We start from the raw sequence: 106,292 nt of genomic DNA, 5'->3' as shown, positions 1-106,292 counted from the left end.
AATAAATATCCTCCGGCATAGCCGGAGGTTTTTCAGATGCGCCTGTAAGGCTCTCTTACCAGCCGCGCCCTAACAGGCGCATACGATCTGACATTTGCATCAAACTTCGTTACTTACGGCCCGTAAACGGGCTGCCCGGATAAGGGATCGATAATTGCTCACCCATTTTATCCTCTTCAAGCTGGTGCTTTATGTAGTCCTGTATCTTCGCCGTGTTCTTACCCACCGTATCGACATAGTACCCTCTGCACCAGAACTCCCTGTTCCTGTATTTGAATTTTAGATCCCCAAACTGCTCGTAAAGCATCAGACTACTTTTACCCTTCAGATATCCCATGAAGCTCGACACACTCATCTTCGGCGGGATCTCCAGAAGCATGTGAATATGATCTGCACAACATTCCGCTTCCAGAATTCGTACGTTTTTCCATTCACACAATTTTCTTAATATGCTGCCTACTGCCCTACGCTTCTCTCCATAGAACGCTTGTCTTCGGTATTTGGGCGCGAAAACTATGTGATATTTACAGTTCCATCGGGTGTGCGCTAAGCTCTTTTCGTCCCCCATTGGGACCCCCTTTTGATTTCTTGTTGAACTTTTGCAGTTGCCAGACCGCAAGATGTTTTAACAAATCAAAAGGGGTTTTAATAACTGGCTTAAAGCTGAAAGCTTTCCGGAACCCCCAGCCTAGCTGGGGGTTTTCCATAGACAAAAAAAAGACGCTTTTCAGCGTCTTTCTTTCGGAATATTGGTACCGAGGACGGGACTTGAACCCGTAAGCCCTATTGGGCACTACCACCTCAAGGTAGCGTGTCTACCAATTCCACCACCTCGGCACGGATACTGCTATTAGCGCGGGATATCGCTGGTCGGCTGGGCCGGTGCAGCAGGTTGAGTCTGCTCGGTCTTCGCCGGCGCGCTCAGATTTTCCCACTCGCTTCCTTTATTGGTTTTGTTGCTATTGATATTACCCAACACCAGACTGATGATGAAGAACAGCGTCGCCAATACCGCCGTCATTCGGGTCATGAAGTTACCAGAACCACTTGAACCAAATAGCGTAGCGGAAGCGCCTGCTCCGAAGGAGGCTCCCATATCAGCGCCTTTACCTTGCTGCAGCATGATCAGACCTACAAGGCCAATTGCCACAATAAGGAAAACAACTAAAAGAGCTTCGTACATAATCAACCTGTTCCTTGCGGAGTTGCCGCGTACCAATGCTTCTACCAATAAAGCGGGATTTTTACTGTTTCCCACTGAAGCGGGTGTGAATACTAACCAAAGCGAATGACCTTCGCAAGGGCAATTTAAGCGCATTGTATCAACTGCGGAAAAAAACAGCAAAAGCGTTGTTTTTTGCGGGCCGTAAGGCGGCAACCGCCGCCTTTTTAGTCACTTAAACGCTTAAACGGCTTTTACCGCATCCGCGATACGATGGGCGAATGCCGTAACCTGCGCTTCATCCTCGCCTTCCACCATCACGCGAATCAGCGGTTCGGTACCGGATTTACGTAGCAGTACCCGCCCACGATTGCCGAGCGTGGCTTCTACGTCCGCCGTTACCGCTTTCACCGCTTCATTTTCCAGCGGATCGCCGCTACCGGCGGTGTAACGCACGTTAACCAGAATCTGCGGGAACATTTTCATACCGCTGCACAGATCGTGCAGACTCATATGATTACGCACCATCGCCGCCAGAACTTGTAGCCCCGCTACAATACCGTCGCCAGTGGTCGTTTTATCCAGCAGAATAACGTGACCAGAGTTTTCCGCGCCGATGCGCCAGCCTTTTTCCTGCAATTTTTCCAGCACGTAGCGGTCGCCCACTTTCGCCCGGGCAAACGGAATGCCAAGCTGCTTGAGCGCCAGCTCCAGCCCCATATTGCTCATCAGCGTCCCCACCGCGCCGCCGCGCAGTTGCCCCTGGCGCAGCCCTTCGCGCGCGATGATATACATGATCTGATCGCCATCGACTTTATTGCCTTCATGGTCAACCATGATGACCCGGTCGCCGTCGCCGTCAAGCGCGATGCCGAGGTCCGCCTTCTCCGCCAACACGCGCGCCTGCAACGCGCGCACGTCGGTCGCGCCCACTTCTTCGTTAATGTTGACGCCGTTTGGCTCACAGCCGATGGCGATAACGGTCGCGCCCAGCTCGCGCAGCACATTCGGCGCGATATGGTAGGTAGCGCCGTTGGCGCAATCCACAACCACTTTCAGGCCGTTGAGGCTCAGTTCGTTCGGGAAAGTGCCTTTACAGAACTCAATATAGCGTCCGGCGGCATCGACGATGCGGCTCGCTTTCCCCAGCTCGGCGGAGTCTACGCAGGTGATCTCTTTTTCCATTTCGGCTTCGATGGCTTCTTCCACATCGTCAGGCAGTTTCGTACCGTCGATAGAGAAGAATTTAATGCCGTTATCATAGAACGGGTTATGCGAAGCCGAGATAACGATACCCGCCTCCGCGCGGAAAGTCCGCGTCAGATAGGCGACGGCTGGCGTTGGCATAGGTCCGGTAAACGAGGCCGACAGTCCCGCAGCGGCAAGGCCCGCCTCCAGCGCGGACTCCAGCATATAGCCGGAAATACGCGTATCTTTACCGATAATGATTTTACGCGAGCCATGACGCGCCAGCACTTTTCCGGCAGCCCAACCCAGTTTAAGCACGAAATCAGGTGTAATGGGGGCATTGCCTACACGTCCGCGAATCCCATCGGTACCGAAATATTTACGATTACTCATAGCGTTTGTTTCCCTTTGCAGACAGAGTGGCTTCTACCACCCGCATCGCCTCTACGGTTTCTTTGACGTCATGGACGCGAATGATCTGCGCGCCCTGCATCGCGGCAATTACCGCGCACGCAAGGCTGCCGTTCAGACGGTCTGATGGTCCCACGTTAAGTAACTGACCAACCATCGTTTTACGTGACATGCCCACCAGCAGCGGCAGGTTAAAATGATGAAACTCACCCAGTCGCGCCAGTAAGGTATAATTGTGAGAGAGATTTTTACCGAAACCGAATCCTGGGTCGAGCAACAATTTCTCTTTTGCGATGCCGGCCTTCTCACAACGTGCTATTTGCTCAATAAAGTAGCGATTCACCTCGGCAAAGACATCGTCATATTTCGGCGCCTCCTGCATGGTTTTGGGGTTGCCCTGCATGTGCATAAGACTGACCGGCAAGCCGGTTTCCGCTGCCGCTTCCAACGCGCCGGGCTCGGAGAGCGAACGGACATCATTGATAATATGCGCGCCCGCCCTTGCCGCTTCACGGATCACCTCGGGTTTAGAGGTATCCACAGAAATCCACACTTCAAAACGTTGCGCGATTGCTTCCAGTACCGGAATAACGCGATCCAGCTCTTCTTCCACGCTCACTTCCGCCGCGCCTGGTCGCGTTGATTCCCCCCCCACATCAATAATTGTCGCCCCGGCATTCACCATTAAATTCGCATGTTTCACCGCCTCAATCAGCGTGTTATGCGCGCCGCCGTCGGAGAACGAATCCGGCGTTACGTTCAGGATACCCATAACATGCGGATGAGTGAGATCGAGCGTGGCGCCCTGAGCGAAGAGTTTCATGGTCAAAATCCCTGTTTTATTTGTGGTGAGTTAAAAAAAGAAAAACCCCGGGGCAAGCCCCAGGGTTTCGGTGAGCGCTAAACATAATGTTGTACAACAAACGTTTATTTGTCGCCCAGCTGCTCTGACATCGTGTTGCCCGGGTTCGGCGTGCGTGGTTCATCAACCGGACGCGGCGCCTGAGGCGTACCATTGCTGTCAGAGTTATTGGTGCCGTTTGGATCTTCCCAGCCCGCAGGCGGACGCACTTCACGACGCGCCATCAGGTCATCAATCTGCGGCGCATCGATGGTTTCATATTTCATCAGCGCATCTTTCATCGCGTGCAGAATATCCATATTGTCAGTCAGGATCTGACGAGCGCGATTGTAGTTACGTTCAATCAGCGCTTTCACTTCCTGGTCGATGATACGCGCAGTTTCATCAGACATATGTTTCGCTTTTGCGACGCTACGGCCGAGGAACACTTCGCCCTCTTCTTCCGCGTACAGCAACGGACCAAGTTTCTCCGAGAAGCCCCACTGGGTGACCATGTTACGCGCCAGGTTAGTCGCGACTTTAATGTCGTTCGACGCGCCGGTAGAAACATGCTCAACGCCGTAGATAATCTCTTCCGCCAGACGGCCGCCGTACAGCGTGCTGATTTGGCTTTCCAGCTTCTGACGGCTGGCGCTGATCGCGTCGCCTTCAGGCAGGAAGAAGGTCACGCCCAGCGCACGACCACGCGGGATAATCGTCACTTTGTGCACCGGATCGTGTTCCGGCACCAGGCGACCGATAATCGCGTGGCCCGCTTCGTGGTACGCGGTCGACTCTTTCTGCGCTTCCGTCATCACCATGGAGCGACGTTCGGCGCCCATCATGATTTTGTCTTTCGCTTTCTCGAACTCAACCATCGACACAACGCGCTTGTTACCACGAGCCGCAAACAGCGCCGCTTCGTTCACCAGGTTCGCGAGGTCAGCACCGGAGAAGCCCGGCGTACCGCGCGCAATGATCGCCGCATCAATATCCGTCGCTAACGGTACGCGACGCATATGCACCTTCAGAATCTGCTCACGACCGCGAACATCCGGCAGGCCTACCACCACCTGACGGTCAAAACGACCTGGACGCAGCAGCGCCGGGTCCAGAACGTCCGGACGGTTGGTTGCCGCGATAACGATGATACCTTCGTTACCTTCGAAGCCGTCCATCTCAACCAGCATCTGGTTCAACGTCTGCTCACGTTCATCGTGACCGCCGCCCAGACCTGCGCCACGCTGGCGACCTACGGCGTCGATTTCATCGATGAAGATAATGCACGGCGCCGCTTTCTTGGCCTGTTCGAACATGTCACGCACACGAGATGCGCCGACACCGACGAACATTTCCACAAAGTCAGAACCGGAAATCGTAAAGAATGGCACCTTCGCTTCACCCGCAATGGCTTTTGCCAGCAGGGTTTTACCGGTACCCGGCGGGCCGACCATCAGGACGCCTTTCGGAATTTTACCGCCCAGCTTCTGGAAACGGCTCGGTTCACGCAGGTATTCGACCAGTTCCGCCACTTCTTCTTTCGCTTCGTCACAACCCGCGACGTCAGCAAACGTGGTTTTGATCTGATCTTCCGTCAGCATACGCGCCTTGCTCTTACCGAACGACATGGCGCCTTTGCCACCGCCGCCCTGCATCTGACGCATGAAGAAGATCCAGACGCCGATCAGCAACAGCATCGGGAACCAGGAAATGAAGATAGAAGCCAGCAGGCTTGGCTCTTCAGGTGGTTCGCCAACAACCTTGACGTTTTTAGTCAGCAGGTTATCAAGCAGCTTCGGATCATTAATCGGAATGTAAGTCGTGTAACGGTTACTATCTTTCTTGGTAACGTTGATCTCACGTCCGTTGATACGCGCTTCGCGAACCTGGTCCTGATTGACCTCTTGCAGGAAGGTAGAGTAATCCACCTTACGGCCATTAGACTCGCTGGGCCCAAAGCTCTGGAATACTGACATCAGCACAACGGCAATGACCAGCCAGAGTATTAGGTTTTTCGCCATGTCACTCAAGGGATTAACCTCTTATTACAACTGTGTTAAAAACAGCGTCAGGATACTCTATATCCAGTTTCTTTCAAACCTTACGTCTGAAATCTGCCGGTTATCACTTTCGCCCGGTCGCTACAATGTACACTTCACGCGAACGCGCACGCGAAGAGTCCGGCTTACGAACTTTAACCTTCGTAAACAGGGAGCGAATTTCCCTTAGATACTCATCGAAACCTTCGCCCTGGAACACCTTCACTACAAAACTTCCGCCTGGCGCCAGCACATCGCGGCACATCTCTAACGCCAGCTCCACCAGATACATGGCGCGGGGGATATCCACCGCCGGTGTTCCGCTCATGTTTGGTGCCATATCCGACATGACAACTTGTACTTTACTGTCACCCACGCGTTCCAGTAACGCTTTCATGACAAGTTCATCACGAAAATCGCCCTGAAGAAAGTCCACACCAACGATAGGATCCATAGGTAAAAGATCACAAGCGATGATGCGGCCTTTGCCGCCAATCTGCGTGACCACATACTGTGACCAGCCTCCTGGCGCAGCGCCGAGATCAACTACCGTCATTCCCGGCTTAAAAAGTTTGTCACTTTGCTGTATTTCATCAAGTTTAAACCAGGCACGGGAGCGTAGCCCCTTTTTCTGCGCCTGTTGAACATATTTATCGCTAAAGTGTTCCTGAAGCCAGCGGCTTGAGCTGGCAGAACGCTTTTTACCTGTCATTTAACTTTCCCGTCGGGGCAGTTCATCGTAGCCAATGGCGTAAATTTCTACACGCCTATTTGGCGATATAAGGGAGATGGCGGTAGAATGACCCGTTTTCAATCCCAACGTAAGCAAAAATATACGATGAATCTGAGTACTAAACAAAAACAGCACCTAAAAGGTCTGGCACATCCGCTCAAGCCTGTTGTTATGCTTGGCAATAATGGTTTGACCGAAGGGGTACTGGCCGAGATTGAACAAGCGTTAGAGCACCATGAACTTATCAAGGTGAAAATCGCCTCGGAAGATCGCGAAACAAAAACCTTGATCGTGGACGCTATCGTGCGCGAAACCGGCGCCTGTAACGTACAGGTCATCGGTAAAACGCTGGTGCTGTATCGCCCAACTAAAGAGCGTAAAATCTCGCTGCCGCGTTAAGGATATCCTAAAGTCGAACACAAAATCTGTGTAAAACGAGGGGTTTTCCACGAGCAGGAGAGCAAAATGCCACGCTCTCTCCGTTGATAAAAGGCCGCTATGCGGCCTTTTTCCTTTCTTTACAATACACCAACAATTTGCGTATTGAGTACTGCTTAAAGGTATTCCACTTTAAGCACTTCGTATTCCACATCGCCGCCAGGCGTTTTGATCACCACGACGTCATCCTGCTCTTTGCCGATCAGACCGCGAGCGATTGGCGAGTTTACCGAAATGAGATTTTGCTTAAAATCCGCCTCATCATCGCCAACAATGCGGTAGGTCTGCTCTTCGTCGGTGTCCAGGTTCAGCACCGTGACGGTAGCGCCGAAAATCACGCGACCATTGTTCGGCATTTTAGTGACATCAATCACCTGCGCATTCGACAGTTTTGCTTCGATATCTTTAATGCGCCCTTCGCAGAAACCCTGCTGTTCGCGTGCAGCATGATACTCCGCGTTTTCTTTTAAATCGCCATGTTCGCGCGCTTCGGCGATAGCGGCGATGATTTCAGGACGGCGCACAGATTTCAGAAAATCCAGCTCTTCGCGCAGTTTTTCGGCTCCGCGTAAGGTCATCGGAATAGCTTGCATTTGTTATACCTCTTGAACATTCCTGTAGGGGGCAATGAACTCTACCCCGGCTGCTAAGCCAGCCCCGGCATATGCCATACCAGGGTCAGAAGCAAAAAAACACCAACCCGGGCGCGCAGTCCCAGGTCAGCTACAATTTCCTCTTTGATAACCATTTTACCCTGGAGTTCCCTATGGGTCATCGTTTACTTTTTAGGGCGTTGCGCCGTAGTATGACGGCTTGTTTCCAGGGTGTTAGCGCGAGATTATGCGATTTTCCAGATTTATCATCGGATTGACCACCAGTATAGCGTTCAGCGTTCAGGCCGCGAATATTGACGAATACATCAAACAGCTTCCGGCCGGCGCCAACCTCGCGCTGATGGTGCAAAAGATTGGCGCGCCCGCGCCGGCTATTGATTATCATAGTCAGCAGATGGCGCTTCCCGCCAGTACCCAAAAGGTGATTACCGCGCTGGCGGCGCTGATTCAACTCGGCCCGGATTTCCGTTTTACGACCACGCTGGAGACTAAAGGCAACGTCGATAACGGCATCCTGAAAGGTGACGTAATTGCGCGCTTCGGTGGCGATCCAACGCTAAGACGTCAGGATATTCGCAATATGGTCGCGACGCTGAAAAAGTCCGGCGTCACGCAAATCGACGGCAATGTGCTTATCGACACGTCGATTTTCGCCAGCCACGATAAAGCGCCAGGCTGGCCGTGGAACGACCTGACGCAGTGTTTCAGCGCGCCTCCCGCCGCCGCCATTGTTGACCGCAACTGTTTTTCTGTGTCGCTTTATAGCGCGCAAAAACCAAACGATTTAGCCTTTATTCGCGTGGCCTCTTATTATCCGGTAACGATGTTCAGCCAGGTACGGACTCTACCGCGCGGTTCGGCAGACGCGCAGTATTGCGAGTTGGATGTGGTGCCTGGCGATTTGAACCGTTATACGCTTACCGGCTGTTTACCACAGCGCGCCGACCCGCTGCCGCTGGCCTTTGCTATTCAGGACGGCGCCAGCTACGCGGGCGCGATCCTCAAGCAGGAACTGAAAGAGGCCGGGATAACTTACCGCGGCACGCTGCTGCGCCAGACGCAGGTTAACGAGCCCGGAACGATCGTCGCCAGTAAACAGTCGGCGCCACTGCACGATCTGCTTAAGATTATGCTGAAAAAGTCAGACAACATGATCGCCGATACTGTTTTTCGGATGATTGGTCATGTCAGGTTTAACGTGCCTGGCACCTGGCGGGCGGGATCGGATGCCGTTCGCCAGATCCTGCGCCAACAGGCGGGAATTGATATCGGCAATACCATTATTGCCGACGGTTCCGGTCTTTCTCGCCATAATCTGATCGCTCCCGCCACGATGATGCAGGTGCTGCAATATATCGCCCAACACGATAACGAGCTGAACTTTATCTCTATGCTGCCGCTGGCGGGCTATGATGGTTCATTACAATACCGCGCCGGGCTGCATCAGGCGGGCGTAGACGGTAAGGTTTCAGCGAAAACCGGGTCACTGCAGGGCGTGTATAATCTGGCGGGCTTTATTACCACCGCAAGCGGGCAACGGATGGCATTTGTACAGTATTTGTCCGGCTACGCGGTTCCACCTGCCGATCAGCGTAATCGCCGAATCCCGCTGGTACGCTTCGAGAGTCGGTTGTATAAGGATATTTATCAGAATAACTGAGTGCATTATTGCCGGATGGCGGCGCTAACGCGTCTTATCCGGCCTACAACGAACATAATAAAACGGGCCGCAAATGCGGCCCGTTGGCTTTTATAGGCCGGATAAGCGTAAGCGCCATCCGGCTACGAGATTAACGTTTGTAGATGAACTCGACGCCTTCTTCGTCGTCTTCATCCCAGTCGTCATCCCAGTCATCGTCTGCGTCTTCTTCCACTTCAGCCAACTGCTGGCGATGATAATCGTCCCACATGAACTCGACTTTTTCCGGCTGTTTTGCTTCTTCAGCCTGCGCGATCGGATTCTCGATGATAAAGGTCATCACATCCCAGCAGAGATCTTTCACCCCTAGCTGGCTGGCGGCGGAAATCAGATAGTATTTCCCTTCCCAGCCCAACGCTTCGGCGATCGCTTTCGCTTTCTCTTCCGCTTCGGTTTTATCCATCAGATCGATCTTGTTGAACACTAACCAGCGCGGTTTAGCCGCCAGATCCTGGCTGTATTTTTCCAGTTCGCCAATAATGATACGGGCGTTTTCCACCGGATCGGAACCGTCGATCGGATCGATATCAATGAGGTGCAGCAGTACGCGGCAACGTTCGAGGTGCTTCAGGAAGCGAATCCCCAGGCCCGCGCCTTCCGCCGCGCCTTCGATCAACCCCGGAATGTCGGCCACCACAAAACTCTTTTCGCTGTCCATACGTACCACGCCCAGGCTCGGCACCAGCGTGGTAAACGGATAGTCCGCGACTTTCGGTTTTGCTGCCGATACCGCACGAATGAACGTTGATTTACCGGCGTTTGGCATCCCCAGCATCCCGACATCCGCCAGCAGCATCAGTTCCAGCAGCAGGTCGCGCTTATCGCCCGGCGTACCATTGGTTTTCTGGCGCGGCGTACGGTTAACCGAGGATTTAAAACGGGTATTGCCTAACCCATGCCAGCCGCCCTTCGCGACCAACAGACGCTGACCGTGTTTGGTCATGTCGCCCATCGTTTCACCGGTTCCCTGGTCGATAACGCGCGTACCGACCGGCACTTTAATGGTCACGTCTTTACCGCGTTTACCGGTACAGTCGCGGCTCGCGCCATTCTGACCACGTTCAGCGCGGAACGATTTTTCAAAGCGGTAATCGATCAGCGTATTCAGGTTTTCATCGGCTTCCATCCAGACGTCGCCGCCGTCGCCGCCATCACCGCCGTCCGGGCCGCCTTTCGGGATATATTTTTCGCGGCGGAAGCTCACACAGCCATTACCGCCATCACCTGCAACGACCAGAATCGATGCTTCATCAACAAACTTCATTTTATTCTCCGTAAATCATTCGCCTGAGCGGGGTTGCGAAACCACCGTTTCATGCTTGCGTAAACCGCCCCAAATACGATGACCAATGGCGGAATACATCGCGCCCGCAACCACGACAAACGCACCGAGATAACCTAAAAGGTTTAACATCGGTCTGGCGAAGAAATCGGGCCAGGCCATAGATAAAAGATCTGAAAACAGCAGGGTAAATAGCGGTGTAAGCGTGATTATCGCGCTCACCTGCGCCGCCTGCCAACGCGCCATCGCTTCCGCCAGGGCGCCATATCCTACCAGCGTATTTAGCCCGCAGAAAATCAAACAGGCGAGCTGCCAGTCGCTCAGTTGCGCTATCACCATCGGTTTTGCCAGCGGCAAGAGCGCCATCGTACATAAAGTGTACAGTAAAAACAGGATCTGCTGCGAGGCCAGACGTCGCAATAATACTTTTTGCGCCACGCCATAGCTCACCCACACCATCGCCGCGCCTACGCCAAAAATAACGCCCCAGGTGTAGTCGGTCAGTCGGGTAAAAATCTCGATCAGACTGGTGTTAAAAAACATCACCAGCCCGCTCAATAACATCAGCGCGCCAATCACCTGCGTACCGCGCATCTTTTCTTTCAGAATAAAGACGCTGGCGACCATCATGCCAACCGGCGAGAGCTGGCCGATAACCTGCGACGCGGTTGGGCTTAAATATTGCAGGGAAGAACTGAACAAAATGAAATTACCGAACAGTCCGCAGGTCGCTATCGCCAATAACACCAACCAGCGCGGCTTACGAAAAATACGCAGCGGCGGCAGCTTTCTTTTTACTGCCAGTATCGCCCCGAGGCCAATACTGGCCATTAAGAAGCGGTAGAAGACAATGGTTGAAGGCTCCATCACCTCCAGCACTTGCTTCATTGCTATTGGCAACGCTCCCCAGCACATCGCGGTAGTGAGCGCTAAAAGAATGCCAATGCCTGCCTGCTGCTTCATGCCGTGTTCCCTGCAAAGACCCGTTAACGGCATTCGCACAGCCACACGGGTATATTTTAGTCGGTCATCGAATGTAAAAAGCCCCGCAACAGGTGCGGGGCTTTCATCCGTTACCGGACCACAAAAAACTTACTCAGCAACGATGCTGATGTATTTACGGTTTTTCGGGCCTTTAACTTCGAATTTCACTTTACCGTCTGCTTTAGCAAACAGAGTGTGGTCACGACCGCAACCAACGTTGGTGCCAGCGTGGAATTTAGTACCACGTTGACGAACGATGATGCTGCCTGCCAGAACTGCTTCACCGCCAAAGCGTTTTACGCCCAGACGTTTAGCTTCAGAATCGCGACCGTTACGAGTCGAGCCGCCAGCCTTTTTATGTGCCATTTAATCTGCTCCCCTAATCTTAAGCGCTGATGCCGGTAATTTTCACATCAGTGAACCACTGACGATGGCCCTGCTGCTTACGGTAGTGTTTACGGCGACGAAACTTAACGATTTTAACTTTCTCGCCACGACCGTGGGCAACAACTTCAGCTTTGATTACGCCGCCATCAACGAAAGGAACGCCGATTTTGACTTCTTCACCGTTTGCGATCATCAGAACTTCAGCGAACTCGATAGTTTCGCCAGTTGCGATGTCCAGCTTTTCCAGGCGAACGGTCTGACCTTCGCTTACTCGGTGTTGTTTACCACCACTTTGGAAAACCGCGTACATAAAAAACTCCGCTTCCGCGCACACCTTTCAATGATTCAGAGCGCGCTATAAATATTCACAATAGGGCGCGAATATTACGCAAATTGCACGGCTTTGACAAGTGCTACCATCAATACATGAAGAAAAAAAACACAACGCATACGGTAACGTTTATCTGCGGCGTTTTTTCAGTACAATCAGGGTATATTTCTAACCATAAACCCTACGTTACCTCATTCAGACATGGGATAATCGGGGCGATAAGCCCGGCTTTTGCGATGAATTTAGAAAAAATCAACGAGTTAACCGCGCAAGATATGGCGGGTGTCAATGCGACAATCCTTGAACAGCTTAATTCCGACGTTCAACTGATTAATCAGCTAGGATATTACATTATTAGCGGCGGCGGAAAACGCATTCGTCCGATGATTGCCGTTCTTGCCGCGCGTGCGGTGGGTTATCAGGGTAACGCGCACGTGACTATCGCCGCTCTGATCGAGTTTATCCATACGGCGACGCTGCTACATGATGATGTGGTGGATGAATCTGATATGCGTCGCGGCAAAGCGACGGCAAATGCCGCTTTCGGTAATGCCGCCAGCGTGTTGGTCGGCGACTTTATCTATACCCGCGCCTTCCAGATGATGACCAGCCTCGGCTCGTTAAAAGTGCTGGAAGTGATGTCGGAAGCGGTCAACGTGATTGCAGAAGGCGAAGTGCTGCAATTGATGAACGTGAATGACCCGGACATTACCGAAGAAAATTACATGCGGGTGATTTACAGTAAAACGGCCCGTCTGTTCGAAGCTGCCGCCCAGTGCTCCGGTATTCTCGCCGGTTGTACGCCTGAGCAAGAGAAAGGGTTGCAGGACTATGGCCGCTACCTTGGTACGGCTTTCCAGCTCATTGACGATCTGCTGGATTACAGTGCCGACGGCGAGCATCTCGGTAAAAATGTGGGTGATGACCTCAATGAGGGCAAACCCACCTTACCGTTGCTTCACGCCATGCGCCACGGTACGCCAGAACAGTCAGCGATGATCCGTACCGCTATTGAACAAGGTAATGGCCGTCATCTTCTGGAACCGGTTCTGGAAGCGATGACCACCTGCGGCTCGCTGGAATGGACGCGTCAGCGAGCGGAAGAAGAAGCCGACAAAGCGATATCCGCGTTGCAGATATTGCCGGATACCCCATGGCGTGAGGCGCTAATCGGTCTCGCACACATCGCGGTGCAGCGCGATCGTTAATGCCGTTCTCTTATCCCGCGTACTGCGCGGGATATCCCATTAAGTTCTAATAAACTCCAGATACCCTATCGCCTGTCTTTCACATACTCATCCAGGACTTCCCCTGGCATATTCTGAATATTGCCGCCACTTACATGAACTTTTTAGAACATTCCTTCACGAAGCGTTATAGTATCGAACGTCGTCGGGTTGTTAAAACCGTAAGTGATTAACCTAAGGAGTGATGGATGTATGGAAAGCAAGCTTATTGACTGGCATCCGGCCGATATCATTGCCGGACTACGTAAAAAAGGGACTTCAATGGCCGCTGAGTCACGCCGGAATGGATTGAGTTCATCCACGCTGGCCAATGCATTAACGCGCCCGTGGCCGAAAGGAGAGTTGATTATTGCGAAAGCATTGGGAACGGAACCCTGGGTTATTTGGCCATCGCGTTATCACGATCCGCGCACGCATGAGTTTATCGACAGAACGCGGCTTATGAGAGCGCGTAATAAAGACAAACAGAATGTAGAGTAAGTGCCTGTAAAACAACCCCCGCAATCGCGTTCGCGGGGGTTATTCAGCGTACAGAAGGCTATTCGCCTTTCACGCGTTCAATATTCGCGCCTAGCGCGCGCAGTTTGTCTTCGATGCGCTCATAACCGCGATCGATGTGATAAATGCGATCCACAATCGTCGTGCCTTCCGCAATACAGCCCGCCAGCACCAGGCTCGCAGATGCCCGCAGATCTGTCGCCATGACCTGGGCGCCAGAGAGCGTTTCTACACCATGGCATATGACGGTATTGCTTTCAATTTCCGCACGCGCGCCCATGCGGCTGAGTTCAGGCACGTGCATAAAACGGTTTTCAAAGACGGTTTCAGTGATAAAGCCCGTCCCTTCCGCCACCAGGTTCAGCAACGTGAACTGCGCCTGCATATCGGTCGGAAATGCCGGGTGCGGCGCGGTACGGACATTGACCGCCTTCGGCCGTTTGCCGTGCATGTCCAGACTAATCCAGTCCTCGCCCACTTCGATATCCGCGCCAGCATCGCGCAGTTTCGCCAGTACCGCGTCCAGAGTGTCCGGTTGCGCGTTACGGCAGAGGATTTTGCCGCGAGAGATCGCTGCCGCCACCAGGAAAGTCCCCGTTTCGATACGATCCGGCAGCACACGATAAACGCCGCCGCCCAGACGCTCTACGCCCTCGATCGTAATACGATCGGTGCCCTGCCCGGCGATCTTCGCCCCCAGCGTAACCAGGAAGTTAGCGGTGTCGACAATTTCCGGCTCGCGCGCGGCGTTTTCAATGATGGTCGTCCCTTCCGCCAGCGTAGCGGCGCACATAATGGTGACGGTCGCGCCGACGCTGACCTTATCCATCACGATATGCGCCCCTTTAAGACGTCCTTCGACGGAGGCCTTTACGTAGCCCTCTTCCAGCTTGATGGTCGCACCCAGTTGTTCCAGACCGGTAATATGCAGATCAACCGGACGCGCGCCGATAGTACAGCCCCCCGGCAGAGAGACTTGTCCCTGACCAAAACGGGCAACCAGCGGCCCCAGCGCCCATATCGAGGCGCGCATGGTCTTAACCAGATCATAAGGCGCGCAGAACACGTTCACCTGGCTGGCGTCAATGTGTACCGATCCATTGCGTTCCACTTTCGCGCCTAATTGGCTCAGGAGCTTCATCGACGTATCCACGTCTTTCAGTTTTGGAACGTTTTGGATCTCTACCGGTTCTTCTGCCAGCAGAGCGGCGAACAGGATCGGCAGCGCGGCGTTTTTGGCGCCGGAAATTGTGACTTCGCCCTGGAGCGTCGTTGGCCCCTGTACACGAAATTTATCCATTATTGTATTCTCAGTTAAGCATTCATCTCCGCTACCGGCAGGTTACCCGTAGCTTAAAATCCGTTAAGTTTACGATCGCGCGCCCATTCCGCCGGGGTATATGCTTTGATCGATACGGCATGGATACGGTTGTCCGCAATGTACTCCATTAGCGGCCCATAGACCGTTTGCTGTTTCTTGACCCGGCTCATGCCGTCAAACATCTCGCCCACGGCAATAACCTGAAAGTGACTGCCATCGCCGGAGACGTGGACTTCCTGGAGGGAGAGGGCATTCATCAGCACACTCTGAATTTCATGATTTTCCATGGGTTCTTTATTCGTCAAATAGTGAAAACAGCCCAACATCTTAGAGCAAAGTCGCGCCGTCTTAAATAAGCAAAAGATTACGCTGATAAATCAGCGCGGTAAAAGTGCCGGATGGTGCTGCTAACGCAACTTATCCGGCCTACGGGGATCATGCGAAGTGTAGGCCGGATAAACCATCCGGCATTCATTACATACGGGGAAGTACGTCTTCGGGCAAGTTATATAATTGCGCCAGCGCGTAAACCTTGTCGTTAACGCCAGACAGCGACACGGCATTGCCCTGCTTTTTTGCCTGGTTCACAAGGTGCGCCAGCAGCGCCAGTCCCCCCGTATCCACCCTGGAGATCTGGCTCAGGTCGATACGGGTAACGCCAGTCATCGCTTCTACGCGCGCGTCCCATAGCGGCGCCAACACGTCCTGATCCAGCTCTCCCGCCAGCACCAGAGTGTCCGCCTCACGCGTCCAGGTGAGTTGCGGCGTCATTACTGTTTCTCGTCCAAAGTAATTTTCTGTTGAGAGATAGATTTCAGTTGTGCGGTCAGGCCGTCGATGCCTTTAGTACGCAGCAGATCGCTCCACTCATTTTGCTTGGTGGTGATCATGCTGACGCCTTCCGCAATCATGTCATACGCCTGCCAGTTGCCGGTCTGAGTGTTTTTGCGCCACTGGAAATCCAGGCGTACCGGCGGACGACCGTTGGGATCGATAATCGTTACACGGATAGGCACAATGGTCGCATCGCCCAGCGGTTGCTCAGGCGCTATCTGGTAAGTCTGACCGTGGTACATCGCCAGCGCCTGACCGTAGGCCTGTTTCAGGTATTCGCGAAACGCGGCAAAATAGGCTTCACGCTGCGCCGGGGTCGCCTCTTTGTAGTAGCGGCCCAACACCAGCGCGCCGGCATATTTTACCTGCACGTACGGCAGAAGTTCCTGATCAACAACGTCTCGCAGGTAATCCGGATTGGCACGAATTTTCGGCTGTTCGTTTTTCAGGCGATCAAAAGTTTTCTGCGCCGCCTCGTTCATCAGTTTATAAGGATTGCTCTGATCCGCTGCCGTTGCTGCGCTTAATGGCGCAATGACCAGCAGGGCCACCATCATCAGTCGTTTAAACATGCCTCAATTCTCCTGAGATTATTTCGTTTCGCCCGCGGGCGTTGTGGCTTCAGTATGACCTTCCGTTGCGGCTGGCGCATCGCCAGAATTCTTATTGTCGTCGCCTTTGCTGTTATAAAGGAACTGGCCAATCATATCTTCCAGCACCATTGCAGACTTGGTGTCCTGAATCGTACTCCCATCTTTGAGGATAGACGTTCCCAGCTCAGGATCTTCAAAACCGACGTTTAATGCCAGATATTGCTCCCCCAGCAGCCCGGAAGTACGAATACTCAACGAGCTGGTATCGGGAATATGGTTATAACGCTCTTCGATGTCGAGCGTTACGCGCGGCAGGTATGTTTTCGGATCAAGCGAGATATCTTCAACCCGCCCGACAACCACCCCGCCGATGCGTACCGGGGAACGCACTTTCAGACCGCCGATGTTATCGAAGGTCGCATAAACCTTATAGGTCGGCTCCGTGCGCATAGAGGTCACATTTGCCGCCTTCAGGCAAACAAACAGCGCTGCCAGCAACGCTACCAGCAAAAAAACGCCTACCCAAATTTCATTTTTTTTCGTTTGCATGAACTCAATTCCCAAACATCAGTGCGGTCAGCACAAAATCCAGCCCCAGAACGGCCAACGATGCGTGAACCACGGTACGCGTCGTTGCCCGGCTAATCCCGGCAGAAGTCGGTATTGCGTCATAACCGTTGAATAACGCAATCCATGTTACCGTAATGGCGAACACCACGCTCTTTATCAGACAGTTCACCAGGTCCATACGCCAGTCGACGGCATTCTGCATCGCGGACCAGAAGAACCCGGCGTCGATTCCCTTCCAGCTTACGCCGACCAGCGAGCCGCCCCAGATACCGACCGCCACAAAGATAATGGTCAGTAGCGGCAATGAAATCACGCCCGCCCAAAAGCGCGGCGAAATCACCCGGCGCAATGGATCGACCGCCATCATCTCCATACTGGAGAGCTGCTCCGTCGCCCGCATCAGGCCGATTTCCGCCGTCAACGCCGACCCGGCCCGCCCGGCAAACAGCAACGCCGCGACCACCGGTCCCAGCTCGCGCAGCAGCGAAAGCGCCACTAACATGCCAAGACTGGTCTCCGCGCTGTAAGTGGTCAGAACCAGATAGCCTTGCAGCCCCAGCACCATACCGATGAATACGCCGGAGACAATAATGATAAGCATCGACAAGACGCCCACATTATAAAGCTGGCGCACCAGCAGCGGCGCATGTTTGCGAAACTCCGGCTTACCGATAATCGCATTGAATAACATTAACCCGGCGCGCCCGAACGTCCTGACGGTTTTGATCCCGCTGTGTCCGAGTGCTGCCAGCGCATTTAACAGCATGAGTGGCTTAACTCCCTGTTTCGAGTAAATCAAGGTGATAGTCGCCCGCCGGATAGCGGAACGGAACCGGCCCGTCGGCAATGCCGTCAAGGAACTGACGCACGCGCGGGTCCGTATTCTCCTGCAACGCCTGAGCGCTACCGTGAGCGACGATTTTTTTGTCCGCCATAATCCAGGCGTGATCCGCAATACTGAGCACCTCTGGCACATCATGCGAGACCACCACGCAGGTCACGCCCAGCGCGCTGTTCAATTCTGAAATCAGCTTCACCAGAACGCCCATGGTAATCGGGTCCTGGCCAACAAACGGCTCATCGAACATGATGAGATCCGGTTCCAGAGCGATGGCGCGCGCCAACGCGGCACGGCGCGCCATCCCACCGGAGAGCTCGGAAGGCATCAGTTTTGCCGCGCCGCGCAGCCCGACAGCTTCCAGTTTCATCATCACGACGCTTTTTAGCAGCGGCGCGGGTAAATTGGTGTGCTCCCGTAGCGGATAGGCCACATTGTCAAACACGTTCATGTCGGTAAACAGCGCTCCCGACTGAAACAGCATACTCATACGTTTACGGACGGTGTAGAGCCGCGAACGGGACATGGCCGGCACATTCTCGCCATCAAATAAGATCTCGCCCTTATCCGGCGGGATCTGTCCGCCAATCAGGCGCAACAGCGTGGTTTTACCGATGCCCGACGGCCCCATGATCGCCGTGATCTTCCCGCGCGGCACCGTCAGGGAAATATTATCGAAAATGCAGCGTTCGCCACGGGAAAAGCTGACGTCGCGCATATCGACTAAATTGGCCGCAGACTGACCCATTGATTCATCCTTCGTATTGCCTTGTTGAGGTAACCATGGCGCTGAATTTAACCATGGGTTCGACATAATTACAGAATATTAACTGACAGGGTTAGCGAAAGCTGGCATTCGTTTTACTTTTTAGCCGCATAAAGTCAAAATTAGGACTTCGTTACGGCTTCCAGATATCCCTTCCAGGGGACCGGCGAGTATACCTGAAGAAAGGACTTTAGATGCTTTTAGCGATGGCGCTACTCATAATTGGTTTGCTTCTGGTGGCCTACGGCGCCGATCGTCTGGTGTTTGCGGCCTCTATTTTATGCCGTACATTCGGTATTCCCCCGCTGATCATCGGGATGACGGTCGTGAGTATCGGCACCTCGCTGCCGGAAATTATTGTGTCGGCCGCCGCATCGCTACACGGTCAGCTCGATTTGGCCGTCGGTGCGGCGCTCGGTTCTAACATCACCAATATTTTGCTGATCTTAGGGCTGGCGGCGCTGGTTCGTCCATTTACCGTGCATTCCGATGTTCTACGTCGCGAATTGCCATTAATGTTATTTGTTAGCGTGATAGCCGGTTCCGTACTGCATGACGGACAGTTAAGTCGCAGTGATGGTATCTTTCTCCTGCTTCTGGCTGTGCTATGGCTGTTATTCATTGTTAAAATCGCGCGTCTGGCCGAACGCCAGGGGAATGACAGCCTCACCCGCGAACAACTGGCGGAGCTACCGCGCGAAGGCGGGCTCCCCGTCGCGTTCTTATGGCTGGGCATTGCGCTGGTCATCATGCCGATGGCGACGCGCATGGTAATCGATAACGCTACGGTGCTGGCGAACTATTTCGCCATGAGTGAATTAACGCTCGGTCTGACAGTCATCGCCGTCGGCACCAGTCTGCCAGAGCTGGCGACGGCGATTGCCGGCGTGCGAAAAGGCGAAAATGATATTGCCGTTGGTAATCTCATTGGCGCCAATATTTTTAATCTCGCCATCGTGCTGGGACTGCCTGCGCTGATCGCGCCGGGGGAGATCAACCCGCTGGCGTTTGGGCGAGATTATAGCGTGATGTTGCTGGTTAGCGTGGTTTTCGCTTTACTTTGCTGGCGGCATCCGCGCCAGATTGGCCGGGGCGCAGGTATACTGCTGACCGGCGGGTTTATCGTATGGCTGGCGATGCTCTATTGGCTATCGCCACTTCTTGTTGGATAACTGGAAACGGATTATGTCGCATTTAGCGTTGCAACCGGGGTTTGACTTTCAGCAGGCAGGCAAAGAGGTCCTGGAAATTGAACGTGAAGGCCTGGCGGAGCTTGATCAATATATCAACCAGCATTTCACGCTGGCCTGTGAAAAAATGTTCAACTGCACCGGAAAAGTGGTGGTCATGGGGATGGGGAAATCCGGCCATATCGGACGGAAAATGGCCGCCACGTTCGCCAGTACCGGCACCTCTTCCTTTTTTGTACATCCAGGCGAAGCCGCGCACGGCGATTTGGGGATGGTTACGCCGCAGGATGTGGTTATCGCTATCTCCAACTCCGGCGAATCCAGCGAGATCGCGGCGCTAATACCGGTGCTTAAACGGCTGCACGTACCGTTAATTTGCATTACCGGGCGACCGGAAAGCAGCATGGCGCGTGCGGCAGATGTGCATCTGTGTGTTAAAGTGCCCAAAGAAGCGTGTCCGTTAGGCCTGGCGCCTACCACTAGTACCACCGCAACGCTGGTGATGGGCGACGCGCTCGCCGTGGCGTTGTTAAAAGCGCGCGGCTTTACCGCCGAGGATTTCGCTCTGTCGCATCCTGGCGGCGCGCTGGGACGTAAGCTACTGCTGCGCGTAAGCGATATTATGCATACTGGCGATGAGATCCCGCATGTTAATAAACATGCCACCCTGCGTGATGCGCTGTTAGAAATTACGCGTAAAAATCTCGGTATGACCGTCATTTGCGATGAATCCATGAAGATCGACGGTATCTTCACCGACGGCGATTTACGTCGCGTGTTCGATATGGGCGGCGATATGCGCCAGTTGGGGATCGCCGAGGTGATGACGCCAGGGGGCATTCGCGTGCGTCCCGGTATTCTCGCTGTCGATGCGCTGAATTTAATGCAGTCCCGCCATATCACCTCCGTACTGGTTGCTGATGGCGACCAGTTACTCGGTGTGTTACATATGCATGATCTCCTGCGTGCAGGCGTCGTGTAGAAACTCAAGGATAATTAACGATGAGTAAAGCAGGTGCGTCGCTTGCGACCTGTTATGGCCCCGTCAGCACCCATGTCATGACCAAAGCGGAGAATATCCGCCTGCTCATCCTGGACGTGGATGGCGTATTGTCTGACGGCCTGATTTATATGGGCAATAACGGCGAAGAGCTGAAGGCTTTCAACGTTCGTGACGGCTATGGTATTCGCTGTGCTTTGACCTCCAATATCGAGGTTGCCATTATTACCGGACGAAAGGCTAAACTTGTAGAAGATCGCTGCGCCACGCTGGGGATTGTCCATCTTTATCAGGGACAGTCGAATAAGCTGATCGCCTTTAGCGATCTGCTGGAAAAACTGGCCATTGCGCCGGAAAATGTTGCCTATGTCGGCGATGATCTGATTGACTGGCCAGTGATGGAAAAAGTGGGGTTAAGCGTTGCCGTTGCGGATGCGCATCCGCTGCTGAGCCCCCGCGCTGACTATGTGACGCACATTGCCGGCGGGCGCGGCGCGGTACGTGAGGTGTGCGATTTGCTGCTGCTGGCGCAGGGCAAGCTGGATGAGGCCAAAGGGCAATCGATATGAGTAAAACCAGACGTTGGGTTATCATTCTACTGTCGCTGGCCATTCTGGTACTGATTGGTATCAATCTGGCGGATAAAGACGATCCTGCTGCCGTGATGGTCAACAGCAACGATCCCACGTATAAAAGCGAGCATACGGATACCGTCGTGTACAGTCCGGAAGGCGCGTTGAGCTATCGTCTGATCGCGCAGCACGTTGAATATTTTTCCGATCAGGCGGTCTCATGGTTTACGCAACCGGTATTAACCACCTTTGATAAGGATAAAGTGCCGACATGGTCGATCAAGGCCGATAAAGCCAAATTGACTAACGATCGGATGCTCTATCTGTATGGCCATGTTGAAGTCAACGCCCTGGTGCCTGACGCTCAATTACGCAGAATTACCACCGATAACGCGCAGATTAATCTGGTGACGCAGGATGTTACCTCGAACGATCTGGTGACGTTATACGGCACAACATTTAACTCCAGCGGACTGAAAATGCGCGGTAACTTACGCAGCAAGAACGCCGAGCTGATTGAAAAGGTTAGAACCTCTTATGAAATTCAAAACAAACAAACTCAGCCTTAATCTTATGCTTGCCGGCTCGCTGCTGGCCGCCAGCATTCCGGCCTTCGCCGTCACGGGCGATACCGAACAGCCTATTCATATTGACTCGGATCAACAGTCGCTGGATATGCAAGGCAACGTCGTGACCTTTACGGGCAACGTGGTAATGACCCAGGGCACGATTAAGATCAACGCCGATAAAGTCGTGGTTACCCGCCCTGGCGGCGAACAGGGGAAAGAGGTGATCGACGGTTACGGCAATCCGGCCACCTTCTACCAGATGCAGGACAACGGTAAGCCGGTGAAAGGCCACGCTTCCCATATGCATTACGAGCTGGCAAAAGATTTTGTGGTGCTGACCGGCAACGCTTATCTGGAGCAGCTTGACAGCAACATTACCGGCGACAAAATCACCTACCTGGTGAAAGAGCAGAAAATGCAGGCCTTCAGCGAGAAAGGCAAACGCGTCACCACCGTTCTGGTGCCGTCGCAGTTGCAAGACAAAAACAAAGGCCAGACTCCGGCGCAAAAGAAGAGTAACTAATTCGTTATGGCAACATTAACTGCAAAGAATCTGGCGAAGGCCTATAAAGGCCGTCGCGTAGTGGAAGATGTCAGTCTGACCGTTAACTCCGGGGAGATTGTCGGGCTGCTCGGTCCAAACGGCGCGGGTAAAACCACCACCTTTTATATGGTCGTCGGTATCGTGCCGCGTGACGCGGGCAATATCATCATCGATGATGAAGATATCAGTCTGCTGCCGCTGCACGCGCGCGCGCGCCGCGGTATCGGCTATTTGCCGCAGGAAGCCTCTATTTTCCGCCGTCTCAGCGTATTTGATAACCTGATGGCGGTACTGCAAATTCGTGACGATTTGACCGCAGAACAGCGAGAAGACCGCGCCAACGAGCTGATGGAAGAGTTTCATATCGAGCATCTGCGCGACAGCATGGGACAGGCGCTGTCCGGTGGTGAACGCCGTCGTGTAGAAATAGCCCGCGCGTTGGCCGCTAATCCCAAATTTATCCTGCTGGATGAACCCTTTGCCGGCGTCGACCCGATTTCCGTTATCGACATAAAACGCATTATCGAGCATCTGCGCGATAGTGGGCTCGGCGTGCTGATCACCGACCATAACGTCCGTGAGACGCTGGCAGTCTGTGAACGCGCCTATATCGTGAGCCAGGGCCACCTTATTGCCCACGGTACGCCGACAGAAATCCTGCAAGACGAACACGTTAAGCGTGTATATCTTGGGGAAGACTTCAGACTCTGATAGGGTAGAGGGCTATGCTGCTCTAGCGGGAGAAAACGACTCTGAATATGAAGCAAGGTTTGCAACTCAGGCTTAGCCAACAACTGGCGATGACGCCTCAGCTACAACAGGCCATCCGTCTGTTGCAGTTGTCTACGCTGGAACTTCAGCAGGAACTCCAGCAAGCGCTGGAAAATAACCCGCTGCTTGAGCAAACCGATCTTCATGACGAAATCGACACTCAGCAACCTCAGGATAACGATCCTCTCGATACCGCCGACGCGCTCGAACAAAAAGAGATGCCGGAAGAGCTGCCGCTTGACGCCAGTTGGGATGAAATTTACACCGCCGGGACGCCATCCGGCCCCAGCGGCGATTATATCGACGATGAGCTGCCCGTCTATCAGGGCGAAACGACGCAGTCGTTGCAGGATTATCTGATGTGGCAGGTTGAGCTAACGCCCTTCTCGGACACCGATCGCGCTATTGCGACATCCATTGTCGATGCGGTAGATGATACCGGCTATCTCACCGTATCCCTGGACGAAATTCGCGAAAGCATGGGCGATGTAGAGGTGGATCTCGATGAGGTCGAAGCCGTCCTGAAGCGTATTCAGCGTTTTGATCCGGTAGGCGTCGCGGCAAAAGATCTTCGCGACTGTCTGCTGATCCAGCTTTCACAATTCGACAAATCCACGCCGTGGCTGGAAGAGGCGCGGCTTATTATCTGCGATCATCTTGATCTGCTGGCCAACCACGATTTCCGCACGTTGATGCGCGTTACCCGACTGAAAGAAGAGGTGCTGAAAGAGGCGGTAAACCTGATTCAGTCGCTCGATCCCAGACCCGGTCAATCGATCCAGACCGGCGAGCCGGAGTACGTTATCCCGGATGTGCTGGTACGCAAGCATAACGGTCGCTGGACGGTGGAGCTTAATAGCGACAGTATTCCCCGTTTACAGATTAACCAGCACTATGCCGCCATGTGCAATAGCGCGCGCAACGATGCCGACAGCCAGTTCATCCGCAGTAATTTACAGGATGCGAAATGGCTGATAAAAAGCCTTGAAAGCCGTAACGACACGCTGCTGCGCGTCAGTCGCTGCATCGTCGAGCAACAGCAAGCCTTTTTTGAACAGGGCGAAGAATATATGAAACCGATGGTACTGGCGGATATCGCCCAGGCCGTCGAGATGCACGAATCCACTATATCCCGCGTGACCACGCAGAAGTATTTGCACAGCCCGCGCGGTATTTTTGAACTCAAATATTTCTTTTCCAGCCACGTCAATACCGAAGGCGGAGGCGAAGCCTCTTCCACCGCGATTCGCGCGCTGGTGAAGAAGTTAATTGCGGCGGAAAACCCCGCGAAACCACTGAGCGACAGCAAGTTAACCTCTCTGCTGTCAGAACAAGGTATCATGGTGGCGCGCCGCACTGTTGCGAAGTACCGAGAGTCTTTATCCATTCCGCCGTCAAACCAACGCAAACAGCTGGTTTGACCCAACCGATAAGGAAGACACTATGCAGCTCAATATCACCGGACATAATGTCGAAATTACTGAAGCCCTGCGTGAATTTGTGACGACAAAATTCGCCAAACTTGAACAGTATTTTGAGCGGATTAATCAGGTATACGTGGTGTTGAAAGTGGAGAAGGTCACGCACATCTCGGATGCGACGCTACACGTTAACGGCGGCGAAATTCACGCCAGCGCGGAAGGCCAGGATATGTATGCCGCCATTGACGGCTTGATTGATAAACTGGCAAGGCAGTTAACCAGGCATAAAGATAAACTGAAACAACACTAATTGTCCGGGCAGTTAGCCAGTGCAGGACGGCCTGTTGTGTGACACAACGGGCCATTTGTACAGTTAGCGCTCCGAACCTGGCCATCAACCTGACAGGACAGGTTCTTAGGTGAAATTATGATAAATAACGATACGACTCTACAACTGAGCAGTGTACTTAACCAGGAGTGTACGCGTAGCGGCGTTCATTGTCAGAGTAAGAAACGCGCGCTGGAAATCATCAGCGAACTGGCGGCAAAACAGCTCAGTTTACCTCCTCAGGTCGTGTTTGAAGCCATTCTGACACGCGAAAAAATGGGCAGTACCGGTATTGGTAATGGTATCGCCATCCCGCACGGGAAACTGGAAGAAGATACCTTACGCGCCGTCGGCGTGTTCGTTCAGCTCGAAACGCCAATCGCGTTCGACGCCATCGATAACCAGCCGGTCGATCTCCTCTTCGCCCTGCTGGTGCCCGCCGATCAAACTAAAACGCATCTGCACACGCTGTCGCTGGTGGCGAAACGTCTGGCGGATAAAACGATCTGCCGCCGCCTGCGCGCGGCGCTGAATGATGAAGAGCTGTATCAAATCATTACTGACACCGAAGGTGAGCAGAATGAGGCATAACAACTCAATGGCATTTATTTCTGTCGTTGTGAGGAGAAACGGTACATGGTACTGATGATCGTCAGCGGGCGTTCCGGATCAGGTAAATCTGTCGCTCTGCGCGCGCTGGAAGATATGGGATTTTACTGCGTGGATAACCTCCCCGTCGTGCTGTTGCCCGATCTGGCGCGAACGCTGGCCGATCGCCAGATTTCCGCCGCCGTCAGCATTGATGTGCGCAATATGCCTGAATCACCTGAGATTTTTGAACAGGCGATGAATAATCTGCCTGGCGCTTTCTCGCCGCAATTGCTGTTTCTTGACGCCGACCGCAATACCTTGATTCGCCGCTACAGCGACACGCGCCGTTTGCATCCGCTTTCCAGCAAAAATCTTTCTTTAGAGAGTGCGATCGATAAAGAGAGTGACTTGCTGGAGCCGTTACGCTCACGTGCGGATCTGATCGTCGACACTTCAGAAATGTCCGTCCATGAGCTGGCGGAGATGCTGCGTACCCGGCTGTTGGGCAAACGCGAGCGTGAACTGACGATGGTATTTGAGTCCTTCGGCTTTAAACATGGTATCCCGATTGATGCGGACTATGTGTTTGATGTCCGCTTTCTGCCCAACCCGCACTGGGATCCAAAACTGCGCCCCATGACCGGGCTTGATAAGCCGGTAGCCGCGTTTCTTGACCGACACACAGAAGTTCACAATTTTATCTATCAGACTCGCAGCTATCTTGAGCTATGGTTACCGATGCTGGAGACCAACAACCGCAGCTACCTTACCGTCGCTATCGGTTGTACCGGCGGGAAACACCGTTCGGTGTATATTGCAGAACAGCTGGCAGACTACTTCCGCTCGCGCGGTAAAAATGTCCAGTCTCGCCATCGCACGCTGGAAAAACGCAAAACATGACCGTAAAGCAAACTGTTGAAGTCACCAATAAGCTGGGCATGCATGCCCGGCCTGCCATGAAGCTTTTCGAACTGATGCAGGGTTTTGACGCCGAGGTGCTATTACGCAATGACGAAGGCACCGAAGCGGAAGCAAACAGCGTCATCGCGCTGTTAATGCTCGACTCCGCCAAAGGGCGTCAGATCGAAATTGAAGCCACCGGCCCGCAAGAAGTTGAAGCGCTGGCGGCGGTTATCGCGCTGTTCAATTCCGGCTTTGACGAAGACTAAACCTCCCCCTCTATACCCTATTTTCCCCCAACGCCGTCCCGGTATTTGATGACAGTCACCCCAAAACCGGGCGTGTTACGCCTGCCTGCCACTTGTCCCGCAGCCCCACCCTTTCGTAAGATTTGTACATTTCGTGCGCTTTACCTATGCATAAAAACATTAAGAAAACCTTAAAAAATTTCGTTTAGGTTTTGTTTAAGTTCTTTGTCCATACTAAATTTATGTGAATAAATTTTTCCAGGACTTGCCATGATCCTTTTATCCGAACAGACTCCGCTGGGCGCTGGTCGACATCGTAAATGCTATACGCATCCGGATAATGCCCGGCGTTGCATAAAAGTTATTTACAACCGTGACCACGGCGGTGATAAAGAGATTCGGCGTGAACTGAGCTACTATGCGCATCTGTCCCGCTACCTGACGGACTGGAGCGCTATCCCCCGTTATTACGGCACGGTAGAAACCGATTGCGGCACCGGCTATGTCTACGACATGATTACCGATTTCAACGGCGCGCCCTCTATTACCCTGACCGAGTTCGCCGCGCAATGTCGTTATGAAGAGGATGTCGCTGTCCTGCGGCGGCTACTGAAAAAACTGAAACGTTACCTGCTGGATAACCATATTGTGACGATGTCGCTGAAGCCGCAAAATATCCTGTGCCAGCGTATCAGCGAGTCAGAAGTGGTTCCGGTGGTTTGCGACAATCTGGGGGAAAGTACCTTTATCCCGCTGGCGACCTGGTCAACATGGTGCTGTGAACGCAAACTGGAGAGAGTGTGGCAGCGGTTTATCGCCCAGCCTGCGCTGGCCGTTGCCCTGGAGAGGGACGCGCAGCCAAAAGACAAGAAACGGCTGGCGCTTACTTCTCACGAAGCTTAATGGCCTGTGCTTATCAGGCCTGGACGACACAGATCGCAGGCCAGATAAGGCGTTCGCGCCGCCATTCGACAAAATTAATTAAGCTGGTTGCGCGTCATAAAAGATTCCCCGCCCAGTTGGCGCATCTGGCGCATAATCCACGCCTGCCGGCTACGCACATAGCCGGAAGGCGCATTCGCCTTATAGCGTAACGGATTTGGCAATACCGCCGCCAGCAACGCGGCTTCAGACATACTCAAGCGACTGGCAGGTTTATGAAAATACCGTTGCGCCGCAGCCTCCACGCCGAAAATACCATCGCCAAACTCCGCGATATTCAGATAAACCGTGAGAATGCGCTTTTTGCTCCAGACAGTTTCAATACCCAGCGTTAGCCCGGCCTCCAGACCTTTGCGCAGCCAACTGCGTCCATCCCATAAAAAGAGATTTTTCGCCGTTTGCTGCGAAAGCGTAGAGGCGCCGCGAATACGGCTCTCATTCCGCTCATTATGCGCCAGCGCTTTTTCAATCGCCGGAACATCAAAGCCCCAGTGCTCAGGGAACTTCTGGTCTTCCGCCGCAATTACCGCCAGCCCCATCCACGGCGAGATATCCGCCATACTGACCCAGTCAGAATGCGCCACATAACCGAACTCTCCGCCGAGCCAGGCGCTAATCTGCCGTTCCGCCATCACCGCCGAAAAAGGCACCGGAACCACGCTAAACAGCGCAATGCCGCCGCCCCAAAAGACGGCGAGCGCAGCAAGGATACGTAAAAGTAGACGGCGCAAAAACGTTAACGGCGCGATGCGTCGTTTGCTCATTCCGCCAGAACCAGCACGCGCGACACTAATTTATCAATGCCGCTTGCCGCCTGGGCGATATCCTGCGCCAGCATATAGGCAGGGGTGGTCACGACCTTGTTATCCTCGTCCACAACGATATCATCAACCGGGCAAGGTACGTGTTCGGCCCCCATCTCTTCAAGTACTTCAGCGGTATCAATATCCGTCCCTATTGTCAGACGTAGCGGGAAGTCAAAGATTTTCGGCAACATTGCGGGCGCGATACAGATGAATCCCAGCGGCTTGCCGGACTGGTGCATGGCCTTCGCCAGCGCGACGACATCGCTATCCACCCGGCATTCGCTCCCCTGGCTGGCGAAATTACTCAGGTTCTTCGCCGCGCCGAAACCACCAGGCACAATGAGCGCATCCAGTTCCTCTGGTTGAGCCTGGGACAGGGGACGAATATCGCCCCGCGTAATACGCGCCGCCTCAATCAGGACGTTACGCGTTTCCGCCATCGCTTCGCCGGTCAGGTGATTAATAACATCCGCTTGTGGTTTATCCGGCGCGAAGCAGACAGCCTGCGCGCCGCTGCGGGCAATGGCCAACAGCGTCAGAACGGCCTCATGAATTTCGGCGCCGTCATAGACGCCGCATCCGCTGAGCACTACGCCAATTTTTTTCATGGTGAACATCCTCCTGCAACCGACTCAAGCCCATTAATAATTTTGATTAAAATGCTACGCTTCACACATTTAAATGATTCATGTAACAAATCATTTAGGATTTGCTATCTTAACTGCGTGCGGCCTGAAAACAGGACTGCGCCTTTGACATCATCATAATAAGCACGGCGCAGCCACGATTTCCCTGGTGTTGGCGCAGTATTCGCGCACCCCGGTCAAACCGGGGTCATTTTTTTTCCGCGTTTGCCACCCAGGCTTTCAGCACCGCGACATCGTGCTGCCACTCCTGCTTCATCTCTTCAATCCATTCCGCGACATTATCTTCCCAGGCGGGAAGATCCGGCGACTGGATTTGCTGGCCAAGCTGTTGCAGATGACGCAGCCCTACCGAACCGGCGGCGCCTTTAATCTTATGCCCTTCCTCAACGACGCCTTTTTTGTCACGCGCCGTCAGATTGGACTCCAGCACGCTTAAATAGCCAGGCATCATTTTTTCAAATACCGCGAGACCGTCAGTGATCAATTTAGGCCCAACCAACTCGATGTATTGTTCCAGCATCGGGATATCCAGCAGCGCTTGCGCTTTATCGCTCTCTTCAGGCGTCACGGTACTCTCCTCTTTATCGGTGGCATCCCAGAATTTTTTAATCATCGCGGTTAAGGCCGGCACCGACAGCGGCTTACTCAGCACATCGTCCATACCAGCGTCCAGATACTCTTTTTTATCTTTCAGAACGTTAGCCGTAAGCGCTACCAGCGGCGGTAAATCTTCCCGCGTGTGGCGACGGGTCAGTTCTCTGGCAATATCCAGCCCCGTCATATCCGGTAGTTGAATATCCAGTAAGACCAGGTCATATTCGCCCGGCGCGAACATCTCCAGCGCCGCCTTGCCGGTCATCGCGACATCCACGCTGTTACCCAGTTTTTCCAGTACCGAACGCGCCACGATCACGTTCAGTTCAATATCTTCGACCAGCAGAACATGCAGCGCGGGCAGCGGCATGTCATCTTCATCAAAGGCGTCCTCCACCTCTTCCGCCACCGCTGGCGCATGAACCGTTAGCGTAAAGGTCGATCCTTTGCCCGGCAGACTGGAAACGGTAATATCGCCGCCCATATTTTTCGCCAGCCGACGGGAGACCGCCAGCCCGATACCGGTCCCCGTTGCCGGTTTGCCGCCGTTACTGTCTTTCACCTGATAATACATGGCGAAAATTTTATCCTGCTCATCCTGCGGAATGCCGATCCCGGAATCTTCCACTTCAAAGTGCAGCATGTCGCCTTCATCATAGCGCGCCCGCACCGTCACCTGGCCCTGCTGAGTAAATTTCACCGCATTGCTGATCAAATTCCATAAAATCTGGCGCAGACGCGTTCCGTCGGTAATGACTTTGTGCGGCAGCGGCAGCGTCGGCTCAAGCACAAAACGTAGCCCTTTTTGCTGCGCCTGCAAACCGGAAAGGTTTTCCAGATCGGCCATAAAGCTGGTGAAATCAACCGGTTGGTTATCAAGCTGAACCTTACGCCGCTCCATCTTATCCATGTCAATGATATCATTGAAAATATTTCCTAACGTCACGGCGGAGACATGGATTGTTTTAAGGTATTTTTCCTGTTCGGCGGTGAGATCGGTATCCAGCAGGATGCGGCTTAAACCGACGATGCCGTTAAGCGGGGTGCGCAGCTCATGACTGATGGTAGAGATAAATGTGGTCTTGTCGCGGCTGGCGCGTTCCAGCGCGTCCTGATAACGCTTACGTTCGGTAATATCACGACCAAATCCCATCAGGCCATGACGTTTACCGACACGGTCGTAATAAGGCACTTTACGAATTTCAAAGCAGGCCTTTCGTCCGTCCGGGTAATCCAGCCACTGTTCGTAGGTCAGGGAGACGTTATGGCGGAATACTTTTTCGTCGGTTTCAATGACTTTCTCCGCCGCTTCGGGAGAGTACACATCTTCCGGCTTCAAATGCACCAGCTGTTTTTCGCTCTTGCCGGTTAGCAATTCCATTGCGCGGTTACAGCCGGAAAATTCTTTATCCTCATTACGATAAAAAACCAAATCCGGCGAGGCGTCCAGAAAGGAGCGCAGAAAAGAGGATTGCTGTTCTAGCTGGATTTGCGCTTCTTCACGCTCTTTAATTTCTACTTTTAGCTGTTCAAATGTCTCTTGCAGCTCCGCTTCCGCTTTTTCGCGATCGGCAATTTCCTGATTAAGCTGGGCAATATTGTCCTTCAACTGTACGTTAAGCTTGAGATCGCGCTCGCGCATCTCCTCCAGCTTTTGCACCAGACGCGACAGTCGCTGCCTTGACTCTTCCAGTTGTTCAACAACAACGGATAAGAAATAGACCGCCCAGGGCGTAATTAACAGGCCAAAAAAGATGGAACGAATAACGTCGATACTTTCAACCTGACCATGCAGTACCATGGTCACCGCCATCTGCACGACAATCGCCAGCACCACCAATGCCAACGCCAGGAGCATGGAAAAGCGCACCAGACCCAATTTCATCATCAGGTCGACATAGTATTGCGCCAGCATACGAATTTGCTTCATAGAGGATTCCTTCACCACAACTTCGCACATAATACCCAATTATGGGAACCGCGTTGAATATTGTGCGAAATATGCGTAGCGCCCCTCATCACGCTACGCTACAGGTGGTATCCAGGGACGGGCCAGCGCAGAGCCCTGTACGCCATGCTCATTCAGGTATTTGTCCAGCTCAACCATCCCCGTCCAGCGATTCTCGCACCACAGCGGGGCAAGCAGCGTCGGACGGCGAGCGCTGGCTGAAATTCGGTGATAAATTACCTCCGGCGGCGTATGACGAATCATCTCACCTGCCGTTAGCGTGTAGTCGTCCAGTTCGATGCCGTTCAGCCGCCCCGCTTCCCAGGCTTTGGCCATCGTACTGCCTTTCACAATATGCAGCGGATGCAGTTTAATACCGTCAACGCCCGTCTCCACCACACGCTCCATGGTTTGCAGGCATTCTGCCTGCCCTTCGCCCGGCAGCCCCACAATCAGATGCGCGCACACTTTCAGCCCGCGCTCCCGGGCAATCCGGGTGGTACGCTGATAGCAGGCGAAGTCATGCCCGCGGTTAATTCGGTGCAGGGTTTTATCGTGCGCGGTTTGCAATCCCAGTTCCAGCCACACCTCGTAGCCTTGATCTTTATATTCACACAGTAAATCTACTACTGACTGCGGGACGCAATCCGGACGCGTACCGACGCATAACCCGACGATACTGGCCTGGCTGACCGCCTGTTGATACATGGAACGCAGCACCTGCACTTCCGCAAAGGTGCTGGTGTAGGCCTGGAAATAGGCCAAATAGCGTTTAGCGCGGTTCACCAGATGCGCCTGATGCGCAAGCTGCTCGGCAATCGAATGCTGCTGCTGCGCCTCATCGGCAAAAGAGGCGACATTACAGAAGGTGCAACCGCCACGCCCGATGGTGCCGTCGCGATTAGGGCAGCTAAAACCGCCATGAAGCGTCAGCTTATGAACCTTTTGCCCATACCGACGTAAAAGATCCCCACCAAACATATTGACTAATTTCTGTAACTGCATAATCTGATAGACCGCCTCTTAAAAAGAGGCCAAAGCCTGCCATTTTTAGTCTCCTTTGGCGATGACCTGGATCAATCGTCCCGGAAGGCTTTTATCCATTGCATAATCAAGCAAAATAAACGATATTTCATTCATAATCCCGCTGATGATTTTTCCTGATATTCCCCTCTTTTTTCAGCGTTTGCTGGGTCATCGATAAAAACAGTAGCATTCAATACTGCTCACGCTTAAAACAGCATAAAATGCCAAGATTTTTGAAAAAGCAAGGTCAGATAATGCCTGGCGAGCGGCTCTTATAGTGAGACAGATCACAGGCTTTCTGCCGCTCCGTATTAGCAGCCCTTCTATAAAAAACCTTTTAATTTCAACAGATTCAAAAAGTTATCTGTGCTACAGCACACTTTTGCATAAATCAGTTTGCCATTTGACCTGGGTGTGGATTCCCGATAAGTTGGGGATCCGCTGGAAGCTTTCTGGATGAGCCGTCTGCTCATCATATTTATGCAGTAATTGAGATTCCCTCTTAACCGTATTTACCAATGCGCAAAGGACACAAAGAGGGCGAATGCGAGGTAAGCGTATGATGCGCCAGCCCCGTCGCCATGCTCTTGCTGTGCCCGCGCGCCGTCGGTTGGGAGAGCGTCCCGTAGAGCCTGGGGAGGTTCACTGATATGTTGTACGATAAATCCCTTGAGAAGGATAACTGTGGTTTCGGCCTGATCGCCCACATAGAAGGCGAACCTAGCCACAAGGTAGTGCGTACCGCCATACACGCGCTGGCCCGGATGCAGCACCGTGGCGCGATCCTTGCCGACGGTAAAACCGGCGACGGTTGCGGCTTGCTGTTACAAAAACCTGACCGTTTCTTTCGCATCGTGGCCGAAGAGCGCGGCTGGCGCTTAGCCAAAAACTACGCCGTCGGGATGATCTTTTTGAATAAAGATCCTGAACTGGCCGCCGCGTCACGCCATATTGTCGAAGAAGAATTACAGCAGGAAACCCTGTCGATTGTCGGCTGGCGCGATGTGCCAACCAATGAAGGCGTGCTCGGTGAAATCGCCCTCTCCTCTCTGCCGCGTATTGAGCAGATTTTTGTCAACGCTCCGGCAGGCTGGCGTCCGCGTGATATGGAGCGCCGTCTGTTTATCGCCCGCCGACGCATTGAAAAACGCCTGCAGGACGACAAAGATTTCTACGTATGCAGCCTGTCGAACCTGGTCAACATTTATAAAGGTCTGTGTATGCCGGCGGATCTGCCGCGCTTCTACCTGGATCTTGCGGATCTGCGTCTGGAATCGGCCATCTGCCTGTTCCACCAGCGCTTTTCCACTAACACCGTGCCGCGTTGGCCGCTGGCGCAGCCGTTCCGCTACCTGGCGCATAACGGCGAGATTAACACCATCACCGGCAACCGCCAGTGGGCGCGCGCCCGTACCTATAAATTCCAGACGCCGCTGATCCCGGATTTACAGTCCGCTGCGCCGTTTGTTAACGAAACCGGTTCGGATTCCAGCTCGCTGGACAACATGTTGGAACTGCTGCTGGCAGGCGGGATGGACATTATCCGCGCCATGCGCCTGTTGGTGCCGCCCGCCTGGCAGAACAACCCCGATATGGACCAGGATCTGCGCGCCTTCTTTGACTTTAACTCCATGCATATGGAGCCGTGGGACGGACCGGCAGGCATCGTGATGTCCGACGGGCGCTTCGCCGCCTGTAACCTTGACCGTAACGGCCTGCGCCCGGCACGCTATGTCATTACCAAAGACAAGCTGATCACCTGCGCCTCCGAAGTCGGTATCTGGGACTATCAGCCGGATGAAGTGGTCGAGAAAGGCCGCGTCGGCCCAGGCGAGCTGATGGTGATCGACACCCGCGGCGGACGTATTCTGCATTCCGCGGAAACCGATGACGATCTGAAAAGCCGCCATCCGTATAAAGCGTGGATGGAAAAGAATGTTCGCCGTCTGGTGCCGTTTGAAGAGTTGCCTGATGAAGAAGTCGGTAGCCGCGAGCTGGACGATGACCTGCTCGCCAGCTATCAGAAACAGTTTAACTACAGCGCCGAAGAGCTGGACTCGGTTATCCGCGTGTTGGGCGAAAACGGCCAGGAAGCCGTCGGTTCAATGGGCGACGATACCCCCTTTGCCGTGCTCTCCAGCCAGCCGCGTATTATTTACGACTACTTCCGCCAGCAGTTCGCGCAGGTCACTAACCCGCCTATCGACCCGCTGCGTGAAGCGCACGTCATGTCGCTCGCCACCAGCATCGGTCGCGAAATGAACGTCTTCTGCGAAGCGGAAGGTCAGGCCCATCGCCTGAGTTTTAAATCGCCAATTCTGCTGTACTCCGATTTCAAACAGCTCACTACCATGAGCGAGCATCACTACCGCGCCGACTGGCTTGACATTACCTTTGATGTCACCGAAACCACACTGGACGCGACGGTTAAGGCGCTGTGCGATAAAGCGGAACAGATGGTGCGCAACGGCACCGTGCTGCTGGTCCTCTCGGATCGCAATATCGGTAAGAATCGCCTGCCGGTGCCCGCGCCGATGGCGGTGGGCGCGGTGCAAACGCGTCTGGTGGAACAAAGCCTGCGCTGCGACGCTAACATCATCGTAGAAACCGGAAGCGCCCGCGATCCGCACCACTTTGCGGTACTGCTCGGCTTTGGCGCAACGGCCATCTATCCGTACCTGGCCTACGAAACGCTGGGGCGTCTGATTGATACCCAGGCCATCGCTAAAAACTACCGTACCGTGATGCAGAACTACCGTAACGGCATCAACAAGGGGCTGTACAAGATTATGTCCAAAATGGGCATTTCGACCATTGCCTCTTACCGCTGCTCCAAACTGTTTGAAGCGGTCGGGCTGCACGATGATGTGGTAAACCTGTGCTTCCAGGGCGTGGTCAGCCGTATCGGCGGCGCGAGCTTTGATGACTTCCAGCAGGATCTGCTGAATCTCTCCAAACGCGCCTGGCTGGCGCGCAAACCCATTAGCCCGGGCGGCCTGCTGAAGTACGTCCACGGCGGCGAATATCACGCCTATAACCCGGATGTCGTGCGTACCCTGCAACAGGCGGTACAGAGCGGCGAGTACAGCGATTATCAGGAATACGCCAAGCTGGTCAATGAGCGTCCGGCGGCAACGCTGCGCGATCTGCTGGCGATACATCCAGACGGCGAGGCGGTGACTATCGACGAGGTTGAGCCCGCCAGTGAGCTGTTTAAACGCTTTGATACCGCAGCCATGTCTATCGGCGCATTAAGTCCGGAAGCGCACGAAGCGCTGGCGGAAGCGATGAACAGCCTCGGCGGCAACTCCAACTCCGGCGAAGGCGGCGAAGACCCGGCGCGCTACGGCACCAATAAAGTGTCGCGTATCAAACAGGTGGCCTCCGGTCGCTTTGGCGTGACGCCGGCCTACCTGGTCAATGCCGATGTGATTCAGATTAAAGTCGCGCAGGGCGCGAAACCGGGCGAAGGCGGTCAGTTACCGGGGGATAAAGTCACTCCGTATATCGCTAAACTGCGTTATTCAGTGCCGGGCGTGACGCTGATCTCCCCGCCGCCGCACCACGATATTTACTCTATCGAGGACTTAGCGCAGCTCATTTTCGACCTCAAACAGGTCAACCCGAAGGCGATGATCTCCGTGAAGCTGGTGTCCGAACCGGGCGTCGGCACCATCGCGACCGGCGTGGCGAAAGCCTATGCGGATCTGATCACCATCGCCGGTTACGACGGCGGTACCGGCGCCAGCCCGCTCTCTTCGGTGAAATATGCGGGCTGTCCGTGGGAACTCGGACTTGTTGAAACCCAGCAGGCGCTGGTCGCCAACGGTCTGCGTCACAAGATTCGTCTGCAGGTGGACGGCGGTCTGAAAACCGGCGTCGACATCATTAAAGCGGCGATTCTCGGTGCGGAAAGTTTCGGCTTCGGCACCGGCCCGATGGTGGCGCTGGGCTGTAAATACCTGCGCATTTGCCATCTGAACAACTGCGCAACCGGCGTGGCGACGCAGGATGAAAAACTGCGTAAGAACCACTATCACGGCCTGCCGTTCAAAGTAACCAACTACTTTGAATTTATCGCCCGCGAAGTGCGCGAGCTGATGGCTTCGCTTGGCGTGACCCGCCTGGTGGATTTGATTGGCCGCACCGACCTGCTGAAAGAGCTGGAGGGCTTCACCGCTAAACAGCAGAAGCTGGCGCTGTCTCGTCTACTGGAAACCGCTGAACCTCATCCGGGTAAAGCGCTGTACTGCACCGAGAATAACCCGCCGTTTGATAACGGCGTGCTGAATGCGCAACTGTTGCAGCAGGCGAAGCCGTTTGTCGATGCGCGCCAGAGCAAAACCTTCTGGTTCGACATCCGCAACACCGATCGTTCCGTCGGCGCGTCGCTTTCCGGCTACATCGCACAGACCCACGGCGATCAGGGGCTGGCTTCCGATCCGATTAAAGCGCACTTCAGCGGTACCGCAGGCCAGAGCTTTGGCGTGTGGAACGCGGGCGGCGTAGAGTTATATCTGACTGGCGATGCCAACGACTATGTCGGTAAAGGTATGGCAGGTGGTTTGATCGCCATCAGACCACCGGTAGGTTCCGCCTTCCTCAGCCATAAAGCCAGCATTATCGGCAACACCTGCCTGTATGGAGCCACCGGTGGCCGTCTGTACGCGGCGGGCCGCGCGGGCGAACGTTTCGGCGTGCGTAACTCCGGGGCGATTACCGTAGTAGAGGGCATCGGCGACAACGGCTGTGAATACATGACCGGCGGCATCGTCTGCGTGTTGGGTAAAACCGGCGTTAACTTCGGCGCGGGGATGACCGGCGGCTTCGCCTATGTGCTGGACGAAGATGGCGAATTCCGTAAACGCGTGAACCCGGAACTGGTAGAAGTACTGGACGTTGATTCGCTGGCTATCCACGAAGAGCATCTGCGCGGCCTGATCACCGAGCACGTGCAACATACTGGTTCGCAACGCGGCGAAGAGATCCTGTCCAGGTGGTCAAGCTTCTCAACCCAATTCGCGTTAGTGAAGCCCAAGTCCAGCGATGTCAAAGCCCTGTTGGGCCACCGTAGTCGTAGTGCGGCAGAATTGCGCGTGCAGGCGCAGTAAGGAATTGAAATGAGCCAGAATGTTTATCAATTTATCGACCTGCAGCGCGTTGATCCGCCGAAGAAACCGCTGAAGATCCGTAAGATCGAGTTTGTTGAAATCTACGAACCGTTTTCTGAAGGTCAGGCGAAAGCCCAGGCGGATCGCTGTTTGTCCTGCGGTAACCCCTACTGCGAGTGGAAATGTCCGGTACATAACTACATCCCGAACTGGCTGAAACTGGCTAACGAAGGGCGTATTTTTGAGGCGGCTGAGCTATCGCACCAGACCAACACCCTGCCGGAAGTGTGTGGCCGCGTCTGCCCGCAGGACCGCCTGTGCGAAGGCTCCTGTACGCTGCACGATGAGTTCGGCGCGGTGACCATCGGTAACATTGAGCGCTATATCAACGATAAAGCGTTTGAAATGGGCTGGCGCCCGGATATGACCGGCGTGCGCCAGACGGACAAACGGGTAGCGATTATCGGCGCAGGTCCGGCAGGGCTGGCGTGCGCCGACGTGCTGACCCGCAACGGCGTGAAGGCGGTGGTCTTTGATCGCCATCCGGAAATCGGCGGCCTGCTGACCTTCGGTATTCCAGCTTTCAAACTGGAAAAAGAGGTGATGACCCGTCGTCGCGAGATCTTCACCGGCATGGGTATTGAGTTCAAACTTAATACCGAAGTGGGTCGTGATGTACAGCTTGAAGATCTGCTGAAAGATTACGATGCGGTATTCCTTGGCGTCGGCACCTATCAGTCGATGCGCGGCGGGCTGGAAAATGAAGATGCGGACGGGGTTTTCGACGCTCTGCCGTTCCTGATCGCCAATACGAAGCAGATCATGGGGTTTGGCGAAACCAGCGACGAACCATATGTCAGCATGGAAGGCAAACGCGTGGTGGTGCTGGGCGGCGGCGATACCGCAATGGACTGCGTACGCACTTCCATACGCCAGGGCGCAACGCACGTAACCTGTGCTTATCGTCGTGATGAAGAGAACATGCCGGGCTCCAGACGCGAAGTGAAGAACGCGCGCGAGGAAGGTGTCGAGTTTCAGTTTAACGTTCAACCGCTGGGCATTGAAGTCAATGCCAACGGCAAAGTGAGCGGCGTAAAAATGGTGCGCACTGAAATGGGCGAACCGGATGCCCAAGGCCGTCGACGGGCGGAGATCGTCGCCGGTTCCGAGCATGTGGTTCCGGCTGATGCGGTGGTGATGGCGTTTGGTTTTCGTCCACACAGCATGGAATGGCTGGCGAAACACAGCGTGGAGCTGGACTCGCAGGGACGAATTATCGCGCCGGAACGCAGCGATAATGCTTTCCAGACCAGCAACCCGAAAATCTTCGCCGGTGGCGACATCGTGCGCGGTTCCGATCTGGTGGTGACGGCGATTGCCGAAGGCCGTAAGGCGGCTGACGGGATTATGAACTACCTCGAAGTGTAACCCTTCCGGCTCCCCGGTTGATGCCTTGTGCTGATGGCTGGGGAGCCGATATTCCTCTCCTCAATATCTCTCCTGCCGATTCTGGAAACCCGCTCGTAAATCGAGATGTAATGCCATGTAAAATCCGTTCATGGATTGATCCGTTTACGCCTGAAGCGTATTGATAGCGTTCTAATTTCACAATGAAACTATCACGTAAGGGATGACATGACGAATCCAACTTTAGCGCCACAGTCTGATGAATATCAGCAAATTCATGACGGTATTATTCGTCTGGTCGATACGGCACGTACCGAGACCGTGCGCAGCATCAATGCCATTATGACTGCCACCTACTGGGAAATTGGCCGACGCATTGTCGAATTTGAACAGGGAGGAGAAGCGCGAGCGGCCTATGGTACTCAGCTTATCGAACGATTATCGGTAGATTTAAGTCAGCGCTATAAGCGCGGTTTTTCCACCAGAAACCTATGGCAAATTCGTACATTTTATCTTTGTTTTCAAGATATTGAAATTCCGCAGACACTGTCTGCGGAATCTTCAAATCTCATACCGCTCGCCAAAACATTCCCTCTCCCCTGGTCAGCGTATGTCCGCCTCTTGTCGGTAAAAAATCCCGATGCCCGCACTTTTTACGAGAAAGAGACGCTACGTAACGGCTGGTCCGTACGGCAGCTCGACAGGCAAATCGCCACTCAATTTTACGAACGAACGCTACTGTCCCACGACAAATCCGCCATGTTGCAGCAGCCTGCACCCGCCGGGCCAAACGTTTTGCCGGAGCAAACCATACGCGACCCGTTCATTCTGGAATTTCTTAACCTGAAGGACGAATATTCCGAATCAGATCTCGAAGACGCGCTGCTCAGCCACCTGATGGACTTTATGCTGGAGCTCGGTGACGATTTTGCTTTTGTTGGCCGCCAACGCCGACTACGCATAGACGATAGCTGGTTCCGCGTCGACCTGCTGTTCTTCCATCGTCGCTTGCGCTGCCTGTTGCTTGTTGACCTGAAGGTAGGCAAATTCGGTTATGCGGATGCCGGGCAGATGAATATGTACCTGAACTATGCCAAAGAGCACTGGACAATGCCCGGAGAAAACCCGCCAGTCGGCCTGGTTTTGTGCGCAGGGAAAGGCGCGGGGGAAGCGCATTACGCGCTGACTGGCCTGCCAAACACCATCATGGCGAGCGAGTACAAAGTGCAGCTGCCTGACGAAAAATTACTCACAGACGAACTTATTCGTTCGCAAACCATGCTGGAAACTCAACTCACACGCGGTGGTTCACTGACAACGGAGAAAAACTAACGAACCATTAATTCCATGAATAATTATCAAAAAAATATCACACGAAAACGTTTGCTTTATTCTGAGAACTGTATATTATGCGGCGGATTTTTTGGGCAAAATTCATGGAGGCGTTGTGTCGCAGGACAACAATTATAGCCAGGGCCCCGTCCCTCTGGCGGCGCGGAAGGGCGTGATTCCACTGACGTTTGTCATGTTGGGTTTAACGTTTTTTTCCGCCAGTATGTGGACCGGAGGGACACTCGGCACCGGTCTTTCTTATAATGATTTCTTCCTCGCAGTTCTCTTCGGTAATCTCCTCCTCGGTATCTACACTGCATTTCTTGGTTACATCGGCGCAAAAACCGGACTCTCCACCCACCTCCTTGCACGTTACTCCTTTGGCGTTAAAGGCTCATGGCTTCCCTCGCTGCTGTTAGGCGGTACTCAAGTGGGCTGGTTTGGCGTTGGCGTAGCGATGTTCGCTATTCCGGTCAGTAAAGCGACGGGCATTGATGCCAATATCCTGATTGCCGTTTCGGGTCTGCTGATGACCCTGACCATTTTTTTCGGCATCTCGGCGTTGACCATTTTGTCTATCGTTGCCGTACCCGCGATCGTTATACTGGGCAGCTACTCCGTCTGGCTGGCGATCAGCGGCGTGGGTGGGCTGGAGCATTTAAAAACGATAGTGCCGCAGACGCCGCTGGATTTTTCCAGCGCGCTGGCGCTGGTGGTGGGCTCGTTTGTCAGCGCCGGTACATTGACCGCCGACTTCGTCCGCTTCGGGCGCCATGCCAAAAGCGCCGTACTGATTGCGATGGTCGCTTTTTTCCTCGGCAACTCGCTGATGTTTATCTTTGGCGCGGCAGGCGCTGCCGCCGTCGGTCAGGCGGATATCTCTGACGTGATGATAGCGCAGGGGCTGCTGCTGCCCGCGATTGTGGTGCTTGGCCTGAATATCTGGACCACCAACGATAACGCGCTGTACGCATCGGGTCTGGGCTTCGCCAATATTACCGGTCTTTCCAGCCGTACGCTGTCGGTGGTGAACGGGATTATCGGTACCGTGTGCGCGCTGTGGCTTTACAATAATTTTGTCGGCTGGCTGACGTTCCTGTCATCTGCCATCCCACCGATTGGCGGAGTGATTATTGCCGACTATCTGTTGAACCGTCGCCGCTATGCCGACTTCAACACCGTGCGCTTTATTCCCGTTAACTGGATTGCTATTCTTTCCGTCGCGCTGGGCATCGCCGCCGGACATTATGTTCCTGGTATTGTGCCCGTCAACGCCGTACTCGGCGGCGTCTTCAGCTATATCCTGCTGAATCCACTTTTCAACCGCAGCCTTGCTAAATCACCAGAGGTCAGCCATGCAGAACAATAACATCACCATTCGTCAGGCGCGTCTGCAGGGACACGAAGGATTATGGCAGATTACGATTGAAAACGGGCGCTTTAGCCGGATTGAGCCTCAGGAAGCCGCATCGTTACCGCAGGGCGAAGTGCTTGATGCCGAAGGCGGTCTGGCTATTCCACCGTTTGTTGAGCCACATATCCACCTGGATACCACGCAAACGGCGGGTGAACCGAGCTGGAACCAGTCCGGCACACTGTTTGAAGGGATTGAGCGCTGGGCAGAACGTAAAGCAATGCTCACGCATGAAGATGTGAAAGCGCGCGCGATGCAGACCCTGAAATGGCAGATGGCTAACGGCATCCAGTACGTTCGTACTCACGTTGACGTTTCAGATCCTACGCTCACCGCGCTGAAAGCCATGCTGGAACTGAAGCAAGAGGTTGCGCCGTGGGTAGATCTGCAAATCGTCGCCTTTCCGCAAGAAGGTATTCTGTCTTATCCCAACGGTGAAGCGCTGTTAGAGGAAGCCGTGCGTTTGGGCGCTGACGTTATTGGCGCCATTCCGCACTTTGAGTTCACGCGGGAATATGGCGTTGAATCGCTGCACAAAATCTTTGCACTGGCGCAGAAATACGATCGCTTGATCGATGTGCACTGCGACGAAATTGATGACGAGCAGTCTCGCTTTGTCGAAACGGTCGCGGCGCTGGCGCATCGTGATGGCATGGGGGCGCGCGTGACCGCCAGCCACACCACGGCTATGCACTCGTACAACGGCGCGTATGCGTCACGCCTGTTCCGCCTGTTGAAAATGTCGGGGATTAACTTCGTCGCCAACCCGCTGGTGAATATTCATCTGCAAGGGCGGTTTGACACTTACCCGAAACGTCGTGGCGTCACGCGGGTGAAAGAGATGCTGGAAGCGGGGATCAACGTCTGCTTTGGCCATGATGACGTCTTCGACCCGTGGTATCCATTAGGCACAGCAAATATGCTGCAGGTGTTGCATATGGGGTTACACGTTTGCCAGTTGATGGGGTATGGGCAAATCAACGACGGGTTAAATCTGATCACTACCCACAGCGCAAAAACCCTGCATTTACAGGACTACGGTCTGAGCGTCGGCAATGCCGCGAATCTGGTTATCTTACCCGCTGAGAATGGATTCGACGCGGTACGTCGCCAGACGCCTGCCCGTTACTCGATTCGCCACGGGCGGGTAATTGCCGAGACGGTGCCGAGCCAGACGACGCTGCACCTGACCCAGTCGGAAGCCGTGACGTTTAAGCGTTAACCCGTCATACCCGCGCTCTCCGGCACATTCACCACGCAGCCCCGTAAGGGGCTGCGTTCGGAAGACTGCTCCGGCAAGAGATTCAGGCCGCCAGCAGACTGGCGCGTACTTTCACTACCACTTTCTTGATGTCATCCGGCTCACCCACTGCACATCCCGGTTTATGCGGTTCTCCCGGCATAAACACAGCAAACATCCCCGCTTGCAGCGTAATAGTCTGCTCGTCGACAATTTGACTACAAAGCTGGTAATCCTCTTCAACGTGCATCTCCTCGCACTGGCGAGCGGCACCGGACATCCCAAACGCAATACGCTCGACGCCGGTTAGTAGTAGCTGAATATCAATGTATTGTTCATGCAATTCCGCTTTCTTCTCGGCCGGCATTTGCGTCGTTAACTGCATTACATTCATAAAGATATTGTCGCCCTGCAATTCATAGCGCCCCGGTGCTTTCTCCTGCGGCCTTGCCGCCAGCGCGAGAGTCAAGGCATCCAGCAGTCGCGGATGCAACCCGCAAGAAGGCAACGACTGTACTTCCCCCATCATCATAATGTGTCTCCTTGAGCTAACAAAGCAGCGCCTAATAATCCTGCGTCATGCCGATAGCGAGCGGCGCTCAGCGCCACGTGATAAGGCGCAGGCTCTTGCATCAAAAACGCGCGAACCTGCTCCAGGTATCCCTCAGCTAACCCTACGCTGCCGCCAATGACCACACACTGGCAGTCGGTAGTCGCTTTCACATCGGCGATCATCCGCGCTATTACCTGCGCGGATTGGCTTACCAGATGTCGCGCCTGCTGATGACCTTCGCCAGCGCGAATAAATAGGGTTTTGGCGTCGCATCCCGCCAGATCGTCCCGCGCCGCCGCGGCCATCCCTCGTCCAGAGGCGATGGCCTCTACGCAGCCAACGCGTCCACAGCCGCATACGGGCCCGTGTGGGTCCGCCAGGGTGTGTCCCAGGTGCCCGGCCAGACCGCCTTTTCCGGTAAGGAGCTTGCCGTCGCAGACAACGCCGCCGCCAACGCCGGTTGAAACGGTGATAAATACCATATCGCGGATATCATCAGGGAGCGCGTGATACTCCGCCCAGGCCGCCGCCTGCGCGTCGTTCACCGCCAGCGTCGGCAGGCCAGCGATCGTTTCCAGTGTTTGTACTAACGGAAAGTGTAGCAAGCCGCCCAGATTATGGGGGTTTAGCGCCAGCAGCATCCCTTCCTGAATGATCCCGGTAGAAGCTATCGCTACCTGACGCGCCTCTGCCCGTAGTGGTTCAACCAGCGCCTTTAATGCTTCACGTAACGCATCCGGCGTTTTGCTCGCGGGGGTTGGTAGCTCGCGACGCTGGCTAATGCGCAAGTTGTTGTCGATGAGCGCGGCGGCAAGTTTAGTACCGCCAATATCGATTGCTAACGTAGTCATGACGCCGCCTTTTTTAATGCGTCGTTATACCATCCACAGATATGTTCCAGACGGGTAATGGCGGACCCCACCGTCACCGCCCATGCGCCATAGCGGATCGCCTCCGCCGCCAGTGCTGGCGAGTTATAGCGCCCTTCGGCTATTACCCGGCATCCGGCGTCATGCAACGCTTTGACTAAGGGCAGATCGGGTTCCTCCGGCGTATCGGGGGTGGTGTAGCCGGACATTGTCGTGCCGATAATGTCCGCGCCCAACCGTTGGCAGGCGAGACCATCGTCCACGGATGAGCAGTCGGCCATCGCCAGTAGATGGTGGTGATGAATGCGCGCCAACAACGCCTCAACGGCTACCGGCCGTTGCCGAGCGGTTCCATCAACGGCGATAATAGCTGCGCCAGCCTGCGCCAGCGCATCTACATCGTCGAGAAAAGGGGTAATGCGCACTGGAGAGTCGTCCAGATCGCGTTTGATAATGCCGATAATGGGTACCGAAACGAGCGAGCGGGTCATACGCAGGTTGTCTATGCCTTCAATACGCACCGCAACCGCGCCCGCCTGTTCCGCCGCCAACGCCATTGCCGCTACAATCTCCGGCTTATCCAGCGGACTGCCCGGAACGGGCTGGCAGGAGACAATCAGGCCGCCAGAAGCGGCAATATTTTTATCCAGTTGTTCAAGTAACGACATACTACTCCCTTACAAATATTGCCCGGTTTAAAACCGGGCAAGCGGATTAACTTTTCGTTTTTACAAAGGCACCTTTACCACTGCCAAGCGGTACGGCTCCGCTGAACGGTTTGTCGTCGATAGCATCATGGGTGCGTAACGCTTCCGGACGTAGCCAACGCTGTACGCGAGACGGCATATCAAGCCCAATAAGCAGGATCACGACAAACGTCAGGCTGAAAGAGAGCGATGCCAGCGCAGTGCCCAGATCCAGACGTTGAGCGATCAGCGCTCCCAGGATCGGTGCCAGCGCGCCGCCGAGCGCGCCGACGTTATAAGTAAAGCCCAGCCCCGCCGCGCGCTGATCGGTATCGAAGTAACCGCCGATCAGTTTCGGTAGAATCCCGGCAATCCCCTGCCCCAACATCTGTTGGAAAAACAGTAGCAGACCCAGAACCCAGACGTTTGTGCCGCCAATCGCAAAGACCGGAATAATGAGGATTTGCGAGGCCAGCAGGCTACAGACATATGCTTTACGCGTTCCCAGCCAGTCGCCAAGAAAACCGCCTACGCAGCAACCAACCGCCGCGCCAAATCCGCTAAAGAACAGGACATTCGCCACCGTATGCGGATCGTAGGCCAGCTCAGTTTTCAGATAAGTGGGTAATAGCGCCTGAATCGGCCAGGAATAGAGGAAAGCAAACAGTACCACCAGCATCAGCATGACGCCAGTGGGCCAGCGTTTACCGCTGCTCTGCACCATAAAGCTGATAAAGATAACCGCGCACAGTAGTCCCAGCCCCGCCACAATCGCAGCATTTTGTAGGTTACCGGCAAAACAGAACCACAGCGCAGCGGCGGCGGCGAAGGTCATTAAAATGTTGATGATGCGATGTTCGCCCCGATAAAGAATGTCGACCATCGTACGTACCGGCGCTTTACCCGCGTGTTTCTCTTTCCAGTCTTCCGCTTCCGGAATGTTTTTCCGCAGCCAGAGGGCGAAGATAATTGGCAAAATGCCAATGAAAAACAGCGCGCGCCAGCCCCAGACAGGCACCACCAGGCTGTACACCTGCGCGGCAACGACCGCGCCGACGGAGAAGCCGGAAATCAGAAAACCGCTGGCTTTATTGCGTAAATGTTTTGGCCAGCTTTCGATTACATAGGTCGCGCTGGAACCATATTCGCCCGCCATGCCCATACCAATCACCAGTCGGGCGATGAACATGGTGGTGTAACCGGGCGCAAACCCGCAGGCCAGGGTTCCCACCGAAAACAGAATGATGCTGCTGACCATCGCCAGACGACGCCCATAGCGATCGCCCATCGCGCCCAGTAATAACCCGCCGAACCAGCGAGAGATAAAAGCCGCAGAAATCAGGCTTGCCGCCTGTACCGTCGTCAGCCCAAATTCGCTTTGTACCTCAGTCAGTACAAGAGCAATTAACACAAAATCAAAACCATCAAGCAGATATCCCAACCAGGCAGCGGAAAATGCCCGCCATTGCGCCCGGTTGAGATGGCGATACCACGGGATGTTCTGGGTAGAAGTACTCATTTTACTCTCCCGACGATTTTTGTTGTCGTTATGCCGAATGGCGGCTCCGCCTTATCCGGCCTACTGTTCGCACTGTTGTAGGCCGGGCAAGCGTAGCGCCCCCGGCATTATGCTGTTACGCCTTTTCTTCCATCAGTTGTTGCGCCAGCGCCTTGAGCGCCGGCAGATATTTTTCATCAACAGGCGCAAACGGTTTACGACACAGCGGCACCGATACCACGTCCATATAATGCAGGACCGTTTTCAGGCCGCGGAATACGCCGGTTTTAATCAGTAAATCAATAACCTTATTGCACTCGGTTTGCAGACGCTGCGCTTTCGCCACATCGCCCTCACGTAATGCCTGCACAATCCCCTGGTAACGCCAGCCCATAATGTTGTATGTGCTGCCGATACCGCCGTCCGCGCCCGCCAGCAGGCCGGAAGCGAAGATTTCGTCATAACCGTTGTACAGCACCAGATCCGGATGCGCGCGGCGGATCTGCTCCATCTGGAAGAGATCGCCGGAGGTTTGCTTCAGCGCGCTCACGCCCGGTAATGTCACCAGCGTATTGATCTGATCGAGGGTAAGTTTTACACCGCTTAACGCCGGAATGTTGTATACCACCATCGGCAATCCATCTGCGGAATCAATGATTGCCCGATAATGGTCACAGTGCTCTTCAAAACTGAAAGGGTAATAAAAAGGCGTCACCGCAGAGACCGCATCAAAACCGTAACGCTTTGCGGCGCTGGCAAGCTGCTGGCTTTCTGCGGTGCTTACCGTCCCGACATGGGCGATCAGCGTGATTTTTCCCTTCGCCTCTTCGGCGACAATCTCCAGTACCTGCTCTCTTTCAGCAAGGCTCTGTACGAATGCTTCCCCGGTGGAACCGCCAACGTACAGCCCGTCGATACCCTGCCCGATGTTAAAACGCACCAGACGGCGCAGGCTTTCGCTATCCAGTTGCTGCTGATGATCAAATGGGGTCAACAACGCCGCCATTACGCCTTGCAATGCTTTTGCCATACCTACCTCTACGGATGATGAATATATTAACTACCTACCTTTATACCTGTTATACCAGATCAAATAAGCAGCAAATAATACAGAACGCTTATAGTGCGATCTGCTTCACTAAACTGGGATCGGAGGCGCGATCGCTACCGCATTTTTTGACTTTTTTTACCGAGCGCGTGCCAGGTAGCGGAAACGCTATTGAGGTGGGTTTGCAGAGCGCGATCCGCTTTATCGGGATCTCGCTGGCGAATGGCATCAACAATCACAATATGCTGTTGATAACTCACGTTATTATGTTCATGCAGCTCACGATCGGGAACGCTTGGGCGAGCGGCGATTAGCCAGTCCAGCAGAGCAACATGAATAGCCATAAAGATCGGATTGCCGGGAATTTCAGCCAGCACCCGGTGAAACTCGACATCCGAACGAATAAACAGCGCATTGTCATCCAGCGACTGGCTATTAATTTCCAGCGCTTTCGTTAACAACGCGATCTGCTCGTCGGTGGCATGTTCCGCCGCATAGCGTACCAGGCTGGATTCAAAGAAAAGCCGTAGCTGTTCAAAGTGAGCGATGCCGCCAGGATGAGTAAGAAAATCTTTCGCCATACCCGACAGTTCACTGATGATGGTATCAGCAGAGGGGCGCGAGACGCGGGCGCGTTCGCCGTTATTGATTTGCACCAGACCTTTACGCTTCAGCGCAGCTAACGCTTCACGCACGGAGGGACGTCCTACATTGAAGAAGGCCATTAATTCACGTTCAGACGGTAGCTGTTCTCCCTCGCCAAACTCATGACGGCGGATCATCTGCTCCAGCTCTTCCTCAACCATTTCAGACAGTTTTTTACGCGCCAGCGGGCGGCGGCGCAAACTACGCCCGAGGGATGTCGGTGAATCTTCTGCTTGCGAATCAAATGCGTTCATAACGTCCATTCATGAGTGGTCGGTGGCAAATAATAGCAAGCTTATCGTAACACAGCTTCAAAAGCAGGGTGAACCCGCGAGGAGGCCAAACAAAACAGGCCCTTCAGGGCCTGTTGATTATTTTACTACACGCAGCGCCGGACGTCCGCCACGCGGCGGAGGCGGCTCGTCATCAGGACTACTGTCGTCATCGTGGTCGGGCTTATCGCCATCAATGACGGACATCACGGTCTCGCTTTCCGCGCCTGCGGTATTGTCATCATCATTTAAGCTGACAACGTCTTCATCATAGGCGGCTTCAGGCTCAAACATGGTGCCTGCGCCGTTTTCACGGGCGTAAATCGCCAGCACCGCAGCCAAAGGCACAGAAACCTGACGGGGAACGCCGCCGAAGCGCGCATTAAAACGCACTTCATCATTAGACAGCTCCAGATTACCTACCGCCCGCGGCGCAATATTGAGGACGATTTGCCCATCGCGCGCATATTCCATAGGGACATGCACGCCAGGCAGCATCACATCCACCACCAGATGCGGGGTCAACTGGTTATCCAGCAACCACTCGTAGAAAGCACGCAACAGATAGGGACGACGCGGCGTCAACTGTGACAAATCCATACAGGTTAACCCCGACCGAGGCGCATTTCACGTTCAGCTTCGGTTAAAGAAGCCAGGAAAGAATCACGTTCAAAGACGCGGGTCATATAGCCTTTCAGCTCTTTCGCCCCTGCGCCGCTGAATTCAATACCCAACTGCGGTAAACGCCACAAGAGAGGCGCCAGGTAGCAATCAACCAGGCTGAATTCGTCGCTCAGGAAATACGGTTTCTGACCAAATACCGGCGCAATCGCCAGCAGCTCTTCACGCAGTTGTTTACGCGCAGAGTCGGCCTCGGAAGCAGACCCGTTTACGATGACGTTCATCAGCGTATACCAGTCTTTTTCAATACGGTGCATGTACAGACGGCTTTCACCGCGCGCGACCGGATAAACCGGCATCAGCGGCGGATGAGGGAAACGCTCATCCAGATATTCCATAATGATGCGAGATTCCCACAGGGTCAGCTCACGATCCACCAGTGTCGGAACGCTTTGATTCGGGTTGAGGTCAATCAGATCCTGAGGTGGATTGTCCTTTTCCACATGTTCGATCTCAAAACTAACACCCTTTTCAGCCAACACAATGCGGACCTGATGGCTATAGATGTCAGTAGGACCAGAAAACAGCGTCATTACCGAACGTTTGTTGGCAGCGACAGCCATGAAAACCTCCAGGTATATTCAGAATTTTTACTGCTACCAGCCACAATGTGACCAGCCAGATGTTATGTCACCCAGGGCGAAAAAAGCCATCATTGCTCAGAAACGAGACAAAAAATGAACATTCCCCGCTATTTGGGCAGAAAATTGGATGATAGTTTACCAGATTTTGTGACCTTTGTGGTGAGTCGATTCTGGAAATGAGGAAAAAGAGATATTCCTAGTCTGAAATGCTCGCCCCACCTGAGATATTGTCTTTCGCCTGTTATGCCTGTACTACCGGTGCGCCCCAGCCATCAAAACTGCCGCCATGTTTTTCAGCCAGATCGGTAAGCTGGCAAGTGATTTCTGTCATATGCCATTGTTGCGGAGCATCGGTGCTGATAAAAGACGCCATAAACCCCTGTTGCGGGTCATTCATTCGAATACTGACCAGCGTTATGCCATACGGTAATGCAGCAATATCTTGCGCCAGGTCGCGCGCGGCGACTTCTGTAGGCAATGTCGCATAATAATCAATAGCGCGCGGAAGCGTCAGATCATCACCTTGTTCCTGTAATCCCCGGCACACTCGGGAATCGTGTATCCAGTTCCAGTCGTATCGGGTTGGATACAAGAACTGGCGGTAAAAGTTTCCTTTATCATTGTGACTCTCTCTATAACTAAAAGAGATTTCCGGGCCACCAGCGAGCAATTTATCCAGCGTCTTTTCCCAGTTAAGATCCTCTTCCGACATGAACACAAAATCGCGCCAGCCTTGTTGGGTAACCACACCCACCAGCCAGATCGGAAACGTCTTCCCCTTTTCATCAAGCCAGTCCTCTATACGATTTAAACGCTGTGTTTCATCGGGCTGCGGCAAACCATTTTCATAACAGTTGGTGTAATGAACACGTAAGAACCCGGTATGGATAAGGCGATCAAATTTTTCATCCTGGATGGCGCCGATATCCACACGTATCCCCGTAACATGGTCATCCACCGTTGTTATAAAGAATTCCCATTTATTCGACAGCATTAACGACTCTTTCTTAGTAAACAATGCGTTAAAAAATCCCACTGTGACTTCCTTTTCTCTGAGCGTGCATGAAAGATGAATAAGATGAGAATAATGCTAAAGATAGGGAGGAAAAGAGACTGGATTCGGACTTTAGCCATAAAAAAACCCGCCGAAGCGGGTTTTTTCGCTAACAGTTGTCTGCCGAAGCAGAAAACAATTAACGTTTGGAGAACTGCGGACGACGACGTGCTTTACGCAGGCCGACTTTCTTACGTTCAACCTGACGAGCGTCACGAGTAACGAAGCCAGCTTTACGCAGTTCGCCACGCAGGGACTCGTCGTACTCCATCAGAGCGCGGGTGATACCGTGACGGATCGCACCAGCCTGACCAGAGATACCACCACCTTTAACAGTGATGTACAGATCCAGTTTCTCAACCATGTCGACCAGTTCCAGCGGCTGACGAACTACCATGCGGGCAGTTTCACGACCGAAGTACTGTTCCAGAGAACGTTGGTTGATAACGATTTTACCGTTGCCCGGTTTGATGAAAACGCGAGCTGCGGAACTTTTGCGGCGACCAGTGCCGTAGTATTGATTTTCAGCCATTGCCTATAATCCCGATTAGATGTCAAGAACTTGCGGTTGCTGTGCCGCGTGGTTGTGCTCGTTGCCCGCGTAAACTTTCAGTTTACGGAACATAGCACGACCCAGCGGGCCTTTTGGCAGCATGCCTTTAACCGCGATTTCAATCACACGCTCAGGACGGCGGGCAATCATCTCTTCAAAGGTCGCTTGTTTGATACCACCGATGTGGCCGGTGTGGTGATAGTACACTTTGTCAGTACGCTTGTTGCCGGTTACAGCAACTTTGTCAGCGTTCAGAACGATGATGTAATCACCGGTATCTACGTGCGGAGTGTATTCCGCTTTGTGCTTACCGCGCAGGCGACGAGCCAGTTCAGTAGCCAGACGGCCCAGAGTTTTACCGGTCGCGTCAACAACATACCAGTCGCGTTTTACGGTTTCTGGTTTAGCTGTAAAAGTTTTCATTAAAAGCTTACCCAAATAAATAAGTTACACGTTGGTGAACACCCAAACGTTTAAATAGTTGAGGTTCACACGACAAAGTCCGGTAAACCTACCCCCTCGGATATGTTTGGCCGGCACAGAGAAAGTTTGGGAAAAAACTCTCTTGTAACGTGGGGTCGCAGGATTATAGAGAAGTCCAGGTCAAAGATCGACCCCTTTTTGCGATTTGCCGCGGGTTTTGTTCAGGCCTGGTTCACCCTCGGTCGGGGAGGTTGCACAGATATAATACCGCACAATGCCGGGGCGCTGCGCTTGTCCGGCTTACGGCATATGCTCCCGCTTGAGATACTCCGCACTCTGCATCTCTTGCAGGCGCGACAGACAGCGTTGAAATTCAAACTTGAGCCGCTCCCCCTGATAAATCTCATATAACGGCGCGGCGGCGCTGACCACCAGCTTAACGTGGCGCTCGTAAAACTCATCCACCAGCGCAATAAAGCGGCGCGCTTCGTTCTCCATCAGCGGCGTCATGACCGGCACGTCAAACAGCAGAACCGTGTGAAATAACCTTGAGAGCGCAATGTAATCATGCTGGCTGCGGGCCTCGACGCACAGCGTAGCGAAAGAGACCGCTAACGTTTGGTTTTCAACGCCCAGGGTGGATAAAGAGCGATGATTGATTTCCAGCGTCGGAGCGTGCTCGCGCGCGGCCCCCGCTAACGCCAGCCACAGTTTATCCATTTGCCGCCGGGTTTCATCATTAAGCGGCGTTAGCCATAAATGGGCCTGCGTCAGCGTCCGCAGTCGGTAATCGACGCCGGCGTCCACATTCATAATGTCGCAGTGCTGTTTAATGGCATCGATAGCCGGCAGGAAGCGGGCGCGTTGCAAACCGTTGCGGTAGAGTTCATCCGGCGGAATATTGGAGGTCGCGACCAGCGTAATGCCGCGTGCAAACAGCGCTTTCATTAAACCGCCCAGCAGCATGGCGTCGGTAATATCGGTGACGAAAAACTCATCGAAACACAGTACGTCCGTCTCGGTTTTAAACCGATCGGCAATAATGTCTAACGGATCGATCTGTCCCTGTAGCGCGGTAAGTTCTTCATGCACGCGCAGCATAAACCGATGAAAATGCAGGCGTAATTTTCGCTCACCCGGCAGGCTGTGGTAGAAGAGATCCATGAGCCAGGTTTTGCCGCGACCCACGCCCCCCCACATATACAGCCCGCGAACCGGTATTTGCGCGTCCGGTTCGTTTTTGCCTAATAATTTCCCCAGTCGCGCTATCAGTCCGCCGGGTGGCGTAGCCGACGATTTTTTCGCGGTGAGCGCCTGATAAAGGGTTTCCAGACGGTCGACCGCCTCTTTCTGTACGTCGTCAGGCTGATGGGTGCCTTCGTTGAGTGCCTGGAGATAACGCGATGTAGGGGAAAGGCTTTGCATAATGTTATTGTTATTCCTTGAAAATCGATGTGCCGTCGTTCACGGCTGACGAAAAAAAGGCCGTTCTACACTACGCGATATGCTGTCGGGATTCCACTTCTACGGAATTAGCGGTTATAGTGGCATAATCAGGCGCGGGCATGGAGCCTGGAGCCAACACCCTACGGAAACATAAGACAACGGGAGATGTTCATGACCTGGGAATATGCGCTAATTGGATTAGTCGTCGGTATCATCATTGGTGCCGTGGCCATGCGTTTTGGTAATCGTAAGTTACGTCAACAGCAGGCATTGCAGTACGAACTGGAAAAAAACAAAGCTGAGCTGGAAGAGTACCGTGAAGAGCTGGTTAGCCACTTTGCCCGCAGCGCGGAACTGCTGGATACCATGGCGCATGATTATCGCCAGCTGTATCAGCATATGGCGAAAAGCTCCAGCAGCCTGCTGCCGGAAATGTCTGCGGAGTCGAATCCGTTCCGTAACCGTCTGGCGGAGTCTGAGGCGAGCAACGATCAGGCGCCAGTACAAATGCCACGTGATTATTCTGAAGGCGCGTCTGGCCTGTTACGTAGCGGCGCAAAGCGCGATTAATCGCACGCCGTTAAGAAATTTATCGGGCGCATCGCTTGCGCCCTCTCTCTATCTTTCCTGTCCCAGCTATTATCATTGTTACCAGGCTGAAAATTCAATAACATCAATCTGTTTTGAATTGTCTATCCGTTCATTCAAGGTACGAGAGCAGCATCCATGAAAAAACACACCCAGCTGTTAAGTGCATTAGCGTTAAGTGTCGGGTTAACTCTTTCGGCGCCGTTTCCAGCCCTTGCATCGATACCAGGCCAGGTGCCAGGCCAGGCGACGCTGCCAAGCCTTGCCCCTATGCTGGAGAAAGTGCTGCCTGCTGTCGTCAGCGTAAAAGTCGAGGGAACCGCCGCCCAGAGCCAAAAAGTGCCGGAGGAGTTTAAAAAATTCTTTGGCGAGGATCTGCCAGACCAGCCGTCCCAGCCGTTTGAAGGACTCGGTTCGGGGGTGATTATCGATGCCGCGAAAGGCTATGTATTAACCAATAATCATGTGATTAATCAGGCACAGAAGATCAGTATTCAACTGAATGACGGACGCGAATTCGACGCGAAGCTGATCGGCGGCGACGACCAGAGCGATATCGCTCTGTTACAAATTCAGAATCCCAGCAAGTTAACGCAAATTGCCATCGCCGATTCCGACAAACTCCGCGTCGGCGATTTCGCCGTGGCGGTCGGTAATCCGTTTGGCCTTGGGCAAACCGCCACCTCCGGGATTATTTCAGCGCTGGGACGCAGCGGGCTTAATCTGGAAGGGCTTGAGAACTTTATTCAAACCGATGCCTCTATTAACCGCGGCAACTCCGGCGGCGCGCTGCTTAACCTGAACGGCGAGCTGATCGGGATTAATACCGCGATCCTCGCGCCAGGGGGCGGGAGCATCGGCATTGGCTTTGCTATTCCTTCCAATATGGCGCAGACGCTGGCGCAGCAGTTGATTCAGTTCGGCGAAATCAAACGCGGATTGCTGGGAATTAAAGGCACTGAAATGACCGCTGATATCGCTAAGGCATTCAAACTGAACGTTCAGCGTGGCGCTTTTGTCAGCGAGGTTTTACCCAATTCAGGTTCGGCGAAGGCCGGGGTGAAATCCGGAGACGTGATTATCAGTCTTAACGGTAAGCCGCTGAATAGCTTTGCCGAACTGCGTTCACGTATCGCCACCACCGAACCGGGCACGAAAGTGAAGCTGGGCCTGCTGCGCGATGGTAAGCCGCTGGAGGTGGAAGTCACGCTGGATTCCAATACCTCTTCTTCCGCCAGTGCCGAAATGATCGCCCCGGCGTTGCAAGGCGCGACGTTGAGCGACGGCCAGCTGAAAGACGGGACGAAAGGCGTTAAGGTTGATAGCGTCGAAAAAAGCAGTCCTGCCGCGCAGGCTGGTTTGCAAAAAGATGATGTTATCATCGGCGTTAACCGCGATCGCATCAGTTCTATCGCCGAAATGCGCAAAGTGATGGCGGCAAAACCGTCCATCATTGCTCTTCAGGTAGTACGCGGCAACGAGAACATTTATCTATTGCTGCGCTAATCCTGTCTTAAACCGGGCATCAGCCTGCGATGTGATGTCCGGTTAACTCATGGTATGCTGCTGCCGTTCCCTTTTTTAACGACGCCTCCATCATGTTTGTGAAGCTCTTACGTTCGGTCGCAATAGGTTTAATTGTCGGCGCTATTCTGTTGGCCGTCATGCCTTCTTTGCGCAAAATTAATCCTATCGCCGTCCCGCAATTCGACAGTACCGATGAGACGCCAGCCAGTTATAATTTTGCGGTTCGCCGCGCCGCGCCTGCCGTCGTCAACGTCTATAACCGCAGTATGAACAGTACCGCGCATAATCAACTGGAGATCCGCACGCTGGGTTCCGGCGTGATCATGGATCAACGCGGTTATATTATTACCAACAAGCACGTGATTAACGATGCCGATCAGATTATCGTCGCGCTACAGGATGGCCGCGTCTTTGAAGCGCTACTGGTTGGCTCCGATTCGCTTACCGATCTGGCGGTGCTGAAGATCAACGCCACTGGCGGGCTGCCTACCATCCCGATTAATACAAAGCGTACACCGCATATTGGCGACGTCGTACTGGCTATCGGCAACCCATATAATCTGGGACAGACCATCACCCAGGGGATCATCAGCGCAACGGGTCGTATCGGCCTGAACCCGACGGGGCGACAGAATTTTCTCCAGACCGACGCCTCGATTAACCACGGTAATTCCGGCGGCGCGCTGGTCAACTCGTTAGGCGAACTGATGGGGATCAACACCCTCTCTTTTGATAAGAGTAACGATGGCGAAACGCCGGAAGGCCTTGGTTTTGCGATTCCCTTCCAGCTAGCCACGAAAATTATGGATAAGCTTATCCGCGACGGTCGCGTGATTCGCGGCTATATCGGTATTGGCGGACGAGAAATCGCGCCGCTGCACGCGCAGCAGGGTAGCGGCATGGACCCGATTCAGGGCATTGTCGTTAATGAAGTGACGCCAAACGGCCCCGCCGCGCTTGCCGGTATTCAGGTTAATGATTTGATTATTTCGGTCAATAATAAACCCGCCGTGTCCGCGCTGGAGACGATGGATCAGGTGGCGGAAATTCGCCCGGGCTCCGTCATTCCGGTCGTGGTAATGCGGGATGATAAGCAGCTCACGTTCCAGGTGACGGTGCAGGAATACCCGGCGTCGAACTAAAACGACGCGGCTTTTGCCCGCGTCGTTCGACAGCTAGTCAATGAAGACTGGCCCTGCCGGAAAATGCGCCAGGAAACTCGTGAAGATCAGCAGAGCGGGGAGACTTTTCTCCCCGACGGCCTCTTCACGCAGCGCCTTATCGAGTGCCAATAAGCCAGACTCGCCCCCTTCCCCCAGAATGCCGCCCATCCAGAGCAGTCGTTGCGCCTGTTGACGCGCATACTGCGATGCGCTTTTCCAGGCGATCAGATGCAGCAACGTTTGTAACAGCAGGATCCGAGACGCGTGACCATCGCGTTGTAATCGCCTGAATACGGGTAATGCAATACTACGTACCGTCGAGAAACCGCTCGCCGCCTCCCCCTCAATCGGCGATAAACCAACAGCCGCCTGTTTGACGAAATCGCATAACTGATTGTGTGTTAATGGCCGCTCGCCTGCGCTCATATACCCTGCGGCAAAACAGAGTAACCCGATACCCTGAGCCCAATCGGTCGATGGCAGAATCCCCTGCGGAACATTCGGTGCCGACGTCTGTGCGGCACAAAGCCCCTCGTCGTAACACTGTGCAAAACGTTGCTCATATATTGCTGAGTTGACGCCAGACCACGGCAGCAAATGCAGCGCTGGCTCAAGCTCAGTTATCTGATTCACCGTCTCAACAACATAACGCAAGATGGTTTCTCTGGATGGCATGGATGTACCTTGCCGAAACGCAACCATTTCACTCATTACTGTGTCCTCATTTTGCGGGAGCAGAATCACTGCCCCCGGTTAGATTGGATTACATTGCCAGCACGTACTTCAGCATCACGCCCGCGGCAATGGCCGAACCGATAACCCCCGCCACGTTCGGGCCCATCGCGTGCATCAGCAGGAAGTTCTGTGCGTCCGACTCCAGGCCCACCTTGTTTGACACCCTGGCCGCCATCGGCACTGCCGACACCCCCGCCGAACCGATAAGCGGGTTGATTTTGTTCTTACTGCACAGGTTCATCAGCTTCGCCATCAGCACCCCGGCCGCCGTCCCAATCCCGAACGCAATCACACCCAGCAGCAGAATGCCCAGCGTCTGCGGCTGCAGGAACTTATCCGCGACCAGCTTCGCGCCCACCGACAGTCCGAGGAAAATGGTGACGATATTAATCAGCCCGTTCTGTACCGTGTCGCTCAGACGCTCCACCACGCCGCTTTCACGCATCAGATTGCCAAAGCAGAACATTCCCAGCAGCGGCGCGGCGTCCGGCAGCAGCAGCGCCACCAGTAGTAACAGCACCACCGGGAACAGAATCTTCTCCCGCTTACTCACCGTGCGCAGCTGCACCATGCGGATTTTCCGCTCTTTCTCGCTGGTCAGCGCGCGCATAATCGGCGGCTGGATTAACGGCACCAGCGCCATATACGAGTACGCCGCCACCGCGATGGCCCCCAGCAGCTCCGGCGCCAGCTTGCCCGACAGGTAAATCGCCGTCGGGCCGTCCGCGCCGCCGATAATGCCGATGGCCGCCGCCTGCGGCAGGGTGAAGGAAATCAGGCCGAAGTAGTTCAGCGTCAGCGCCCCCAGCACGGTGGCGAAGATGCCGAACTGCGCCGCCGCGCCGAGCAGCAGGGTGCGCGGGTTGGCCAGCAGCGGGCCGAAGTCGGTCATCGCGCCGACGCCCATAAAGATGACCAGCGGCGCGACGCCGGAGCCAATCGCCACTTTGTAGAACAGCGCCAGTACGCCAGGCGTGTAGCCCATGTCCACCGCCAGATTTTCCATCTGGTTCTGGACGGAGGGCAGCGCCAGCGCTAACGCCTCTTTAATGGCATGCACGTCCGGCGCGCAGTTCAGCTTCGCGGCAATCACCGCCAGCTGCCCGGCGTCGTGGTGCGCCAGCAGGCTTTCCAGCGCGGTCAGCGCCATGCCCGCTTCCGGGATGTTGGAGAGCAGGCCGCCGAAGCCAATCGGCAGCAGCAGTAACGGTTCGAACTTTTTCGCAATCGCCAGCCACAGCAGCAGCAGGCTGACCAGCAGCATGATGGCCTGGCCTGCGCCAAGGTGCATCAGCCCCATGCCCTGAAGCAGTGCGTTCAGACTTTCCATTTCAGTTCTCCGTTACGCCAGCGTCATCAGGGTGTCGCCCACGGAGACGGCGTCCCCGGACTTCACCGCGATACCGCGTACCGTCCCGGCCTGCGCGGCGCGGATTTCGGTTTCCATCTTCATGGCTTCCAGAATCAGCAGCACGTCGCCTTCGGCCACCGTCTGGCCCTCGCTGGCAATCACCTTCCAGATGTTGCCCGCCAGCGGCGCGGTGACCGGGGTGCCGGCGCCTGCCGGAGCGGCAGCGGCTGGCGCGGAGGCAGGAACGGCTGCGGTCAGCTGGCTGATATCGCCGCCGTCGCTGACCTTCACCACAAAGGCCTTACCTTCCACTTCCACGGTGTAGACGCCGGAGGCAGCGGCTTTTGCCGGGGCAGCAGCAGGCTGCGCGGCTTCCGCCTGCGGCAGTGGCTCAAACGCCGCCGGGTTATGGCGGTTCTCAAGGAATTTGAGACCAATCTGCGGGAACAGCGCCACGGTGAGCACGTCGTCAATGGCGTTTCCCGCCAGAGTGATGCCCTTCTCCTGCGCCTGGCGCCTGACGTCCGCTTCCAGTTCAGCCAGCTCCGGCTTCAGCAGGTCCGCCGGGCGGCAGGTCACCGGAGCGCCCCCTTCCAGCACGCGGGCCTGTAGCGCGGCGTTGACCGGCACCGGAGTGTGGCCGTATTCGCCCTTCAGTATCCCGGCGGTTTCTTTGGCGATGGTTTTGTAGCGCTCGCCGGTCAGGACGTTGAGCACCGCCTGGGTGCCGACAATCTGTGAGGTGGGGGTCACCAGCGGGATGAAGCCGAGGTCCTCGCGCACGCGGGGGATTTCCGCCAGCACCTGGTCCAGCCTGTCCGCCGCGTTCTGCTGCTTCAGCTGGCCTTCCAGGTTGGTGAGCATTCCGCCCGGTACCTGGGCCACGAGGATACGGCTGTCGTAGCCCTTCAGCTGGCCTTCAAAGGCGTGGTACTTTTTGCGCACCTCGCGGAAGTAGGCCGCTATGCTCTCCAGCTTCAGGATATCCAGCCCGGTGTCGTGCTCAGTACCTGCCAACGTCGCCACCAGCGCTTCGGTGGCCGGGTGGCCGTAGGTGGCGCTCATGGAGGAAATCGCCGTGTCCACGCCGTCAACACCCGCCTCGATAGCCTTCAGCAGGGCCATCTCCGCCATCCCGGTGGTGGCATGACAGTGCAGGTGCAGGCGCACCTCAAAACGTTTTTTGATTTCGCTGACCAGCTCATACGCCGCCATCGGGGTGAGAATGCCGGACATATCCTTAATCGCGATGGAATCAACGCCGGTCTCTAACAGCTGTTCGGTTAAATCCAGCCAGGTCTGCAGGGTGTGCGCCGGGCTGGTGGTGTAGGAGAGCGAGCCCTGGGCGTGTGCCCCGTGGCTGCGCACCGCCTGCAGTGCGGCTTTCATATTACGCGGGTCGTTCATGGCGTCGAAGACGCGGAACACGTCCATGCCGTTTTTCACCGCGCGCTCGACGAAGCGCTCCACCACGTCATCGGCGTAGTGGCGGTAGCCGAGCAGGTTCTGGCCGCGCAGCAGCATCTGCAGCGGGGTTTTGGGCATGGCCTTTTTAAGCTCGCGCAGGCGCAGCCACGGGTCTTCGCCGAGAAAGCGGATACAGGCGTCAAAGGTGGCGCCGCCCCAGCACTCCAGCGAGCCGTAGCCCACGTCATCGAGCGCGGCGGCAATCGGCAGCATGTCATCAAGGCGCAGGCGGGTGGCGAACAGGGACTGGTGGGCGTCACGCAGGACGACGTCGGTAATGGCAATGGTCATGGATCCCTCCGGGAATTAAGCGTTAAGGCGGTGATGGTGAATGGCGGCGGCAATCACCGGCTTTAAGCGGGTGAAGTCGTCCACGACGGGAACGGCGCGCGGTGCGGGCGCGGCGACGGGTTCCGGGAAGAAGCGAGTAATCACGGCAGACATGCCGCGGATGGCGAAAATCAGCAGGAACAGAAACGCCAGCACGAACCCCATGCCGAGGAACATCAGGGTGAAGCCTTCACCTAATAGCAGAGCTGCATTAGTCATAAAATAGCCTTCAGGCAGGAGGCACGATAATGGGGCTATTTATGACGATGAAATAATAAGGGTGGATTTCCCTGAGCCGCCCCCGGCCAGAGCCCTTGGTTATTATTATCGTCATAACGTATTACCACCATTATCGTGCAATTTACGTAATCAGGTTTATTTGATGAAACTTACGTTCTGGCATATTTCATCAGCGACGATCTCTTTACGCTGATTAAAAATAATTTTGTTCTGTTCAAACAGATTATTCCCATGGGTATCAATAGAAACAATCAGCGGGCCAAACTCTTTAACCCGACAGACCCACAGAGTTTCCGGCATCCCCAGATCGCGCCATTGGGCATCTTCAATTTCTTCCACGCACACGGCGGCTACAACCGCACAACCGGCAGGGAATACGCAGTGCAGCGCTTTGTGTTCAGCACAGCCCTCTTCGGTACCTTTACCCATACCGCCTTTACCCACAATTAATTTCACGCCAGTCTGCGCAATAAATTCTTTTTCGAATTTCTCCATACGCATGCTGGTGGTTGGTCCAACGGAGACCATTTCAAACTTATCGTCTTCGCCTTTAATTGGGCGGACAATGGGGCCAGCGTGTAAAATAGCGCCGCCGCGAACATCTACCGGAAGTTCGCGACCACCTTCAATTAAACGGCGATGGGCTACGTCACGGCAGGTAACAATATGACCGTTGAGATAAATAATATCGCCAGCCTTAATATCCGCTAAATCTTCATCTTTAATTGGCGTAGTCAGGATTTTTTTAGTCATCAGAAATTCACTCCGCTGTGAGACGTAATGGTGTAATTCAAATCTTTATCGAAAACGATATGCCCTTTACGGTGCGACCAGCAGCCGACGTTTACCGCCACGCCGATGGTAGAAGGATGACGCGCGGTGTTTTCAATGTTCACGCCCATAACGGAGGTATTACCGGACATCCCCTGCGGCCCCAGGCCAATTTTGTTAATGCCTTCTTCCAGCATTTTTTCCAGCGAGGCTGCACGCTCATTCTCGTTATGCGAACCGATCGGACGCATCAGCGCTTTTTTCGATAGCAGTGCCGCCGTTTCAACAGAGGTCGCTACGCCCACGCCAACCAGCAGCGGCGGACACGCGTTGAGGCCGTAGCTGGTCATCACATCCAGTACAAAGCGGGTCACACCTTCATAGCCTGCACCCGGCATCAGCACCATCGCTTTCCCCGGCAGAGAACAACCGCCGCCCGCCATATAGGTATAAATGCTGCACTGATCGGAATTGGGAACGATCTCCCAGAAGACCGTCGGCGTGCCTTTACCCACGTTTTTACCGGTGTTGTATTCATCAAAAGTTTCTACGCTGTTGTGGCGCAGCGGAGAATCTACAGTTGCTTTGATCACCGCCTCACGCAACAACGCTTCCAGCTCGCCAATCAGCGGAAAGTTCGTCCCGCACTCCACCAGAAACTGAATGACACCGGTGTCCTGGCAGGAAGGTCGATCCAGCTCTTTCGCCAGACGCTGGTTCTCAATCATGGTAGTAAAGATGACGTCGGCCAGTTTACTGGTCTCTTTCTTATGCAAATCTTCCAGTTTTGCAGTGACATCATCAGGCAAAACTTTGCCGGTATATCCCACAAACTTGGCCATAACGTCGGTCATATGGGATATCTGTTCACTTTTGCTCATAAATGCTCCTTAGTCAGAACAGCTTCCGTTAATTACGGATGAAAAGGGAAAAGGATTGGCAGCAGGATCAAGCTGACAATGGTTGAAACGATAATCAGGGGGATACCGGCCTTAGCGTAGTCGACAAATTTATAGCCACCCGCGGAGAGCACCATCATGTTGGCAGGCATACCGATAGGGGTTGCGTAGGCGCAGGAACCGCCAATGACCGTCGCCATCAGAACCGCACGCGGGTCGGCCCCCATGCCTGCGGCAATGGACAAACTCACCGGCACCAATAGCGCTGTCGTTGCGGTATTGGACATAAAGTTGGTCATCACAACGGATAAGGCGAAAACGGCGATCAGCAACATGAACGGTGAGGAGTTTTGCCCCAGCATGCCGATTACATAGTCCGCAACCAGCTTGCCTGCCCCGGTCATTTCCAGCGCTTTTGCCAGCGCCAGGGTGCCGCCAAAGATAAAAATAGTCTGTGAATCAATGGCTTTATAGGCCTGTTTTTCCGTGAGTACGCCGCTTACTACCAGCACAAGAGCGCCAATACAACCGGTCACGGCCAGGCTGACACCGATCTTCTTCTCAAAGATCATGCCGAGGATCGTTGCGATCAACACCACCAGTGAGAGCCGTTGTTTCCACTGTGGAACATGGCTGTAGTCACGTTGCTCCCCGACGCTCCCCACCTCACCGCCGGTCGCATTATTCGGCAGAAAGCGATAGCCAATAGTCAGGAAGTAGAGAATGCCGCAGATGAGCATCGGGAGACCGATTTTTGCGTATTCAAAAAAGCCAAAGCCGCCGCCAATATTCTGTAGCGCAGACTGCGCGATAAGATTTCCCGGCGCGCCAATTAACGACAGGTTACCGCCCAACGCAGCGGCGAAAACCAGCGGCATCAGTAGACGAGAACGCGAGAAGCCCGATTTTGCCGCCACGCCGATCACCACCGGAATCAAAACCGCAGCGGTACCGGTGTTAGAAAGGACGCCAGACATCAAACCCACCACCACCATAATGGTGAAGATCAGCTGTTTTTCTGTTTTCGCGAAGCGCGTGATGACGCCGCCCACTTTGTTTGCCATACCGGTCTCGAACAACGCGCCGCCCACGATGAACATCGCGACAAAGAGGATGACGTTAGTGTCGATAAAGCCAGCAAAGGCCTGTTTGATATTCAGAACTCCGGTGATCACTAAGGCCACGCAGACAATCATGGAAGTGACGGCCAGTGGCACTTTTTCCCATACAAACATGACGATAGCGAACACCAATAAACATAAGGTAAGGGTAATGGGTTCCATATTTATAATTATCCAATCAATGATATATGATATTGTATCCAATGTTGACAGGGAGAAATTATTCCCATACAAAAACTAAGTCAAATCGTTTCTCAGGAAAGATGCAGGAGTGGGATCTACATCAAGATCGTGGTTAGATCGTTACTGGACGTGATTAATAGAATTGAAGAATTGGTTGAAGCGCCTGCGATGCTCACGCAGGCGAAAAGATCAGGCAGAAGGGTCACCAACATAGCGGGTCAGCATATTCTCCATCGAGCGAATAATGTGTTCGCGCATGCGCTGGCGTGCCAATGTTTCATCATGAAGTTCAAGAGCTTGCAGAATACTTTTATGTTCCTGAATGGAAATCACGGCATACTCTTCTTCGGTGACCTTATGGCCCATCGACAGGCCGTTCCACATATTACAGAGCAACATTTTCATTTTTTCGTTGCCAGCAACATTCCATATTTCCATATGAAATGCCTGATTCAGGTCGGAGTATTCCGCCGAGTTATTTTCCGCGAGAGCCTTTTCAGCGGCATAATGCACCTGGGCTATCCGCGAGATATCGGTGCCAGGACGAGAAGCTTTAGCCACCGCCTCACTTTCTAACAGCGCGCGAATTTCATAGTGTTCACGGATCGTTTGTTCATTGATGCCCAACACCACCGCCCCTTTATTAGGGCGCACTTTTATCAGCCCATCCGCCGCCAGAATCTGAAACGCCTCGCGCACTGGCATACTGGACACGCCGACCATTCCGGCAATGCCTTCTAACGTAATCTCCTGCCCTTCCACTAACTCCCTCGAAAGAATCGCTTTACGCAGCACCGCCGCGACCTGTTCTTTCGCTGAAAGAAGCTTAATCTTCCCTAACTTAGGCTTCTGCACTTTCCCAATCCTTCATATGTTGACGCATTATTTCTGCTAAAGAGAGGAAATAACGCTGCATAACTTGCCCAATCTCATCACGCCGCCCCTGGCGTATGACGTCAGCCAGTTCAGCGAAAAGCTGCGCCGACTCCTGATTATCTTTTTTCAGATGCAAAATAACATAAGAGACATAACCGTCCAGGAACTGCTGATACACCTTTTCCAGATAGCGGTTATTCACATAAGAAATCAGCATCGCATGACACTCCAGTTCGCAGGATTTGTCTTCTGCGACAGCCAGCGCTTGCGCACGTATCAGGAGGGCATCGCCTACTTCGCTGGGTATCAGCGAAAACATTTCGGCGGCCATCGCGGCAATCACGCGAAAAATATGACTCACGCGATCGGCCTCAAGATGCGCGACCTGCATGTGCCTGTTGGGCAGTCGGATTAAAAAACCTTCCTGTTCGAGTGACTGTAGCGCTTCTCGAACCGGCATTCGTGAAAGACCAAGCTGCTCCGCAATACTTTCCTGCGCGAGTTCTTCTCCCGCTTTTATATTGCCGGAAAGAATTTCATAGCGAAGCATTTGCGTAATGTGATCGCGGGTTTGCGTTCTTTGGATCTTTTTCACGACGTTCTCGTTAATAACCGATAAGACGTGAGGAGTTTAGCAGATTTAGTGCTTGATTTCGTGGCTTGTTTACAGTCAAAGAAGCCGGAGCAAAAGCCCCGGCATCGGGCAGGAACAGCTTATTTATTAATAAAATCTTCACCCAACTGAATATCTTTTTTCAGCGTATCCAGCATAGCGTCCAGCGAATGTTGCTCGAAAGCGCTCAGTGTGCCGATGGATTTACGCTCTTCTACACCGTTTTTACCCAGCAGCAGCGGCTGAGAGAAGAAACGGGCATACTGACCGTCGCCTTCCACATAGGCGCATTCCACCACGCCTTTTTCGCCCTGCAGAGCGCGAACCAGAGAAAGACCGAAACGTGCGGCAGCCTGACCCATAGAGAGGGTTGCCGATCCGCCGCCGGCTTTCGCCTCGACGACTTCAGTACCGGCGTTCTGAATACGTTTAGTCAGCTCGGCCGCTTCTTGTTCGGTAAAACTTACGCCTGGAATCTGCGACAGCAGCGGCAGAATCGTCACGCCGGAGTGTCCGCCAATCACCGGAACTTCAACTTCCGTTGGCAGCTTACCTTTCAGCTCTGCGACAAAGGTATTAGAGCGGATGATATCCAGCGTGGTAACGCCAAACAGTTTGTTTTTGTCGTATACGCCTGCTTTTTTCAGCACTTCCGCCGCAATCGCAACGGTGGTATTCACCGGGTTGGTGATAATGCCCACGCACGCTTTCGGGCAGGTTTTAGCGATCTGCTGCACCAAGTTTTTCACGATGCCAGCGTTAACGTTAAACAGGTCGGAACGGTCCATACCCGGCTTACGCGCCACACCCGCAGAAATCAGTACTACGTCAGCGCCTTCAAGCGCCGGGGTTGCGTCTTCACCGGAGAAACCTTTGATTTTTACAGCGGTGGGGATGTGGCTCAAATCAACGGCCACACCGGGAGTCACTGGAGCGATGTCGTACAGGGAGAGTTCTGAACCTGAAGGCAGTTGGTTTTTTAAAAGTAATGCCAGCGCCTGACCGATACCACCAGCAGCGCCGAGGACTGCGACTTTCATCCTAAACTCCTTATTATATGATTAGCTAAGTGTCTATTGCTCCGCGGCGGCGACCTTAATTCACAAATTCAATGATTACAATCCTCACTCATCAAGAATGCGGAGTCGCGCAATTTTGGCTTTTATGCATTTAATTTGCGTAATCCGGATCGACTGCAACCAGAGAGCAACGTTCCTACAGGTGGTGACAATATACCCTACTATCCTCTCAAAACAACATCATTTTGATAACAATTAATTTACTTTTAATCTTATTTGCGAGGCGTGACACAGGCATGTTTCTTGATAACGAAATTTGATAAAATTCCGCTCTTTCATAACATTATTTCAGCCTTAAACAAGGCAGACTGTTTGCATAAAAATTCATCTGTATGCACAATAATGTTGTTTCTACCGCCATATTACGGGTGACTTATGCGAAGCTCGGCTAAACAAGAAGAACTAGTAAGAGCGTTTAAAGCGCTCCTCAAAGAAGAAAAATTCAGCTCACAGGGCGAAATCGTCCTCGCGTTGCAGGATCAGGGCTTTGAAAATATCAATCAGTCCAAGGTCTCGCGCATGTTGACTAAGTTCGGCGCAGTGCGTACACGTAACGCAAAAATGGAAATGGTGTACTGTCTTCCGGCTGAACTGGGCGTCCCAACAACATCCAGTCCGTTGAAAAATCTGGTGCTGGATATCGACTATAACGACGCTGTCGTGGTGATTCATACCAGCCCCGGCGCGGCACAACTCATTGCGCGCCTGCTGGATTCACTGGGGAAAGCAGAAGGTATTCTCGGCACGATTGCCGGCGACGATACTATCTTCACTACGCCTGCCAGCGGCTTTTCCGTAAGAGATCTGTACGAAGCCATTCTGGAACTTTTTGAACAAGAGCTCTAGTCCCACTTCCTCCGTCGTCGTACGGCGGAGGCACCTTTTTGTCCCCTCCCCTCGCCGCTTTCCTGTACGGCTATCATTTGGCAAATCATGCCCTTAAACATTCACCACATGAATGACAAATCAAAAAAACGCACAAAATGTCAAATTTATTAACCCATTGATTTTATTTTATTTTTTAAATGAAAGCGGCGAAAAACAGCAATTTTAATTCCATAACGTTATAAAAAATAAAATTTTTAATGTCTTTAAAAAGCAGAAACAATTAGCGTGGTATTAATTAATCGCGTGATTAGTGTATACTTAATTTTGTGATGAGGGTCACGAAACAAAGACCCCAGTAAAGGAATTCGACGAGGTAAAAATCATGAAAATCAAAACCACTGTTGCAACATTAAGTATTCTGTCCGTTCTCTCTTTTGGCGCTTTCGCCGCAGAACCTATCAGCGCAGAGCAAGCGCAAAACCGTGAAGCAATCGGATCGGTTTCAGTCAGCGCTATCGGCTCATCGCCTATGGATATGAACGCCATGCTGAGCAAAAAAGCGGATGAACAAGGCGCTACAGCCTACCACATTACCGAAGCGCGTAGCGGCAGCAACTGGCACGCCACTGCCGAACTGTACAAATAAAATTCACCTGCCATCGCATATAACGTGTCATTGCTTCGCGGAGATATCGCATAAGAAAAGCCCATTAATCCGCGAGGTTGACCCTATAAAGGAATAAAAGACCATGAAAACGAAATACATTATCGCATCACTCGGCCTGGCCACTCTGCTCTCTTTCGGCGCAAATGCCGCAGTACACCAGGTCAACGCGGAACAGGCGCAGAATCTGCAACCGATGGGCACCATTTCCGTCTCGCAGATTGGCAGTACGCCAATGGATATGCGCCAGGAGATTGTCGCTAAAGCCGAAAAAGCAGGCGCTAATAGCTATCGCATCATCGAATTAAAAGAAGGTGATAACTGGCACGCCACCGCCGAGTTGTATAAGTAAACCCTCGTCGTCTAACCCGACGACTTGCCCCCGCCTGTCGGGGGCTTTTTTATGCTTTTTCAATGCCGGACATTAAACCGTAGCCGCCCCTCCAGCTCTTCTTCCGCTTCATCAAAGAGTAAAATCAGCGCCCCGTAGCGCCTGCGCAGTTTATCAGGCAGGTGAACGAACTCAATCTCTAGCGGTAGAGGTAAGATATCGCTCATTACCGCATCCCATAATGTATCAAGATCGCTTACTTTCTCACTGGCAAGACCAAACGTCTGCGTAAACTCGCGATAAAAATCGCTTTGGTTTTTAATATCATTAAAATCAAAAGTATAGACATTCATAGCCAGCCACCATCCCCGACAGACAATTGTCTGTTTTACTACTAAGCATCATTATGCAGAGGTTTCACTTCCAGAAACGCTTTTAGCCCCGGAGCACTCTTGCGCTGTTTTTGTATCTCAAATAAGTATAGTCATAAAAAAACCGACGCTTTTGGCATCGGTTCTTGTGGGTTAGCTATCGGTAAGCGCGTTCTGGTATTTATGTAACATGCCCGTCAGGCGTTTAACCGGTTCCGTCACCTGCGGCGGCGCCTCCCAGATACGTAATTTCTCCTGATAGATATCCAGCTCATCCAGCAACTGACCAAAGTAGCGTCGCCGTTTATCATCGCTTCCGGCGGAAATAACATGGTCTGCGGTACGACGAAGCTGACGGTGGAACACTGACAGATCCTCATTAACCGGTATCGGCGCGTCGCGCAGACGTTGATGAGCAATGATCATCGTTAGCGCCAGGCGAAACTTCGGCAAATCGCCAGGGAATTTATTCATCAGCAAAAAGAGTTGCTGATATAACGCAGGCAGACGGTTTTCTTTACGACGTACCACGTTGGTCGTCATTGCCGAGACCGCAGCGGAAACAAACTGATTAAGCAGCACGCGACCGGTTCGATCTTTGGATTTATCACGCACCAGCAGGATGACGATAAACGCCAGCATACAGCCGACTATTTGCCCCAACGCGCTATCGAGGAACTGGCTGAAATGGAACGTCATCGGATTATCCAACACAATAATGTTAATCGTACTGGCCAGCGCCCCCATTGACCCCAGACGCCGTTTCTGGACCTCAATGCCGATAAAGAACCCCAATACCGCCAGGCTCAAACATAACAACAGCATACTTTGCTGCGTATTGGGAATAATCACCAGGAAATAGAGCAATCCCAGCGGCAACGCCGCCAGAGTGCCATAAATAAAATCAATGCAGACCATGCGCGGATTGGGTAAACGCATCGCCAGCGAGGTCACCACGGCAATCATCACCATCGCGCCATTACCCGATGTCCAGCCGGTCCATAGCCAGAATAATGTCCCCAGAATGCAGGAAAGCGTGGTGCGCCAGAAGTTCACCATCGCATGGTGGCGTTCAGCGGATTCCACTTTAACTACGGGCTCGCCTTGCAGGATCTCTTCTTCCGTCGCGCTGATTTTGGTGTTACTGATCACGCCGCGTTTAAGCAATAGATAGCGCGTCGCAGCGCCTACCCAGCTATAAAGCGTGACGGGCGTTTCGCGCTCGCCGGTCCAGACAATGACACGCCGCATCCGTTTTAACTGTCTGTGGACGTCCTGTACCGTTTCAACCGGCGTCTCGAACAGTTCCCGGAATGTATCGGTAATCAGTTCCGGCCGCGTGTTTTGAATAAGATAAGTTTCACAGGATTGCGTAATCAGCGTGAGCGAAAGCGTATTCAACGCTTTCAGGCGGCGGTTAGCGCGTACCCAGCGCGAAGATTCCATATTCAGATTACTTCGCATCCCCTCCAGCGCCGCCGTGCGTCGCACCAGATCGCCCCAGGCGTTGTCGACTTCTTCGCTGTCGCCATGCTTAATACAAAGTTGCATTAGCTGATATTGCGCTACCAGTAAACTGTCCAGTTCGCGATCAACCTCCTGCTTTATCGATCGCGGCGAGAAAAGCAGATCCGCTAAAATAGCGCAGCCAATGCCGATGACGATTTCGCTACAGCGTTCAAGCGCAAATTGCGGCGTGAGTAGCGGCTCCGTCTGAATGGTAATCACAATGATCAGCGCAGTATAACCTGACAGTCCCCACGCATAAGAGTTTTCGATCCGTACTAAAGAGGAGATCCAGGTACAAAAACCGGCCCAGACACAGCACACCAGAATCATCAATAGCGGCGCGCGGATCATAGAGATAATAATGATAAGCGCGGCGATACAGCCAATAAACGTCCCGATAATACGCAACATTCCGCGATAACGGATAGCGCCGGAATAGGGTTCCCCGCCGGCGGCAAATGCCGGGCCTGCCGCCACGATCGCGGCGGTCAGCACCGCCCAACGCGGCGTCTCCAGTTGAAAATGGAAGCCGATAAATAATGCCAGCACAATGGCGCACGCCAGCTTTACCGCAAAACGAATGTGCTGGTTGGCAATGGAGAAAATGCCCATGACGATTAACCGAATTCGCGCAGCCGGTGCGCCAGTTTACGGAAGAAGGAGTCCTGGCTTGCGTCACGATCCTGCTTACCGGTGATCACGACGGTTGCCGTCGTACCGGCAGGCCACAAATTCCCCTGCTGCTCGTCGAGCCGGATGCGCACCGGGACACGCTGGGCCAGACGCACCCATTCGAGGTTAGAGTCTATCGTCGCCATCCCTTTCGCATCGCTGGTACTGCTGGCATTCGTTACCCCTGCCGCCACGCTATCGACGGTACCTTTTAATACCCGGTTGCTGCCAAGCGGCGTTATTTCGGCACGATATCCCGGACGCACGCCTTCCAGCTTGGTCTCTTCCATATAGGCTTGCACGTAAAAAGAGTTCTTTTTCACCAGGGCGACGGCTGTGGAACCGCGGGTAATAAATTCACCGGCATAAACATTGAGGTTAGTCACCCAGCCGTCGGCAGGCGCGCGAATGACGGTACGCTCCAAATCGAGTTTAGCCAGATCGCGCGTCGCCTGGGCTTTAGCCAGTTGATGCAGTACCGTCTGCAAGACGTTGTTCGCCTGATCGATCTCTTCCCGGGACATCGCCTGTACGCCGAGGCGATTACGGCGACCGGCTTCCTGGCGTTTTTCCTGCGCCAGGACCTGATAATAGGCTACATCAGCTTCCGCTTCCGCCAGCGCTTTTTGATAGCGTGGCTGATCGATGGTAAACAGGACCTGATCCTTTTTCACCAGTTGGTTATCATGCACGTTTACATGGGTAATCAGGCCCGCGACATCCGGGGCAATAGCGACGACATCGGCGCTAAAACGCGCGTCGCGCGTCCACGGAGATTCGGTGTAATACACCCAGGCGCGGAAAATGGCGATAAAGGCCAGAATAACCAGTACGAGGGTAATGGCCGTACGGGAGAGTTTTCTTGTTAGTGTTTTCACTTCAACCTCAAACGAACAGGCGCGATATTAAATAAAACAGACAACAATACAGCGCGGTATTGAACAGAGCCGGATGCCAGACAAAATCATAGATGCCCGTCGGCACAAGCATCCGACGCACCAGCCAAAAAATAGCCAGTGACAAAAGCAATTCGAAAAATATCGGTGGGAAGGAAAGACCAAACACCACGATAACGGGAAACAGACTCATGTTGACCTTGATTTCTGAGAGAGAGCAGGCGATAGATTGTTAAGCTACATCGCCGCAGAGAAGGGCAAGAGACGCCAAGCGAGAGCGACATAGCTCTTATTCGAATAATAGTATATTAACGTAATTGTTATGCTGTTATCTATATTATGTGATCTAAATCACTTTTAAGCCAGAGTGAATAATGGAACGATTAAAACGAATGTCGGTATTCGCCAAAGTTGTTGAGTTTGGCTCTTTTACCGCCGCAGCCAGACAGCTGCAAATGAGCGTATCGTCCATCAGCCAGACTGTGGCGAAACTGGAAGATGAGCTTCAGGTTAAATTGCTCAACCGCAGCACACGCAGCATTGGGCTCACCGAAGCTGGAAAAATCTATTATCAGGGCTGTCGTCGTATGCTGCATGAAGTGCAGGATGTTCACGAGCAGCTTTACGCTTTTAATAACACGCCTATCGGTACATTGCGTATCGGCTGTTCTTCAACCATGGCGCAAAATGTGCTGGCCGGGCTTACCGCAAAATTATTAAAAGAGTATCCCGGTCTGGCGGTCAATCTGGTGACAGGAATTCCGGCTCCGGATTTAATTGCCGACGGGCTGGACGTGGTGATCCGCGTGGGCGCGCTGCAAGACTCCAGCCTGTTTTCCCGTCGACTCGGCGCGATGCCGATGGTTGTGTGCGCCGCCAAGCCGTACCTCGCTCAGTACGGCGTCCCGGAAAAACCCGCCGATCTCAGTAGCCATTCCTGGCTGGAATATAGCGTGCGCCCGGATAATGAGTTTGAACTTATCGCGCCGGAAGGAATTTCTACCCGACTGATTCCACAGGGGCGGTTCGTCACTAACGATCCGATGACGCTGGTACGCTGGCTGACCGCCGGAACCGGAATCGCCTATGTGCCGCTGATGTGGGTGATCGATGAGATCAATCGTGGCGATCTGGAGATCCTGCTGCCTCGCTATCAGTCCGATCCTCGTCCGGTGTACGCGCTGTACACCGAAAAAGATAAGCTGCCGCTTAAAGTGCAGGTAGTGATTAACGCGTTAACTGACTATTTTGTCGATGTCGCACACCTGTTTCAGGGAATGCACGGGCGAGGGAAAGAAAAATAAAAACACCGGGTAATTGCTGAAGACGATTGTAGGCCAGATGCCACCCGACGCAGACATTGCCTGATGGCGCTGCGCTTATCAGGCCTGGGGGCACATACCACAGGCCTGATAAGGCGGACAGTTATGCGGTGCCGCCAACCGTCAGGTTATCGACTTTCAGCGTCGGCTGGCCTACGCCTACCGGCAGACTTTGCCCCTCTTTACCGCAAACCCCCACCCCGTTATCCAGCTTAAGGTCATTGCCGACCATGGAGATCTGTTGCATCGTTTCAATGCCTGATCCAATCAACGTCGCGCCCTTCACCGGCGTCGTGACTTTGCCGTTTTCAATCAGATACGCTTCCGAGGTAGAGAACACAAACTTGCCGGAGGTGATATCCACCTGACCGCCGCCAAAGTTAGGCGCATAGATGCCGTACTCAACGGATTCGATAATTTCCTGCGGCGTTGACTGCCCCGCCAACATATAGGTATTCGTCATACGCGGCATCGGCAGATGCGCATAAGATTCGCGACGCCCGTTACCGGTCGGCGCAGCGCCCATCAGGCGCGCGTTCAGCTTGTCCTGCATGTATCCTTTCAGCACGCCATTTTCAATCAATACGTTGTACTGGCCTGGCGTACCTTCATCATCGATAGCAACGGAGCCGCGACGGTTCATCATTGTGCCGTCATCCACTACGGTGCAAAGCGCGGAGGCAACCTGCTCGCCGATCTGACCGCTAAACACAGATGTCCCACGACGGTTAAAATCACCTTCCAGCCCGTGACCGACCGCTTCGTGCAGCAATACGCCCGGCCACCCGGCGCCCAGAACCACCGGTAACGTCCCCGCTGGCGCAGCGACCGCGGAGAGATTAACCAGCGCCATGCGTACCGCTTCTTTCGCCCACGCGTCGGCGCGCACCTCGCCGTCGAGATCGGCAAGAAAATACTCATAACCAAAGCGACCGCCGCCGCCGCTGGCGCCGCGCTCGCGTTTACCGTCTTCTTCCACCTGCACGCTAACGGACAAACGCACCAGTGGACGGACATCCGCCGCCAGCGTCCCGTCGGTCGCCGCCACGAGGATTAATTCATATACGCCGGTCAGGCTGGCGTTAACTTCCTGCACGCGTTTATCGGCTTCTCGCGCCACTTTATCAACGCGTCGGAGGATATCCAGCTTCTCTTCGCGGCTCATACTTTGCAGCGGATCAAGGGTGGTGTAGAGCGGCTGATGCGCTACGGCGGCGAGCGTTTTTACCTTGCCTTCGCCGTTCTCGCGTACAATGGTCCGCGCTGCCTGCGCACTCTGCTCCAGCGCCAGGAGGCTTATCTGGTCAGCATAAGCAAAACCGGTTTTTTCGCCGCTAATGGCGCGAACGCCAACGCCCTGGTCGATATTATATGAACCATCTTTAATGATGCGGTCTTCTAAAACCCAGGATTCGTGATAGCTCGACTGAAAATAGAGGTCGCCATAATCAAGACGGCGTTCGGCCAGTTGGCCCAAAATAGCGAACAGATCCTGATGGTTCAGGCCATTCGCCGCTAGCAATTGTTCACTTACCAGGTTCAGACTCATCGTTTTTGCTACTCGTTGATTTCTGCCGGATGGCGGTTCACGCCTTATCCGGACTACGTTGTTAGATTGTACAAACCGGATAAACGCAGCGCCGTCCGGCATGACTATTTACTGAGAGTGGGGCAATTCCTCGCCCCCGTCAAATCATTGCTGGCTTTCTTTTATCGGTTGGCGCAGAACTTCGTTGATCTGCGGCGCATCGACCGGACCGGTAATGCGATATCGCAAAATGGAGACCTTGCTCCATAGCGGCCCCAACACTTTACTGGCGGCAAATACCGCCGCGCCGACAATCGGGTTAACGGCAAACGCGGCGGCAACGCCCACTGTGGCGGAAATTTCCGGCGCGACAACGGCCTCCATATCAAGACGACGACGCACCAGATCAACAGAACCTTTCATTGCAATATCCGCTTCCAGCCCATCCACCAGCGTATCGTCAGTATGCAGGACGCCATCTTTAATCCACGCGGTACTATGAATAGAGTCGAAATAGAAGCCCTCGCTAAAGGTATCTCTGAAGTCAAACCGCAGCTTACGCAGCAACGCATCAAAACTGAGCAGCCGCAGTAGCTGTCCGGCATGACCGCTACTGAGATCAGTAAACTCGCCTTTGCCCAGACGCGTACGTAAAATCCCGTTGAGCGTGGCTTCCTCAGGTTGCCAGGGCGGGTTTCGCCAGTGCAGATCGTAATCTACGTTAAAAGACGCGTTCTGGATTGGCGTCGAGATACCGAAGAACCCGGCAGCCGTGTCGAGGTTACTACCATGCAGACTACCTTTCAGCGAGGTTCGTTCATTACCCGGCGCATTCACCCACTCGCCGTTCGCTTTCAAACGGGCGAATCCGGTATCGATCAGGCCATTCGCCAGAGTCAGCGTATTGCCTTTGATGGCGAAATCGCCATCAATACGCCCATATTTTTGCCCCCACAGCCAGCACTCTTCGCAGCGAAGCTGTAAGTCCGGCCAGCCGCGGAAGCTAATCGTGTTCGCCGAAGCCAACGGCGATGTCGGCGTTGGTGACGAGGCGTGCGTTTTTGCGACGCCAGGGTTGTAATACAGGTACTTAATGTTCGCCAGCCACGGCGCATGGTTGCGCATGAGCAGCGTGGCGTTCACCTCACGCCCCTGCGCTTCAATTTTTGTTCCGTTCAGCGAGGGGGCTGAAACAACGCTCAAATTGTTCCACTGCTGGCCACCCAGCGATAGCGCGGGAGTACGCAACGTGACGCGTTGAGGAAACTCGGCCGAACTGCTCACGTTATCCGCCGCGCCTTTCTGGAATAACGCCAGCCATTGCGCGCCATCCAGCGCCGGCAGATTGAGCTCAACGCCTTGTTGAGCAGGTAATGGCGGAATCGTCCGGCTGTCCGTCGTCCAGATAGCCCGATCCAACGTCAGCTTCTGATTTAATAACCAGCGGCTGTTAAAGTGATTTTTACTCCCTGCGCTCCCCGTTAGCGCAAAACTTTTCAGGTTGCCGTCAGCCTGAATGTTCACCGGAATGGCTTCGCCTGCGGGTTTATTTAGCGGAGAAGGTAAGTGACTGCTCACATTTCTCAGATCGCCGTTCAGCTCGATGTGATAAGTGGTGTCAGCGTGATATGGAAGATCGATGCCGACTTTACCATTCCACGTCACGCTGCCGCTCAGGGCGTCATTCAGTTGCGGCGGTAAGACGCCCATACGCGTTGGCTGCCAGTTACCGTTCAGGTTGACGGCGACCTGATAGGCTTTTGCCCCTTCCGTCGTACTGAAATCCAGGTTAAGCGGCTGATTAAACCAGTTTGCCGTCAGCGGCCCGCTTTTTAGCGCGCCATTCACAAAGCTGAATTTACCGTTCAGATTTTTGAGCGTGCTGTTTAGCGGCTTAATAAACAGACTGTTATTACGCAACGAGACATCGCCCTCGGCGGTAACCTGTTCGCCATCCAGCGGAATATCAAGATGTAAGCGAGCATTCACATCGCCATCTAACTGGAGCTCCGCCAGCGTCGAGCCAAGCGAGTCTTTTAGCGGCGTCTCGTCAAAATAAGGCCCAACGGCTTTTCCCGGCCCGTTAATATCGGCATCAATGAGCAGTTTCTCTTTGGAATAATCCGGAATCGCCGCCGCGAGTTTGCTGGCCTTCACCCCGCCCAAATCGACGCTATCCGAACGCATCCACAGACCGTCGTTCAGGAAATCCAGTTCAATGTTGAGATTTTTTAGCGCCGGCCAGTCGGGTTGAAAAGCAAACGTCGCATTGCGTAGCGGCACCAGCACTTCGAACTGACCTTCGTTATGCTTATAGGGAAAGAGGTGCGGGTTACCACCGTAAACCAACGTGGCGTTATCCGCCTCGCCGCCCTGAATCGCGCCGCTAAGGTAATCGACCAGCGCTTTGCCCATCAGGTTTTCCGGAAAATAGCGCCACGCCTGAGATCCATCGTCGGTACTGATTCCGGCCAGAATACCCAGCCACGGTTCGTCGCCCGTCGGTTGCAGATAGCGGAACCCGCCGCGCGCATGTACCGCCTTTGCTTTGACATCAATGTCGCGGCCATCAAGCTGAAAGCCGTTCTCATTCTTCAACCAGCTAAGCGTCGCGACGCCGTTTTCAATTTCCAGCGGCGCGCGAAAAACGGTTTCATAGGGCATCTTAGCCTGCTGCATCGCAACCTTCATCTGCCCGTCTTCTACGCTTCCCGCCAGCGTACCGGAAAAATGTTCCGCGCCGGGCAACAGCTTCCACTGTTTCCAGGCAAGATTTTCCCACGATGCCTGAAAACGCGTTTTTTCGGTGGCCTGTAGCGGAATATCCAGCGCCAGTGTGGCGATCTTTCCGCTCGGCTGCGTAGCCTGCCATATTTCGCCCAGCACAGGCGACAGTTTAGCCGCCAGCGGACGTAATGCTTCCAGCCCCGCCAGTTCAAGATTACTGGCGCGAATGCGTAGCTCATCGCTACGTGTGTGATTCTCGCCGCCGACGTCCTGCTGCGGGAGCCAGGCCACGGTTAAGGCTCCGCTCGGCCAGGGTTTGCCATCAAGCGTAATCCGTGTGTCCGGAATATAAAACTGCCAGCCCGGCTGCTCGCGGCTAATCTGCGCCGTCAGGTTATCGACAGACAGCGTGTGCGTCGTGTTATCGCCCAGCCAGCTTGCGCCGCCCTGTTTCAGCCAGACGTCTCCTCCGGCGATTTCACCTTTACTGAGCGTCATCCAGCCTTCCAGACTGAAACGCGCCGTCTGGAGCGCCACATTATCCTGCATCCATTTGCCCAGCCACGGCTTGACGTCAATATCGTCGGCCTGTAACCAGACTCTGCCGTTATTCAGCAAACCGTCGTCATCGCGTAAATCCATCCGCACCTGCATCACGCCGTGCTGGCCGGTCAGGCTGGAGAGGCTGACTTCGCCTTCGGCGCGGTGCCGCTCTTTGCCGTTTAGCCAGGTAAGCTGTGGGATCGCCAGCTCCGCGCGTTGTCCGGAAAGCGTCAGAAAACTGATTTGGCTATCGCGCAGATCGAAATGATCGAACTGCCGCAGGAAAAGATCGCTTAAACGGCTGGTTTCGATGCCTTCGCCGTCGCTGCTTTGAAGAGGCGTGTTGGTGCGGAAATTGAGTTGCCAGAAGGTCAGGTCGCGAAACTGCCAGCGCATATGCAACAGGCTTTGCCAGACGTCCAGCGCCAGCGTAACGCGTTTTATCGACAGTTCGCCGCCATCTTTCAGGGCGGCATGAATATTATGCGCTTCCAGCGTAGGGCCAAAATTTTGCCAGCTTGCGGAGAGTTGGCTGGCGGCCACCGGCACGCCGGTCACAGACTCAATCTTATTCAGGATAGCTGGACGCCAGGCGTCAAGATGAGGCAACGCCAGGCGCAGCCCGCTAACCAGCAGCGCTGCAATGACGATGAGCGCGGCTCCAGTGAGCAATAAAATCCCCGGCAATCGCCTCACGCGTCTCTCCTTGTCTGCCAAAAAATACGACTCACAACCTTGCTTTGCCGGACGGCGGCGTGAACGCCTTATCCGGCCTGCAAATGCTCGTACGGGTCGCGGTCTTTTACATCATTACGACGTCAAACTGCTCCTGGTTATAAAGCGGTTCGACCTGAACTTTAACCTGTTTGCCGACAAAGATTTCGACTTCCGCCAGCGCGTGTGATTCTTCGCCTTTCAGAGCTTCCGCCACCGCAGGAGAAGCATAAACCAGGAAGCGATCGGAGTCATAAGCGTGATGAACACGTACAATTTCACGCATGATCTCATAGCAGACGGTTTCCACCGTTTTTACCGTCCCGCGGCCATGACAGGTTGGACACTCGTTACAAAGCACATGTTCCACGCTTTCACGGGTCCGTTTACGGGTCATTTCCACCAGTCCCAGCGGCGAAAAACCGTTAATACTGGTTTTCACGCGATCCTTACTTAACGCCTGTTCCAGCGAATGCAGCACCCGACGGCGATGATCTTCATTATTCATGTCGATAAAATCGATAATGATAATGCCGCCCAGATTACGCAGGCGTAGCTGGCGGGCAATGGCCTGCGTCGCTTCAATATTGGTATTAAAAATGGTGTCGTCGAGATTACGGTGTCCGACAAACGCGCCGGTATTGATATCTACCGTCGTCATCGCTTCGGTTTGGTCGATAATCAGATAACCGCCGGACTTGAGTTCAACCTTACGCTCCAGCGCGCGCTGGATCTCATTTTCCACGTCATAAAGATCGAAGATCGGCTGATGGCCACTGTAATGCTCCAGCTTACTGGTCATTTCCGGGATGTATTCTGCGGTAAACTCCAGCAGCGACTCATAGGTCAGACGTGAGTCGACGCGAATTCGGTCCAACTGCGCATCGGCGAAATCGCGCAGCACGCGCTGCGCCAGCGCCAGTTCGCCATACATCTGGTAGCGCGTTTGCGGACGCTTTTTGCGCTCCATGACTTTCGTCCAGACGCGCTTGAGATAGGCGGCGTCAGACGCGAGATCCTCTTCACACACGCCTTCCGCTGCGGTACGGATAATAAACCCGCCCTGTTCGTCGCAGTATTCCGCCACCACCTTTTTCAGGCGCTCGCGTTCACTTTCGCTTTCGATGCGCTGGGAAACGCCAACGTGTGACGCGCCGGGCATAAAAACAAGGTAACGGGAGGGCAACGTGATGTCCGTGGTCAAACGCGCGCCTTTCGTGCCGAGCGGATCTTTCACTACCTGCACCATCAGATCCTGTCCCTGACGCACCAGTTCGGAGATATCGCGCACGGTAAACTGTTTTTGCTCGTCGCCCGCCACGCATTCGGTATGCGGCATAATGTCGGAAGCATGAAGAAATGCGGCTTTATCCAGCCCAATATCTACAAAAGCCGCCTGCATACCTGGAAGTACACGACTTACACGACCTTTGTAGATATTGCCTACGATTCCGCGTCGCGCTTCGCGCTCAATATGGATTTCCTGAAGAATACCGCCATCAATGTACGCCACGCGCGTTTCCGATGGCGTTACGTTTACCAACAATTCAGCCGTCATGTTTATCCCTTTTATCACGCAGTGCGTTAAAATGACTCAACAACTCATACGTTTCAACCAGCGGTAAGCCGACCACGGCGTGGTAGCTGCCATTTATCTTCCTGACAAAACAGCCACCCTGCCCCTGAATACCGTATGCACCTGCTTTATCTAAAGGCTCGCCGCTGGCGACATAGCCAGTAATATCCTGCGCAGAAAGCGTGCGGAAAGTCACCTCCGTTACCACCACACAATCCAGCGTCTGCTGCGAGTCCGCAAGCGCAACAGCAGTCATCACCTGATGCGTATTTCCGGAAAGCAAACGCAGCATTTCTGCGGCATGAGCGGCGTCGCGCGGCTTTTCCAGCACCTCGCCGTTTAACACGACTATCGTATCCGCGCCCAACACCGGCAGATCACGGGGAACCAGCGCCACGCCAGCCTGCGCCTTTTCGCGTGCCAGCCGAACAACATACTGCTGCGCGCTTTCCTGAGCACGCCGTTGCTCTTCAATACCAGGCACGACCTGCTCGAATGAAAATCCAAGTTGAGTCAATAATTCCTGGCGACGCGGGGAACCGGAAGCAAGATACAGAGTTGTCATATCGACCTTTATTGCACAGCAAACTGCTGGCGTACTTTACGCATCAGCAAAAAGAGCCAGGGCCACAGCACGCCATTGACTACACTACTCCAGAACACTTCCGGTCTGAAAGAGACGTTGATCACTAAAAACTCGGCCCAGAAAACAATAATGTCCACGGCCAGTGAAAGCAACATTACCACCAGCGCCTGCTGCCAGAGCGCCAGGTTACGGAAGAGCTGGAATTTCAGAGCGACCAGATAGGCGACAATACTCATCGACAGAGCGCGCACGCCAAGTGTGGAACCGCTGATGAGATCAAGTATGGCACCCATCACAAATCCCGTCCCCACATTTACGCGGTGCGGCAGGGCCAGAATCCAGTACAGTAAGATGAGCAAAACCCAGTTTGGCCGGAAAACAATGATGTCGTCCGGCCAGGGCATGATTTGCAGCAACAGCGCAATAAGAAAAGAGAGCCAGATAACCCAGCGCCCCTGGCTACGATAGCTCGCCACCATTACCCTCCCGGCGCACGCGCAGGCGGCGTGGTCGCGCCCGAAGGCGATGGTTGCGTTGATACCGGCGCCGTCTGGCCCGCAGATGGCTGAGTAATCCCCGTCGCCGGGTCCGGCACTGGCGCCGGCGGCACCATCGCATCCGGAGAAGGCAACACCTGCGGCATCATCTGCATCAGGCGCTCATTGGCGACGCGGTGAACCTCTTCCGGCGTCATCGGATTGGCGCCGTTACGATCGGCTCCCCACAACAGCAGCAGATAGCGCAAACGCTGCAAACCCGCGGTTGGACGTGCCTGAATGACGGTATAGGCGCGCTGAGTGTCCAGCTTGACGGAGGAGACCACCGCCACCGGATACCCTTCCGGGAAACGCCCACCAAGTCCGGACGTTACCAGCACATCGCCGACGCGAATATCGGTATTGGCGGGCAGATGTTCAAGCTGAAGATCGTCAGTACAGCCGTTACCGGCGGCAATCACGCGGATGTCATTGCGCAGTACCTGAATCGGCAGCGCATGAGTCGCATCGCAAATCAGCAACACGCGGCTGGTCAGTTTCGCCACGGCGACAACCTGCCCTACGACGCCTTTGTCGCTAATGACCGGTTGACCTTCATATACGCCATTAACGCTGCCTTTATCGATAACGACCTGATCGCTGTAAGGATCGTTAACCGTTGAAATAACCTGCGTCACCATTTTCTGCTCGTCCTGACGCAGCGGCGACCCCAGCAGCTCGCGCAACCGCGCGTTCTCCTGTTTGTACTGCCCCAGCATCAGCAGGTCGCTGTTTTTTAGCAGTAATTCCTGGCGCAGCGCCCGGTTTTCCAGCTCAAGCTGGTCGCGAGAAGCCAGCGTTTGTGACACGCTGTCGAGCAGTTCACGAGGGCCGTTTGAAATAAAATAGAAAGGACTGACGGCAGTGTCCATGTACGTTCGGATTTGACTGAACGTCCCCAGGCGGCTGTCGGCAATGATAACGCCGAGCGCCACCAGCACCGCCAGAATAAGGCGAATCTGTAGCGACGGGCCACGGCTAAAAATTGGCTTCATAGGCTATGCGTATTCTCGCGTCGGAGAGGCAGGACAATCCAGGGATAATCCTGCCCGTATCCAACTACTCTTCGCTGAACAGGTCGCCGCCGTGCATATCGATCATTTCCAGCGCCTTGCCGCCGCCGCGCGCCACACAGGTCAGCGGATCTTCAGCAACCACGACAGGAATGCCCGTCTCTTCCATTAACAGACGGTCAAGGTTACGCAGCAGCGCGCCGCCGCCGGTGAGCACCATACCGCGCTCGGAGATGTCTGACGCCAGCTCCGGCGGACACTGTTCCAGCGCCACCATTACCGCGCTGACGATACCGGTCAACGGTTCCTGCAACGCTTCCAGAATCTCGTTTGAGTTCAGAGTAAAGCCGCGTGGAACGCCTTCCGCCAGGTTACGGCCACGCACTTCGATCTCGCGGACTTCGTCGCCCGGATAAGCGGAACCGATTTCGTGTTTAATACGTTCTGCGGTGGCTTCACCGATCAGAGAACCGTAGTTACGACGAACGTAATTAATGATGGCTTCGTCGAAGCGATCACCACCAATACGGACAGAAGAAGAGTAAACCACGCCGTTCAGGGAGATCACGGCAACTTCAGTGGTACCACCACCGATATCCACAACCATTGAACCGGTTGCTTCAGAAACTGGCAGACCTGCGCCGATCGCGGCCGCCATTGGCTCTTCGATCAAAAAGACTTCACGGGCGCCTGCGCCCTGAGCGGATTCACGAATCGCGCGGCGTTCTACCTGCGTCGCGCCGACCGGCACGCATACCAGTACGCGCGGGCTTGGGCGCATAAAGCTGTTGCTGTGCACTTGTTTAATAAAGTGCTGGAGCATTTTTTCGGTCACAAAGAAGTCAGCGATAACGCCGTCTTTCATCGGACGGATCGCAGCGATATTGCCCGGCGTACGGCCCAGCATCTGCTTCGCATCATGACCGACTGCAGCCACGCTTTTCGGCGAACCGGCACGATCCTGACGAATGGCCACAACGGAAGGCTCATTCAATACGATGCCTTGTCCTTTTACATAAATGAGGGTATTCGCGGTACCCAGGTCAATGGACAGGTCATTGGAAAACATGCCACGAAATTTTTTCAACATACTAAGGGATAATCCTGAAAGCTGGGGCGGAAAACAAAATCCGCTTACTTTACCAACCACACGCAGCAGCGACAAGGCGCAAAAATCATCTGCTACGGTGAAAATTAGTGCAGTTCGTTTCCTTTGTTACAAATCTCGGCCTGAGTCCCTCAGGGCTGAAAAAATCAGCAGCAATCCTCGCCTTCGTTTGCAACCTGTCAAAGGTCATTCACCTGCATATTTGCTGCAACAATCTGGCGAGCAGACAAGCACACCCCCATGAGGCGCAGCGCGCGTTATTCTACGTGAAAACAAATTAAACGGCAGGTTAAACCGAGTATCTTTGCGAATATTTTTTCACGTTTGTGTCAAGTAGTTGGGAGGAGGCAAAAAAATCACCCTGCCCGCCAGCCACGCCGCGTTTTGTCAGCGTCTGCCACTCGCCGCGCGAACGGACGCCCGTCGCGTAAACCTGCGTAGGCGTGCCCGCGCAGGCCTCTACCAGACTTTGAACCAGAAGCTGGTTTTCCGTTCGCTTCTCAATGTTTCTGACCAGACTCGGATGCAGCTTGAGTAATTCCACATTGAGCGCTTTAATCCAGCTCGTGCTAACCAGCGTCAAACCCGCCTGTGTCACCGCCACCCGAACGCCAAGCGCATTGACTAAGCGAAGGATGGGTTGTAACCGGCTGATGTGTTGACAAACATCTGCCTCCGCAAGTTCAATAATTATGCGATTTCGCTGTGATTTTTCACACTGCATTAACGTATCGCGCAACCAGCGCTGAAAACGCGGACGAATCAGCGACTCAACCGTCAACTGCATTGCCAGATTTTCATCCGGCCAGTAGCCCAGCAACGTAATCAGGCGGCTAATTTGTAATCTGTCATACTCTTCCGATAAACCAAATTGCAACACCATCGGCATATATTCCGCCGAGCTCACCTCTTCTTTACCGTCATAGATGCGACACATCAATTCCCGATGATGCACGCGACCTTCTCGCGTGACCGCCGGTTTTTGATAAAGTCGCGGTCCGCCCCGGTTCAGCATCTGCTCAATCAATGTGCGCCAGCGCACATTGCCGCGCCCTTTTTCCGGCAGAGTGTCGTCGTAGATAGCCCAGCTATTTCCCCCCTGCAGGGCGGCATTCCGCGCCGCGGCTTCAGCATGTTCCATCACCTGCTCGGTGGACTGTCCGCTGCGCCAGGCGCAAATGCCGATATGTACCATATCGTCACGATCGAGCATTTTGTTAGCCGGTAGCGCATCGACAGCTTTTAAAAGTTGTCCGGCAATACTTTCCGCTTCTTTCAGCGTTCGATGTGGTAGCAGCACGGCAAAGTCGCTGCGGTGATAACGCGCCAGCAGCGAGCCTGGGTAACGCATAATAAATGTCGATAGCAGATTGATAAGCATAAACATCTGCTCTTCCGCCTGATTGCCTCCCAGGCTGTCGCGCAGAAGATTGAAGTCTGGCAAGCGGATCATCATCACCACGCCATGCACTCCCACTTTTTCCTGATCTTCCAGCAGCGTCGCCAGCTGGTTATCAAAGAACAGACGGTTACCGAGTCCGGTTTTGGTGTCCTGCGCGGCGTAGGAGCGAATGAGGGTGTCCAGGCGACTACGCTGTTCGTGAGCAAACTGAATTTCGGAAAGCAATACATCAAGCGCGCTACTGGTGCGCGCTGGCCATTCGTAAACAGAACCGCGGACATTCGCCCCGCGTTCGCCGTTCAGAATACGCGTTGAGCGAATTTCCAGAAGCTCCTGCCCGGAAAGCTGCCGCTGCAGCCAGCGCACCGATAAAAACAAAATCAGAACGATAAAACCGATCGCCAGCGTCAGCGGCGCCGTGGTGATCAGTGAGTGAAAATAATTACCCATCGGGTCCTGATAAACCAGACGTAGCGACATTCCTGGATGTTTTATCAGCGGTACGACCAGCTCGCGATACATGTCGCTGGTGCCGGCTGGCCGATAACCTCTGGCACGAGAATGGCTGTAGACGCTGCGCTCCCCCTGCAACAGATCGACACGCACAATATCGGAAGCGATCATGAGCTCGTCGATTTGCGGCGTCAGCGAGACAATATCATGGGTCACCAGGTGCGTATCAATGGCTGTCGCCGTCGCCTGCACACGACTGACATACTTATACTGTACGGCGTTATAAAAGCTTAGCGAGCAACCTATCAGAGTCACGAAGATCGTTAACCCCGTGAGCAGCGTGATAAAAGCTGAGAATTTCGTCGTTAATCGCATCCTTGAGTTAACTCCGACGGTTATAAACAGTATGAAAAAGCGAATCTGAAGGCGGAATTCGCCACGGCGCGCAATGAAGCAGGCATACTACCAAAATGGATCTATCTGGCAATTTATTGCGTTGCATCGGCATCACGTTTTAATTAGCGAGTATAGTCTTCGTAGCTATTTTTCCAATCTACCATGTAAAGTGAGGACAGGTTATGCAGGCGTTGATCTTAGAACAGCAGGACGGTAAAACCCTCGCATCCGTGCAACATCTCGAAGAGAGTCAACTGCCGGCAGGTGATGTGACGGTGGATGTCCACTGGTCCAGCCTGAATTATAAAGATGCTCTGGCTATCACCGGAAAAGGGAAAATTATCCGTCATTTTCCGATGATTCCTGGTATTGATTTCGCCGGCACCGTTCACGCAAGCGAAGATCCTCGCTTTCATGCAGGCCAGGAAGTACTACTGACTGGCTGGGGCGTGGGCGAAAACCACTGGGGCGGCCTGGCCGAACGCGCACGCGTTAAAGGTGACTGGCTGGTCGCGCTGCCTGCGGGACTGAGCAGCCGTAACGCCATGATCATCGGCACCGCCGGTTTTACCGCCATGCTGTGCGTCATGGCGCTTGAAGATGCAGGTATTCGCCCGCAAGACGGTGAGATTGTCGTCACCGGCGCCAGCGGCGGCGTGGGCAGCACTGCCGTTGCATTACTGCATAAGCTGGGCTATCAGGTTGCAGCAGTATCAGGACGTGAAAGCACCCACGGCTATCTTAAGAGCCTGGGAGCTAACCGTATTCTCAGCCGCGATGAGTTTGCTGAATCTCGCCCGTTGGAAAAACAGCTGTGGGCCGGTGCAATTGATACCGTTGGCGATAAAGTGCTGGCGAAAGTGCTGGCACAGATGAACTATGGCGGTTGCGTGGCCGCCTGCGGCCTGGCGGGCGGCTTCGCGCTGCCGACCACCGTTATGCCATTCATTCTGCGTAATGTGCGTTTGCAAGGGGTGGACTCGGTGATGACCCCACCGGCACGTCGCGCAGAAGCCTGGGCGCGTTTGGTTAAGGATCTGCCGGAATCGTTCTATGCTCAGGCCGCCACAGAGATTACGCTGGCGGATGCGCCGAAGTTCGCCGATGCCATCATCAATAATCAGGTTCAGGGCCGTACGCTGGTGAAGATAAAATAACGTCACGTATAAAAAAATTTACACTTAATTAACTATTTATTTTTACACATTGACACACTCCCTGTCATATTCACTACACGCCATGTTGTGGTGGGTAGACCGGGAGTCTGTGATGAAAAAGATACGTCCATTAACAGAAGCCGATGTGACTGCGGAATCGGCTTTTTTTATGCAGCGCCGACAGGTGCTAAAAGCATTAGGCATCAGCGCGGCCGCCTTATCCTTACCCTCAACGGCGCAGGCCGATCTCTTCAGTTGGTTTAAAGGCAACGATCGTCCGAAAGCGCCTGCCGGTAAACCGCTTGAGTTTAGTCAGCCTGCCGCCTGGCGAAGCGATTTAGCGTTAACGCCGGAAGATAAGGTGACGGGCTACAACAATTTCTATGAGTTTGGCCTTGATAAAGCCGACCCGGCGGCCAATGCCGGAAGTCTGAAAACCGAACCGTGGACGTTGAAAATCAGCGGGGAAGTCGCGAAGCCATTTACGCTGGATTACGACGATTTAACACATCGTTTCCCATTAGAAGAGCGTATCTATCGAATGCGCTGCGTCGAAGCGTGGTCCATGGTCGTGCCGTGGATTGGTTTCCCTTTATATAAGCTACTCGCGCAGGCACAGCCCACCAGCCACGCTAAATATGTGGCATTCGAAACGCTATACGCGCCGGATGATATGCCAGGACAGAAAGATCGCTTTATTGGCGGCGGACTGAAATACCCTTACGTCGAAGGGCTACGTCTGGACGAAGCCATGCATCCGCTGACTCTGATGACCGTTGGCGTCTATGGTAAGGCGTTACCCCCGCAAAACGGCGCGCCTATTCGACTCATCGTTCCATGGAAGTATGGTTTTAAAGGTATTAAATCTATTGTCAGCATTAAACTCACCCGCGAACGTCCCCCAACCACCTGGAATTTGTCGGCTCCCAACGAATATGGTTTTTACGCCAATGTGAACCCGCATGTGGATCATCCACGCTGGTCTCAGGCTACCGAACGCTTTATTGGTTCAGGCGGTATCCTTGATGTGCAAAGGCAGCCGACGCTGCTGTTTAACGGCTATGCCAATGAAGTCGCTTCGCTGTATCGCGGTCTCAATTTGCGGGAGAATTTTTAAGTGCGTCTGACAGCAAAACAGATAACCTGGCTAAAAGTTTGTCTGCATCTTGCCGGTTTTTTGCCGCTTCTGTGGCTCTTTTGGGCGATAAATCACGGTGGACTCAGCGCAGACCCGGTAAAGGATATCCAACACTTTACCGGCAGAACCGCGCTCAAATTTTTGCTCGCCACCTTGCTGGTTTCACCGCTGGCGCGCTACGCTAAACAGCCATTATTGATACGCACACGCCGCCTGTTGGGGTTATGGTGTTTCGTTTGGGCTACGCTGCATTTAACCAGCTATGCCTTACTGGAACTGGGGATACATAACCTGGCGCTGTTAGGAAGCGAGTTGATTTCACGCCCTTATTTGACGCTTGGGATCATTAGCTGGCTGGTGTTATTGGCGCTGACGTTGACCTCAACGCAATTTGCGCAGCGTAAATTGGGCAAACGCTGGCAAACACTGCATAACGTCGTCTATCTTGTCGCGATCCTGGCTCCCATACATTACCTGTGGTCGGTAAAGATTTTATCACCGCAACCGGTCATCTACGCGGCATTAGCGTTAGCCCTTTTAGCGTTGCGTTACCGGAAGTTTCGCCAGTGGTGGCGCTAGTTTGGTGAACTGTGCGGTCGATTGCAAAACGCAAAACAGGTAATGTCCTTTTTATGTTTCGGGTTGATTATCTTCCCTGATAAGACCAGTATTTAGCTGCCAATTGCGACGAAATAGTTATAATGTGCGACTTTACATTGCCCAACGGCGATTTTCGTTCGCAGAAAGGGTGACAATCGAGCAATGAAGGTATATTTTGTTTTTTGCCCGAAAATGGCAGAAGATAGCCACACAATGACTGGCAAATCATGAATTTCACCTTCGGGTGCTACGGCATAACAGGCAAATCAAAGATGCGCGGTATTTTACCCGCGGCAGTCATTCACATGCTTTACAGACGGCGCTAAAACGCCTGTCACAATCACACTAAACAAAGAGTACGGAACCCACTCATGGATATTCGTAAGATTAAAAAACTGATCGAGCTGGTTGAAGAATCAGGTATCTCCGAACTGGAAATTTCTGAAGGCGAAGAATCTGTTCGCATCAGCCGCACAACGGCAAACGCCGGTTTTCCGGTGATGCAGCAGGCTTATGCGGCGCCGATGATGCAGCAACCCGCTCTGTCTAACGCTGTCGCGCCAGCGGCTACTCCAGCAATGGAAGCGCCTGCCGCAGCGGAAATCAGTGGTCACATCGTACGCTCCCCAATGGTTGGTACTTTCTACCGCACCCCAAGCCCGGACGCGAAAGCGTTCATCGAAGTGGGCCAGAAAGTGAACGTGGGCGATACCCTGTGCATCGTTGAAGCCATGAAAATGATGAACCAGATCGAAGCTGACAAAGCAGGTACTGTGAAAGCGATTCTGGTCGAAAGTGGTCAACCGGTAGAATTTGACGAGCCACTGGTCGTCATCGAGTAACGAGGCGAACATGTTGGATAAAATTGTCATCGCCAACCGCGGCGAGATCGCACTACGTATTCTTCGAGCCTGTAAAGAACTCGGCATCAAGACCGTCGCTGTGCACTCAAGCGCGGATCGCGATTTAAAACACGTATTGCTGGCGGATGAGACGGTCTGTATTGGTCCGGCACCGTCCGTAAAAAGTTATCTGAACATCCCGGCTATCATTAGCGCCGCTGAAATCACCGGCGCGGTGGCAATCCACCCGGGTTACGGCTTCCTTTCTGAGAACGCCAATTTTGCCGAGCAGGTTGAACGCTCCGGCTTTATCTTTATCGGCCCGAAAGCGGACACCATCCGCCTGATGGGCGATAAAGTGTCCGCGATTACCGCGATGAAAAAAGCGGGCGTGCCGACCGTACCAGGATCTGACGGCCCGCTGGGCGACGATATGAATGCGAACCGCGCTCATGCCAAACGTATTGGCTATCCGGTGATCATCAAAGCGTCCGGTGGCGGCGGCGGCCGTGGTATGCGCGTGGTTCGTAGCGATGCTGAACTGGCGCAGTCCATCTCCATGACCAAAGCGGAAGCGAAAGCGGCTTTCAGCAACGACATGGTATACATGGAAAAATACCTGGAAAATCCACGCCACATCGAAATTCAGGTGCTGGCGGACGGCCAGGGCAACGCTATCTATCTGGCGGAACGCGACTGTTCCATGCAGCGTCGCCACCAGAAAGTGGTTGAAGAAGCCCCGGCGCCAGGCATTACGCCGGAACTGCGTCGCTATATCGGCGAACGCTGCGCGAAAGCGTGCGTAGACATCGGCTATCGCGGCGCAGGGACGTTCGAATTCCTGTTCGAAAACGGCGAGTTCTATTTCATCGAAATGAACACCCGTATTCAGGTTGAACACCCGGTGACTGAAATGATTACCGGCGTCGATTTGATCAAAGAGCAGTTGCGCATCGCGGCGGGTCAGCCGCTGTCGATCACACAGGACGAAGTTGTCGTTCGAGGCCATGCGGTAGAATGCCGTATCAATGCCGAAGATCCGAACACCTTCCTGCCAAGCCCAGGCAAAATCACGCGCTTCCATGCGCCTGGCGGCTTTGGCGTTCGCTGGGAATCTCATATCTACGCGGGCTACACGGTGCCGCCGTACTATGATTCCATGATCGGCAAGCTCATCTGCTACGGTGAAAACCGCGACGTGGCGATTGCCCGTATGAAAAATGCCCTGCAGGAACTGATTATCGATGGTATCAAAACCAATATCGATCTGCAGACCCGCATCATGAATGACGAGCACTTCCAGCACGGTGGAACCAACATCCACTATCTGGAGAAAAAACTCGGTCTTCAGGAAAAGTAATCGCACGTTAGTCTCAAAAGGCCGGTGAATCCGGCCTTTTTTATTTCTGGGGATAGCGATGCCCCATCATGTACAATTCCCGCTTTCTTCACCCATAAGGGACAAAAAATGGACGCTCGTTTTGTTCAGGCCCATAAAGAGGCGCGCTGGGCGCTGTGGCTGACCCTTTGCTATCTGGCGGCATGGTTAGTGGCTGCTTACTTACCTGGAGACTCTCCGGGAATTACCGGTCTGCCGCACTGGTTCGAGATGGCCTGCTTATTGACGCCGCTGGTCTTTATTTTGCTGTGCTGGGCGATGGTGAAATTCATTTATCGCGATATTTCGCTGGAGGATGACGATGCAGCTTGAGGTCATTCTACCGCTGGTAGCCTATCTGATCGTGGTCTTCGGGGTCTCGATTTACGCTATGCGCAAGCGTACCGCCGGCACCTTTTTAAACGAATATTTTCTTGGCAGCCGTTCGATGGGCGGGATCGTGCTCGCGATGACGCTTACCGCCACCTATATTAGCGCCAGTTCATTTATCGGCGGTCCCGGCGCGGCTTATAAATACGGTCTGGGCTGGGTCTTGCTGGCGATGATCCAGCTTCCCGCCGTCTGGCTTTCACTGGGTATTCTGGGTAAAAAATTCGCTATCCTGGCGCGTCGCTATAATGCCGTCACGCTTAACGATATGCTATTCGCGCGTTACCAAAGCCGCCTGCTGGTGTGGTTGGCAAGCCTGAGTTTATTGGTCGCGTTTATTGGCGCAATGACCGTACAATTTATCGGCGGCGCGCGACTGCTGGAAACCGCGGCGGGAATTCCCTACGAAACCGGCCTGCTAATATTTGGCGTCAGTATCGCACTCTATACGGCGTTTGGCGGCTTTCGCGCCAGCGTACTTAACGATACGCTACAGGGCCTGGTGATGCTGGTCGGCACGATAGTGCTGCTGGTGGGCGTGATCCATGCGGCGGGCGGTCTAAGTCAGGCCGTTGACACGCTGCACGCTCTCGACCCCAAACTGGTAACGCCGCAGGGCGCCGATGACATACTTTCTCCCGCCTTTATGACCTCTTTTTGGGTACTGGTCTGTTTTGGTGTGATTGGCCTGCCGCATACGGCGGTGCGCTGCATCTCCTATAAAGACAGTAAAGCGGTACACCGGGGCATTATTATCGGTACGATTGTCGTGGCGATTTTAATGTTCGGGATGCACCTTGCCGGCGCGCTGGGTCGCGCGGTGCTTCCGGATCTGACGGTGCCGGATCTGGTGATCCCAACGCTAATGGTGAAAGTTTTGCCGCCGTTTGCCGCCGGGATCTTCCTCGCTGCGCCAATGGCGGCGATCATGTCAACAATTAACGCCCAACTGCTGCAAAGTTCCGCGACGATCATTAAAGATCTCTATCTCAACCTGCGCCCCGATCAGATGCAAAATGAGATCCGGCTGAAGCGTATGTCGGCAGCGATTACATTACTGCTAGGCGCGCTGTTGCTGCTGGCAGCATGGAAACCGCCAGAGATGATCATTTGGCTCAACCTGCTGGCGTTTGGCGGCCTGGAAGCGGTGTTCTTATGGCCGCTGGTACTGGGCCTTTACTGGGAGCGGGCAAACGCGGCAGGCGCATTAAGCGCCATGATCGTGGGCGGCGTGCTATATGCCCTGCTTGCCACATTTAATATTCAGTACCTGGGCTTTCATCCGATTGTGCCCGCGTTACTGTTAAGTTTATTGGCTTTTCTGATCGGAAACCGATTCGGCTCTTCCGCTTCGCAAGCCACCGTATTGTCTACTGATAAATAAAGAGTTTTGCCATGCCATGGATCCAATTGAAACTGAATACCACCGGCGCGAATGCTGAAGAGCTGAGTGATGCGCTGATGGAAGCGGGCGCCGTTTCCATTACCTTTCAGGATACGCACGATACGCCGGTTTTTGAGCCATTGCCGGGCGAAACCCGTCTGTGGGGCGATACCGATGTGATCGGTCTGTTCGACGCCGAAACCGACATGAAAGACGTTGTCGCTATTCTGGAGCAACATCCGCTGCTGGGTGCCGGATTTGCCCATAAAATCGAACAACTGGAAGATAAAGACTGGGAACGCGAATGGATGGATAATTTCCATCCGATGCGTTTTGGCGAGCGTCTGTGGATTTGTCCCAGCTGGCGTGACATTCCGGACGAGAATGCCGTCAACGTGATGCTCGACCCGGGACTGGCGTTCGGTACGGGTACGCACCCCACCACCTCTTTATGTCTGCAATGGCTGGACGGGCTCGATCTCAACGGCAAAACCGTGATCGACTTTGGCTGCGGTTCAGGCATTCTGGCGATTGCCGCGCTGAAGCTGGGAGCGGCAAAGGCGATTGGTATTGATATCGATCCGCAAGCTATTCAGGCCAGTCGCGATAATGCCGAACGCAACGGCGTGTCTGACCGGCTGGAGCTGTACCTGCCGAAAGACCAGCCAGAAGCCATGAAAGCCGACGTGGTCGTCGCTAACATCCTGGCAGGCCCATTACGCGAACTGGCCCCGTTAATCAGCGTACTGCCCGTTGAGGGCGGTCTGCTGGGGCTTTCAGGTATTCTCGCCAGCCAGGCGGAAAGCGTCTGTGATGCTTACGCCGAGCTTTTTACTCTCGACCCGGTCGTCGAAAAAGAAGAGTGGTGCCGCATTACTGGCCGTAAGAAATAATTCTTGTCAGCGTGGTCGCCCGGCCACGCTTTTCTCCACACAACTGCCTTAACGCCTTTCAGGCACCGAGACATCATTAAATTCATCAAATGAATGCCTGAAATGACTTCTTTGTCACTATCCGTCTGGATAAACAGCTGCTACCAGCGGACAAAAGGTACTGGCGTTTTAACGGGTCGCAGCCATCGCCCTCGTACTTAGTAATGCTGTCCGGGTTGTTCTGCAGCATCCGCTAACCCTCTCTTCAGCGCAGCTGGAAAAATTTATCCGTGCCATTCATGAACACAAAAGCGCATCTGTGCGCCCCCTTCCGACTGGCAATGGAGAAAAATCACGCGCAGCGGGAAGTGATCTTGTCCTGAAACGAGACGGCGATCCCATTCATTTGGGGTAATTAGCTTATAAAAAAAGCAGATTATTCCGCTTATCTTGTTTCTGGACGAAGAAATAGAGAGAAGTTACGGGAATTTGTAAGCGCGGACAAAACCGCCGACAATAAATAACCCTATGATTTTACTGAATTATAAATTTATTTTGCTGTTTTTAAGCACGATTCATTGATCTACAACAGTGGATTGTTCAAAGTTTGGCCTTTCATCTCGTGCAAAAAATGCGTAATATACGCCGCCTTGCAGTCACAGTATGGTCATTTCTTAACTCATGCGCATCGGACAATATCAGCTCAGAAATCGCCTGATCGCAGCGCCCATGGCTGGCATTACTGACAGACCTTTCCGGACGCTGTGCTATGAGATGGGAGCAGGATTGACAGTATCCGAGATGATGTCTTCTAACCCGCAAGTGTGGGAAAGCGATAAATCTCGTTTACGGATGGTGCACGTTGATGAGCCAGGAATTCGCACGGTGCAAATTGCCGGTAGCGACCCTGTTGAGATGGCCGATGCCGCACGTATTAACGTGGAAAGCGGCGCCCAGATTATTGATATCAATATGGGGTGCCCGGCGAAGAAAGTGAATCGTAAGCTGGCAGGTTCAGCCCTCTTGCAGTACCCGGATTTAGTGAAGTCTATACTCATCGGGGTCGTAAACGCAGTGGACGTTCCTGTGACTCTCAAGATTCGCACCGGCTGGGCGCCGGAACACCGTAACTGCGTAGAGATTGCCCAACTGGCTGAAGATTGTGGTATTCAGGCTCTGACCATCCATGGCCGCACCCGCGCCTGTTTGTTCAACGGAGAAGCTGAATACGACAGTATTCGGGCAGTTAAGCAGAAAGTTTCCATTCCGATTATCGCGAATGGCGACATTACTAACCCGCATAAAGCCAGAGCTGTTCTCGACTATACAGGGGCGGATGCCCTGATGATAGGCCGCGCAGCTCAGGGAAGACCCTGGATCTTTCGGGAAATCCAGCATTATCTGGACACTGGGGAGCTGCTTCCGCCGCTGCCGCTGGCAGAGGTAAAGCGCTTGCTTTGCACGCATGTTCGGGAACTGCATGACTTTTACGGTCAGGCAAAAGGGTACCGAATCGCGCGTAAACACGTCTCCTGGTATCTCCAGGAGCACGCTCCAGACGACCAGTTTCGGCGCACATTCAACGCTATTGAGGACGCCAGCGAACAGCTGGAGGCGTTGGAGGCATACTTCGAAAATTTTGCGTAAACAGAAATAAAGAGCTGACAGAACTATGTTCGAACAACGCGTAAATTCTGACGTACTGACCGTTTCTACCGTTAACTCTCAGGATCAGGTAACCCAAAAACCCCTGCGTGACTCGGTTAAACAGGCACTGAAGAACTATTTTGCTCAACTGAATGGTCAGGACGTTAATGACCTGTATGAGCTGGTACTGGCTGAAGTAGAACAGCCCCTGTTGGACATGGTGATGCAATACACCCGTGGTAACCAGACCCGTGCTGCTCTGATGATGGGCATCAACCGTGGTACGCTGCGTAAAAAATTAAAAAAATACGGCATGAACTAATTTCGATTAGCTAACTGCTTGTTTAAAAAGGCGCTACTCGGCATGGGGAAGCGCCTTTTTTATACGCATCACATGGAATTTGGTCATGAAAGCGGAATGTGAACCTCAGTACTTTGGCGATGAATCGAAGAAGATTATTCACGGTGACGCGCTAACAGAACTTAAAAAACTGCCTTCTGAAAGCATTGACTTAATTTTTGCCGATCCGCCTTACAATATCGGAAAAGATTTCGACGGTATGGTGGAATCCTGGGACGAAGCGTCTTTTCTGGCCTGGCTGTATGAATGCATTGATGAGTGCCACCGCGTACTGAAGAAACACGGCACCATGTACATCATGAATAGCACAGAAAATATGCCGTATATCGATCTCAAATGCCGAACGCTTTTTACCATCAAAAGCCGTATCGTCTGGTCCTATGATAGTTCCGGGGTGCAGGCGAAAAAATACTTTGGTTCTATGTATGAACCGATCCTGATGATGGTAAAAAACCCGAAAAGCTATACCTTTAACCGTGATGCGATTCTGGTCGAAACCACTACGGGCGCTAAGCGCGCGCTAATCGATTATCGAAAAAACCCGCCCCAACCATACAATCAGAAAAAAGTGCCGGGCAACGTCTGGTCATTTCCTCGCGTACGTTATCTGATGGATGAATATGAAAACCATCCTACGCAAAAGCCCAGCGCGCTGTTAAAACGGATCATACTGGCCTCTTCTAACCCGAGCGATACCGTATTGGACCCTTTCGCGGGCAGTTTCACCACAGGCGCTGTCGCAGCGGCGTCAGGTCGTAAGTTTATCGGTATTGAACTCAATAATGAGTACGTAAAAATGGGGCTCAGAAGATTGAGCGTCACTTCGCATTATTCAGAAAATGAACTTGCAAAAGTCAAAAAGAGAAAAACACAAAACCTGTCCAAAAAGCAGCGAAATGTCGGGATAAACGCGCTATCTTCAGAGAAGTAAAAGCATTGTAAGTCCGCTTTTCAGCGTCAAAATTTCATGTATATTCCCAGCACGCATGGGCATGAATACACAGGATTTGACGATGATACGTAAGTATTGGTGGCTGGTTGTTTTTGCCGTCTCCGTTTTTCTTTTTGATGCGCTTTTGATGCAATGGATCGAATTGATGGCGACTGAACAGGATAAGTGCCGAAACATGGATTCGGTTAACCCTCTTAAATTGATCAATTGTACCGATCTGGAGTAGCGAATCGGGCGATTTAACCTATGATTATTTATCGCCCGGATTTCTTTTATCCCTTATAAAAACAGGGAATTAAAACACGTTGAGGATAAAAGAAGGGGTGATACTGTCTCGTCCTGTTCTTTTCCTGCATAACCAATGAGCTAATGATACATGCCGGTTAGTGAGTACAACCACATCCTTGTGGCGGTTTCATTTGCTGTCGCTATTTTTGCGTCCTATACCGCATTAAATATGGCCGGACGCGTAGCCGGAAGCGCCCGATCAAACGCCAGAATATGGCTAATGGGCGGCGGCTTCGCGCTGGGCGTCGGTATTTGGGCGATGCATTTTGTCGGGATGCTGGCGATGGATCACGCGATGAACATGCGCTTCGATCCGTTCCTCACCGGCCTCTCCATGCTGATCGCGATCGGCTCCTCCCTGTTTGCGCTATGGCTGGTTAGCGCTGAAAAACTGCGCCTGCGCCGTTTACTGCCGGGCGCGCTGGTGATGGGACTGGGCATCAGCGCAATGCATTATACCGGGATGGCGGCGCTGCAATTTGCTTCCATTATCGTCTGGAATAGCGCATGGGTTGCCCTCTCTATCATTATCGCGCTACTGGCGTCCTGCGGCGCGCTGTGGCTCACGTTCCGCCTGCGTCATGAGGGAACAGATGTCGCCCTGAGGCGAGCAGGCGCCGCGGTATTAATGGGGATAGCTATCGCCGGCATGCATTACGCCGGCATGAAGGCCGCACACTTTCCCCAAAACTGGCCGATGGAACATCGTGGCGTCAATAGCAACTGGCTGGCTGTTCTTGTCAGCGTGGTCGCGCTGACTATCCTGGGCATTACTCTGCTGGTTTCTTTATTTGACGCCCGGCTTCAGGCCCGCACCGCACTACTTGCCTCTTCGCTGGCGCAGGCGAACCAGGAACTGGCGCAGTTGGCGCTGCATGATACGCTCACCCGTTTACCAAACCGGGTACTCCTTGAGGATCGTCTGGAACAGGCCATCAGCAAAGCGAATCGGGAAGGCTCGTCTTTCGCGCTACTGTTTATGGATCTGGATGGCTTTAAAGCCGTTAATGACGCTTATGGTCATGATATTGGCGATAAGCTACTGGTGGCGGTCACGCATCGTCTGAACCAACCGCTGAGCGGGCAGTTTACCCTGGCGCGGATTGGCGGCGACGAATTTGTACTGCTTGCAGAAGTCAGCGCGCCTGACGAAGCGGCTTCCCTTGCCAGCGCGCTGGTACATTCGATAGATGCGCCCTTTACGATAGATCCGTACGAACTGGTCGTCACACTTAGCGTGGGAATAGCGCTCTATCCGCTGGACGGAAAAAACGAACGGGAACTGATGTTCAACGCCGATGCCGCAATGTACCACACGAAACATACGGGGCGTAACGGATACCATTTCTTTCAGCCATCAATGAATATGCTGGCGCAAACCCAGCTTCAGCTAATGAATGACCTGTGGCTGGCGCTGGAAAGACAAGAGCTCAGGCTGGTGTATCAGCCTAAATTTCAGGCTCCTGCCGGCCCCATTGTAGGATTTGAGGCCCTGTTGCGCTGGTATCATCCAAAACAAGGCGTACTGAATCCTGACCAGTTTTTACCGCTGGCGGAAAAAACGGGTCTTATCGTCACTATCGGTAGCTGGGTGATAGACGAGGCGTGTCGACAGCTCCGCGAGTGGCACTTACAGGGATACGCCTTATGGTCAGTGGCGGTAAACCTGTCCGCCTTACAATTTGAGCAGCCCGGGCTTGTGGACACCATTACGCAGAGCCTGGCCCGACACAGTATCCGTCCCGATTTATTGATTCTGGAAATCACCGAAACCACGGCGATGAACAAGCCAGAGCAAAGCGTCGCTATACTCACCAGATTAACGGAAATGGGGGTTAAAGCCTCTATTGACGACTTTGGCACCGGTTATTCCAGCCTTCTCTATCTGAAACGTCTTCCGGCGTGCGAACTAAAAATTGATCGCGCTTTCGTACATGAACTCAGCGAGGCAGGCGACGGCGCGACCATTGTTGCGGCTATTGTCGCGCTGGCGAAAGCGTTAAATCTGCAAATTGTGGCAGAAGGGGTAGAAAATGAAACGCAGCAACAATTTTTGACCCAGTTAGGATGCCATACGCTTCAGGGGTTCCTGCTTGGCAAGCCGCGTACGGCAGAGGAAATTGCTCGCGATATTCGGGACCCTGCCAATATATTCACAAGGTCAATATATAATATCAACTCAAAATAATCTCAGGCTTCTTCCGCCTGTTGTTCATTTGGCATTAATTGCCTCACACTGCCATCCGGGCTTAGCATTTTTAATACATTATCGACTAATGCAGGCGCCTGCTTATAAAGATCATAACTTGTGGGATTCATTAACCAGTTTTTTACTATTCCGCTAAAACTACCATGCAGAATAATTAATATGACATCCAGTTCAAGACTGCCTGAGATCAGTTTTTTATCCATACATCGCTGTAATACTTCAAGCAGCGACTGATGATGGAAACCCATCTTCTCCCGAATGGCCTGTTCCGATATCATACCATTATGGAATTCACATTTATGATATAAAATCTGCATTAATGCCTGCTGACGAGGCACTGCCGCAATATATTGTAAGGCTGCAATAAATTTCTCTCGTAGATCCTGTAAAGGATTATCATTCCAGCATCCCGTAAGCCTATCCTGAATAAGTTCGCGTAAAGGTGGTTGCTGTAACCAAACCTCATTAAACAACTGCGTTTTATTCTCAAAGTGCCAGTAGATGGCGCCCCGCGTGACATCAGCGGCATCAGCGATATCATTCAACGTCGTGTTGGCAACGCCGCGCAAAGCGAACTGCGCAATAGCGGTTTCAATCAAATGTTGCCGCGTTTTAAGCGCATCCGCCTTCGTTTTCTTCGCCATAATTAAGATATCCTGGACCATAAAAACGATAAATACGCTGATAAAATACTCAGCACAAAAAACAACTTTACCATGTCCTTTTTAGTCAGACGAGAGACAGCCATTTTTATTTCGCACAATATCGCCAAATCAATAATAAAAACAAATAAATTAATAAAACATATTCATATAAAATATATATTTCTAATTATGTTATTCAACATCATGATTTTACTAATCGGGACATTATGAAACGACAGGGAATAGTTCTTTTTTTTTGCTTTTATGTGCCGTGAACCCCATCCCAAAATAAGTATTGCTTACATCACAAGCTAATAATTTGTAGGATACCCCACTGCTATTCTATTTTTCGCGCGTTAACGCCTTACCGTTATCCGGTGAATAACGAGCTTTCGGTTTTTTAAGGAACAGTAATGACGAAACATGCCAGGTTTTCACTCCTGCCCTCATTCATCATATTCTCTGCTGCGCTGCTGGCCGGTTGTAATGACCAGGGAGATACCCAGGCTCATGCCGGCGAGCCGCAAGTCACCGTCCATGTGGTCGAAACAGCGCCGCTAGCCGTAACGACCGAACTTCCCGGACGTACGTCCGCATTTCGCATTGCGGAGGTTCGCCCCCAGGTGAGCGGGATCGTGCTTAAAAGAAACTTCACCGAAGGTAGCGATGTAGAGGCCGGGCAGTCGCTTTATCAGATCGATCCTGCCACTTATCAGGCCGATTATGACAGCGCTAAAGGCGAACTTGCTAAAAGCGAAGCGGCTGCGGCTATCGCGCACCTGACGGTCAAACGCTATGTTCCACTGGTCGGCACAAAATATATCAGCCAACAGGAATATGATCAGGCGATTGCCGACGCACGCCAGGCCGATGCCGCCGTTGTGGCGGCAAAAGCCGCTGTTGAAAGCGCGCGTATTAACCTTGCGTATACCAAAGTCACCTCACCCATCAGCGGCCGTATAGGAAAATCTAATGTGACTGAAGGCGCGCTGGTGACTAATGGTCAGTCAACTGAACTGGCTACCGTGCAACAACTCGATCCGATTTATGTCGACGTGACGCAATCAAGCAACGACTTTATGCGACTCAAGCAATCCGTCGAACAAGGTAACCTGCATAAAGACAGCGCCAGTAGCACGGTTCAACTGGTAATGGAAAATGGTCAGGTCTACCCGATTAAAGGCACGCTGCAATTTTCCGACGTTACCGTAGATGAAAGCACCGGCTCTATCACGCTCAGGGCAGTTTTCCCTAACCCGCAACACAGTCTGCTTCCCGGTATGTTTGTTCGCGCCCGCATTGATGAAGGCGTCCAGCCCAATGCCATCCTTGTCCCCCAGCAGGGCGTAACCCGCACGCCGCGCGGCGACGCAATGGTGATGGTGGTTAACGATAAAAGCCAGGTCGAAGCCCGCAATGTCGTGGCGGCGCAGGCTATTGGCGATAAATGGCTCATCAGCGAAGGGTTAAAACCGGGCGATAAGGTCATCGTCAGCGGCTTACAAAAAGCGCGACCGGGCGTCCAGGTGAAAGCCACTACCGATGCTCCTGCAGCGAAAACGGCGCAATAAGGTAACCGTACATGGCAAACTTTTTTATTAGACGTCCTATTTTCGCCTGGGTTCTGGCCATTATCCTGATGATGGCTGGCGCACTGGCAATAATGCAACTTCCCGTTGCGCAGTATCCAACCATTGCGCCGCCAGCGGTTTCTATTTCTGCAACCTATCCTGGCGCGGATGCGCAGACGGTACAGGATACGGTTACTCAGGTTATCGAACAAAATATGAACGGTATCGATAACCTGATGTATATGTCCTCTACCAGCGACTCTGCTGGTAGCGTGACCATCACCCTGACCTTCCAGTCCGGAACCGATCCGGATATCGCGCAGGTTCAGGTGCAAAATAAATTGCAGCTCGCCACGCCTTTACTGCCGCAAGAAGTCCAGCAGCAGGGGATTAGCGTTGAAAAGTCCAGCAGCAGCTTTTTGATGGTCGCCGGGTTCGTTTCAGATAATCCGAACACTACCCAGGACGACATCTCTGACTATGTCGCCTCTAACATTAAGGATTCTATCAGCCGTCTGAACGGCGTGGGCGACGTTCAGCTATTTGGCGCACAGTACGCCATGCGTATCTGGCTGGATGCGAATCTGCTAAATAAATACCAACTCACGCCAGTTGACGTCATCAACCAGTTAAAAGTACAGAACGACCAGATTGCGGCAGGCCAACTGGGCGGCACGCCAGCATTACCGGGCCAGCAGCTTAACGCCTCAATCATCGCCCAAACGCGTCTGAAAGATCCGGAAGAGTTCGGCAAAGTTACGTTGCGCGTCAATACCGACGGCTCTGTCGTCCATCTCAAAGATGTCGCGCGTATTGAGCTTGGCGGTGAAAACTATAACGTTGTAGCGCGCATTAACGGTAAACCGGCCTCCGGTCTCGGTATTAAACTGGCGACCGGCGCTAACGCGCTGGATACCGCAACCGCAATCAAAGCGAAACTGGCGGAGCTGCAGCCTTTCTTCCCTCAGGGAATGAAGGTGGTTTATCCTTATGACACAACGCCCTTCGTAAAAATATCTATCCACGAAGTGGTAAAAACGCTGTTTGAAGCGATTATTCTGGTGTTCCTGGTAATGTATCTGTTCTTACAGAATATCCGGGCAACCCTGATTCCTACCATCGCTGTTCCTGTCGTGTTGCTAGGCACTTTTGCGGTACTCGCCGCCTTTGGCTATTCCATCAATACTCTGACGATGTTCGGCATGGTACTGGCGATAGGGCTGTTGGTTGACGATGCGATAGTGGTCGTAGAAAACGTTGAACGTGTAATGATGGAGGATAACCTTTCTCCCCGAGAGGCGACGGAAAAATCCATGTCGCAGATTCAGGGAGCGCTGGTTGGTATCGCGATGGTACTGTCTGCGGTATTTATCCCGATGGCCTTTTTTGGCGGCTCGACCGGGGCAATTTATCGCCAGTTCTCTATTACTATTGTTTCAGCAATGGCGCTATCCGTTCTGGTTGCGTTGATTCTGACGCCAGCACTGTGCGCTACGCTGCTTAAACCCGTATCTGCTGAACATCACGAGAAAAAAAGCGGCTTCTTTGGCTGGTTCAATACCAGGTTTGATCACAGCGTTAACCACTATACTAACAGCGTAAGCGGTATCGTGCGTAATACGGGTCGCTATCTCATTATCTATCTGCTTATTGTAGTCGGAATGGCGGTTCTGTTTTTACGCCTCCCGACCTCCTTCCTGCCGGAAGAAGATCAGGGGGTATTCCTGACCATGATTCAGCTCCCCTCTGGCGCTACGCAAGAACGTACGCAGAAAGTGCTGGATCAAGTCACTCATTACTACCTGAATAATGAAAAAGCGAACGTCGAAAGCGTGTTTACCGTAAACGGCTTTAGCTTTAGCGGTCAGGGACAAAACTCAGGGATGGCATTTGTCAGCCTTAAACCCTGGGAAGAGCGTAACGGTGAAGAAAATAGCGTCGAAGCCGTTATCGCCAGAGCGACACGCGCCTTCAGCCAGATTCGCGACGGGTTGGTGTTCCCCTTCAACATGCCGGCAATTGTCGAGTTAGGTACCGCGACAGGTTTCGACTTTGAACTGATTGATCAGGGAGGGCTCGGTCACGATGCGTTAACGAAAGCGCGTAATCAACTCCTGGGTATGGTCGCGAAGCATCCTGATCTATTAGTGCGCGTACGCCCGAACGGGCTCGAAGACACGCCACAGTTCAAGCTGGATGTCGATCAAGAAAAAGCGCAGGCGCTCGGTGTTTCGCTGTCTGATATCAACGAAACCATCTCCGCGGCGTTGGGCGGTTATTACGTTAACGACTTTATCGATCGCGGACGAGTGAAAAAAGTATACGTTCAGGCTGACGCTCAGTTCCGTATGCTGCCGGGAGATATCAACAATCTTTATGTACGCAGCGCCAATGGCGAGATGGTGCCCTTCTCTACCTTTAGCTCAGCACGGTGGATTTATGGTTCGCCACGCCTGGAACGCTATAACGGGATGCCGTCAATGGAACTGCTCGGTGAAGCAGCGCCCGGACGAAGTACCGGTGAAGCCATGTCGTTAATGGAAAACCTGGCTTCACAGCTGCCAAACGGTATTGGCTATGACTGGACAGGTATGTCGTATCAGGAACGGTTGTCAGGTAACCAGGCGCCGGCGCTGTACGCAATCTCACTCATTGTCGTTTTCCTCTGCCTTGCCGCTCTGTATGAAAGCTGGTCAATTCCGTTCTCGGTAATGCTGGTCGTACCGCTCGGCGTGGTTGGCGCTCTGCTTGCAGCGTCATTGCGCGGTCTGAACAATGACGTTTACTTCCAGGTTGGCTTGTTAACCACTATTGGCCTTTCTGCTAAAAACGCCATCCTGATTGTCGAGTTCGCCAAAGATCTCATGGAAAAAGAAGGACGTGGATTGATTGAAGCGACGCTGGAAGCATCCCGTATGCGTTTACGTCCTATTCTAATGACCTCGCTGGCCTTTATTCTCGGGGTAATGCCGTTAGTTATCAGTCGTGGCGCAGGTAGTGGTGCACAGAACGCAGTAGGCACAGGGGTTATGGGGGGAATGTTAACCGCAACCTTATTAGCTATCTTCTTCGTGCCAGTATTCTTCGTTGTTGTAAAACGCCGATTTAATCGCCATCATGATTAACCGGTAAACAGAGGCGTCTTCGGACGCCTTTTTAAACGGTACGTCTTTATCTCCGCTATTCCCCCCTCTCCGCTTACCTCTGCATTCTCCATAGTTTTTACAATTCACATGAATTGAGATGATTCCTCATGTCGGCCATTTTTTCTGTGGTGGTAAAATAACTCTCGTTTTCGCAGCGGTTAGAGCCAGCATTACGTTGCTGTACTTCGCGAAACGCTGATTAATGAGGTAACACCATGAAAAGACTAATTCCAGTTGCATTGCTTACCACCTTATTGGCAGGTTGTGCACATGATTCTCCCTGCGTACCGGTTTATGACGATCAAGGGCGGCTGGTTCATACCAATACATGTATGAAAGGTACTACGCAGGATAACTGGGAGACAGCAGGCGCTATTGCTGGCGGCGCTGCGGCGGTAGCAGGGTTGACGATGGGTATCATTGCGCTTTCTAAATGATACATGCAGGCGCGGCAATGCCGCGCTTTCAGTAATAATATAAAGGTCGTAAGGATACTCAGCGACGTAATCTGTTCAGTCTATCCCCCGAAAGTTAACACGATAAAACGCTCCCTTTTCTTACTCGCCCATCCCGATGGTATTTATTCTATTCCTTGTCCGATGCAGACAAAATTGTAGCTTGATAGCATCGTAAGCCGCATTACAAACAGGCTTTATACAGTAAGACTTAGAGCGTGATCATTAGGCGTAATTATTACAGACAGTCTGGATATAAACCGGAACATACACGTAATACATGAGGATTTTGAGCACTGTCCCAGGGCCAAACTGGCAAATAAAATAGCCTAATGGGCCAGATTCTTAGTCCTCAGCGAATATCTCTATTGCTTATTAGAGGCGTAAGTAAAAGCCGTTTGTACATCTACTTCAGCACGGTTCACATTCGATGGTTCAGGGGGATATATGGCGGGAAATCACGTTGACTAAAACGGTTTTTATCTACTCTACGAAGATGTTGTAAACCCAAAATAATTCGAGTTGCTTAAAGGCGGCAAGGGAGTGAGTCCCCAGGAGCATAGATAACTATGTGACTGGGGTGAGCGACAAATCTGCCGGGAGCAGATTTGAACGTCGCGTGCGACGGCCCGTCAGGGCGAGGCCCATGAATGGGCCGAGTAATCCGTAGCCAACACATAAGCGACTTGAAGTATGAAGGGTATAAACCAAATATAAAACGCGTCGGCGCCATTAACTGATAACTTTTTCCATAGAGAGATAAATGCAAAAAGGCCCAATCTTTCGATTGGGCCCTTTGCTTTATTTGATGTCTGGCAGTTTATGGCGGGCGTCCTGCCCGCCACCCTCCGGGCCGTTGCTGCGCAACGTTCAAATCCGCTCCCGGCGGATTTGTCCTCCTCAGGAGAGTGCTCACCGACAAACAACAGATAAAACAAAAGGCCCAGTCTTTCGACTGAGCCTTTTGTTTTATTTGATGTCTGGCAGTTCCCTACTCTCGCATGGGGAGACCCCACACTACCATCGGCGCTACGGCGTTTCACTTCTGAGTTCGGCATGGGGTCAGGTGGGACCACCGCGCTACTGCCGCCAGACAAATTCTTTTTCAAATGCCGAATTTTAACCGTATTAAGTGGTGCTGATACCCAGAGTCGAACTGGGGACCTCACCCTTACCAAGGGTGCGCTCTACCAACTGAGCCATATCAGCACACTAAATTTGATGCCTGGCAGTTCCCTACTCTCGCATGGGGAGACCCCACACTACCATCGGCGCTACGGCGTTTCACTTCTGAGTTCGGCATGGGGTCAGGTGGGACCACCGCGCTAGTGCCGCCAGGCAAATTCTGTTATCAGACCGTTTTTACGTTCTGATGTAATCTGAATCAGTGCTGAAAATCGTCTCTCATCCGCCAAAACATCTTCGGCGTTGTAAGGTTAAGCCTCACGGTT

At 53.3% G+C, this 106,292-nt stretch carries 101 protein-coding genes, 2 tRNA genes and 2 rRNA genes; 44 read left to right on the top strand and 61 right to left on the bottom strand.

The features are described from left to right. Window positions 1-109: 109 nt before the first annotated feature. The 7 genes from tnpA to rlmE form a co-directional block, all read right to left on the bottom strand. Complete coding sequence (gene tnpA, locus ABVN44_RS21495; RefSeq protein WP_000502119.1) at window positions 110-568, bottom strand: IS200/IS605-like element IS200F family transposase; 459 nt, start codon at window positions 566-568, stop codon at window positions 110-112. A gap of 182 nt (window positions 569-750) precedes the next feature. After that, a tRNA-Leu gene (locus ABVN44_RS21490) sits at window positions 751-837 on the bottom strand. Window positions 838-850: 13 nt separating this feature from the next. Further along, the gene (gene secG / locus ABVN44_RS21485; protein WP_000272680.1) at window positions 851-1,183 is read right to left on the bottom strand and encodes a preprotein translocase subunit SecG; all 333 of its coding nucleotides are present in this window, start codon (window positions 1,181-1,183) and stop codon (window positions 851-853) included. Between the two features lie 222 nt (window positions 1,184-1,405). After that, complete coding sequence (glmM, locus tag ABVN44_RS21480) at window positions 1,406-2,743, bottom strand: phosphoglucosamine mutase (RefSeq protein WP_000071169.1); 1,338 nt, start codon at window positions 2,741-2,743, stop codon at window positions 1,406-1,408. Further along, window positions 2,736-3,584, bottom strand: coding sequence for a dihydropteroate synthase (gene folP, locus ABVN44_RS21475; protein ID WP_000764711.1), 849 nt, complete (start codon window positions 3,582-3,584; stop codon window positions 2,736-2,738). Before folP ends, glmM begins: the two co-directional genes overlap by 8 nt. 104 nt (window positions 3,585-3,688) lie before the next feature. Further along, a complete protein-coding gene (gene ftsH / locus ABVN44_RS21470; RefSeq protein WP_001107481.1) occupies window positions 3,689-5,623 on the bottom strand; it encodes an ATP-dependent zinc metalloprotease FtsH in 1,935 nt (644 codons plus the stop codon). A gap of 103 nt (window positions 5,624-5,726) precedes the next feature. Continuing rightward, window positions 5,727-6,353: a 23S rRNA (uridine(2552)-2'-O)-methyltransferase RlmE gene (gene rlmE / locus ABVN44_RS21465; protein ID WP_000145974.1), complete on the bottom strand. Its 627-nt coding sequence runs from the start codon at window positions 6,351-6,353 to the stop codon at window positions 5,727-5,729. 126 nt (window positions 6,354-6,479) lie between these two features. Here rlmE and yhbY point away from each other — a divergent pair, with 126 nt between their 5' ends. Continuing rightward, the gene (gene yhbY / locus ABVN44_RS21460; RefSeq protein WP_001592995.1) at window positions 6,480-6,773 is read left to right on the top strand and encodes a ribosome assembly RNA-binding protein YhbY; all 294 of its coding nucleotides are present in this window, start codon (window positions 6,480-6,482) and stop codon (window positions 6,771-6,773) included. Between the two features lie 155 nt (window positions 6,774-6,928). On the opposite strand, the gene greA is transcribed toward yhbY, so the two are convergent. Then, on the bottom strand, window positions 6,929-7,405 hold the full coding sequence (gene greA / locus ABVN44_RS21455) for a transcription elongation factor GreA (RefSeq protein ID WP_001148008.1): 477 nt from the start codon (window positions 7,403-7,405) through the stop codon (window positions 6,929-6,931). A 247-nt stretch (window positions 7,406-7,652) separates the two neighbouring features. Between greA and dacB the strand changes: the two genes are divergently transcribed. Continuing rightward, window positions 7,653-9,086 (top strand): serine-type D-Ala-D-Ala carboxypeptidase, encoded by a 1,434-nt coding sequence (gene dacB / locus ABVN44_RS21450; protein ID WP_001212686.1) that lies wholly within the window; start codon window positions 7,653-7,655, stop codon window positions 9,084-9,086. Between the two features lie 130 nt (window positions 9,087-9,216). Here the strand turns inward: dacB and cgtA are convergent, their stop codons facing one another. The 4 genes from cgtA to rplU all read right to left on the bottom strand — a co-directional run bounded on the left by cgtA (window position 9,217) and on the right by rplU (window position 12,088). Continuing rightward, window positions 9,217-10,389, bottom strand: a complete 1,173-nt coding sequence (gene cgtA / locus ABVN44_RS21445) for an Obg family GTPase CgtA (protein ID WP_000673556.1) — start codon at window positions 10,387-10,389, stop codon at window positions 9,217-9,219. A 15-nt stretch (window positions 10,390-10,404) separates the two neighbouring features. Beyond that, the gene (locus ABVN44_RS21440) at window positions 10,405-11,370 is read right to left on the bottom strand and encodes a DMT family transporter (protein ID WP_023232450.1); all 966 of its coding nucleotides are present in this window, start codon (window positions 11,368-11,370) and stop codon (window positions 10,405-10,407) included. A gap of 129 nt (window positions 11,371-11,499) precedes the next feature. Further along, entirely contained in the window at window positions 11,500-11,757 is a 258-nt protein-coding gene (rpmA, locus tag ABVN44_RS21435; RefSeq protein WP_000940593.1) for a 50S ribosomal protein L27, read from the bottom strand. A 19-nt stretch (window positions 11,758-11,776) separates the two neighbouring features. Next, the gene (gene rplU / locus ABVN44_RS21430; protein WP_000271396.1) at window positions 11,777-12,088 is read right to left on the bottom strand and encodes a 50S ribosomal protein L21; all 312 of its coding nucleotides are present in this window, start codon (window positions 12,086-12,088) and stop codon (window positions 11,777-11,779) included. A gap of 257 nt (window positions 12,089-12,345) precedes the next feature. Between rplU and ispB the strand changes: the two genes are divergently transcribed. Together ispB and sfsB are read left to right on the top strand one after the other, a co-directional pair. Next, entirely contained in the window at window positions 12,346-13,317 is a 972-nt protein-coding gene (gene ispB, locus ABVN44_RS21425; RefSeq protein WP_001047354.1) for an octaprenyl diphosphate synthase, read from the top strand. A 231-nt stretch (window positions 13,318-13,548) separates the two neighbouring features. Continuing rightward, window positions 13,549-13,836: a DNA-binding transcriptional regulator SfsB gene (gene sfsB / locus ABVN44_RS21420; RefSeq protein WP_000444167.1), complete on the top strand. Its 288-nt coding sequence runs from the start codon at window positions 13,549-13,551 to the stop codon at window positions 13,834-13,836. A gap of 58 nt (window positions 13,837-13,894) precedes the next feature. Here the strand turns inward: sfsB and murA are convergent, their stop codons facing one another. The 7 genes from murA to mlaF form a co-directional block, all read right to left on the bottom strand. Then, window positions 13,895-15,154: a UDP-N-acetylglucosamine 1-carboxyvinyltransferase gene (murA, locus tag ABVN44_RS21415; RefSeq protein ID WP_000357288.1), complete on the bottom strand. Its 1,260-nt coding sequence runs from the start codon at window positions 15,152-15,154 to the stop codon at window positions 13,895-13,897. 53 nt (window positions 15,155-15,207) lie between these two features. Then, window positions 15,208-15,462: a BolA family iron metabolism protein IbaG gene (gene ibaG / locus ABVN44_RS21410; protein WP_001518349.1), complete on the bottom strand. Its 255-nt coding sequence runs from the start codon at window positions 15,460-15,462 to the stop codon at window positions 15,208-15,210. A 187-nt stretch (window positions 15,463-15,649) separates the two neighbouring features. Further along, entirely contained in the window at window positions 15,650-15,946 is a 297-nt protein-coding gene (gene mlaB, locus ABVN44_RS21405; RefSeq protein ID WP_000188844.1) for a lipid asymmetry maintenance protein MlaB, read from the bottom strand. Next, window positions 15,946-16,581 carry a phospholipid-binding protein MlaC gene (gene mlaC, locus ABVN44_RS21400; RefSeq protein ID WP_000476475.1) on the bottom strand — a complete coding sequence of 212 codons (636 nt, stop codon included), beginning with the start codon at window positions 16,579-16,581 and terminating at the stop codon, window positions 15,946-15,948. Before mlaC ends, mlaB begins: the two co-directional genes overlap by 1 nt. A gap of 18 nt (window positions 16,582-16,599) precedes the next feature. Next, window positions 16,600-17,151: an outer membrane lipid asymmetry maintenance protein MlaD gene (gene mlaD / locus ABVN44_RS21395; protein WP_001193591.1), complete on the bottom strand. Its 552-nt coding sequence runs from the start codon at window positions 17,149-17,151 to the stop codon at window positions 16,600-16,602. A 4-nt stretch (window positions 17,152-17,155) separates the two neighbouring features. Further along, window positions 17,156-17,938 carry a lipid asymmetry maintenance ABC transporter permease subunit MlaE gene (gene mlaE, locus ABVN44_RS21390; RefSeq protein WP_000925786.1) on the bottom strand — a complete coding sequence of 261 codons (783 nt, stop codon included), beginning with the start codon at window positions 17,936-17,938 and terminating at the stop codon, window positions 17,156-17,158. A 7-nt stretch (window positions 17,939-17,945) separates the two neighbouring features. Continuing rightward, window positions 17,946-18,758, bottom strand: coding sequence for a phospholipid ABC transporter ATP-binding protein MlaF (gene mlaF / locus ABVN44_RS21385; protein WP_000531566.1), 813 nt, complete (start codon window positions 18,756-18,758; stop codon window positions 17,946-17,948). Window positions 18,759-18,970: 212 nt separating this feature from the next. On the opposite strand from mlaF, the gene ABVN44_RS21380 reads away from it, so the two are divergent. The 12 genes from ABVN44_RS21380 (at window position 18,971) to yrbL (ending at window position 27,813) form a co-directional block, all read left to right on the top strand. Further along, a complete protein-coding gene (locus ABVN44_RS21380; protein ID WP_000922731.1) occupies window positions 18,971-19,948 on the top strand; it encodes a calcium/sodium antiporter in 978 nt (325 codons plus the stop codon). A 13-nt stretch (window positions 19,949-19,961) separates the two neighbouring features. Next, complete coding sequence (gene kdsD / locus ABVN44_RS21375; RefSeq protein WP_000018619.1) at window positions 19,962-20,948, top strand: arabinose-5-phosphate isomerase KdsD; 987 nt, start codon at window positions 19,962-19,964, stop codon at window positions 20,946-20,948. 20 nt (window positions 20,949-20,968) lie between these two features. Then, window positions 20,969-21,535 (top strand): 3-deoxy-manno-octulosonate-8-phosphatase KdsC, encoded by a 567-nt coding sequence (gene kdsC / locus ABVN44_RS21370; protein ID WP_023232448.1) that lies wholly within the window; start codon window positions 20,969-20,971, stop codon window positions 21,533-21,535. Then, entirely contained in the window at window positions 21,532-22,107 is a 576-nt protein-coding gene (gene lptC, locus ABVN44_RS21365) for an LPS export ABC transporter periplasmic protein LptC (RefSeq protein ID WP_000047845.1), read from the top strand. The genes kdsC and lptC overlap by 4 nt, the downstream gene beginning before the upstream one ends. Beyond that, window positions 22,076-22,630: a lipopolysaccharide ABC transporter substrate-binding protein LptA gene (lptA, locus tag ABVN44_RS21360; RefSeq protein WP_000669770.1), complete on the top strand. Its 555-nt coding sequence runs from the start codon at window positions 22,076-22,078 to the stop codon at window positions 22,628-22,630. Before lptC ends, lptA begins: the two co-directional genes overlap by 32 nt. Window positions 22,631-22,636: 6 nt before the next feature. After that, the gene (gene lptB, locus ABVN44_RS21355) at window positions 22,637-23,362 is read left to right on the top strand and encodes an LPS export ABC transporter ATP-binding protein (RefSeq protein WP_000224104.1); all 726 of its coding nucleotides are present in this window, start codon (window positions 22,637-22,639) and stop codon (window positions 23,360-23,362) included. Between the two features lie 47 nt (window positions 23,363-23,409). Then, window positions 23,410-24,843 carry an RNA polymerase factor sigma-54 gene (gene rpoN, locus ABVN44_RS21350; protein WP_000809020.1) on the top strand — a complete coding sequence of 478 codons (1,434 nt, stop codon included), beginning with the start codon at window positions 23,410-23,412 and terminating at the stop codon, window positions 24,841-24,843. 22 nt (window positions 24,844-24,865) lie between these two features. Further along, complete coding sequence (hpf, locus tag ABVN44_RS21345; RefSeq protein WP_001176589.1) at window positions 24,866-25,153, top strand: ribosome hibernation promoting factor; 288 nt, start codon at window positions 24,866-24,868, stop codon at window positions 25,151-25,153. 117 nt (window positions 25,154-25,270) lie between these two features. Beyond that, window positions 25,271-25,762, top strand: a complete 492-nt coding sequence (ptsN, locus tag ABVN44_RS21340) for a PTS IIA-like nitrogen regulatory protein PtsN (protein WP_000609332.1) — start codon at window positions 25,271-25,273, stop codon at window positions 25,760-25,762. A gap of 45 nt (window positions 25,763-25,807) precedes the next feature. Next, window positions 25,808-26,662, top strand: a complete 855-nt coding sequence (gene rapZ, locus ABVN44_RS21335; protein WP_000243749.1) for an RNase adapter RapZ — start codon at window positions 25,808-25,810, stop codon at window positions 26,660-26,662. Beyond that, a complete protein-coding gene (gene npr / locus ABVN44_RS21330; RefSeq protein ID WP_000216797.1) occupies window positions 26,659-26,931 on the top strand; it encodes a PTS phosphocarrier protein NPr in 273 nt (90 codons plus the stop codon). Before rapZ ends, npr begins: the two co-directional genes overlap by 4 nt. Before the next feature lie 249 nt (window positions 26,932-27,180). Continuing rightward, entirely contained in the window at window positions 27,181-27,813 is a 633-nt protein-coding gene (gene yrbL / locus ABVN44_RS21325; RefSeq protein WP_000602192.1) for a PhoP regulatory network protein YrbL, read from the top strand. Window positions 27,814-27,887: 74 nt separating this feature from the next. On the opposite strand, the gene mtgA is transcribed toward yrbL, so the two are convergent. The 4 genes from mtgA to ABVN44_RS21305 form a co-directional block, all read right to left on the bottom strand. Beyond that, a complete protein-coding gene (gene mtgA / locus ABVN44_RS21320) occupies window positions 27,888-28,616 on the bottom strand; it encodes a monofunctional biosynthetic peptidoglycan transglycosylase (RefSeq protein WP_000044646.1) in 729 nt (242 codons plus the stop codon). Beyond that, window positions 28,613-29,266 carry an isoprenoid biosynthesis glyoxalase ElbB gene (elbB, locus tag ABVN44_RS21315; RefSeq protein WP_000719811.1) on the bottom strand — a complete coding sequence of 218 codons (654 nt, stop codon included), beginning with the start codon at window positions 29,264-29,266 and terminating at the stop codon, window positions 28,613-28,615. The genes mtgA and elbB overlap by 4 nt, the downstream gene beginning before the upstream one ends. Window positions 29,267-29,492: 226 nt before the next feature. Continuing rightward, window positions 29,493-31,829 (bottom strand): aerobic respiration two-component sensor histidine kinase ArcB, encoded by a 2,337-nt coding sequence (gene arcB, locus ABVN44_RS21310; RefSeq protein ID WP_000809820.1) that lies wholly within the window; start codon window positions 31,827-31,829, stop codon window positions 29,493-29,495. 93 nt (window positions 31,830-31,922) lie between these two features. Further along, window positions 31,923-32,852, bottom strand: a complete 930-nt coding sequence (locus ABVN44_RS21305; RefSeq protein ID WP_023232447.1) for a TIGR01212 family radical SAM protein — start codon at window positions 32,850-32,852, stop codon at window positions 31,923-31,925. A 671-nt stretch (window positions 32,853-33,523) separates the two neighbouring features. Between ABVN44_RS21305 and gltB the strand changes: the two genes are divergently transcribed. The 5 genes from gltB to ABVN44_RS21280 all read left to right on the top strand — a co-directional run bounded on the left by gltB (window position 33,524) and on the right by ABVN44_RS21280 (window position 43,359). Then, entirely contained in the window at window positions 33,524-37,984 is a 4,461-nt protein-coding gene (gltB, locus tag ABVN44_RS21300; protein ID WP_001748595.1) for a glutamate synthase large subunit, read from the top strand. Window positions 37,985-37,993: 9 nt separating this feature from the next. Further along, the gene (gltD, locus tag ABVN44_RS21295; RefSeq protein WP_000081637.1) at window positions 37,994-39,412 is read left to right on the top strand and encodes a glutamate synthase subunit GltD; all 1,419 of its coding nucleotides are present in this window, start codon (window positions 37,994-37,996) and stop codon (window positions 39,410-39,412) included. Between the two features lie 207 nt (window positions 39,413-39,619). Further along, window positions 39,620-40,723, top strand: coding sequence for a YhcG family protein (locus tag ABVN44_RS21290; protein WP_023232446.1), 1,104 nt, complete (start codon window positions 39,620-39,622; stop codon window positions 40,721-40,723). 115 nt (window positions 40,724-40,838) lie between these two features. Next, a complete protein-coding gene (gene codB, locus ABVN44_RS21285) occupies window positions 40,839-42,092 on the top strand; it encodes a cytosine permease (protein ID WP_023232445.1) in 1,254 nt (417 codons plus the stop codon). Further along, window positions 42,079-43,359, top strand: a complete 1,281-nt coding sequence (locus ABVN44_RS21280; RefSeq protein ID WP_052908335.1) for a cytosine deaminase — start codon at window positions 42,079-42,081, stop codon at window positions 43,357-43,359. Before codB ends, ABVN44_RS21280 begins: the two co-directional genes overlap by 14 nt. Before the next feature lie 82 nt (window positions 43,360-43,441). Here ABVN44_RS21280 and nanQ read toward each other — a convergent pair whose 3' ends face one another. From nanQ to zapE, 12 genes are all read right to left on the bottom strand, one after another. After that, a complete protein-coding gene (nanQ, locus tag ABVN44_RS21275; RefSeq protein WP_000979901.1) occupies window positions 43,442-43,909 on the bottom strand; it encodes an N-acetylneuraminate anomerase in 468 nt (155 codons plus the stop codon). Beyond that, complete coding sequence (nanK, locus tag ABVN44_RS21270) at window positions 43,906-44,781, bottom strand: N-acetylmannosamine kinase (protein WP_000208983.1); 876 nt, start codon at window positions 44,779-44,781, stop codon at window positions 43,906-43,908. Before nanK ends, nanQ begins: the two co-directional genes overlap by 4 nt. Next, on the bottom strand, window positions 44,778-45,467 hold the full coding sequence (locus ABVN44_RS21265) for an N-acetylmannosamine-6-phosphate 2-epimerase (protein WP_000054439.1): 690 nt from the start codon (window positions 45,465-45,467) through the stop codon (window positions 44,778-44,780). Before ABVN44_RS21265 ends, nanK begins: the two co-directional genes overlap by 4 nt. A 46-nt stretch (window positions 45,468-45,513) precedes the next feature. After that, a complete protein-coding gene (gene nanT, locus ABVN44_RS21260; protein WP_000108071.1) occupies window positions 45,514-47,004 on the bottom strand; it encodes a sialic acid transporter NanT in 1,491 nt (496 codons plus the stop codon). A 115-nt stretch (window positions 47,005-47,119) separates the two neighbouring features. Further along, window positions 47,120-48,013: an N-acetylneuraminate lyase gene (gene nanA / locus ABVN44_RS21255; RefSeq protein ID WP_001029667.1), complete on the bottom strand. Its 894-nt coding sequence runs from the start codon at window positions 48,011-48,013 to the stop codon at window positions 47,120-47,122. Between the two features lie 134 nt (window positions 48,014-48,147). Then, entirely contained in the window at window positions 48,148-48,939 is a 792-nt protein-coding gene (gene nanR / locus ABVN44_RS21250) for a transcriptional regulator NanR (RefSeq protein ID WP_000382926.1), read from the bottom strand. A 108-nt stretch (window positions 48,940-49,047) separates the two neighbouring features. Beyond that, entirely contained in the window at window positions 49,048-49,548 is a 501-nt protein-coding gene (gene sspB, locus ABVN44_RS21245; protein ID WP_000366112.1) for a ClpXP protease specificity-enhancing factor, read from the bottom strand. A gap of 5 nt (window positions 49,549-49,553) precedes the next feature. After that, window positions 49,554-50,192: a stringent starvation protein SspA gene (sspA, locus tag ABVN44_RS21240; RefSeq protein WP_000257298.1), complete on the bottom strand. Its 639-nt coding sequence runs from the start codon at window positions 50,190-50,192 to the stop codon at window positions 49,554-49,556. 262 nt (window positions 50,193-50,454) lie between these two features. Then, window positions 50,455-51,207: a DUF695 domain-containing protein gene (locus ABVN44_RS21235; RefSeq protein WP_000950539.1), complete on the bottom strand. Its 753-nt coding sequence runs from the start codon at window positions 51,205-51,207 to the stop codon at window positions 50,455-50,457. A 199-nt stretch (window positions 51,208-51,406) separates the two neighbouring features. Next, on the bottom strand, window positions 51,407-51,799 hold the full coding sequence (gene rpsI, locus ABVN44_RS21230; protein WP_000829815.1) for a 30S ribosomal protein S9: 393 nt from the start codon (window positions 51,797-51,799) through the stop codon (window positions 51,407-51,409). Between the two features lie 15 nt (window positions 51,800-51,814). Further along, a complete protein-coding gene (rplM, locus tag ABVN44_RS21225) occupies window positions 51,815-52,243 on the bottom strand; it encodes a 50S ribosomal protein L13 (protein WP_000847559.1) in 429 nt (142 codons plus the stop codon). Between the two features lie 300 nt (window positions 52,244-52,543). Then, window positions 52,544-53,668, bottom strand: a complete 1,125-nt coding sequence (gene zapE, locus ABVN44_RS21220) for a cell division protein ZapE (protein ID WP_001191222.1) — start codon at window positions 53,666-53,668, stop codon at window positions 52,544-52,546. A 192-nt stretch (window positions 53,669-53,860) separates the two neighbouring features. On the opposite strand from zapE, the gene zapG reads away from it, so the two are divergent. The 3 genes from zapG (at window position 53,861) to degS (ending at window position 56,946) form a co-directional block, all read left to right on the top strand. Further along, the gene (zapG, locus tag ABVN44_RS21215; protein ID WP_001519074.1) at window positions 53,861-54,259 is read left to right on the top strand and encodes a Z-ring associated protein ZapG; all 399 of its coding nucleotides are present in this window, start codon (window positions 53,861-53,863) and stop codon (window positions 54,257-54,259) included. Window positions 54,260-54,415: 156 nt separating this feature from the next. Further along, window positions 54,416-55,783, top strand: coding sequence for a serine endoprotease DegQ (degQ, locus tag ABVN44_RS21210; RefSeq protein WP_000716690.1), 1,368 nt, complete (start codon window positions 54,416-54,418; stop codon window positions 55,781-55,783). A gap of 92 nt (window positions 55,784-55,875) precedes the next feature. After that, window positions 55,876-56,946: an outer membrane-stress sensor serine endopeptidase DegS gene (gene degS, locus ABVN44_RS21205; protein WP_000497705.1), complete on the top strand. Its 1,071-nt coding sequence runs from the start codon at window positions 55,876-55,878 to the stop codon at window positions 56,944-56,946. A gap of 33 nt (window positions 56,947-56,979) precedes the next feature. Here degS and ABVN44_RS21200 read toward each other — a convergent pair whose 3' ends face one another. The 10 genes from ABVN44_RS21200 to mdh all read right to left on the bottom strand — a co-directional run bounded on the left by ABVN44_RS21200 (window position 56,980) and on the right by mdh (window position 66,593). Further along, window positions 56,980-57,711: a triphosphoribosyl-dephospho-CoA synthase gene (locus ABVN44_RS21200; RefSeq protein ID WP_023232443.1), complete on the bottom strand. Its 732-nt coding sequence runs from the start codon at window positions 57,709-57,711 to the stop codon at window positions 56,980-56,982. 19 nt (window positions 57,712-57,730) lie between these two features. Beyond that, on the bottom strand, window positions 57,731-59,032 hold the full coding sequence (locus ABVN44_RS21195) for an oxalacetate decarboxylase subunit beta (RefSeq protein ID WP_023232442.1): 1,302 nt from the start codon (window positions 59,030-59,032) through the stop codon (window positions 57,731-57,733). Window positions 59,033-59,044: 12 nt separating this feature from the next. Further along, window positions 59,045-60,811 carry a sodium-extruding oxaloacetate decarboxylase subunit alpha gene (gene oadA, locus ABVN44_RS21190; RefSeq protein WP_052895293.1) on the bottom strand — a complete coding sequence of 589 codons (1,767 nt, stop codon included), beginning with the start codon at window positions 60,809-60,811 and terminating at the stop codon, window positions 59,045-59,047. Between the two features lie 15 nt (window positions 60,812-60,826). Beyond that, a complete protein-coding gene (locus ABVN44_RS21185; protein WP_000180123.1) occupies window positions 60,827-61,069 on the bottom strand; it encodes an oxaloacetate decarboxylase subunit gamma in 243 nt (80 codons plus the stop codon). Between the two features lie 156 nt (window positions 61,070-61,225). Continuing rightward, window positions 61,226-61,843 (bottom strand): L(+)-tartrate dehydratase subunit beta, encoded by a 618-nt coding sequence (gene ttdB / locus ABVN44_RS21180; protein WP_000162405.1) that lies wholly within the window; start codon window positions 61,841-61,843, stop codon window positions 61,226-61,228. Next, on the bottom strand, window positions 61,843-62,742 hold the full coding sequence (ttdA, locus tag ABVN44_RS21175) for a L(+)-tartrate dehydratase subunit alpha (RefSeq protein ID WP_000045350.1): 900 nt from the start codon (window positions 62,740-62,742) through the stop codon (window positions 61,843-61,845). The genes ttdB and ttdA overlap by 1 nt, the downstream gene beginning before the upstream one ends. 32 nt (window positions 62,743-62,774) lie before the next feature. Then, on the bottom strand, window positions 62,775-64,043 hold the full coding sequence (locus tag ABVN44_RS21170) for an SLC13 family permease (RefSeq protein ID WP_000433390.1): 1,269 nt from the start codon (window positions 64,041-64,043) through the stop codon (window positions 62,775-62,777). Between the two features lie 210 nt (window positions 64,044-64,253). Next, window positions 64,254-64,919: a GntR family transcriptional regulator gene (locus tag ABVN44_RS21165; RefSeq protein WP_001171581.1), complete on the bottom strand. Its 666-nt coding sequence runs from the start codon at window positions 64,917-64,919 to the stop codon at window positions 64,254-64,256. After that, window positions 64,906-65,535 carry a GntR family transcriptional regulator gene (locus tag ABVN44_RS21160; RefSeq protein WP_000723776.1) on the bottom strand — a complete coding sequence of 210 codons (630 nt, stop codon included), beginning with the start codon at window positions 65,533-65,535 and terminating at the stop codon, window positions 64,906-64,908. Before ABVN44_RS21160 ends, ABVN44_RS21165 begins: the two co-directional genes overlap by 14 nt. A gap of 119 nt (window positions 65,536-65,654) precedes the next feature. Next, window positions 65,655-66,593 (bottom strand): malate dehydrogenase, encoded by a 939-nt coding sequence (gene mdh / locus ABVN44_RS21155; RefSeq protein WP_000861586.1) that lies wholly within the window; start codon window positions 66,591-66,593, stop codon window positions 65,655-65,657. A gap of 414 nt (window positions 66,594-67,007) precedes the next feature. Here mdh and argR point away from each other — a divergent pair, with 414 nt between their 5' ends. The 3 genes from argR (at window position 67,008) to yhcN-B (ending at window position 68,476) form a co-directional block, all read left to right on the top strand. Beyond that, complete coding sequence (gene argR, locus ABVN44_RS21150; RefSeq protein ID WP_001257852.1) at window positions 67,008-67,478, top strand: transcriptional regulator ArgR; 471 nt, start codon at window positions 67,008-67,010, stop codon at window positions 67,476-67,478. 364 nt (window positions 67,479-67,842) lie between these two features. Beyond that, window positions 67,843-68,106 (top strand): peroxide/acid stress response protein YhcN, encoded by a 264-nt coding sequence (yhcN, locus tag ABVN44_RS21145; RefSeq protein ID WP_000695693.1) that lies wholly within the window; start codon window positions 67,843-67,845, stop codon window positions 68,104-68,106. Window positions 68,107-68,209: 103 nt separating this feature from the next. Next, window positions 68,210-68,476: a DUF1471 family stress response protein YhcN-B gene (yhcN-B, locus tag ABVN44_RS21140; protein WP_000853277.1), complete on the top strand. Its 267-nt coding sequence runs from the start codon at window positions 68,210-68,212 to the stop codon at window positions 68,474-68,476. A gap of 59 nt (window positions 68,477-68,535) precedes the next feature. Here the strand turns inward: yhcN-B and ABVN44_RS21135 are convergent, their stop codons facing one another. The 4 genes from ABVN44_RS21135 to aaeX all read right to left on the bottom strand — a co-directional run bounded on the left by ABVN44_RS21135 (window position 68,536) and on the right by aaeX (window position 72,096). Then, on the bottom strand, window positions 68,536-68,808 hold the full coding sequence (locus tag ABVN44_RS21135; RefSeq protein ID WP_001103887.1) for a hypothetical protein: 273 nt from the start codon (window positions 68,806-68,808) through the stop codon (window positions 68,536-68,538). A gap of 171 nt (window positions 68,809-68,979) precedes the next feature. Further along, window positions 68,980-70,947 carry a p-hydroxybenzoic acid efflux pump subunit AaeB gene (gene aaeB / locus ABVN44_RS21130; protein WP_000510913.1) on the bottom strand — a complete coding sequence of 656 codons (1,968 nt, stop codon included), beginning with the start codon at window positions 70,945-70,947 and terminating at the stop codon, window positions 68,980-68,982. Window positions 70,948-70,952: 5 nt separating this feature from the next. Continuing rightward, a complete protein-coding gene (gene aaeA / locus ABVN44_RS21125; RefSeq protein WP_000855134.1) occupies window positions 70,953-71,885 on the bottom strand; it encodes a p-hydroxybenzoic acid efflux pump subunit AaeA in 933 nt (310 codons plus the stop codon). Window positions 71,886-71,892: 7 nt separating this feature from the next. Further along, a complete protein-coding gene (gene aaeX, locus ABVN44_RS21120; RefSeq protein WP_000051840.1) occupies window positions 71,893-72,096 on the bottom strand; it encodes a p-hydroxybenzoic acid efflux pump operon protein AaeX in 204 nt (67 codons plus the stop codon). A gap of 181 nt (window positions 72,097-72,277) precedes the next feature. On the opposite strand from aaeX, the gene aaeR reads away from it, so the two are divergent. Next, a complete protein-coding gene (gene aaeR / locus ABVN44_RS21115) occupies window positions 72,278-73,207 on the top strand; it encodes an HTH-type transcriptional activator AaeR (protein ID WP_000440300.1) in 930 nt (309 codons plus the stop codon). 121 nt (window positions 73,208-73,328) lie between these two features. Here aaeR and tldD read toward each other — a convergent pair whose 3' ends face one another. From tldD to csrD, 8 genes are all read right to left on the bottom strand, one after another. Beyond that, window positions 73,329-74,774 (bottom strand): metalloprotease TldD, encoded by a 1,446-nt coding sequence (gene tldD, locus ABVN44_RS21110; RefSeq protein WP_000055940.1) that lies wholly within the window; start codon window positions 74,772-74,774, stop codon window positions 73,329-73,331. Window positions 74,775-74,918: 144 nt separating this feature from the next. Then, window positions 74,919-78,719 carry an AsmA2 domain-containing protein YhdP gene (gene yhdP, locus ABVN44_RS21105; protein ID WP_001253502.1) on the bottom strand — a complete coding sequence of 1,267 codons (3,801 nt, stop codon included), beginning with the start codon at window positions 78,717-78,719 and terminating at the stop codon, window positions 74,919-74,921. 106 nt (window positions 78,720-78,825) lie between these two features. Beyond that, the gene (gene rng / locus ABVN44_RS21100; protein WP_000123188.1) at window positions 78,826-80,295 is read right to left on the bottom strand and encodes a ribonuclease G; all 1,470 of its coding nucleotides are present in this window, start codon (window positions 80,293-80,295) and stop codon (window positions 78,826-78,828) included. Then, complete coding sequence (locus ABVN44_RS21095; protein WP_000210307.1) at window positions 80,285-80,878, bottom strand: nucleoside triphosphate pyrophosphatase; 594 nt, start codon at window positions 80,876-80,878, stop codon at window positions 80,285-80,287. The genes rng and ABVN44_RS21095 overlap by 11 nt, the downstream gene beginning before the upstream one ends. 8 nt (window positions 80,879-80,886) lie before the next feature. Beyond that, window positions 80,887-81,375 carry a rod shape-determining protein MreD gene (gene mreD / locus ABVN44_RS21090; protein ID WP_000179403.1) on the bottom strand — a complete coding sequence of 163 codons (489 nt, stop codon included), beginning with the start codon at window positions 81,373-81,375 and terminating at the stop codon, window positions 80,887-80,889. 2 nt (window positions 81,376-81,377) lie between these two features. Then, window positions 81,378-82,430 (bottom strand): rod shape-determining protein MreC, encoded by a 1,053-nt coding sequence (gene mreC / locus ABVN44_RS21085; protein ID WP_129339417.1) that lies wholly within the window; start codon window positions 82,428-82,430, stop codon window positions 81,378-81,380. Between the two features lie 64 nt (window positions 82,431-82,494). Further along, window positions 82,495-83,538, bottom strand: coding sequence for a rod shape-determining protein MreB (gene mreB / locus ABVN44_RS21080; RefSeq protein ID WP_000913396.1), 1,044 nt, complete (start codon window positions 83,536-83,538; stop codon window positions 82,495-82,497). 307 nt (window positions 83,539-83,845) lie between these two features. Continuing rightward, complete coding sequence (gene csrD / locus ABVN44_RS21075) at window positions 83,846-85,786, bottom strand: RNase E specificity factor CsrD (RefSeq protein WP_001241381.1); 1,941 nt, start codon at window positions 85,784-85,786, stop codon at window positions 83,846-83,848. A 203-nt stretch (window positions 85,787-85,989) separates the two neighbouring features. Between csrD and ABVN44_RS21070 the strand changes: the two genes are divergently transcribed. The 13 genes from ABVN44_RS21070 to ABVN44_RS21010 all read left to right on the top strand — a co-directional run bounded on the left by ABVN44_RS21070 (window position 85,990) and on the right by ABVN44_RS21010 (window position 99,004). Further along, window positions 85,990-86,964 (top strand): MDR family oxidoreductase, encoded by a 975-nt coding sequence (locus ABVN44_RS21070; RefSeq protein ID WP_001148240.1) that lies wholly within the window; start codon window positions 85,990-85,992, stop codon window positions 86,962-86,964. Window positions 86,965-87,076: 112 nt separating this feature from the next. Then, window positions 87,077-88,081, top strand: coding sequence for a protein-methionine-sulfoxide reductase catalytic subunit MsrP (msrP, locus tag ABVN44_RS21065; protein WP_000723876.1), 1,005 nt, complete (start codon window positions 87,077-87,079; stop codon window positions 88,079-88,081). Further along, on the top strand, window positions 88,082-88,681 hold the full coding sequence (gene msrQ, locus ABVN44_RS21060; RefSeq protein ID WP_001240053.1) for a protein-methionine-sulfoxide reductase heme-binding subunit MsrQ: 600 nt from the start codon (window positions 88,082-88,084) through the stop codon (window positions 88,679-88,681). It begins immediately after the preceding gene. A gap of 392 nt (window positions 88,682-89,073) precedes the next feature. Next, complete coding sequence (accB, locus tag ABVN44_RS21055; RefSeq protein WP_000354626.1) at window positions 89,074-89,544, top strand: acetyl-CoA carboxylase biotin carboxyl carrier protein; 471 nt, start codon at window positions 89,074-89,076, stop codon at window positions 89,542-89,544. Between the two features lie 10 nt (window positions 89,545-89,554). Further along, complete coding sequence (gene accC, locus ABVN44_RS21050) at window positions 89,555-90,904, top strand: acetyl-CoA carboxylase biotin carboxylase subunit (RefSeq protein ID WP_000884627.1); 1,350 nt, start codon at window positions 89,555-89,557, stop codon at window positions 90,902-90,904. Between the two features lie 108 nt (window positions 90,905-91,012). Next, window positions 91,013-91,255 carry a YhdT family protein gene (locus ABVN44_RS21045; protein WP_000340018.1) on the top strand — a complete coding sequence of 81 codons (243 nt, stop codon included), beginning with the start codon at window positions 91,013-91,015 and terminating at the stop codon, window positions 91,253-91,255. Next, window positions 91,245-92,696 carry a sodium/pantothenate symporter gene (gene panF, locus ABVN44_RS21040; protein WP_001175682.1) on the top strand — a complete coding sequence of 484 codons (1,452 nt, stop codon included), beginning with the start codon at window positions 91,245-91,247 and terminating at the stop codon, window positions 92,694-92,696. The genes ABVN44_RS21045 and panF overlap by 11 nt, the downstream gene beginning before the upstream one ends. 11 nt (window positions 92,697-92,707) lie before the next feature. Beyond that, complete coding sequence (gene prmA, locus ABVN44_RS21035; RefSeq protein ID WP_001145849.1) at window positions 92,708-93,589, top strand: 50S ribosomal protein L11 methyltransferase; 882 nt, start codon at window positions 92,708-92,710, stop codon at window positions 93,587-93,589. A 660-nt stretch (window positions 93,590-94,249) separates the two neighbouring features. Then, window positions 94,250-95,215, top strand: coding sequence for a tRNA dihydrouridine synthase DusB (gene dusB, locus ABVN44_RS21030; protein ID WP_001219664.1), 966 nt, complete (start codon window positions 94,250-94,252; stop codon window positions 95,213-95,215). 25 nt (window positions 95,216-95,240) lie between these two features. After that, the gene (fis, locus tag ABVN44_RS21025; RefSeq protein WP_000462905.1) at window positions 95,241-95,537 is read left to right on the top strand and encodes a DNA-binding transcriptional regulator Fis; all 297 of its coding nucleotides are present in this window, start codon (window positions 95,241-95,243) and stop codon (window positions 95,535-95,537) included. A gap of 85 nt (window positions 95,538-95,622) precedes the next feature. Further along, a complete protein-coding gene (yhdJ, locus tag ABVN44_RS21020; protein ID WP_000642611.1) occupies window positions 95,623-96,507 on the top strand; it encodes an adenine-specific DNA-methyltransferase in 885 nt (294 codons plus the stop codon). Between the two features lie 82 nt (window positions 96,508-96,589). Continuing rightward, window positions 96,590-96,754, top strand: a complete 165-nt coding sequence (locus tag ABVN44_RS21015; protein WP_000620015.1) for a DUF2556 family protein — start codon at window positions 96,590-96,592, stop codon at window positions 96,752-96,754. 150 nt (window positions 96,755-96,904) lie between these two features. Further along, window positions 96,905-99,004, top strand: coding sequence for a bifunctional diguanylate cyclase/phosphodiesterase (locus tag ABVN44_RS21010; protein ID WP_023231834.1), 2,100 nt, complete (start codon window positions 96,905-96,907; stop codon window positions 99,002-99,004). A 2-nt stretch (window positions 99,005-99,006) separates the two neighbouring features. Here ABVN44_RS21010 and envR read toward each other — a convergent pair whose 3' ends face one another. Continuing rightward, on the bottom strand, window positions 99,007-99,669 hold the full coding sequence (gene envR, locus ABVN44_RS21005; protein WP_061584136.1) for an acrEF/envCD operon transcriptional regulator: 663 nt from the start codon (window positions 99,667-99,669) through the stop codon (window positions 99,007-99,009). 413 nt (window positions 99,670-100,082) lie between these two features. Between envR and ABVN44_RS21000 the strand changes: the two genes are divergently transcribed. From ABVN44_RS21000 to ABVN44_RS20990, 3 genes are all read left to right on the top strand, one after another. After that, the gene (locus tag ABVN44_RS21000; RefSeq protein ID WP_000160383.1) at window positions 100,083-101,240 is read left to right on the top strand and encodes an efflux RND transporter periplasmic adaptor subunit; all 1,158 of its coding nucleotides are present in this window, start codon (window positions 100,083-100,085) and stop codon (window positions 101,238-101,240) included. Window positions 101,241-101,251: 11 nt separating this feature from the next. Beyond that, a complete protein-coding gene (locus ABVN44_RS20995) occupies window positions 101,252-104,365 on the top strand; it encodes an efflux RND transporter permease subunit (protein ID WP_001273283.1) in 3,114 nt (1,037 codons plus the stop codon). Window positions 104,366-104,601: 236 nt separating this feature from the next. Then, on the top strand, window positions 104,602-104,823 hold the full coding sequence (locus ABVN44_RS20990; RefSeq protein WP_000825645.1) for a membrane protein: 222 nt from the start codon (window positions 104,602-104,604) through the stop codon (window positions 104,821-104,823). Window positions 104,824-105,819: 996 nt separating this feature from the next. On the opposite strand, the gene rrf (ABVN44_RS20985) is transcribed toward ABVN44_RS20990, so the two are convergent. From rrf (ABVN44_RS20985) to rrf (ABVN44_RS20975), 3 genes are all read right to left on the bottom strand, one after another. After that, a 5S ribosomal RNA gene (gene rrf / locus ABVN44_RS20985) occupies window positions 105,820-105,935 on the bottom strand. Window positions 105,936-105,974: 39 nt separating this feature from the next. Continuing rightward, window positions 105,975-106,050: transfer RNA gene (locus ABVN44_RS20980), tRNA-Thr, on the bottom strand. Between the two features lie 14 nt (window positions 106,051-106,064). Beyond that, window positions 106,065-106,180, bottom strand: a 5S ribosomal RNA gene (gene rrf, locus ABVN44_RS20975). Window positions 106,181-106,292 lie beyond the last annotated feature (112 nt).

Origin of the sequence: Salmonella sp. SJTUF15570 (assembly GCF_043357055.1) — a bacterium.
Lineage (GTDB): Bacteria > Pseudomonadota > Gammaproteobacteria > Enterobacterales > Enterobacteriaceae > Salmonella > Salmonella enterica.
Note: the sequence above shows the minus strand (reverse complement) of the source record. Positions and strands in the feature narration are given on the sequence as shown.

What these genes read in the sequence shown, in the direction of transcription:
- ABVN44_RS21095 (WP_000210307.1), bottom strand. Translation starts at nt 80,878, where the DNA reads ATGACAACTCTGTATCTTGCTTCCGGTTCCCCGCGTCGCCAGGAATTA.
- murA (WP_000357288.1), bottom strand. Translation starts at nt 15,154, where the DNA reads ATGGATAAATTTCGTGTACAGGGGCCAACGACGCTCCAGGGCGAAGTC.
- accC (WP_000884627.1), top strand. Translation starts at nt 89,555, where the DNA reads ATGTTGGATAAAATTGTCATCGCCAACCGCGGCGAGATCGCACTACGT.
- rapZ (WP_000243749.1), top strand. Translation starts at nt 25,808, where the DNA reads ATGGTACTGATGATCGTCAGCGGGCGTTCCGGATCAGGTAAATCTGTC.
- ABVN44_RS21045 (WP_000340018.1), top strand. Translation starts at nt 91,013, where the DNA reads ATGGACGCTCGTTTTGTTCAGGCCCATAAAGAGGCGCGCTGGGCGCTG.
- arcB (WP_000809820.1), bottom strand. Translation starts at nt 31,829, where the DNA reads ATGAAGCAAATTCGTATGCTGGCGCAATACTATGTCGACCTGATGATG.
- ABVN44_RS21195 (WP_023232442.1), bottom strand. Translation starts at nt 59,032, where the DNA reads ATGGAAAGTCTGAACGCACTGCTTCAGGGCATGGGGCTGATGCACCTT.
- mlaC (WP_000476475.1), bottom strand. Translation starts at nt 16,581, where the DNA reads ATGTTTAAACGACTGATGATGGTGGCCCTGCTGGTCATTGCGCCATTA.
- nanR (WP_000382926.1), bottom strand. Translation starts at nt 48,939, where the DNA reads ATGGACGTTATGAACGCATTTGATTCGCAAGCAGAAGATTCACCGACA.
- envR (WP_061584136.1), bottom strand. Translation starts at nt 99,669, where the DNA reads ATGGCGAAGAAAACGAAGGCGGATGCGCTTAAAACGCGGCAACATTTG.
- mlaF (WP_000531566.1), bottom strand. Translation starts at nt 18,758, where the DNA reads ATGGGTCAGTCTGCGGCCAATTTAGTCGATATGCGCGACGTCAGCTTT.
- ABVN44_RS21305 (WP_023232447.1), bottom strand. Translation starts at nt 32,852, where the DNA reads ATGCAGTTACAGAAATTAGTCAATATGTTTGGTGGGGATCTTTTACGT.
- aaeR (WP_000440300.1), top strand. Translation starts at nt 72,278, where the DNA reads ATGGAACGATTAAAACGAATGTCGGTATTCGCCAAAGTTGTTGAGTTT.
- ibaG (WP_001518349.1), bottom strand. Translation starts at nt 15,462, where the DNA reads ATGGAAAATCATGAAATTCAGAGTGTGCTGATGAATGCCCTCTCCCTC.
- glmM (WP_000071169.1), bottom strand. Translation starts at nt 2,743, where the DNA reads ATGAGTAATCGTAAATATTTCGGTACCGATGGGATTCGCGGACGTGTA.
- ABVN44_RS21265 (WP_000054439.1), bottom strand. Translation starts at nt 45,467, where the DNA reads ATGTCGTTACTTGAACAACTGGATAAAAATATTGCCGCTTCTGGCGGC.
- degQ (WP_000716690.1), top strand. Translation starts at nt 54,416, where the DNA reads ATGAAAAAACACACCCAGCTGTTAAGTGCATTAGCGTTAAGTGTCGGG.
- ABVN44_RS21440 (WP_023232450.1), bottom strand. Translation starts at nt 11,370, where the DNA reads ATGAAGCAGCAGGCAGGCATTGGCATTCTTTTAGCGCTCACTACCGCG.
- nanQ (WP_000979901.1), bottom strand. Translation starts at nt 43,909, where the DNA reads ATGATGATGGGGGAAGTACAGTCGTTGCCTTCTTGCGGGTTGCATCCG.
- rplM (WP_000847559.1), bottom strand. Translation starts at nt 52,243, where the DNA reads ATGAAAACTTTTACAGCTAAACCAGAAACCGTAAAACGCGACTGGTAT.
- zapG (WP_001519074.1), top strand. Translation starts at nt 53,861, where the DNA reads ATGACCTGGGAATATGCGCTAATTGGATTAGTCGTCGGTATCATCATT.
- hpf (WP_001176589.1), top strand. Translation starts at nt 24,866, where the DNA reads ATGCAGCTCAATATCACCGGACATAATGTCGAAATTACTGAAGCCCTG.
- fis (WP_000462905.1), top strand. Translation starts at nt 95,241, where the DNA reads ATGTTCGAACAACGCGTAAATTCTGACGTACTGACCGTTTCTACCGTT.
- rng (WP_000123188.1), bottom strand. Translation starts at nt 80,295, where the DNA reads ATGACGGCTGAATTGTTGGTAAACGTAACGCCATCGGAAACGCGCGTG.
- zapE (WP_001191222.1), bottom strand. Translation starts at nt 53,668, where the DNA reads ATGCAAAGCCTTTCCCCTACATCGCGTTATCTCCAGGCACTCAACGAA.
- ABVN44_RS21185 (WP_000180123.1), bottom strand. Translation starts at nt 61,069, where the DNA reads ATGACTAATGCAGCTCTGCTATTAGGTGAAGGCTTCACCCTGATGTTC.
- ABVN44_RS20990 (WP_000825645.1), top strand. Translation starts at nt 104,602, where the DNA reads ATGAAAAGACTAATTCCAGTTGCATTGCTTACCACCTTATTGGCAGGT.
- tldD (WP_000055940.1), bottom strand. Translation starts at nt 74,774, where the DNA reads ATGAGTCTGAACCTGGTAAGTGAACAATTGCTAGCGGCGAATGGCCTG.
- ABVN44_RS21010 (WP_023231834.1), top strand. Translation starts at nt 96,905, where the DNA reads ATGCCGGTTAGTGAGTACAACCACATCCTTGTGGCGGTTTCATTTGCT.
- rpmA (WP_000940593.1), bottom strand. Translation starts at nt 11,757, where the DNA reads ATGGCACATAAAAAGGCTGGCGGCTCGACTCGTAACGGTCGCGATTCT.
- ftsH (WP_001107481.1), bottom strand. Translation starts at nt 5,623, where the DNA reads ATGGCGAAAAACCTAATACTCTGGCTGGTCATTGCCGTTGTGCTGATG.
- dacB (WP_001212686.1), top strand. Translation starts at nt 7,653, where the DNA reads ATGCGATTTTCCAGATTTATCATCGGATTGACCACCAGTATAGCGTTC.
- yhcN (WP_000695693.1), top strand. Translation starts at nt 67,843, where the DNA reads ATGAAAATCAAAACCACTGTTGCAACATTAAGTATTCTGTCCGTTCTC.
- ABVN44_RS21000 (WP_000160383.1), top strand. Translation starts at nt 100,083, where the DNA reads ATGACGAAACATGCCAGGTTTTCACTCCTGCCCTCATTCATCATATTC.
- msrP (WP_000723876.1), top strand. Translation starts at nt 87,077, where the DNA reads ATGAAAAAGATACGTCCATTAACAGAAGCCGATGTGACTGCGGAATCG.
- secG (WP_000272680.1), bottom strand. Translation starts at nt 1,183, where the DNA reads ATGTACGAAGCTCTTTTAGTTGTTTTCCTTATTGTGGCAATTGGCCTT.
- ABVN44_RS21380 (WP_000922731.1), top strand. Translation starts at nt 18,971, where the DNA reads ATGCTTTTAGCGATGGCGCTACTCATAATTGGTTTGCTTCTGGTGGCC.
- greA (WP_001148008.1), bottom strand. Translation starts at nt 7,405, where the DNA reads ATGCAAGCTATTCCGATGACCTTACGCGGAGCCGAAAAACTGCGCGAA.
- ABVN44_RS21170 (WP_000433390.1), bottom strand. Translation starts at nt 64,043, where the DNA reads ATGGAACCCATTACCCTTACCTTATGTTTATTGGTGTTCGCTATCGTC.
- gltB (WP_001748595.1), top strand. Translation starts at nt 33,524, where the DNA reads ATGTTGTACGATAAATCCCTTGAGAAGGATAACTGTGGTTTCGGCCTG.
- aaeX (WP_000051840.1), bottom strand. Translation starts at nt 72,096, where the DNA reads ATGAGTCTGTTTCCCGTTATCGTGGTGTTTGGTCTTTCCTTCCCACCG.
- elbB (WP_000719811.1), bottom strand. Translation starts at nt 29,266, where the DNA reads ATGAAAAAAATTGGCGTAGTGCTCAGCGGATGCGGCGTCTATGACGGC.
- ABVN44_RS21235 (WP_000950539.1), bottom strand. Translation starts at nt 51,207, where the DNA reads ATGCTGTCGAATAAATGGGAATTCTTTATAACAACGGTGGATGACCAT.
- panF (WP_001175682.1), top strand. Translation starts at nt 91,245, where the DNA reads ATGCAGCTTGAGGTCATTCTACCGCTGGTAGCCTATCTGATCGTGGTC.
- ABVN44_RS21290 (WP_023232446.1), top strand. Translation starts at nt 39,620, where the DNA reads ATGACGAATCCAACTTTAGCGCCACAGTCTGATGAATATCAGCAAATT.
- ABVN44_RS20995 (WP_001273283.1), top strand. Translation starts at nt 101,252, where the DNA reads ATGGCAAACTTTTTTATTAGACGTCCTATTTTCGCCTGGGTTCTGGCC.
- dusB (WP_001219664.1), top strand. Translation starts at nt 94,250, where the DNA reads ATGCGCATCGGACAATATCAGCTCAGAAATCGCCTGATCGCAGCGCCC.
- yhcN-B (WP_000853277.1), top strand. Translation starts at nt 68,210, where the DNA reads ATGAAAACGAAATACATTATCGCATCACTCGGCCTGGCCACTCTGCTC.
- mlaB (WP_000188844.1), bottom strand. Translation starts at nt 15,946, where the DNA reads ATGACGCCGCAACTCACCTGGACGCGTGAGGCGGACACTCTGGTGCTG.
- accB (WP_000354626.1), top strand. Translation starts at nt 89,074, where the DNA reads ATGGATATTCGTAAGATTAAAAAACTGATCGAGCTGGTTGAAGAATCA.
- ispB (WP_001047354.1), top strand. Translation starts at nt 12,346, where the DNA reads ATGAATTTAGAAAAAATCAACGAGTTAACCGCGCAAGATATGGCGGGT.
- mlaD (WP_001193591.1), bottom strand. Translation starts at nt 17,151, where the DNA reads ATGCAAACGAAAAAAAATGAAATTTGGGTAGGCGTTTTTTTGCTGGTA.
- lptA (WP_000669770.1), top strand. Translation starts at nt 22,076, where the DNA reads ATGAAATTCAAAACAAACAAACTCAGCCTTAATCTTATGCTTGCCGGC.
- sfsB (WP_000444167.1), top strand. Translation starts at nt 13,549, where the DNA reads ATGGAAAGCAAGCTTATTGACTGGCATCCGGCCGATATCATTGCCGGA.
- nanT (WP_000108071.1), bottom strand. Translation starts at nt 47,004, where the DNA reads ATGAGTACTTCTACCCAGAACATCCCGTGGTATCGCCATCTCAACCGG.
- ptsN (WP_000609332.1), top strand. Translation starts at nt 25,271, where the DNA reads ATGATAAATAACGATACGACTCTACAACTGAGCAGTGTACTTAACCAG.
- folP (WP_000764711.1), bottom strand. Translation starts at nt 3,584, where the DNA reads ATGAAACTCTTCGCTCAGGGCGCCACGCTCGATCTCACTCATCCGCAT.
- ABVN44_RS21015 (WP_000620015.1), top strand. Translation starts at nt 96,590, where the DNA reads ATGATACGTAAGTATTGGTGGCTGGTTGTTTTTGCCGTCTCCGTTTTT.
- mtgA (WP_000044646.1), bottom strand. Translation starts at nt 28,616, where the DNA reads ATGAGCAAACGACGCATCGCGCCGTTAACGTTTTTGCGCCGTCTACTT.
- aaeB (WP_000510913.1), bottom strand. Translation starts at nt 70,947, where the DNA reads ATGGGCATTTTCTCCATTGCCAACCAGCACATTCGTTTTGCGGTAAAG.
- npr (WP_000216797.1), top strand. Translation starts at nt 26,659, where the DNA reads ATGACCGTAAAGCAAACTGTTGAAGTCACCAATAAGCTGGGCATGCAT.
- prmA (WP_001145849.1), top strand. Translation starts at nt 92,708, where the DNA reads ATGCCATGGATCCAATTGAAACTGAATACCACCGGCGCGAATGCTGAA.
- cgtA (WP_000673556.1), bottom strand. Translation starts at nt 10,389, where the DNA reads ATGAAGTTTGTTGATGAAGCATCGATTCTGGTCGTTGCAGGTGATGGC.
- degS (WP_000497705.1), top strand. Translation starts at nt 55,876, where the DNA reads ATGTTTGTGAAGCTCTTACGTTCGGTCGCAATAGGTTTAATTGTCGGC.
- rplU (WP_000271396.1), bottom strand. Translation starts at nt 12,088, where the DNA reads ATGTACGCGGTTTTCCAAAGTGGTGGTAAACAACACCGAGTAAGCGAA.
- mreB (WP_000913396.1), bottom strand. Translation starts at nt 83,538, where the DNA reads ATGTTGAAAAAATTTCGTGGCATGTTTTCCAATGACCTGTCCATTGAC.
- kdsD (WP_000018619.1), top strand. Translation starts at nt 19,962, where the DNA reads ATGTCGCATTTAGCGTTGCAACCGGGGTTTGACTTTCAGCAGGCAGGC.
- ABVN44_RS21070 (WP_001148240.1), top strand. Translation starts at nt 85,990, where the DNA reads ATGCAGGCGTTGATCTTAGAACAGCAGGACGGTAAAACCCTCGCATCC.
- lptB (WP_000224104.1), top strand. Translation starts at nt 22,637, where the DNA reads ATGGCAACATTAACTGCAAAGAATCTGGCGAAGGCCTATAAAGGCCGT.
- rlmE (WP_000145974.1), bottom strand. Translation starts at nt 6,353, where the DNA reads ATGACAGGTAAAAAGCGTTCTGCCAGCTCAAGCCGCTGGCTTCAGGAA.
- argR (WP_001257852.1), top strand. Translation starts at nt 67,008, where the DNA reads ATGCGAAGCTCGGCTAAACAAGAAGAACTAGTAAGAGCGTTTAAAGCG.
- oadA (WP_052895293.1), bottom strand. Translation starts at nt 60,811, where the DNA reads ATGACCATTGCCATTACCGACGTCGTCCTGCGTGACGCCCACCAGTCC.
- csrD (WP_001241381.1), bottom strand. Translation starts at nt 85,786, where the DNA reads ATGCGATTAACGACGAAATTCTCAGCTTTTATCACGCTGCTCACGGGG.
- yrbL (WP_000602192.1), top strand. Translation starts at nt 27,181, where the DNA reads ATGATCCTTTTATCCGAACAGACTCCGCTGGGCGCTGGTCGACATCGT.
- rpoN (WP_000809020.1), top strand. Translation starts at nt 23,410, where the DNA reads ATGAAGCAAGGTTTGCAACTCAGGCTTAGCCAACAACTGGCGATGACG.
- yhbY (WP_001592995.1), top strand. Translation starts at nt 6,480, where the DNA reads ATGAATCTGAGTACTAAACAAAAACAGCACCTAAAAGGTCTGGCACAT.
- gltD (WP_000081637.1), top strand. Translation starts at nt 37,994, where the DNA reads ATGAGCCAGAATGTTTATCAATTTATCGACCTGCAGCGCGTTGATCCG.
- mdh (WP_000861586.1), bottom strand. Translation starts at nt 66,593, where the DNA reads ATGAAAGTCGCAGTCCTCGGCGCTGCTGGTGGTATCGGTCAGGCGCTG.
- ttdB (WP_000162405.1), bottom strand. Translation starts at nt 61,843, where the DNA reads ATGACTAAAAAAATCCTGACTACGCCAATTAAAGATGAAGATTTAGCG.
- ABVN44_RS21135 (WP_001103887.1), bottom strand. Translation starts at nt 68,808, where the DNA reads ATGAATGTCTATACTTTTGATTTTAATGATATTAAAAACCAAAGCGAT.
- nanA (WP_001029667.1), bottom strand. Translation starts at nt 48,013, where the DNA reads ATGGCAAAAGCATTGCAAGGCGTAATGGCGGCGTTGTTGACCCCATTT.
- tnpA (WP_000502119.1), bottom strand. Translation starts at nt 568, where the DNA reads ATGGGGGACGAAAAGAGCTTAGCGCACACCCGATGGAACTGTAAATAT.
- yhdJ (WP_000642611.1), top strand. Translation starts at nt 95,623, where the DNA reads ATGAAAGCGGAATGTGAACCTCAGTACTTTGGCGATGAATCGAAGAAG.
- ABVN44_RS21280 (WP_052908335.1), top strand. Translation starts at nt 42,079, where the DNA reads ATGCAGAACAATAACATCACCATTCGTCAGGCGCGTCTGCAGGGACAC.
- mlaE (WP_000925786.1), bottom strand. Translation starts at nt 17,938, where the DNA reads ATGCTGTTAAATGCGCTGGCAGCACTCGGACACAGCGGGATCAAAACC.
- rpsI (WP_000829815.1), bottom strand. Translation starts at nt 51,799, where the DNA reads ATGGCTGAAAATCAATACTACGGCACTGGTCGCCGCAAAAGTTCCGCA.
- nanK (WP_000208983.1), bottom strand. Translation starts at nt 44,781, where the DNA reads ATGACTACGTTAGCAATCGATATTGGCGGTACTAAACTTGCCGCCGCG.
- lptC (WP_000047845.1), top strand. Translation starts at nt 21,532, where the DNA reads ATGAGTAAAACCAGACGTTGGGTTATCATTCTACTGTCGCTGGCCATT.
- sspB (WP_000366112.1), bottom strand. Translation starts at nt 49,548, where the DNA reads ATGGATTTGTCACAGTTGACGCCGCGTCGTCCCTATCTGTTGCGTGCT.
- sspA (WP_000257298.1), bottom strand. Translation starts at nt 50,192, where the DNA reads ATGGCTGTCGCTGCCAACAAACGTTCGGTAATGACGCTGTTTTCTGGT.
- kdsC (WP_023232448.1), top strand. Translation starts at nt 20,969, where the DNA reads ATGAGTAAAGCAGGTGCGTCGCTTGCGACCTGTTATGGCCCCGTCAGC.
- mreC (WP_129339417.1), bottom strand. Translation starts at nt 82,430, where the DNA reads ATGAAGCCAATTTTTAGCCGTGGCCCGTCGCTACAGATTCGCCTTATT.
- ttdA (WP_000045350.1), bottom strand. Translation starts at nt 62,742, where the DNA reads ATGAGCAAAAGTGAACAGATATCCCATATGACCGACGTTATGGCCAAG.